Genomic DNA, 88,665 nt, shown 5'->3' with positions numbered 1-88,665 from the left:
TGCCCGGTGGCCGCTTCTCGCGCCGTTTCCCGCGCCCCTGGGTCGCACTTCACCCGCGGCCCGGTGGCCGCTTCTCGCGCCGTTTCCCGCGCCCCTGGGTCGCACTTCACCCGCGGCCCGGTGGCCGCTTCTCGCGCCGTTTCCCGCGCCCCTGAGGCGTGCGCTGACGCGCAGCCTCTCCCTCGCGCACCTTGCCCGAGAGGCTGCGGCGCGCGTCTCTTGATGAGATGGCGCACGCAGTGCGCATCTCAGGGGCGCGGGGAACTGCGCGACCAGCCCCCACCGGAGCCGCGGGTGGGAACGGTGGGGCTACGGCTCGGCCGGGGCCGAGTTCTGGTGGTCCGACGGGGGGCGGTCGTCCCCTCCGGAGGAGACGGCCCAGATGCCGCCGCCCACCACCGCCACCAGAACGACCCCGGCCACCCCCAGAGTGATCCGGCGCCGTCGCGCGGAGTGCCGGTTGCGGGCGGAGCCGGGCCGCGGGGCACCCGAGGCGCGCGGGGCACGGGCGGTGCCGCGGGCGCCGCCGGCCAGCTCGTCCGGCGCCGGGACCCTCATCGACGTATGGGTGTCGCGGTTGGAGTCGGCCGAGGCCGTCCCCGGCACCAGCGGCACGGCCCCGCGCCGGGGCCGCTCCACCGCCACCGGCTCCTCGTCCGGCGCCTGCGGCTCCTCGGCGTCCTGCTCGGCGTCGGGCTCGTCGACGTCGAGCGGCGCCATCCCGGCCAGGAACGGCTGCAGCTCACGCAGCCTGGCGGCCATCTCCGAGGCCCGCAGCCGGGAGGCCGGCGCCTTGGCGAGGCACTGGATGAGCAGCTGCCACAGCTCGTCGGGGATGCCGGGCAGCGGGACGACGGTCTCCGTGACGTGGCGGCGCAGGATCGCCCCGGGATGCCCGCCGCCGAAGGGCGTGAAGCCCGCCAGAAGCTCGTACAGGACCGTGGCGAGGGCGTATATGTCGACGGCGGCGCGCGGCGGCAGGCCCTCGACGATCTCGGGGGCGAGATAGTCCGGGGTGCCGATGATCTTCGTCGCCTTGGTGCGGCGCGGGGTGTCGATCAGCTTGGCGATGCCGAAGTCGGTGAGGAGCGCCGGGTGCGCGCCGCCGGGGCCGAGCGGGCCCTGCATGTCGAGCAGGATGTTCTCGGGCTTCACGTCGCGGTGCACGATGCCGGCGCCGTGCGCGGCGGCCAGCGCGTCGGCGACGTCGGCGGCGATGGCGACGGCGGCCTCGGGGGCGAGCCGCCGCTCGCGCTCCAGGCGGGTGCGCAGGTCGGTGCCGCGGACGAGGTCCATGACCAGCGCCAGGTCGTTGCCGTCGACGACCAGGTCGTGAACACCGACCACGCGCGCGTGGTCGAGGCTCAGCAGGGCGGTGCGCTCCTGGACGAAGCGGCCGACCAGCTCCTGGTCGGAGGCGAGATCCTCGCGCAGCAGTTTGATGGCGACAGGACCCTCGGGTCCCTCGCCCAGCCACACGGTGCCCGCACTGCCACGCCCCAGGATCTGGTGGGCGGTGTACCGGCTGCCGATTTTCCGTGCCAAGACTGCTCCTACAGACGCGTGTTGGCGCCCAAGCTACGCGGCCCGGACGCCAACCAACGCATCAGAGCGGGAAATCACCCGCCGGATGTCGACAAATCTCCAACATCGCAGTTCAGTTGCCGGTTTTGCTCCCCAGATCGCCGATCCAGTCGCTCACGGTCGAGAACCAGTCGGACAGCTGGGCCCAGTAGCCCTTGCCGGTGCCGATCCAGTCCTGGAGCGGAGTGAATTCCCAGACCAGCCAGCTCACCACGAAGAGGATCACGATCATGAAAAGGCAGCCCTTGAGGCAGCCGAGACCGGGGATCTTCATCGGGTTGGCGCTGCGCTGGCGCGGCTCGCGCGGCGGCCGAGACTGCTGGGGCGGCGGCTGCGGCGGCGCGTAGTGCTGGGGCTGCTGCGGCTGCTGCCTGGGCTGCTGGGGCTGCTGCGGCTGCGGGGTCGAGCGCGGCGCCTGGCGCTGCTGCCGGGGCGCGTAGTTCTGCTGGCGCGGCTGCTGCTGGGGCTGCTGGACCTGGCGCTGCGGACGGCGGCGCAGCGGGTCCTCGTTCGGGTCGAGGTACTGGACCTGCGTCTGCTCGTTGCGGTCGCGGGCCGCGCGCAGCTGGTTCTGCCACGGGTGCGGGTCGTCGGAGTCGCCGCCCGGCGGATTCTGCGGGACCGGCGGCATGACGGCCGTCGGGTCGGCCGCGCCGTACTGGCCCCCCTGGTTGCCCTGCTGCTGCATGACGCTCGTCGCAGCGTTCGGATCGACCTGACCGAAACCGGACGCGTTGTTCGGCAGTACCTGGGTGGGGTCGGCGGCGCCCGGAACGTCCGGGACCTGTGCCGGGTCCGGGTCGGGCATCAGGAGCGCGCCCACGCCGTCGGCGGCGGCGATCTGCGCGCTGTTGGCGTGCACGCCGATGCCCTCGGCGACGGTGCGCAGACCGCGCGCGAGGTTCTCCGCGCTGGGCCGCTCGTCCGGGTTCTTGCGCAGGCAGCGCTCGATGACCGTCCACAGCGGGTCGGGCACGGTGGAGGGGCGGCGCGGCTCGGCGCTGAGGTGCTGGTGGAGCACTTCGAGGGCGGAGCCGCCGGAGAACGGCGGGCGCCCGGTCACGAGCTCGTACAGCAGGATGCCCGCGCCGTAGATGTCGACCGCGCTGGTCTGCGGGCGGCCCTCGGCGGACTCGGGCGCGACGTACGCGGGCGTGCCCACGAACTCGTGGGTGCGGGTCAGCCCCGGGGAGTCGGCCAGGCGCGCGATGCCGAAGTCGGTGAGCATCGGGTGCATGCCACCGGCGTCCTGCTTGAGCAGCACGTTCGCGGGCTTCAGGTCGCGGTGCACGACGCCGTCGGCGTGGCTCGCGGCGAGCGCGTCGGCGACCTGCGCGGTCAGCAGCGCGGCCGCGACCGGCGAGAACGGGCCGTTCTCGCGCAGATAGCGGTGCAGGTCGGGACCGTCGATCAGGTCCATGACCAGGGCCAGCAGTTCGCCCTCGACGACCAGGTCACGCGTGCGGACGATGTTCGGGTGCGTGAGCCTGAGCAGGACGGAGCGCTCCCTGAGGAAGCGCATCACCACGTCCGCGTCGTTGGCCAGTTCCTCCTTGAGAACCTTGATCGCAACGGTCTCGCCGGGCTGACCGGCGACGGCCGCCTCGGCGCCCGCGGTCTCGCGCTGGCGGGCTCGCCAGACGGTGCCCGTGGCGCCGCGTCCGAGCGGCTCCTCGAGCAGGTACTTGCTGCCTACCGGCCGCACGTCATGCGCTCCCTGCTTGGCTTGCGTTCTGTGTTCCGACCCACTGTAGTGGCGCCGCACGAGGTGCAGGCTGTCGATCTTCCTTGACCACTCATACCCGTGTTCGACGGACAGACTTCGTCGGAAAGACGCATTTCCGGGTCGCGCGGTTGCCGGGCGGGGTCGTGAGCGATCTCAACCGGACGTCCGGCGGCGACAGAGCAGGCACTTTTGCGGGCAGAGCCGACCAATCAAGATCACTTACGGGTGGGGGGCGGGCGAAGTGTCAGTGGCAGGTGCGAGGATGCCTCTCAGCACTGGCTGACGTGCCCGTGGCGGCGGGGGAATCTGCGGTGGGGACCGCGGGCGTCCCTGGCCCGGGTGCCCGCGCAGAAGGGACCGCTGGCGGCGATGCAGATCCGGCTTACCGTCATGGCCTCCGTCGAGGCCGCAGCATCCCCGGCCCGCGACCTCCTGGTCACAGCGCCCGCGGGCACCGCGCTCGCCGCCGTGCTCTCCGGCCTCGTCGCGGCCGCCGCGGGCGGCGACGCCCCCTCCTCCGTGCTGTACGCGGGCCATGAGCGGCTCGATCCCCAGCGCTGCCTGCTGGGCGAGCCGCCGCTGACCGACGGCGCGGTGCTCTCGCTCGGCGGCCCCGCCGATCCCGGCCCCGATCCCGACTCGGCGGCGGCCCGGCTCCACGTGGTGGCGGGGCCGGACGCGGGCGGTGTCCATCTGCTGCACGGCGGCCAGATCCGCATCGGCCGCTCCGCGGACGCCGACGTCAGCCTGGACGACCCGGACGTGTCACGGCTGCACTGCGCGGTGACGCTCGACCCCGACGGCCGGGTCACGGTGGCGGACCTGGGATCGACGAACGGGACGACGCTGGAGGGCCGCCCCCTGGACGAGCGGCCCGTGCCCCTCTCCCCCGGCACGCTGCTGCGCCTGGGCGAGTCGGCGCTGCGGGTCACGGCGGCGGGCGGCACGGCCCGCACGGCACCGCTGGCGACGGCGCCCGACGGCGAGGGACAGGTGCGGGTGGCGCTCGGCACGGCGGACACCCGCCGGCCCGCCGCGGGCGACGCCCCGGCCGCGCCCTCGTCGCCGGTGGTTCCCGCCGACGAGACCCGGCACGCGTACGGGGACGCGTCCTGGGGCGCCGCGGGTGACACGGCGCCCGGGGGCGCGCAGCCCGTCGTACCGGGGCAGGGCGGGGCGCCCGACGTGGAGCGGACCGGGACGGGCACACCACCGCGCGGTACGGAGCTGCCGTCCGCCCCGCGCAGGCGCGGCGGTCTGGGCCGGCTGCTGCGCCGCTCCGGACGCGACGAGGGGTACGCGAAGGCCGCGAAGGACACCGACCGGTCCGGGGACGCCGAGGACGCCGAGCACGCGATCCACGAGCCGTACGCGATGCGCGCACCGCAGCAGCCCGGCGTGCCCGCTCCCCGCAGCGGCGCCGACCCCGTTCCCGCAATGCCCGCCGCCGCCGGGACCTGGCCCGACGCCGCCACGCTGCTGCTCACCGCGCTCGGCCCCGGGCCGCGTCTGTGGGAGCGCGGGCCCGGGCACCCGGAGGCGCTGGCCGTGCGGCTGGGCACCGTCGACCGGCCGGGTCCCGGCGGGGCCGGACCGCTGCCCGCGGTCCCGGTGACGGTGGGACTGGCCGAGGCGGGGGCGCTCGGGCTCGCGGGGCCGCGGGCGCGGCTCACCGGCCTGGCCCGCGCGGTCGTGGCCCAGCTCGCGGCGCTGCACGCGCCGGACCGGCTGGAGGTCGTGCTGATCAGCACCGACCGGGCGCGGTCCGAGGCGGAGCGGATCGCCGAGTGGTCCTGGCTCGGCTGGCTGCCGCATGTGCGCCCGGCCCACGGGCAGGACTGCCGGCTGCTGCTCGCGTACGACCGGGATCAGGCGGCCGCCCGCACCGGTGAGCTGCTGCGCCGCCTGGACGACCACGCCGCGGGGCTGCGTCCGGACGCCGCCGCCGTGGTCGTCGTCGACGGCGACCCGGGGTCGGCCACGCTGCGGGAGGCCACCGTGCGGCTCGCCGCCGAGGGCGCCGCGGCCGGGATCCACGTCGTGTGCCTGGCCGAGACGCCGGCCACCACCCCGGCGTCGCCGGTCGACCAGACCTATGAGGCGGCCTGTGCGCAGAGCCCGCCCTTCCGCGCGTGCGGCGCCGTGGCACTGCTCAGCGGAGACGTGGCGACCTCGCTGCGGCTGCACCGCGCCGCGCAGGGGCAGCCCGTCGGGCACGGCACGGTCGCCACGGTGGACGCGGTGTCGCTCGCGTGGGCGGAGCGGTTCGCGCGGGCGCTCGCGCCGCTGCGCACGGAGGGTGCGGGCACGTCGGGGCTGCCCCACGCGCGCGTGTCGGCGCCGTTGCCGCAGGTCGCCCGGTTGCTGGACGAGCTGGGGCTGGCCCGGGCCACCCCCGCGTCGCTGATGGCCCGCTGGGCGGCGGCCTCGGACGATCCGGACTCCCTGGGCGGCCGCGTCGTGGCGGTGCTCGGTGCCGGGCCGCGCGGGCCGGTCGGGGTCGACCTCGCCGCGGACGGCCCGCATCTGTTCGTCGAGGGGCCCGCGGGCAGCGGCCGGACGGAGCTGTTGCGCTCGGTCGCCGCGTCGCTCGCCGCCGCCGAGCGGCCGGACCGGCTCAGCCTCGTCCTCATCGACGGGCAGGGCGGCACCGGCGGGTCGGGCGGCGCGGCGGACGGGCTGCGGGTCTGCACCGACCTGCCGCACGTCACGACCCACCTCGCGGCCAACGACCCGGTGCGGATGCGGGAGTTCGCCCAGTCGCTGAGCACCGAGCTGAAGCGGCGGGCCGAGTTGATAGGGCGTACGCACTTCACCGAGTGGCACACCCAGCGCACCGTCGCCGGGCGGCTCGTCCCCCAGCGCAGCGCGCCCGCGTCCGGGTCCGGGGCTGGGGCCGAGGATCTGGACACGGCGCCGAGTTCCACGATGCCCACGATGCGGCTGCGGACCGGCGCGGCGCGGGAGAAGGCGGAGGCGGCGCCGCCGTTGCCGCGGCTCGTGGTGGTCGTCGACGATCTGGACGCGCTGCTGGCGCCGCCGTTGGGGTCGCCGGGGCGGCCCGCCGCGGGGTCCGTGGTGCGGGCGCTGGAGGCCGTGGCGCGGGACGGGGAGCGGCTCGGGGTGCATCTCGTCGCGGCGTTCGCCTCCGGCGGGGCCGTCGGGTGGGCCGCGCGGCCCCGGGTGGTGCTCGATGCCGTGCGCAGTGGCGGGGTCGAGGATCCGGCGCCGGGGCGTGGGCGGTTGTTCGCTGCCGATGGGCGGGATGTGGGCCTGCAGTCGGGTCGGGTCACCGGTCGTATTCCGCGCACGGCGACCCTGCGGCCCACCGTGGTCGTTCTGGACTGGGCCCGCATGGGGGATCCTCCGGACCGCCGCCCGGTCCGGGAGCTGGGCAACGGGCCGACGGATCTGGCCCTGCTGGCCAGCGCCCTGGAGCGGGCCGCGCGGTCCGTCTCCGCGCAGGAGGTCCCGTCCCTGCTGTAGCGGGCCCCCCTCGTCGCCGCTCGTCTGCCCGCCGGTGGAGCTTCTCGCGCAGTTCCCCGCGCCCCTGAGCAGTCCTTCAAGCGCGCCACCGTCGTGGCTGGCCGCGCAGTTCCCCGCGCCCCTGAGGCATGCGCTGACGCGCAGCCTCCCCTTGAGGCTGCGCTTCGCGCGCCTCCCCGTCAGAGGCCTCCCCCCTCCCGTCCGAGGCCGCGGCCCTCGATGAGATGCCGCACGAAGTGCGCATCTCAGGGGCGCGGGGAACTGCGCGAGAAGCGGCCACCGGGCCGCGGGCGAACGACGGCCCGACAGAGGCGCGGGGAACCTCGCGACCAGCCACGACGACACCCGCACCCGGGAACACGCCCGCGCCCCCGGCATCACGACCCCGTCACGATCACCCCCGCGGAGCGACCGGCACCCTTGCCGGTTCTCCCTGGTGGGGCGTAGACCAGAGCGCACGAACAAGCCAGAAGTACAGCGCTCAGTACGGACGTTCAGCCTTCAGGACGAGAACGGGGCAGTGATGCGCAGCACTCTTCGGACACCCACCTTTCGCCGAGCAGCCGTGGCCCTGGCCGTGGGCTCATTGACCCTCGCGCTCACCTCGTGCGGCGGCGACGACAACAGCGACGAGCCGAGCGGGAAGGACGGGAAGGACACGGCGTCCTCCGGCTCCTCCCTCCAACTGCCGAAGCTGGACGGCAAGTCGCTGGAGATCGCCGCCGTGTGGACCGGTGACGAGCAGAAGAACTTCAAGCAGGTGCTCGCGGAGTTCGAGAAACGGACGGGCGCGAAGGTCACGTTCGTACCTGCGCAGGACCCGATCATCAACTTCATCGGGTCGAAGGTCGCGGGCGGCTCCCCGCCCGACGTGGCGATGCTCCCGCAGCCAGGCGCGATCAAGCAGGCCGTCGACAAGAAGTGGGCGAAGCCGCTCGACAAGGACGTGCAGGCCGAACTGGCCAAGAACTACAGCCAGGGCTGGCAGGACCTCGGCAAGGTCGACGGCAAGAACTACGGCGCCTACTACAAGGCCGCCAACAAGTCGCTGATCTGGTACAACGCGGCGGTCTTCCAGAACGCGGCGGCGAAGGAACCGAAGACCTGGAAGGAGTTCCTGACCACCTGCCAGGCGCTCTACGACTCCGGGGTGACGCCGGTGTCGGTCGCCGGCGCCGACGGCTGGCCGCTCACCGACTGGTTCGAGAACATCTACCTCTCGCAGGCGGGACCGGAGAAGTACGACCAGCTCGCCGCGCACAAGATCAAGTGGACGGACCCGTCGGTCAAGCAGGCCCTGACGACGCTGGCCCAGCTGTGGGGCAAGAGCGACTACCTCGCGGGCGGCAACAAGGGCGCGGTGGGCACCGAGTTCACCAAGTCCGTCGAGCAGACCTTCACCGGCGGCGACCAGCCCAAGGGCGCCATGGTCTACGAGGGCGACTTCGTGCAGGTCAACATCCAGCAGACGAAGGCGAAGGTCGGCACGGACGCGAAGGTCTTCCCGTTCCCCGCGGTCGGCGACAAGGCGCCCGTGGTCAGCGGCGGCGACGCCGCGGTGATCTTCAAGGACTCGCCGGCGGCGCAGGCCCTGGTGAAGTTCCTGGCCTCCCCCGACGCGGCCACCATCCAGGCCAAGCTGGGCGGTTACCTCTCGCCGAACAAGAACGTGGACCTGTCCGCATACCCGAACGACGTGCAGCGCACGATCGCGAAGGCGCTCGTCGACTCCGGCGACAGCTTCCGCTTCGACATGTCGGACCAGACCCCGCAGGCGTTCGGCGGCACGCCCGGCAAGGGCGAGTGGAAGGCGCTGCAGGACTTCCTGGCGAACCCGAAGGACATCGAAGGCACCCAGAGGACCCTGGAGGCCGACGCGGTCAAGGCGTACAAGGACTGATCGGGCGATGACCACCCCGGCCGCCGGACCCGACAAGGACGGCGGCCCGGGTGCTCCCGCCGACGCACCGGCCACCACGGCCGCGTCGGCGACACCCGGGCCCGCCCCCGCCTCCCGCCGTTTCAAGAGCGTGACCGGTACCCGCAGGACCGTCGCGCTCCTCTTCCTGCTGCCCGCGCTCGTGCTGCTCGGCGCGCTCGTCGTCTACCCGATCGGGTACTCCGTCGTGCGCAGCTTCTTCAACGCCTCGGGCAGCTCGTTCATCGGCTTCGACAACTACCAGACCCTGTTCACCCGTTCCGACACCAAAGCCGCGATCAACAACAACATCTGGTGGGTGGTGCTCGCCCCGACGGTCGCCACCGCACTCGGCCTGATCTTCGCCGTGATGACCGAGCGGATCCGCTGGGGCACGGCGTTCAAGCTGGTCGTCTTCATGCCGATGGCGATCTCGATGCTGGCCGCGGGCATCATCTTCCGGCTGGTGTACGACCAGGATCCGGGCAAGGGCGCGGTGAACGCGGTGTGGACCTCGGTCCACGACACGTTCAGCTCGGCGTCCGCGTTCCCGAAGGCCCATCCGCGCGCCGACGACCCGCTCGCGGGCAGGGCGGGCGGTCCGTACCTCACCAAGGAGCCGGTGCAGGCCGGGAAGGCGTACCTGCTGCCGCTGGTCGGGGTCGCCGCCGACCAGATGCCGGACGGCGCGAAGCCCGCCGAGGCGGCGGCCGCGTCGCCGGGGAAGGTCACCGGCACGCTCTGGCAGGACTTCACGCTCGGCAAGGGCGCGGGCAAGGCCAAGGGCGTCGACCCCACCGAGGTCGGCTACCCCGGCATGCGGGTCGAGGCGGTGAAGGGCGGCAAGGTGGTGGCGTCCACGACGGCCGCCGCCGACGGCACCTTCACCCTGCCCGCCGCCGCCGACGGGGCGAAACTCCGGCTGCCCGCCGCGAACTTCAAGGAGGCGTACAACGGCGTCGACTGGCTCGGCGACAAGAAGTTCTTCACCATCCATCTGGGCGGCTTCGACCTCTACCTCAACATCGTGACGACCTCGATCATGGTCGCGTACGTGTGGATGTGGGCGGGCTTCGCGATGGTCCTCATCGGCGCCGGACTCGCCGGGATCCCCCGGGAGCTGCTCGAAGCGGCCCGGGTGGACGGGGCGACGGAGTGGCAGGTGTTCCGGCGGGTCACGGTGCCGCTCCTTGCACCGGTGCTCGCGGTCGTCCTGGTCACCCTCATGATCAACGTCCTGAAGATCTTCGACCTCGTCTACATCATCGCGCCGGGCTCCACCCAGGACGACGCCAACGTCCTGGCGCTGCAGCTGTACCTGTCGGCGTTCAACGAGAACAACGAGGGCCTGGCCAGCGCCATCGCGGTGCTCCTGCTGCTCCTCGTGATCCCGGTGATGTGGTTCAACATGCGGCGGCTGAGGCAGGAGGCGCGGCGATGACGACGGTCGACGACACGGTGCGGGCCAAGCGGTCGCTCGCGGGCCGGATCGGCGAGAAGCTCAGCGGCGGTGTGGTGCAGTTCGTGCTGCTCGTGGTCGGCGCGCTCTGGCTGGTGCCGACCGTCGGGCTGCTGCTCTCCTCGCTGCGCTCGCCGGACGACATGGCGGCGAGCGGCTGGTGGAAGGTGTTCTCCAAGCCGTCGCAGCTCACCTTCGACAGCTACACCAAACTCCTCGAGAACTCCGACATCACGACGTCCCTGGTCAACACGATCCTGATCACGGTGCCCGCGACCCTGCTGGTCATCGTGATCGGCTCGCTGGCGGGGTACGCGTTCGCGTGGATGGAGTTCCCGGGCCGCGACTGGTGGTTCCTGATCGTGGTGGGGCTGCTGGTGGTGCCGGTGCAGCTGGCCCTCGTACCGATCGCCAAGCTCTTCGGCGACATCGGCATCTTCGGCTCGGTGCTCGGCGTGGTCCTCTTCCACGTCGCGTTCGGGCTGCCGTTCGCGGTGTTCCTGCTGCGGAACTTCTTCGCGGAGATCCCGCGCGAACTGCTGGAGGCGGCGCGTCTCGACGGGGCGGGGGAACTGCGGCTGTTCGTGCGGGTGGTGATGCCGCTGGCCGCTCCGGCGATCGCCTCCCTCGGCATCTTCCAGTTCCTGTGGGTGTGGAACGACATGCTGGTGGCGCTGGTCTTCACGGACGCGGGCAGCCAGCCGATCACGGTCGCGCTGCAGACCCAGGTGCGCCAGTTCGGCAACAACGTCGACGTGCTCGGGCCCGGCGCGTTCATCTCGATGATCATTCCGCTCGCGGTGTTCTTCGCCTTCCAGCGGCACTTCGTCTCGGGCGTGATGGCGGGCGCGGTGAAGTAGCAGCTCACCGGGCGGGGTTGAGGGGCGGACCGGGGATCTCCGGGTCCGCCCGTCGGCCGTCCGCGCGCGGATCCCCCGAATGCCGCATCGTGCGTAACTTCCCTGCGTGTCGGCCGTTCCCGGGCAGAATGCCCGCGCCGACTCCCTGGATGTGCCACCTTGCCCCGGTTCAGTGTCATCGTCCCCGCGTACAAGGTGCAGGCGTATCTGCACCCGTGCCTCGCCTCGGTGCTGGAGCAGGACTTCACGGACCTCGAAGTGATCGCCGTGGACGACTGCTCACCGGACGCCTGTGGCGAGATCATCGACGAGTTCGCGGCGCGCGACGCCCGCGTCCGGGCCGTCCACCTGGACGAGAACGTGGGCCTGGGCCGCGCCCGCAACGCCGGCCTCAAGCACGCCACCGGCGACTACGTCCTCTTCCTCGACAGCGACGACACCCTCACCCCGGGCGCGCTGCGGGCGATCGCGGACCGCGTCAAGGAGACGGGCTCCCCCGACGTCCTGCTGTTCGACTACGCGCGCACCTTCTGGGACGGCCGCGAGGTCCGCAACCAGTTCGCGCACCTGCTCGCCCAGGACGGCCCGGCGCCCTTCACGCTCGCCGACCGGCCGGGCCTGCTGAAGCTGCTGATGGTGGTCTGGAACAAGGCGTACAGCAGGGAGTTCATCGAGCGCGAGGGCTTCACCTTCCCGCCCGGCTACTACGAGGACACGCCCTGGACGTACCCGGTCCTGATGGCGGCCGAGTCGCTGGCGACCCTGGACCGGGTCTGTGTGCACTACCGCCAGCGCCGCGGCGGCAACATCCTCGGCACGACCTCGCGCCGCCACTTCGACATCTTCGACCAGTACGAGCGCGTCTTCGAGTTCCTCGACCAGCACCCGGACCTGGACGCCCAGTGGCGCGCGGCGATGTTCCGCAGGATGGTCGACCACCTCTCCACGCTCTTCACCAAGCGGGGCCGGCTCCCCCGCCGCAGCCGCGCCGAGTTCCTGCGCAGGGCGCGCGGCCACTACGGGCGCTACCGCACCCCGGGCGCCCGCGTGAGCAGCCGCACCCGGCTGCGGCACGCCCTGGTCCGGCTCGGCACCCACCGCACCTACCGCGCCCTGTGGGCGGCGATGGCGGTCGGCCGGCGCCTGTCCCGCCGGCTCGCCTCGGCCCGGCGCACGCTCAGGGCCGCCGCGCTCCAGCTCCACTACCGGGTCCAGCTGCGGCTCCCGGTGCGGGAGAACGAGGCGGTGTTCGCCTCGTACTGGGGCCGCGGCCACGGCTGCAACCCGGGCGCCCTGGAGGAGGCCTTCCGCGTCCACGCCCCGCACGTGCGCACGTCGTGGATCGCGGCGCCGGAGCACCACCACACGATCCCGTCCGCCACCCGGCCGCTGACGCCGGGCACGGCCGCGTACTGGACGGCGCTCGCCCGCTCCAAGTACCTCGTGAACAACGTCAACTTCGACCGGCGCCTGGTCAAGCGCCGCGAGCAGGTCTTCGTGCAGACGCAGCACGGCACCCCGCTGAAGAAGATGGGCCTCGACCTCCAGGACCACCCGGCGGCGGCCCGCGGCACGGACTTCGCCCAGCTGCTGCGCAACGCCGACAAGTGGGACTACGTCCTGTCCAGCAACCGGCACTCCACGCTGACCTGGGAGCGGGCCTACCCGGCCGCGTACACGACCCTCGAATACGGCTACCCGCGCAACGACCGCTTCCGCACGGCGGGTCCGCAGGACACCGCCCGGCTGCGCGAGACCCTCGGCATCCCGCGCGACTCGATCGCGATCCTCTACGCCCCCACGCACCGGGACTACCGGATCACCCAGCGCCTCCCGCTGGACCTGGAGCGGATGCTGCGCACCCTGGGCCCGCGCTTCACGCTCCTCACCCGCGCGCACCACAGCTACGCGGCCCCGCTGACCGGCACCGGGGCCGGGGCCGCCCGGCTGATCGACGTGTCGGACCACCCGAGCGTCGAGACGCTCTGCCTCGCCTCGGACGCGCTGGTCACCGACTACTCGTCCCTGATGTTCGACTACGCGGCCCTGGACCGCCCGATCGTCGTCCACGCCGACGACTGGGAGGCCTACGAGGCGGCCCGCGGCACCTACTTCGACCTGCGCTCCTTCCCGCCGGGGGCGGTCGCACGGTCCGAGGACGAGCTGATCGACATCTTCGCCACGGGCCACTGGCGCGGGTCGCGCTCCGCGCAGTTGCGGGCGGCGTTCCGGGAGCGGTTCTGCCCGTACGAGGACGGGCGGGCCGGGGAGCGGGTCGTGCGGCGGGTGGTGTTCGGCGAGGAGCCGCTCGGCGCGGCGGCGGTCCCGCACCAGTCGCCGGCGTCGGCGCCCGCGCCCCGGGTCTGACCTCGTCCGCGGGCCGGTGGGAACTGCGCGAGAAGCGGCCACCGGCCCGCGGACGAAGTGCTAGCGCTCCAGCAGGGCGAACAACTCCTCCCACAGGTCGAGGACCCGCGCCTCGGAGAACCGCTGGACATTGGCTCGGGCCCGCTCACCCATGGCATCCCGCAACCGCGGATTGCCGGTCAGGCGCAGCAGCCGGTCGGCGAGGGCGTCGAGGTCACCGGCAGGGGCGAGCAGCCCGTCCTCACCGTCCCGGACGATCTCCCGGACGCCCGGCGCGCAGTCGAACGCGGCACAGGGCACACCGCTGGCCATCGCCTCCATGAGGGCCAGCGGGAAGCCCTCGCCGCGCGAGGACTGCACGAACACCGAGGAGGCGGCGAGGGCGGCCGGCACGTCGTCGGTGCGGCCCTGCCAGCGCACGGAGCCCTCGATGCCCAGTTCGGCGGCCTGGCGGCGCAGTTCGGGCTCGTCGGTGCCCGCCCCGTACAGGTGCAGCTCCCAGTCGGGGCGGTGCGGCACGACCTTCGCCCAGGTGTCGAGGAGCATGTCGATGCCCTTCTGGTCGGCGAGCCGGCCGATGGAGCAGACGACGTTCGCGGTGCGCGGGGAGGGCACGGCGGGCAGGTGGGCGAGGGCGTTGGGCATGAAGCCGACGTTGTCGAGGCCCTCGGCGGTCCAGATGTCGGCGTCCTCCTGGGTGAGGGCGAGCCAGCGGTCGACGTGCGGGTAGTGCCGCTTCACCCAGTGGTAGCGGTGGCAGGCGCGCGAGTAGGCGAACGACTCGTGGCTCATGCCGATGAGCGTGAGGTGCGAGGTGTCGGTCTCGCGCAGCCACTCCATCGGCCACACCTGCGTGACGATGACGACCGAGCCGGGCCGCGCCTGCCCCAGGATCGCGTCCAGCTCGGCGATCGCCCGCTTCTTGTCGGCGAGCCTGCGGGCCTCGCGGCGCCGCGCGGGCACGCTGAAGCGGCGGCGGCCGCGCATCGGGCGCGCGGTGAGCGGGTGTCCGGGATACAGGGCGGTGACCGGGTAGTCGGGGGCCTCGGGCACGGCCATCTTCAGGTCGGCCCGGTGCACGCCGATGACGTGCACGCGGTGTCCGGCCGACTGGAACAGCCGGGCCATCTGATGGGTCCAGGCGGTGACCCCGCCCAGCTCGTCGGTGCTGTTGGCGACAAGATAGAGGTCCCGCTCCCGGGTGGTGGTCCGCGTCGTCACTGGCGTCGTCATCAGCGGCCCGCCTTCCGGGTGAAGAGGGCGTCGACGACGGCGCGGGCGGCGCCCCCGTCGTCGTAGGCCCCGAACTCGGCGGCGAACGCGCGCCGCGCCTCCTGCCAGTCCGCGTCCGTCTCCTTGATCCGGGCGAGGACGGCGTGCAGCGCGTCCTGGGTGTCGACGACCGGGCCGCCCGAGCGGGCGCGCAGGTCGAAGTAACTGCCGCGTTCCGCCGCGTAGTCGTCGAGGTCGGGGGCGAAGTGCACGAGGGGCCGGTCCAGGAGTGCGTAGTCGAACATGATCGACGAGTAGTCGGTGACCAGGACGTCGGCGAGGCAGAGGAGTTCGCTGACGTCGTGGTGGCCGGAGACGTCGAGGACGGTGCCGGGCGGGGTGACGGGCAGGGTCGCCGCCTCCATGTAGTGGGCGCGCACCAGCAGCGTGTGGGTGTCGCCGAACCGCTCGGCGAACTCCCGTACGTCGAGCAGCAGTCGCGCCTTCTTGTTCTTCGGCGTGCCGCGGAAGGTGGGCGCGTACAGGACGACCGTGCGGTGGTCGGGGATGCCCAGGTGCGCGGCGAGGGCGGGGCGCGGGAAGCGGCCCTCGCGCTCGTCGCGGGCCCGGGCGGCGACGAGCCGGTCGTTACGCGGGTAGCCGACGCGCATCAGCCGCTCCTCGGGGATGCGGTAGGCGCGGGCGAGGGTGGTCACGTCGTGCTCGGAGCGGACGAGGAACCGGTCGAACCGGCCCACGGCACGCATCAGTTGCTCGCGCTGCGGGGCGTTCTGCATCTTGTGCCGGATCTCGTCGTAGCCCATCCGCTTGTAGGCGGAGCCGTGCCAGGTCTGGAGGTACGTGGTGTGCTTCGGCTTGTCGAGGGCGTGCGGGAAGCCCTGGTTGTCGACCCACCACTCGGCGCGGGCGAGCGCCCACAGGTACCGCCAGGACCAGCGGCGCACCAGCGTGGCGTCCTGCGGGAACCCGGTGGGGTCCTGCGCGTAGGACCACACGACGCGGGCACCGCGGCGGCGCGCCACCAGCTCCTCGTGGACGGCGCGCGGGCTGTCGCCGTAGCACTTGCCCATGTGGCTCTCGAAGACGACGGTGCCGCGGCTGACGGGCAGTCGGCGCAGCAGATGGCGGTAGACGCTCGTCTTGGTGCGCTGGGAGTGCAGGGCGGCGAACTTCTTGCGGAGCTTCTTCCAGCGCTGCTTGATCACGCGGGCGGGGCGGAAGTTCGTGGCGTAGCGGGCCAGCGCGTTGGCCGTGCGCGCCGGGCGGCGCCGGGGCAGCAGGCAGACCGCGAGATGGTGCCCGGCGGTGACGTAGGGCTGCCAGGTGTCGGCGGTGAGGCGGCCCAGGCGGGGGCGGGCCGGGAGCGCGGTCGCCTTGGTGTCGACGGTCTCCTTCTCGGCGAACAGGTCGAGCGGCGCGAGCTGTTCGCCGTCGACGCCGAGCAGCAGGCGGGGGTCCCAGTTCCGGTCGCCGATGCCGCGCGGGCGCAGCACGGTGGTGAGCGGGACGGTGGCCCGCCAGGCGATGGTGTCGTCGCGCAGCCGTACGTCGTCGAGCGGCACGGTGACGGTCCGGGCGCCCGAGCCGCGGCCGACGAGTTCGAGGCTCGCGGTGAGGACGTGGGTGCGTTCGGTGTCGCGCAGCGCGGGCGGCAGGACGGCCGCGCCCTCGACGACCAGGCGCCCGTCCTCGCGGGCGCACCGGGTGACCCGGTTGAGCAGCCTGAGCCCGCTCAACGGGCGGTGTCCGTCGCCGAGTCCGGTGACGTCGTACGGGGAGTGCAGATGCTCCGGGCTCCAGTAGTCACGCCCCTCGTGGCGGGCCTGCGCGGTGACGACGGTGCCGGGCCGGGCCAGCGCGTACGCGGCCGTGTGCACCCCTTGCGCGTCGCCGTCGGCGAGCAGCGCGGCGGCGATCCGCTCCAGGGGGTCCAGCTCCCGCAGCACGCCCTCGTCGACCAGTCCGTCGAGCAACGGCGCGTAGGCGGCGGCCAGTTCGCCGCGGCGGCCGGGCGCGGCGCCGAGGAAGGCGCGGGCGCACGGCACGACGTGGTCGGTGAGGAAGGCGTGGGCGCGGGCGGCGCGCAGCGCGGGGTCGGTGAGCAGGGCGAGGGCGTGGCGCTGGGCCGCGGCGGCCGCCGGCAGGTCGCCGAGCGGGTCGGGGGCGGGGCGCCGGGTGGTGATCAGGTTGGGGACGAGGGCGGTCCGGCGGGCGGTGAGCGCGAGGTCGAAGCCCGTGCCGCCCTCGGCCCACCGGGTCCGCCGGACCGCGTAACCGGCCGTGAGGGCGTCGCGTACGAGCAGTTCGGGGGCCTCGGCGGGCCCGGTGACGACGCGCGAGCGCCCGTACAGCTCCTGCTGCCAGGCGGGGCCCTGCTCCTTGGCGCCGCTGCCGGTGCGCCGGGTCCAGCGGCCGGCGACGAGGTCGGCGTCGGTGCGCCGGGCGGCGGCGAGCAGGTTGCGGCAGGCGTTGCGCTCCAGGAGTTCGCCCGGGGCGAGCGGCAGGACGAACGTGCCGCGCGGGGCCTCGGTGCGCACGCGGCGCGGGTGGTCGGCGGTGAGGGCGGCGCCCGCTGCGGCGGCCCCCTCACCGGTGAGGACGGCCTCGGTGGCGGCGAGGGTCTGGTCGAGCACCGAGCGGACGCTGTCGCGCAGGGCGGCCTCGGCGGTGCCGGGCGGACAGTCGACGACGACGCTGATGTCGGGTTCCACGCTGTTCACCGGCTGCCCCCGCGCACGTCGTGGGCGAGCATCGCGTCGGCGACCTGCGCGGCGGCGGTGCCGTCGTCCAGGTCGCAGAACGCCTCGCGGAACCGCTGGTAGGCGTCGCGGTGTCCGGCGACGGCGGCGTCCGCGTCGAGCAGCGCGGCGATCACCTCGTCGCTGGTGCGCAGCAGCGGTCCGGGCGCCTTGGCGGCGAAGTCGAAGTAGAAGCCGCGCAGGGTGTCGCGGTAGTGGTCGAGGTCGTAGGTGTGGAAGAGCATCGGCCGACCCGTCTGCGCGAAGTCGAACATCATGGAGGAGTAGTCGGTCACCAGCACGTCGGCGATCAGCAGGAGTTCGGCCGCGTCGGGGTGGCGGGAGACGTCCCGGACGAAGTCGCTCTCGGGCAGCGCGCCGCCGACGAGGTAGTGGCGGCGGACGAGGAGGACGTGGTCGTCGCCGAGGGCCGCCTCGGCGGCGGCGAGGTCGAGCTGGAGGTCGAGGCCGTACTTGCCGCCGGTGCGGCGCTGGTTCTCGCGCCAGGTCGGGGCGTACAGGATGACGCGTCTGCCGTCGGGCACGCCGAGCCGTTCGCGCACCGCGGCGGCCAGCTTCTCGCGGTCGGGGGCGTGCAGGAGGTCGTTGCGCGGGTAGCCGGAGGCGAGCACGTCGCCGGTGTAGCCGAAGGCCTCGCGCAGCACCGGGGTGGAGAAGCTGTTCGGGGAGACGAGCAGCGACCACTGGTCGGCGCGGGCGGGCAGCGTCGCGATGTACTTCGGGTCGGCGCTGGCGCTGCCGAGCAGGTCGCGGCCGATCCGCTTGAGCGGGGTGCCGTGCCAGGTCTGGACGACGTACTGGCCGTCGGCGCGCTCGAACCACTCGGGCAGGTGGGTGTTGGTGACGACGTAGCGGCAGCGGGCCAGGGCCTCGTACCACTCGGCGCTCCACAGGGTGACCGGGGTGACGCCGGGCGGCAGGTCGACCTGCTGGTCGCGGACCACCCACAGGTGTTCGAGGCCGGTGTCGCGGGCGGCGAGTTCGGTGTGGACGGCGCGCGGCGAGTCCGAGTACTGGCGGCCGTCGAAGCTGATGTGGAGGACCGCGTCGCGGCGGGGCAGGGTGCGCTGGGCGGCGTAGCGCTCGCGCAGGGCGCTCTGGGCGGCGCGTCCGCGGTCCGCGTCGGGCAGGGCCGAGCCGGAGTGCAGGACGAGCTGGTCGTGGTGGCGGCGCTGCACGGTGAAGGTCCGGCCGCGCAGGGCCCGGGACAGCGGCAGGTCGGCGTGGCGGGCCGGGGCGATCAGCAGCAGACCGGCCGTGCCGCGGTCGGGGTCGCTGTCGCCGGGCGCGCGCAGGTACAGCTGCCAGGTGCCCTCGGCGAGCGGCAGGATCCCGGCCTGTCCGGAGACGGCGTGCGGGCGCAGGACGGCCTCGAAGCGGCCGTCGGCGACGGTGACCGGGGTGACGGCCTGTTCGCCGTGCCCGTCGTGGGCGAGGACCAGCTCGCGCTCCCCGCCGAGCGGATAGCTGCCCGCGAGGAGGAGGTGGCCCGGTGCGCGGCAGTCCGCGCAGGCCCGGCAGTCGCTGCCCTCGCCGCACTCCTCCCAGCGGACGGTGTCGACGACGGGGCGTACGACCTGGTCGCGGAGTTCGGTGTTGCCGGACGCGTTGGCGAGCACCATCAGTTCGCGGCCGCCGCCGAGCCCGTAGCGGCCGGGGGCGATGTCGGGGCGCACCGGCAGCGAGACGGCCTTGGCGGGGTTGCCGGGGGTGCCGCCCTCGCGGACCAGGGCGACGCCCCACGGGTCGGCCGCGTCCGCCGAGCCGCCGAACAGGGCGAGCGGGACCCGGGCGGTGAAGGCGCGTCCGTCGCAGGTCACCGGCAGGTCGTGGAACTCCTTGGTGCGCCAGTTCTCGACGCGGACGGCGAGCGGGGCGCCGGGGGCGCCGTCGGCCAGCGCGCCCGTCAGGCGGATGGTTTCGCCATCACAGCTGTGTTCGGCGAGCCGGGCCGGGAGCCGCTCCATGCGCAGCCGCAGCCGGCCGTCGCTGAGGGTGGGCACGACCCGCAGATGGTCGTCGATGTGGCGCAGGGGGACGGATCCCGAGCCGCTCAGCCGGACCGGTCCGGTGCGCGGCAGCAGGCCGCCGGCCCAGGCGCCGAGCTCCAGGTTCCAGGTGGTGCTGGCCCGGGCGGTGATCAGCTTCGCCGGATCGACGACGGTCTCGAAACCGGCCCGGTCGTAGTTGTGCAGGCCCTGCTTGGAGGCGAGGGTCGCCTCGCGCGAGCGGACCGTGCGCAGCCGCAGCGGCACCGCCCGCCGCTTTCCGGCCCGCAGCCAGGCGACGCGGGCGCGGGCGGCGAGCCGTCCGGCGGGCAGATTGCGCACGTAGGCGTAGCCCGTGAGGTGCAGCTTGCCGTCCTCGTCCCAGGCGGCCCGGGTGATCCGGGCGTCGAGCGGCAGGTCGGTCTTGGCGAGGCCCGCGACGGAGCGCGGCAGCCGGGCGCCGAGGACGGGGTAGTCGGCGCGGCGGCCGCGCAGCCCGCGGCGGGCGGTGAAGGCGCCGGGGTTGCTCTTCTCGTACGCCATGTAGGCGAGGAGTTCGGACATCCGGCGCTGCCGGATCAGCCGCCAGCGCACTCTCAGGCCGAGCGGGAGGTCGTCGAAGATGCCCGGATCGACGCTGTCCGCGAAGGAGTTGACGTGGTCGAGGAAGGCCTCGTGGTAGGCGGCGTCGCCGTCGGGCAGCGCCTGCATGAACATCCACAGGTCACCGGCGACGACACTGGCGTCGTAGCGGCGCTTGCCCTCCCGCCACTCCTCGCGCTCGGCGAGCGAGCGGGCGGCCGAGGCGCAGGCGGCGGTGCGGTCCTGGATGGCGCGCGGGACGGCACGCTTGTTGGAGATGGAGCCGTCGCGGTCGCGCCACAGGTAGACGGTGTCGGACAGCACGTCGACGCTGCGCGCCCGGAAGTGGGCGGGGAGCACGACGGGGATGTCCTCGAAGAGCACCCCTTCGGGGAACTCGAAGGCGTGCTCCTGCCAGAAGTCGCGCCGGAACACCTTGTTGCAGGCGATGCGGTCGGCGAGCAGGCCCCAGTCGCGGGTGACGTGGGTGGCGGTGCGGGTGGTGGCCATGATCTTGCGGAACATCGGCGACTGGGCGGTGGAGCCGTCGGCGCGCAGCCGGAAGACGTTGCCGGTGACGAAGTCGGACCCGGTGGCGTCGAGGGTGTCGAGCATCAGCGCGTAGGCGCCCTCGGGGATCACGTCGTCGCTGTCCACGAAGGTCAGGTGGGTGCCGGTGGCGTGCCGGATCCCGGTGTTGCGGGCGGCGCCGAGCCCGGCGTTGGGCTGCTCGACGAGCCGGAACCGGGTGTCCCGCTCGGCGAAGGCCCGCGCGACGGTCCCGCTGCCGTCGGTGGAGCCGTCGTCGACCATCACGACCTCCAGGTCGCGCATGGTCTGTGCCGACAGCGACTCCAGGCAGTCGCCGAGATAGTCCTCGACGTTGTAGATGGGGACGACGACGGTGAGTCGGGGTGTCATGCGCGGCGCACATTCCTTCCGGACGACAGAAGACGACATAGGGACCACGGGGACAGCAGCGGACCGCTGTGGTGAGCCGGGTGTGCTGGAGGTGGCTCACTCGTTAACAACCGGCGACGTCCGTGCCGGTCACCCGGCCTGCGCCATTCGGGTGAGCACAGGGGCCGGCCCCCGCGTCACGGGACGCGGGGGCCGGGGTTCGAGGGGCCCGGGTGCCGGGCCGCCTCACGGTTTGACGGCGATCCGCCCCTCGTCCATGCGGAGCAGGAGCAGTCGTTCGCCGGTCTCCTCCAGGAACTCGTCGACGGCCTGGCGGGAGCCGTCCCAGTAGCCGTAGTCGTCGATGAGCAGCACGCCGCCGGGGACCAACCGGTCGTAGAGGTGGTCGAGTTCGTGCTTGGTGGAGGCGTACCAGTCGGTGTCGAGGCGCAGCACCGCGATCCGCTCCGGGGCCCGGCCGGGCACGGTCTCCTCGACCTTGCCGCGGACGAAGTGGACGCGCTCCTCGGGGTAGGGCACCTGCCGGAGGCCGGAGGTGACGTCGTCGAGGGTCGCGTACGCCCAGATCGCCTTGTCCTTGGAGTTGCGGGCGAGGATGTCGGAGGCGGGGGTGCCGTCGCGCCGCAGGTCCTCGTCGGTGGGCGGGGTCATGCCGTCGAAGGTGTCGAAGAGGTACAGGTCGCGGTCGGTGGTGCCGCAGCCGAGCAGCGCCCTGGCACAGGCCTGCATCGAGCCGCCGCGCCACACCCCGCACTCGACGATGTCGCCGGGGATGCCGTGCTTGACGACGTGCCGGGTGGCGAGGACGAACGCGTTCAGCCGTTCCGGGGACGTCATGGTCCACGGCTTCACCGCGCGGATGATCTCCTTCGCCTCGTCGTCGTAGTCGGCCGGGAGTCTGAGTCCCTCGGGCCGCGCGGGCGCCGCCGGTGCGGGCTGCGCGACGACGCGCGGGGCGGGTACGAGGGGACGGGTCAGCTGGTATCCGGTCAGGGTACGGAGGGCGCCGTTGACTGCGTTCTTCCATGCCATGGGGCCGGACACTACGCGCAATTCACCCTTCCTGTCACGATGCGTCAACCCTCCGTCACGCTATGTGGGTTGACGGCGGTACCACCAGCGCCGGGCCGGCTCCTCGACGTAGGTGTACGCGGCCCAGGACAGGGCGACGACGACGGTGGCGACCCCGATGAGGGTGAACACGTTCTGGTCGCCCGGTGCCGCGCGTCCCCAGTGGTCGAGGACGTACCGGTTCACCGTCTGGTGCAGCAGATAGAACGCGTACGACCACGCGCCGAGCCGCACCATCAGCGGCGCGCACAGCCAGCCGCGCACCCCGTCGCGCTCCCGCCGCACGCACGCGACGATCAGGAGGCCGGAGAACAGGGCGACCAACGGCCTTACCGAGCAGTCGAATTGCTGGACGACGCCCGGTCCGAACCAGTCGCCGCGATGGGCGTAGACGACGGTGTACGCGGCGAAGGCGGCGGCCAGCGGTCCCGGCCGCACCGGGATCCGCAGTCCGCGCCCCACCGCGAGCGCCAGAGTCGTCCCGAGCGCGAACTCCGGGAGCCGCGTCACCGGAAGCCGCATCAGCCACTCTCCGGAGAAGGCGGAGAGGTGGGTGGCGGCCCAGAACCCGACGCCCCACATGGCGAGCAGCCCGGCGGCGCACAGGGCGAACAGGGTGCGGGTGCGCAGCCGGTAGGCGACGCGGATCACGAACGGGAACAGCAGGTAGAAGAAGGCCTCGACGCTGAGCGTCCAGGACACGCCGTTGCCCGGGAACATCGGGACGACGCCGGGGAACCAGGTCTGCACGAGCACCAGCGAGGCGAGGAAGCTGGGCAGGTCCCACGGCACCCCGCCCCACAGGTGGAACACCCACAGGCAGGGAAGGGTGGCGGCGAGGTGCAGCGGCAGGACCCGCCCGGCGCGCCGCCAGTAGAAGGTCTTCGCCGGTGTCCCGGAGCGGTGCCCCCACGCCAGCAGGAAGCCGGACAGCACGAAGAAGAACCCGACGCCGTTGACGCCCATGGTCGAGTACGGGAAGAGGGCCGGTGTGTGGGCGACGCCGCCGGACGGGCTCGCGCCGGTGAAGTGGTGGGTGAACACGGCGAGCGCGGCGAGGAAGCGCAGCCCGGTGAGCGAGTCGAGCCGGTCGGCGCGCGGCACGGCGGCACGCGGCCGCAGCGTCGGCTGGGACGGCAGCAGGGCGCTGGTCATCACGCCTCCCGTGCGACGGCGGGCGCGGGCGCGGCCGGGGCGTGCGAGGGGGCCAGCGGGATGGGCCGCGCGGGGACGACGGGGCCGGGCGGCGCGGGCCGCGGCGGCGGGACCTCCGTGGCGGCGGCCCGGGCGACGGACGGTCCGGGCACGAGCCGGGCGCCGCAGTCGCCGAGCTCGCCGCGCAGGTGGTGCTTGGCGTGCCGCATGCGGTCGACGCGGGGCTTCGCCCAGGTCCGCACGGCGGCGATGCGCGCGACGCCGCCGGGAACGGCGGTGGCCCGCACCCAGTCGCCGCCGTTCCCCTCCCGGTACAGGCGCACGTACCCGGCGTCGGTCAGCCGCTGGGCGGTCAGCCCGGAGCGGCCGGGCCAGGCGGCGTGGACGTGGAGGAGTTCGGGCCGCACCTCGTTCAGCAGATAGCCGGTGAGCGCGGCCCGGTCGTGGGCCGCGTACGCGTCGGCGATCCGCCGGTCGGTGAGCCCGGCGACGTCGACGACCCTCAGCCTGCTGGTGAGGAGGGTGCCGCCGAGGTCGGGCAGGGCGGCGGTGGCGCCGGGACGCAGGCCGAGCCGGTCGGCGTACGCGTCGAAGAGGCGGCCGTAGCGGTCGGCGACCCAGCACATGGACAGGGTCGGCTCGGCGGTGAACTCCCGGTCGCGCACGTCCTGTCCGGCCAGCGACAGGGTGAGCGCCCCGCCGAGCGCGCACGCGACGAGGGCGCGGGCCCGCACCGGCGCCTCGCCGCAGGCGGCGGTGACGGCGAGCGCGGCGACGGCCGAGCCGAGCACCCACACCGGGGTGGCGAACCGGTACAGCGGCATCCAGTCCGGCGCGAGCGCCCCGAACGCGAGGAGGGCGAGCGTGAGCGGCAGGCACAGCAGGCCGAGGACGCGGCGGGCGGGACCGGGCCGGCCGAGGACGAGCCCGGCACAGCCCGCGCAGACGAGGACGAGCGCCCAGCCCGCGTACCCGATCAGCTCCCCGACCTTCGCCAGGTCGGCGAGGACCGGCGGCTGCTGGGCCTTGGCGACGGCCGTGTTGGGCACCCACAGCCCGAAGACGGCGTGCCGCCACAGCAGGAAGGCCCCGTAACCGGTCCCGAACAGCGCGCAGTTGAGGGCCGCGAGCCGCACCGCGCGCGGGCGGCGCAGCAGCAGGACGGCCACCGGGTAGGCGGCGGCGAGGACGGCGCCGTCGGGGCGGGTGAGCGCGGCGAGCAGGGTGATCCCGGCGGCGGCGCAGGCACCCTTGGGGCCGCCGCCCCGCACCAGGACCAGGGCGAGCGCGGCGGCGCACAGCCCGTACAGGGAGTTCTCCAGGCCGGAGAAGCACCACACCACGTAACTGAGGTTGGCGGCGAGCAGCGCCCCCGTGGCCAGGACCACCAGCCAGGCGCGGCGCGGGAGGGCCGCGCGGGCCACTCCCCCGACGCAGGCGAGGGTGCCCGCGACACAGAGCAGGGCGAGCGCCTTCGGGAAGAGCGCGAGGTCGCTCACGCCCGCCCAGCCGCCCCGGTCGAAGAGGCGCAGGGTCCGCCCGATGAGCAGGAGCAGCAGCCACGCGGGGTTGGAGTACCCCTCGACGGGCGCGGACCCGGCCTGCTGGACCGGGCCGAGGCCCTCGCCGACGCTGCGGACGTAGGCGAAGGTGACGGCGGCGTCGTCGACGATCCACTGGCCGAGCGAGGCGGCCCGCAGCCCGACGAGCGCGGTGCCGGCGAGGACGGCGGCGGGGACGGCCCGGCGCGCGGGCCCGCCGCCCGGCGGGGCACCGGGACGGCGGGCGGCGGGCACCCGGGGGGAGGCGGGACGGACCAGGGCCGTCCATGCGGTCAGAGCGGTCGCCGTGGGAGGGCGCAGCAAGATCTTCATCCACTGACCAACACCGCAGCGCCGGTTCGGTCACTTGTGCTGGACCACCTGGGTGATCAGGACCGTGCCCGCAGCAGCTCGCGCACCGGAAGCTGGCGCACGGTGATCCGCAGCTCGCTCGCGCCCGGGGTGGCGACACCGACGCCGTAGGGGCGCATCCGGTGCCGGCGCGGCCGGGGCACCCGGGCCTCCGTGGGCAGCGGGGCGACCGGCACCTCGGGGCTCTCGCCGAGCGCGCTCGCGACCAGGCGCACGCTCCACCGCTCCCAGGGCGCGTCCTTGTGCGGGAACAGTTCGCTCAGCGGCAGCGTGAACCGGACGACGCTGCCGTCGCCGTCGGCGGCCACCGCCGCGTCGTAGGCCTTCACCACCCGCTCGCCGGACCGCTCCAGGGCGGTCTCGGCGCGCACCACGCCCGCGCCGAAGTCCGCGAGGTCGGCGAGCGAGCTGCGGGCCACGATCTCCAGGCCGGTCTCGGTCAGCCGCGTCTCGGCCGGGGTGAACTCCTGCTCCGCGAACCGGGTGCGGGTGACCTCGGTGATGTCGAACCAGGCGTCCGGCAGGCCGAGTCCGGGGTCGCGGAAGCACGGGTAGCCCGCGTAGGCCCGCTCGTCGTCGACGACGACGGGCGGCCCGCCGTGGCCCTCGCTCGTCAACACGCCCCGCACGGCGTCGACATGGCCCTTCCCCGCGAGCTTCAGGATCAGCCGCTGCCGGTCCGACAGCTTCTTCAGGGCGTACGGGCTCGCGTAGTCGCGGTACAGCGCGCCGACCCCGTCGCACACCTGCCGCTGCTCGTCGGCGCCGAGCCGCAGGAACTCGGGGCTGATCAGCCGCGCCACCTCCCAGGTGAAGTGGCGCTGGTGGATCCACTCGCGGCCGCGCCCGGGCCCGGCCATCCGCCGGGTCAGCTCGAACAGCCGCCGGGTGCCGGTGAGCCGGTCCAGGGCGCGGAAGGAGACGGTGGCGTTGGTCTCGTCGTCGCGGCGCACCGCGAAGTAGTAGTCGTAGTCGGCGAGCACGGTGATCCGCCCGGCCCGGAAGCAGGCCTCCAGGGTGAACGGCTGGTCGCTCAGCACCGGCAGGTCCTCGGCGAACCGCAGCCCGTGCTCCTCGATCAACTCCCGCCGGAACAGCTTGGTGTTGGACAGCGCCCAGGGCAGCGCGGACTCGTACAGCGTCACCTCGTCGCGGCTCTCGGCGTAGACGGCCTGCGACACCCAGCGGCCGTTCACGCCGACCATCCTGCCGAGCACGATGTCGGAGCCGAGCCGGTCGGCGGCGGCCACCATGCGCTCCAGGGCCTCGGGGCCCAGGTGGTCGTCGGCGCCGACGAAGAGCACGTACCGGCCGCGCGCGAGGTCGAGCGCACGGTTGCTGGGGGCCGCCGGGCCGCCCGAGTTGGCCTGGTGGACGACGGTGAGGACGCCGGGGTGGAGCCGGGCGAACCGTTCGAGTTCCGCGCCGCTGCCGTCGCTCGACCCGTCGTCCACGGCGACGATCTCGATGCGGCCCGTCCCGATGCTCTGCCCGACGAGCGAGGTCAGGCACCGCGTGAGGTACGGCATCGTGTTGTAGACGGCGACGACGACACTGACGTCCGGGACGCCAGAGCCGTCCGGAGGGTCCGTGGCGTCCGGCGCGCGGCCGGGAATGTTCTGCATGTGGTGCAAACGACGGCGCACGTCACTCGTTGCACAGTCCATGACGACCACGAACGTTCCCGCCCCCTCAGTCCGCATCGCCGACGGCGCCCAGGTGCACGAGTCCGCGACCCTCGGATCCGGCACCCGGGTCTGGGAGTTGGCGCAGATCCGCGAGGGCGCCCGGCTCGGCGAGGGCTGTGTCGTGGGCCGCGGCGCCTACCTCGGGACGGGCGTCCGCGTCGGCGCGCACGTCAAGATCCAGAACTACGCCCTGGTGTACGAGCCGGCGACCCTGGCCGACGGGGTGTTCGTCGGGCCCGCCGTGGTCCTCACCAACGACCGCACCCCGCGCGCCGTCGACCCGCACGGCCGGGCGAAGGGCGCCGCCGACTGGGAGCCGGTCGGGGTGACGGTGGCGGAGGGCGCGTCGCTCGGGGCGCGCGCGGTGTGCGTGGCGCCGGTCCGCGTGGGCCGCTGGGCGATGGTCGCGGCGGGCGCGGTCGTGACCCGGGACGTCCCGGACTTCGCGCTGGTGGCCGGGGTGCCCGCGCGGTGGATCGGCTGGGTGGGGCGGGCCGGTGAGCGGCTCGACGAGGTCGCGCCCGGCACCTGGCAGTGCCCGCGCACCGGCGCCCGCTACGAGGAGCCGGCGCCGGGCCGCCTCACCGAGGCCTGAGCCCGGTGGCACCGGGTGACCGGGACGGTGATCGCCGCGTTCGGCGTGCGGCTCGCCCTCGGCGACTGAACGCTCACGCGGGCGCGGGCGCGCCCAGCACGATCCGGCGGACCCCGGGCCAGCGGGCCGGGTCGGTGATCCGGCGGCCGTCGACCAGGACCCGTACGCCGGGGAAGTCGGCGACGCCCGTCTCCCGGTACTCGGCGTGGTCGGCCTGGACCACGGCGGCCGTCACCTGCTGGCCCGCGTACGGGGTGAGGCCCAGGGCGGCCAGCTCCTCGGCGGAGTACAGCGGGTCGCTGACGCAGGGCACGGCTCCGGCCGAGCGGAGGGCGCCGACCACGCCGAACACCCCGGAGAACGCGGTCTCCTTGACGCCGCCCCGGTACGCGGCGCCGAGCACCAGGACCTCGGCTCCGGCCAGCGTCCCGTACGCCTCGGCGAGCCGGGTGACGGCGTACCCGGGCATCGCGGCATTGGCCTCGCGCGCGGCGCGGACGACGCTCGCCCCGGGGTCGTTCCACAGGTACATCCGCGGATAGACGGGGATGCAGTGTCCGCCGACCGCGATGCCCGGCTGGTGGATGTGGCTGTAGGGCTGGGAGTTGCAGGCCTCGATGACCCGCAGGACGTCGATCCCGGCGCTGTCCGCGTACCGCGCGAACTGGTTCGCCAGGCCGATGTTCACGTCGCGGTACGTCGTCTCGGCGAGCTTGGCCAGTTCCGCGGCCTCGGCCGAGCCCAGGTCCCAGACGCCGTTGGGGCGGGGCAGGTCGTCGCGCACGTCGAAGTCGAGGACGGACTCGTAGAAGTCGACGCCCGCGCGGGCGGAGGCCACGTCGACGCCGCCGACCAGCTTCGGATAGCGCCGCAGGTCGCTGAAGACCCGCCCGGTCAGGACCCGTTCGGGGCTGAACACCAGGCTGAAGTCGCGGCCCGCGCGCAGCCCGGAGAGCTCCTCCAGCATCGTCGCCCAGCGGGTGCGGGTCGTGCCGACGGGGAGCGTCGTCTCGTAGCTGACGAGGGTGCCGGGCCGCAGCCCCTCGGCGACGTCGCGGGTGGCGGCGTCCATCCGGGCGAAGTCGGGGGTGCCGTCGGCGTCGACGAACAGCGGGACGACCAGGACGACGGCCTCGGAGACCGCGACGGCGGACGCCGTGTCCGTCGTGGCGCTCAGCCTGCCGTCGGCCACCGCCTTCTTCAGGCGCACGTCGAGTCCGTGCTCGCCGGGGAAGGGCTCCGCCCCGTCGTTCACGAGGGTCACCACCCGCTCGTCGACGTCCGTGCCGAGGACCTCGTGGCCCTTGGACGCGAACTGGACGGCCAGCGGAAGACCGATCTTGCCGAGGGCTACGACACAGATGCGCATGACTCGTTGACTCCGATCGGGGACGGGGCTGCCGAAGGGGCCCACACCGCGGACCCGCCTCCGTCCGGGTGAACGACCGGCCGCCGAGCCGGGCAACGTGGCCTCACTCGTGTGGAGCAGTCCGCGGCGCCGCCCGCGCTCGTTGGACCACGGTGCCGTCCGGTCCCCGCTCCCGGGAGTCGCCCCCATGAAGGTCCTCCGGTGTCCGCGTCCGCGGCACGCCCTGCTCCCCCTGCTGATCCCCCTCGTCTACGTCCTGCTCCAGGTGGCCGTGGGCACCCCGTCCACGGTCTGGCCCGACTCCACCCGATACGCCCGCGCCGCCGCACAGCACCTGGGCGCCGGGCGGTCCGACGCCTACGCCGCCGCGCTCGCCCCGTTCTGCGCGGACCGCGCGGAGCGGGCGGCGCGCGAGGCGGCGCTGCGGCCCCGGCCGCCGGAGCCGGTGCCCTTCCGGGCGGCCCGGGAGGCGGCGTGCCTGCGCGAGCACGGCCGGGCCGGGGACGTCACCACCCTCGACCCCCGGTACCAGTCGGTCTTCGCGAGCCGGTGGGCGTACCCGTGGACCCTCGTGCCGTTCGCCGCCGCGCTGGGCCTCGCGGACGGACTGCGGGCGCACGGGCTGGTGACGGCGGCGGGCTGCGCGCTGCTGGCGTACGCCCTGCTGCGGGCCGCGGGCGCGGACCGGAGGGCCGCCCTGGCCGGGCAGGTCGCGCTGCTGGCCTCGCCGTTGGGCTGGTGGGCGCGGCAGCCGCTCACCGAGGGGCTCGTCCTCGTCTGTGTCCTGGCGGCGGCGTGGGGCGCGGTCGCCCTGGTCCGCGGTGCGGCGGGGCGGCTTCCGTACGGCCTGCTCCTGGCGGGCGCTCTCGCCGGGTGCTTCCTGGTCCGCTACTCGACCGCGCTGCCGCTGTGCGGGGCGCTCGCCGCGGCCCTGACGGCGCACGGCCTGGCGCGGGTCCGGGCGGGTGGGGCCGCCGCCGGTTCCTGGTGGGCCGCGGGGATCGCCGGGGCGGGGTTCTGCCTGAGCGCCGGGGCCGTGTCCCTGCTGGGGCTGCCGGGCGCCGACGTCACGCTCCAGGACACCTTCACCGTGCACTTCGCCGGCGCCCCGGTCCCGGACCCGTGGGCGCGGCTGTGGGACCTCGACTCGGCCTTCTGGAGCCGGTGGTGGGGCGAGCAGGCGGCGCAGCCGACGTTCCTCGTGCTCACCCTGACGGCTCTCTGGGCGCTGCGCCGGTGCTCGCCCGCGCTCGGGCTGCTCTGCTGCGCCGTCGCCCTGGTCGGCTTCACGCAGATCGCGGCGCACCCGCTGGCCGGGGAGGCGGAGCGGCTCGGCGTGCTGATGTGGCTGCCCGTCGCGCTGGGCCTTCCGTTCGTGCCGGCGGCCCTGCGGGAACGGCCGGTGCGGCGCGTGGCACCGGTTCCGCGTGCCGCGGGGCCGGTGGAGCCGGACGGCGCGGTCGCGTCCGCCGCCCGGTAGCGCTCACCGTCGAGGGACGGTCACGTCCCCGCCGCCTCCCGGCGGGCGGCCGGCAGCCGGACGGACACCCGCTCCCGGGCCGACTCCAGGACGGCCGCGGCGACCTCCACCGTCCGCAGCCCCTCGCGCAGGGTGACGATGCCGGACGGGCCGCCGCCCGCCACGGCGTCCCGGAACCGCTCGTGCTCCACCAGCAGCGGCTCCCGCTTCGGGGTCGCGTAGCGGATCATGTCGCCCTCGCTGACCCCGCGGAACGCCCGCAGCGCCTCCCACTCGGTGGTGACGGTGCCGTTGGCGTAGTAGGTCAGGTCCGCCGTGAGGGTGTCCGCGACGAAGCAGCCGCGCTCCCCCGTCACCGCGGTGAAGCGTTCCTTGAGCGGACTGAGCCAGTTGACGAGATGGCTGACGAGGGTGCCGTCGGCGAGGTCGCCGGTGACGGTGACCATGTCCTCGTACGCGCGGCCGCTCTTGCTGAGGGTGCGGGCCGACACCGACGCGTACTCCTGCCCCGTCACCCAGCCGGTGAGGTCGATGTCGTGCGTGGCCAGGTCCTTGACCACGCCGACGTCGGCGATGCGGTGCGGGAAGGGGCCCTGGCGGCGGGTGACGACCTGGAAGACCTCGCCGAGTTCGCCCGCCTCCAGACGGGCGCGGAGGTTCTGCAGCGCCGGGTTGAAGCGCTCGATGTGCCCGACGGCCGCGATCAGGCCCTGCGCCTCGAAGGCGTCGACGAGACGGCGGGCCGCGACCACCGAGTGCGCGAGGGGCTTCTCGATCAGGGCGCAGACGCCGTGCGCGGCGAGGGTCATGCCGACCTCTTCGTGCAGGGCGGTCGGGCAGGCGACGACGGCGTAGTCCGGGCGCAGGGCGAGGAGTTCGCCGAGGGTCGGCACGACCGGGGTGCCGTCGGCGAGGGCGCCGCCCGCCGGGTCCGCCGCGCCGACGAGGTCGACCCCGCCGAGGAGGCCGAGGACGCGGGCGTGGTTGCGGCCCATGGCGCCGAGGCCGACGAGCCCGGCGCGCAGTGGTGCCTTGCTCATCGCAGGCTCCCGGCGACGGAGTCGACGGCTTCCGCGATGTGCTCGATCTCGCGGTCGGTGACCCCGGGGTGGACCGGCAGCGACAGCACCTCGGCGGCCGCCCGGTCCGTCTCGGGCAGCCGGTCGCCGGTGCTGAAGGGGGCGAGGCGGTGGATCGGCGTCGGGTAGTAGGCGGCGCTGCCCACGCCCCGCGCGGCCAACTCCGCCTTGAACCGGTCCCGCTCCGGGACCCTCAGCGTGTACTGGTGGTAGACGTGCCGGGCGCCGTCGGCGACGTACGGCGTGGTCACCGCGTCGGAGGTGATCAGCGCGTCGAGCCGCTTGGCGTTGGCGCGGCGCCGCTCGGTCCACTCCGTCAGCCGGCCGAGCTGGACGCGCCCGACGGCGGCGTTCACGTCCGTCATCCGCATGTTGGCGCCGACGATCTCGTTGACGTACGGCTGCTCCATCCCCTGGTTGCGCAACAGCCGCAGGGTGCGGGCGAGTTCGGGGTCGGCCGTGGTGATCATGCCGCCTTCGAGGGCGTGCATGTTCTTGGTCGGGTAGAAGCTGAAGCAGCCCGCGACGCCGTGCGCCCCGGTCGGCCGGGCGTGCAGGGCCGCGCCGTGCGCCTGGCAGGCGTCCTCGACGAGGGCGAGGCCGTGCCGCTCGGCGATCGGGGTCAGGCGGTCCGTGGCGGCGGGGTGCCCGTACAGGTGCACCGGCATGATCGCCGCCGTGCGCGGGCCGACCAGTGCGGCGACGGTGTCCGGGTCGGCGCAGTACGTGCGCGGGTCGATGTCGGCGAAGACGGGTTCGGCGCCGACCAGGCGGACGGCGTTGGCGGTCGCGGCGAAGGAGAAGGACGGGACGATCACCTCGTCGCCGCCGCCGACACCGAGGGCGAGCAGGGTCAACTGGAGTGCGGAGGTGCCGGAGTTGACCGCGACGCAGGACCGCCCCTCGACCAGTGCGGAGAACTCCTCCTCGAACGCGGCCACTTCGGGCCCCTGGACGACGCGGCCGGTGCGCAGGACGCGTACGGCCGCCTCGATCTCGGCCTCCCCGATGACGGGGCGCGCGGGCGGGATCGGTTCGGGGGCCCCATGCATGGACATCACCGACATCACTGACATCACTCCGTCCGGAGATGACAACTTGGCGCGAGGTCAACTCCCCCGGGACGAACGGGGTTGTCCGGCCCCCGGCGCAATCACCCCTTCGGCTGAAGTGTCGGATAAGGCGAATTCCGGGGGCCGTCCGCCGCGTCCCGGGCCGCCGCGCATCCCGGCGCCGCGCCGCCCACCCGCTCGTACAGGCGCACCATGCCGCTCTGCCGGCGGTCCTGGCGGACGGTCCTGAAGTCCTCGCGCAGCACGTCGAGTTTGGCGGCGTCGGTGGCGGTGCGCGAGCGCCAGCCGGGGCGGGCGGCCTCCGCGTCGAAGTAGACCCACAGCCGGGGCAGACAGGCCATCCGGGCCCGCAGTTCGGCGGCGGGGACGTCCCGGCCGTAGAGGGTTCCGGAGCGGGCGCCGGAGGCCAGCAGGGACACGTCCCGGGTGCCTGCGACGGAGGCCGGGTAGGCCTCGGCGTACTTGCGGCCGGTCTTCGGGACGTACAACAGCGGCTCCCCCGGCTGCAGTTGGCGCGAGAGCATCCGGGCCACCGCGCCGAGGTCGTCGCGGCGGGCGTGGGCCGAGCGCTGGTGCTCCTGGAGCGGGAGCTGCGCGAGGAAGGCGACCGCGATCAGGCCGAGCCCGGCGAGCGCCGGGGCGGTCGCGGCGGGGGCCAGGCGCGGCACCCGGGACACCAGCGCCTCGGCGCCCGCGGCCACCAGGAGCGGCACCCCGGCGAAGGCGAAGAACGCGTAGCGCGGCGCGTACATCGGGTGCCACTGGGAGAGCGCCAGCAGGGTCAGCGGCGGCAGCAGCGCCAGCGGCAGCGCGGTCGCGACGATGCCGCACGCCCCCTGCGCGGCGCGGGCAGGGGGGCGGGAGACGGCGACCGCGATCAGGGCGAGGGTCGCCGCGTACAGCAGCCCGTGCCCGCCGGCCGCCGTCCGCAGCAGCGCCTCGGCGTCGGCGCGGTCGGGCCGCCGGATCCAGCCGACCTGCGCGCTCTGCCCCCGGGTCACCAGGACCAGCGGCAGCAGCGAGACGGCGGCGGCCGCGGCGGCCCCGGCCCAGCCGCGCCACACGCGCCGCGGCACCCGGGTGACGGCCAGGGTCACGGCGTGCGCGGGGATCAGCAGGACCGCGAACTCGTGCAGCCAGGCGGTCAGGGCGACGGCCGCGGCGTACGCGGCCCAGGCCCGCCCCGACGGCTCGCGCACCGCCCGCACGCACAGCAGCGTCGCGGCCGCGGCGCCGGCCGCGACGAGCGCGTAGGAGCGGCCCTCCTGCGCGTAGTACTGGGTGAACGGCGCGACGGCGTACAGCAGCCCGGCCCACAGTCCGGTCCTGGGGCGGACCAGCCGGGTGCCGACGGCGGCGACCAGACAGGCCGCCGCCGCGGCGCCGCACACCGACGGCAGCCGGAGCAGCACCTCGCCCGGGTGCAGCGGCAGCAGGAAGTGCATGAGCAGGTAGTACAGGCCGTGCACGGCGTCGATCGTGCCCAGCAGCCGCCACAGCTGCGGCAGGGAACGCGACGCGGCCATGACGGTGGCCGCCTCGTCCCGCCACATCGTCCCCCGGTCGAGCCCCCACAGTCCGAGGAGGAGGGCCACGGCACCGGGGACGGCGACGGCCAGGGCCCGGGCGCGTGCCGGCCCGGGGTGCGTGATCAGCGACATGTGCCGAGCCTGTACGACAGACCGACTATTCCGGGTGACGGCGGGGCACGTGCCGCACAACGTCACCCGTTCCTACGCGGTTGCCCGGCCCGCCCGCTCCGGCCCGCCTACTCGACGACGAGCTGCACGTCGATGTTGCCGCGGGTCGCGTTCGAGTACGGGCAGACCTGGTGGGCCTGCTCGACGAGCTTGCGGCCCGTCTCGGCGTCCACGGTGTCCGGCAGCTCCACGCGGAGCACGACCGCGAGGCCGAAGCCCTCGCCCTGCTTGCCGATGGAGACCTCGGCGGTGACGGCCGCGTCGGTGACGTCCACCTTGGCACCGCGCCCGACGAGGCCGAGCGCGCTGCCGAAACAGGCGGCGTAACCGGCGGCGAAGAGCTGCTCCGGGTTCGACCCCTGGCCGGAGCCGCCCATCGCGGTGGGCATGCCGAGCTGGAGGTCGATGACGCCGTCCGAGGAGACGGCGCGGCCTTCGCGGCCGTGGGTGGCGGTGGCGACGGCGGTGTAGATGGCGTCCATGGGGGGCCTGCCCTTCGAGAGCTGATGCGTCCGGCGGTCTCGTGCGTCCGCCTTCTCGCGTCCCTGACTTCTTACGTTCCTAAGTAGAGCACGCAATTCAATTGTGCACAACTGAATCGCCCGAGGATTACCCTGGAGCCATGACCCAGCGCGACGAGTACCTCCGCCTCGACCGGCAGATCTGCTTCTCGCTGAACGCCGCCTCGCGCGCGTTCGGCGGTGTCTACCGCGTCCTCCTCAAGGACCTGGGCCTCACCTATCCCCAGTACCTGGTGATGCTCGCGCTCTGGGAGGCCGGCGGCACGGGGCTCCCCGTCAAGCGGCTCGGCGAGCGGCTGCGGCTCGACTCGGGCACCCTCTCGCCGCTGCTCAAGCGCCTGGAGACGAACGGCCTGGTGCGCCGGGAGCGCAGCGCGCGGGACGAGCGGTCGGTGGTCGTGACGCTCACCGCGGCGGGCGTCGCCCTGAAGGAGCGGGCGGCCGAGGTGCCGCGCGCGATCGGGGCGGCCACCGGGTTCGACCTGGCCGAGCTGGACGACCTGAGGGCCCGCCTCAACCGCCTGACCGAGGCGCTGGACAGCGCGGAGATCCAGACCCTGGGTGACGCGCGCGCAGCGGACGGCGCGGACATTTAGGGATGCACCAGTCGGGACATACGCTCCCGAACCGTGACACTCGACACCAGACCGAGCCTCCCGGCCCCCGTCTTCGCCACCTGGGTCCGCCCGGGTCCGCTGGCCCGCGCCGCCCTCCCCGCCACCTGGCTGGCCACCCGCGCCGCGATGGTCCTGCTCCTGCTGTGGGACGGGCTCGGCACCGGCGGCGTGACCAGGGAGGTGACCGGGCTCTACACGCACTGGTACGGGATCCTCGCCCGGGGCGCGTTCCCGTCCGGCGACCCGCTCTGGCAGTACCCGCCCGGCGCGGGTCCGGTACTGCTGGCGCCCGGACTGCTCCCCCGGCTCGGCTATGTCCACGCGTTCGTGGCACTCACCCTCGCCGCCGACGCGCTCGTCACGTACGTCCTGGCCCGTGGCGGCCGGGAGCCGCGCGGCGCCTGGCTGTGGGTGGCGGGGCTGCCACTGCTCCTGCACATCCCGCTGGCCCGCTTCGACGTCCAGGTCACCGCGCTCGCCGTGCTCGCCCTGCTGGCCCAGTCGGCGGGACGCTCCCCCCGCACCGCGGGGGTCCTCGCGGCGCTCGGCGCCCTGGTGAAGGTCTGGCCGGCGCTGACCCTGCTGGGCGTGCCACGGGGGCGCTCGGCGAAGGAGGCGTGGACGGCGGCCGTCGCGTCGGGAGCCGCGCTCCTGCTCTTGCTCGCGTTCGCCTTCGACGCGCCGCTGTCGTTCCTGAGCGGGCAGAGCGGGCGCGGGGTGCAGATCGAGTCACTGGGCGGGACCGCGCTCATGATCGCCCGCCACGCCGGCTGGCCGGGCCGGGTCCGGTACCGGTACGGGGCGTTCGAGGTGGTCGGGCCGCACGTCGAACTGGTCGCGGCGGCCGCGCTGGCGCTCACCGTCGCGGCGTTCGGGGTGCTGCTGTGGTGGCGGACGCGGGCCCGTGCGTGGTCGGAGGCGACGCCGTACGACGCGGCCCTGTGCGCGGTGCTGATGTTCACCGTCACCAGCCGCGTCATCAGCCCGCAGTACCTGGTCTGGCTGCTCGGGCTCACCGCCGTCTGCCTCACCTCCCGGTACACCACGCAGGCCCGGGTGGCCCCGCTGATCCTCGCGGCGGCGGGCCTCAGCTCGCTCACGTACCCGGTGCTCTACGCGGACGTGCTCGCCGGGACCTGGACGGGCTGCGCGGTCACGGCGGCCCGCAACGCCCTGCTCGTCGGAGCGGTTTTCGTCTCGTTCCGTTCCCTCAAAAAAGGAACGAAGGAGTAAAACTTTCACCTTACCGGACATTTACCAACAACACCTAAGATTCAGCTGTGAAAATCCAGCCACCTCCCGCCGTGACGGTCGTCGTGATCGGTTTCGACGATGTCGCCCATGTCGCCGGCGCGGTGCGCTCGGCCCTCGCCCAGGGCCCGGTGGTGGCCGAGGTCATCGCGGTGGACGACTGCTCGACGGACGGCAGCGGCGCGCTCCTCGACGAACTGGCCGCTCAAGAGCCGCGGCTGACGGTCGTGCACCGCGAGCACAACAGCGGCGGCTGCGGCACCCCGCGCAACGACGGCCTGGCGCGCGCCACCCGCCCGTACGTGATGTTCCTCGACAGCGACGACGAACTGCCGCCCGGCGCGGTGGACGCGCTCGTCGGCGCGGCGGAGCGGCACGACGCGCAGGTCGCCGCCGGGCTGTGCGTGCGGCGCGAACTGCCGTCCGGGCGCGAGACGCCCTGGCAGCCGGAGCTGTACGCGCGGCCCGCCGTCGTCGCCCACCCCGCGCGGCGCAGACGCCTGGTCCAGGACACGCTGTGCGTCAACAAGCTGTACCGGACGGACTTCCTGCGCGGCCACGGCATCCGCTTCCCCGACGGGCGGTTCGTCTACGAGGACTTCGTGTTCACGGCGCGGGTGCTGGCCGCCGGGCCGCGCATGGCGCTGGTCCCCGACCCGGTCTACGTGTGGCACGTGCGCCGCACCGCCGACCGGCTCTCGATCTCCCTCGACCGGGCCTGCATCGACAACTGGCAGGCCCGGCTCGACGCCCATCGCACGGCCGTCGACATCCTGCTCGGGGCGGAGCAGAAGCGCCTCGCCCGAGCGGCACGGGCCCACTTCCTCGACCACTCGCTGCGCATGTACGCCCGTGAACTCGATCTGCGCGGACCCGAGTACCGCGCCGAGTGGTGGACCAGGACCCGCGGCTACCTGGAGACCTTCGACACCGCCGACTTCGAGCTCGCGCCCGCGCCGGGCCGGGTCGTCGGCCGGATCGTGCAGGCCACCGAGGAGCCGCGCGACCTGCCCCGCGTCAAGGAACTCGCCGCCCGCCCGGCCCGGCTCCTGCCGCCGTACGCGTACGCGCCCGACGGCACCCCCGCCTGGTCCGCGGAGCTGCCGCAGGTCTCGCTCGGCCATCTGCTGCACCGGCCGGTCCATCTGCTCCCGGTCGCCGTCGAGGGCGAGCTGCGGCCCGCCTCCCGCGGCACCCGGCTGTCCCTGCGCCTGCACGAGCTGTACGGGCGGGTCGCCGACGCCGGGCCGCGGGCGATCGACGTGGAGCTCGTCGACCGCGGCAGCGGCACCGTCGTCCAGCGCCGCACCGCGGCCGTCGCCGCCCTGCCCGGCCAGCAGTGGGAGACGACGGTCCTGCTCGACCTCTCCGCGCTCACCGGCTCCGGCACCTGGGACATCCGGCTCCGGCTGCGCTTCGCCGACGGCAGTCACCGCGACACCACCGCCCACGCCGTCCACGGCCCGGGGCTGCTGCGCCGCACCGCCGTTCCGAGCCGCCGCCACGGCGTGCTGCTCGCCCAGCCGTACGCCACCCACTCCGGCGCCCTCGCGCTGCGCACGGCGCCGGGACTGCACGGGGTGGTGTCGGTGGTACGGCGCAGGGCCCGCCGCCTGCTTCACTGACGCAAGGGCCTTGCACCCGTTCTCTGCACGAGGGGATCTCTCCGACATGACCTGGCTGATCACCGGCGGAGCCGGCTACATCGGCGCGCACGTGGTGCACGCGCTGCGCGCGGCGGGCGAACAGGCGCTCGTCTACGACGACTTGTCCACCGGTGTCGCCGACCGGGTGCCGTCCGACGTGGACCTGGTGGTCGGCTCGACCCTGGACCGGGCGCTCCTGGACCGCACCCTCGCCGGGCGCTCCGTCACCGGCGTCGTCCACCTCGCGGCCAAGAAGCAGGTCGGCGAATCGGTGGAGCGGCCGCTGCACTACTACCGGGAGAACGTCGAGGGACTGCGGGTGCTCCTCGGCGCGGTGACGGACGCCGGGGTCCGCGCGTTCGTGTTCTCCTCCTCCGCCGCCGTGTACGGGATGCCCGACGAGGACGCGCTGACCGGGGGTCTCGTCACCGAGGACACGCCCTGCGCGCCGATGTCCCCGTACGGCGAGACGAAGCTGGCCGGTGAGTGGCTGGTCCGGGCGACGGGCCGGGCCACCGGTCTCGCCACCGCGTCCCTGCGCTACTTCAACGTGGCGGGCGCCGCCTCGCCCGCGCTGGCCGACACCGGGGTCTTCAACATCGTCCCGATGGTCTTCGAGCGGCTCGTCGCCGGGGAGGCGCCGCGCATCTTCGGCGCCGACTATCCGACGCCGGACGGCACCTGCGTCCGCGACTACATCCACGTCGCCGACCTGGCCGAGGCCCATGTCGCCGCCGCGCGGCGGCTCGCCGGGGCGGCGCCGGGGACCGATCTCACGCTCAACATCGGGCGCGGGGTGGGGGTGTCGGTGCGCGAGATGATCGACACGATCAGCCGCGAGACGGGGCTGGACGTCCCGGCCGTCGTCCACGACCGCCGGGCCGGTGATCCGCCCCGCGTGGTCGCTTCCGCGGACCGGATCGCCGTCGAGCTGGGCTGGTCGGCCAAGCGCGATGTGCCGGAGATGGTGGCCTCGGCGTGGGCCGGGTGGCCGCACACCTGATCACGCGCTGCGCGTCGCCCTCCGGCCGGTGGCCACGACGAGAGCCGCGGGCTAGGAGTGGACCCGCGCCGTGCCGTCGGTGAGGTCCCAGACGTCGTCGGCCAGGTCCAGGAGGCGGGTGTCGTGGGTCGCGACGAGGGCCGTCACGCCCTCGCTGTCGACCACGGCCCGCAGCAGCTCCATGACGGCCACGCCGGTGTGCGCGTCGAGCTGGCCGGTCGGCTCGTCGGCGATGAGGAGGGCCGGACGGTTGGCCAGGGCCCGCGCGACGGCCACCCGCTGCTGCTGCCCGCCGGACAGCTCGTCCGGCCGCTGCCTGGCGTGGTCGGCCAGACCGACGAGGCCCAGCAGGACGCGGACCCGCTCGTCCCGCTCCTCGCGGGGCAGACTGCGCAACCGCAGCGGTACGCCGACGTTCTCGGCCGCCGTGAGCACCGGAAGCAGCCCGAAGCCCTGGAAGACGAACCCGATCCGGTCCCGGCGCAGTTCGCGCAGCCGCGCCTCCGGCAGACCGGACAGATCGGCCCCGTCCAGGAGGACCCGGCCGCGGTCCGGCCGGTCGAGCCCGCCGACGATGTTCAGCAGGGTCGTCTTGCCCGCGCCGGAGCGCCCGCGCACCGCGGTCAGCCGCCCGCGCCGGGCCGTCAGCGACACCCCGCGCAGCGCGTGCACCTCGGACCGCCCGCGCCCGTAGCTGCGGTGCACCTCCTCCACCCGCACCATCGGCTCCGACGCGTCGGGCCCGACAGCCGTCCGCACCGTTCCGTGTTCCGCCTCGTGCTCCGTCATCGCCCCACCCCGTCGCGGCCGTCGCCTTCCGCCCGGACGGCGCCCGTGCGCCCGCCACCGGACGGGCGGTCACCCTATGCGGACGCGCCGCCCGGGACAACGCCCGCCCACCGGCCGCCCGACCGTCCGGCCGGGCGAGGGTTATGATCCTCGCGCTCCGTATCGAACTGCCGTCCGGGGAACGGTGGTCTGCGGTGCGACGACCGGACGGGGGCGGTCCACGTGCTGGCCTGGGGAGTACGGCGCGTCCTCGCGCATCGGCTGCCGATCCTGGCCGCCGTCCTCGCGGTGACGCTCGCGGCCACCGTGCTCACCGCCCTGGCCGCCTTCTCCACCGCCGCGGGCGACGTCGCCCTGCGCCGCACGCTCGCCGCCGCCGACCACCGCGACGACACCGCGCTGACGATCACCGCCGACGTCCCCGACGGCGAGCGGAGCGCGGCCCGCGCCACGGTCGGACGGCAGGCCCGCGCCGCGTTCGCGGGGCTGCCCGTCACCGTCCGGGAGAGCGAACGCTCCGCCACCTACGGGCTGCCCGGCGGCGACCGCGACCACCCCGACCTCGCCCGGCTCGCCACCCTCGACCCGAGCCGGGTGCGCCTGGTCTCCGGCCGGCTGCCGTCGGCCGCGACCGGCGACGGCGTCGCCGTGGCCGTGCCCCGCATCGCCGCCGAACGCCTCGGCCTGCGCGCCGGCGACACCCTGGACCTCACCGGCCGCCTGGACTCGCGCACGCTGCGGGTCACCGTCACCGGCGTCTACGAGGCACGGGACACCGCCGATCCGTACTGGCGGCTCGATCCGCTCGGCGGGCGCGGCGCGGCCACCGTCTCCTTCACCACGTACGGGCCGCTGCTGGCCCCCGCCGCCGCCTTCACCTCGGGCCGGGTCACCACCGACAGCACCGCGTGGAGCGTCACCGCCGACACCGCCCGGCTGACCGTCGCCGACGCGGACGACCTGCGCGCCCACACCACCCGGGCCCGCACCGCGCTGCGCGAGGCGCCCGCGCTGGGCGGCTCCGCCGAGGTCACCACCGGGCTGCCCGCCCTCCTCGACGAGGCGGCGACGGCCCGTTCGGTCGCCGCGACCTCGCTGCTGACCGCCGCCGTGCACCTCGTCGTGCTGGCTCTGGGCGTCCTGCTGCTCGTCGCCCGGCTGCTGCGCGAGCGGCGCACCGCGGAGACGGTCCTGCTGCGCGCCCGCGGCGCCTCCACCCGCCGGCTCGCCGCCGTCGCCGCCGTCGAGGCGGGGTGCCTGGCGCTGCCCGCGGCGGCCGTCGCCGTGCTCGCCGCGCGTCCGCTGGCGGGTCTGTTCGCCGCCGACGCCGCGCACGCCCCGCTCACCGGGCCCGTGGTCCTCGTCGCGGCCCTGACCGCCCTCGCCGGGGCGGCCGTCGTCCTCGGGACCGCCACCCCGGCCCGGGACGAGAGCGCGAGCGGGCGGGCGCGCACCCTGCCGGGGCCCGTCCGGGCCGGCGCGGACGTCGCCCTCGCCGTGCTCGCCGCCGCGGCCTGGCTCCCGCTGCGCTCCGGCGACCGGCTCACCCCGGTCGCCGCCTTCGCCCCGGCCCTCACCCTCCTTGCCGGCACCGTGCTCATGCTGCGGCTCCTGCCGTGGGCGGCCCGCGCCGCCGAGCACCTCGCGGCCCGGCGCCGCGGTGCCGGGGCCGCCCTCGCCGGACGGCAGTTCGCCCGGCGCCCCGCGGTCGCCACCGCACCCGTCCTGCTGCTCGCCCTCGCCGTCGCCACCGGACTCCTCGCCACCGGGCAGAACGCCTCGTGGCGCACCTCGCAGCACGACCAGGCCGACCAGACGGCCGGCGCCCCGCTGCGCCTCGACGACCCGCGCCCGAGCGGCCCGGGACAGAGCGGCCGCGTGGACGCCGTACGGGGTCTGCGGACCGTGGCCCCCGTGCACCGCGCCGACACCGACCTGTCCGGCGGCGCACGGGCCACCGTCCTCGCCGCCGACACCACCGCCCTGCGCGCCGCCGCCCTGCCGGGGCCCGGCCTCGCCGACGACGCGCTCGCCCCGCTCACCGCCGCCCGCCCCGCCGCCGACGGCTCCCGCGTGACCCTCCCGAGGGACGCCCGTACGCTCCTGATCGACGCCAGGGCCGGATCGCGGGACGACCGGGCCCCGGCCGGGCGGGTGAGCGTTCTCGTCACCGACCGGCACGGCACCGCCTACCGGATCGCCGCGGGCGGACTCCCCGCCGACGGCCGCACCCACCGGCTCCGCGCCGCCCTCGACACCAGCGCGGACTCCGTCCGCGTCACCCCCGCGGGCCCGCTCACGGTCGTCGAGATCGGCGTCGAGAGCGGTGTACCGGTCCACGGCGGCACCGCCGACCTGCGCATCGAGGCACTGCGGACCACGGGCGCGGACGGCGGGTCCCGCGCCGTGCGGCTGCCCGCGGGCCCGGCCTGGAGCGCCGAGTCCACCGTGACCCGCGGCACCCTCGACGACCCGGCCCGCGCCCTGCGCCCGCGGGCCGCCGACGACGCGGTCGCGCTCTCCTACCCGACCGGCTCGGACGAGCTCGGCGACGCCACCCTCACGGTGCGGCTGCGTCCCGGCGAGCGGCCGCACGCGCCCGCCGCGCTGCCCGCCCTCGCCACCGACGCCTACCTGCGGGCCACCGGCGCCCGCGCGGGCGACACCGTCGACGTCACGCTCTCCGGCGAGTCCCTGCGGGTCAGGATCGCCGCCACCGCGCCCACCTTCCCGACCACCGGCACCGACGGCGCGCTCGTCATCGACCTCGCCGCCGCCGAGGCCTGGCTGGCCGCGCACGACCGCGACCCGCTCACCCCGACCGAGTGGTGGGCCGCGCCCGAAGCGGGACACACGGCACAGGCCGCGGCGAGGCTGCGCGCCGCCGTCCCGGGCGCCACCGTGACCGTCCGCGACGAGGTCGCCGCGCGGCTGCTCGCCGATCCGCTCAGCGGCGGTGTGCGGGGCGCGCTGTGGGCCACGGCCGCCGCCGCGGTCGTCCTCGCCGCCCTCGGGCTCGCGGCGGCCGGGGCGGGCACCGCCCGCGTCCGCCGCCCGGAGTTCGCGGTGCTGAGCGCCCTCGGGGCGCCGCGCCGGCTGCCCCTGCTGCTGGTCGCCGCCGAGAACGCCGCGCACCTGGTGACCGGCCTGGTCACCGGCACCGTCCTCGGCGTGCTGCTGGTCCACGCCGTGGTCCCGTACACCGTCCGTACCGCCACCGGCGCCCGGCCGGTGCCGACGGCGGTCACGGATCTGCCCGTCGCCCATGTCCTGGTGCTGCTCGCCGCCGTGGCCACCGTTCCCGTCGTGGTCACCGCCCTGCTCGCCCGCCACGCGGCCCGCACCCCGGCGGGCGCCGGAACGGAGCCCGCATGACCGTTCACCGTGCAGGAGACCCCGGCACCGTCGCGGCGCCCCCGCGTCCGGAGCCGCGTCCGGGGCGCGGGCACCGCGTCCCCGCGCCGCTGCTGCGGACCCGGTTGCGGGCCGCGCCCCGGGCGGCCGTCGCGCTCGCCGCGCTCGTCGGCGTGGTCGCCTTCCTCGCCGCGGCGCTGCCGCGCGCCGACGACACGGTCACGGCCCGCGCCCTGCGCTCGGCCCTCGACGCGGCCGGCCCCTCGCGGACCGCGATCGAGCTGACCGCCCCGCAGCCGTCGTTGGCGCTCTCGCCGCGCGACCGGGCGGCCGCCGTCGCGCCGGAGACGCTGGCCCGGGTGACGCAGCGGGCCGCCAAGCTGTTCCCCGCGCCGCTGGCCGCCGACGCGAGCGGCGCCATCACCGAGGTCCGCACCACCGACCAGCTCGTCGGCACCGATCCCGGCCTGCCCCGCCCGGAGGCCGTGCCGCCGCAGTTCAGCGTGCACGCGCTGAGCGGACTCGCCGAGCACGCCCGGGCGGTGAGCGGCAGGCTTCCGCGCGCTCCCCGCGACGCCACCGAGAACACCCGCACCGCCGAGGCCGCCGTCACCGAGGCCACCGCCCGCGCCCTCCACCTGCGCGTCGGCAGCACCGTGCACACCGCCCACACGAACGGCGCGCCCGGCCCCGAGTTCACCATCAGCGGCGTCCTGCGGGCGCGCGAACCGAGCGGCCCGTACTGGTCGGCCGACACCTCGCTGCGCACCCCGGGCCTCGCCGCCACCAGCGGCAAACCGCCGTCGCTGTACTGGTCCGCCGCGCTGCTGCTGCCCGCCGAGGCCGCGCCCGTGCTGCTCGGCACCCAGACCCAGCCGGAGCTGGTCTGGCGCTTCGCCCCCGACACCGACGGGCTCACCGGCGCCGACGCCGACGGCCTGGTCCGCGCCACCGCGTCGCTCCAGAACGGTCCCGCCGCGCTGCGCCTGCGCGCGGTCGCGGGTCCCACCGCCGACGTCACCACCGGGCTCGGCGCCGTCGTCACCGGTCACACCCGGCTGCGCGACGCGCTGCGCCCGCTGGTCACGGCGGGCCTCACCGGAGCCGCCGCCGTCGCCGCCCTCGTCCTGATCGCCGCGGCGGCCGTGCTCACCCGCCGCCGCGCCGGCGAACTGGCCCTGCTGCGGGCCCGGGGCGCCGGTCTCATCTCACTGGCCGCCCGGACCGCCGCCGAGACGGCCGTGTGCGCGCTGCCCGCGGCGGCGCTCGGTCTCCTGCTCGCCCGGCTGGCGCTGCCCGAGGGCCGCGACGCCCCCGCCGCGCTCGCCGTGGCGGCCGCCGCCGGACTCGTCTGCGCGGTGCCGCCCCTGCTCGTCCTCGCCGGCCACCGGGTGCCGCGCGTGCTCGACGAGCGGGAGGACCTCGCCGATGTCCGGCCGGGCCGCCGCCGGCTCGTCCTCGAAGCGACGGCCGTCCTGCTCACGGCCGGGTCGCTCGTGGCGCTGCGCACCACCGACGCGGACTCGACGGCCGCGGTCGCCGCCGCGCCCGTGCTCACCGCGCTGCTCGGCGCGCTCGTGCTGCTGCGCCTGACACCGCCGCTGCTGCGCCGGGCCGCCCGGTCCGCGGCCCGGCTGCGCGGCTCCGTGGTGTTCCTCGCGCTGGCCCGGGCCGGGCGGGCGCCCGCCGCCACCGCCTTCCCGCTCTGCGCCCTCGTGATCGCCCTGACCACGGCGGCGTTCGGCGGGTCCGTGCTGACCGGCACCACCGCCGCCCGGGACCGGGCGGCGATGCTCGGCACCGGCGCCGACGCCCGCGCCGACGTCCTGGGCAGCGGAGGACGGCTGGCCGCCGGGGCGTCCCGGGCCGTCGCCGCGCTGCCCGGCGTCCGCACGGTCACGGCGGTCGGCGCCGACCGCGACGCGCAGGCGGAGGGCTCCGCCTTCACCGCCGTCGCCGTCCCCGCCGACGCGTACGCGCGTCTGGCCCGCTCCACCGGCCTCGGCGGCTTCGCGCCGGACGACCTCGGCGCCCGCTCGGGTGCCGTGGGCGCGGTCGCCTCACCCCAGCTCGCCCGGCGGCTGGGCACGGGAGCGCACGAGATCGAGGTGTTCGGCCGGACCGTCACCGTGCGCGTCACCGCCGTCCGGACGACCACCCCGGCCGTCCCCGGCGGCGCCTTCCTCGTCCTGGACCGAAGCAGGCTGTCCGCGCCGGCCGGCGTGACGAGCCTGCTGGTCACCGGCGCCCCGGCCAGTGCCCAGGCCCTCGAACGCGCGGCCCGCACCGGGTCCTCCGCGCAGGTGCGCGCCGTGCTCCGCTCCGACGCCCGGGCGCAGTACGCCTCTTCGCCCCTGCAGAAGGGCAGCGTCCTCGTCTACGCCGCCGCCGTCGCGGCCGCGGGCGCGTTCGCCGCGCTCGCTCTCGCGCTGTCCCTGCTGCACGACGCCGCCGCCCGCACCGCGTTCCTCGGCCGGCTGCGCACGCTGGGGCTCGGCGTGCGGCAGGGCCGCTGGCTCGCGCTGCTGGAGGCGGTGCCGCTCGCGGCGACCGCGGCCGTCGGCGGCGCCGTGGCCGGCTGGGCCGCAATCGCCCTCGCGGGCCCGGCCGTCGACCTGCGGCTGCTCGCGCTCGGACCGGACCGCGCCGGGCAGGACGGTGCGGCCGTCCCCGAGGACTTCCACCCCGCGCTGTCCGCCGACCCGGCCGCGCTGGCGCTGCCCGCCGTCGCGGTGCTGGTGCTCGCCGCGCTCGTGACGGTCCTTCAGGCCCGCCGCACGGGCGACCGCCCCGCCCGCCGCCCGCGCACCGCCGCGCCCGCCCCGCCCGAACGCCCATAAGACCCGCAGGCCCCGTACGCAGAACCCGTAGACCCCGTAGACCCCGTAGACCCCGTAGACCTCGTAAGCCCCGTGAAAATCGTGAGACCTGTGAGAGGGGAGTCCTCATGACCGTGCCACCGCCCTCGGACGGCGCCCGCGGCCCCAGCAGCCTGGCCGAGCTGGAGGCGCGGGCCGGAAGGGAACGCCCCGCCCACGGCCAGGACGCGCTCGTCGTCTGCGACCGTCTCGTCCGGGTCTTCACCGCCGACGGCGTCGAGGTCCAGGCCCTCCAGGGCCTCGACCTCCTGGTCCGGGAGGGCGAGCTGACCGCTCTCGTGGGCGCCTCCGGCAGCGGCAAGTCGACGCTGATGAACATCCTGGCGGGCCTCGACGTGCCGACCGCCGGTGCCGCCCGGGTCGCGGGCCGCGATCTGCTGACCATGGGCTCCCGCGACCGGCTCGCCTACCGGCGGGCGACCGTCGGCTTCGTGTGGCAGCGCACCTCCCGCAACCTCGTGCCGTACCTGGACGCGGCGCAGAACGTCGCCCTGCCCATCCGGCTCGCGGGGCGCGGCGGCCGCAAGGCCCGTACGGCGGCGGCGCGGCGCGCGCACGACCTGCTCGCCCTGCTGGGCGTCGCCGACCGCGCCGACCGCCGCCCCGCCGCGCTCTCCGGCGGCGAACAGCAGCGCGTCGCCATCGCGGTCGCGCTCGCCAACGATCCCTCACTGCTCCTCGCCGACGAGCCGACGGGCGAGCTGGACTCGGCGACGGCCGCCGACGTCTTCGCCGCGTTCCGCCGGGCCAACGACGAGCTCGGCACCACCGTGCTCGTGGTGACGCACGACCAGGCCGTGGCGAACGAGGTCCGCCGCACGGTCGCCATCCGCGACGGCCGCACCTCCACCGAGACGCTGCGCCGCACCACCGTCGACGAGGGGGGCCGCACCTCGGTGGAGGCCCGCGAGTACGCGATGCTCGACCGCGCGGGCCGCCTCCAGCTGCCGTCGGAGTACGTCGACTCCCTGTCGATGGAACACCGCGTCCTGCTCCAGCTGGAACAGGACCACATCGGCGTCTGGCCGGACGAACCCCAGCCGTGAGGTCTTCGGGCCGCGGCTCTCGTCGTGGCTGGTCGCGCAGTTCCCCGCGCCCCTGAGGCAGCGCTTCGCGCGCCTCCCCCGGGGCGGGCGGCGGACCGATGAGATGCCGCACGAAGTGCGCATCTCAGGGGCGCGGGGAACTGCGCGACCAGCCACGGCGCAAGCGGCACCCGCGCACCGGCCACCACTCCGCAGACGCCCCGGCGCAGAACACCCGGGCTCCCCGACCGGCCCCCTTCACCCCGAACCGAACCCCCGCCGAACCCTGCGCACCAACTGCCCCACCTCCCCCGACAACCCCACCCCGACCGCCAGCGCCAGCGTCACGGCCGCCACGTTCACCAGCCCCCCGAGCCCCTGCGTGGTCCGGCCGGAGGCGAGCGCGGTCAGGGAGATGTACAGCACCCCGCCCGGCAGCAGCGGCGCGATCCCGGGCACGACCAGCGGCAGCGCGGACTCCCGTCGCCGCCGCGCCACCCAGTGCCCGGCGCAGCCGACCACGGTGGCGACCAGCGCCGTACCGACCAGCGCGGACAGCCCCAGCACCCGGAACTCGACGGACACCACGAACCCGACGACCCCGAGCAGCGCGGCCGTCGGCCAGTCCCGCCGCGGGGTCCGCGCCCGCGCCGCCACCGCGACGGCGAACACGACGACGCCCACCACCGGGGCCCCCAGATACTCGGCGCGGCTGACCCGCGGCACCAGCGCCACCCCGAGCCCGAACAGATCCCCGGCGCCGAGCACGACGACCACGCCGGTGACGACGGCCGCGAACACCAGCACCGCGTCGCACAGCCGCCCGATCGCGGTCAGGTAGTGCCCGGTCAGCGCGTCCTGCACGGCGCTGACGAACGTCACGGTGGGCAACAGGCCGAGGACTCCGGCGACCACGATGGCCGGCACCGCGGACGGCGGCGCGGCCCGGCTCACCGCGAGGGCGATCACGGCGGCCGGCATCGAGGCGACGGCGAAGCGGTAGAAGGCGGGCACCCCGTGCCGCCCGAGCCAGCCGCACAGCAGCGCCCCGAGCAGCCCGGCGACGAACGCGCACAGCGGCGAGCGCAGCCCGCCGCCGAAGACCAGCGCGGCCCCGGCCGCCACGATCCCGGTCTGCACCGGCACCCGGTACCGCGCCCACCGGCCCCCATTCTCCGGCGCGTCGAGGATCCGCCCGGCCTCGGCCCGCGCCTCCTCCAGCGAGAGCTGCCGCGCGCCGATGCGGTCCACCAGGCGGTGGACCCGGCCGAGCGCGCTGTAGTCGATGCCGTGCTTGCGGATGACGCGGCGGGCGTGCAGCGGGGTGAGTTCACCGGGCGCGTACCCGGACAGGGAGACCTCGGCGAGCATGACGCCCGGTTCGCAGTAGCTGATTCCGTACGTCTCGGCGGTCACCAGCATCCCGGCGACGGCCTCCTCGGCCGATCCCCCGTACGACAGGAGCGCCTCGCCGAGCCGGACGGCGAGGTCGGCGACGCGGACCCCGTAGGCCTCCATGTCGGCCCGCCCGTCGTCGTGCAGCAACTCGCCCGCGTAGCCGTAACTTCGGGTGGGTTCGAGACCGCGCAGCCGCGGCAGGGCGCGGTTCAGCCAGGGGGTGTCGGTACGGGGGACGCGGTGGCGGGCGGCCTTGGCGGCGCCGGCCGATGTGTCGGTCGTCACGGGCATACGAAACGAGCGTAACGGACATTTAGCCCATTTGGGCCTACACCCTCACGGCATCACAACGCCTTGAGCGCCGCCGCGGTCGCCGTCGCGAGCCGCTTCAGATGCCCCTTGGGCAGCTCGGGCGTGCGCACCACCACCGAGCGCCAGTACAGCGGGCCGGAGATCAGGTCGAGCGCCAGCTCCTCGTCGAGGCCCGCGCGCAGCTCACCGCGCTCCACCGCCGCCCGCACGATCCCGCTCGCCACCCCGTGCTGGCCCTCGCGCAGGGCCTTCTGCATCGCGTCGGCGATCTCGGGGTTGCGGGCCGCCTCCGCCTGGAGGTCGGGGATGATCTGGCCGGCCACGGGGTGGCGCAGCGCCCGGGACGTGACCCGGTAGAGGAGCAGCAGGTCCTCCTGGAGGGAGCCGGTGTCGGGGGCGGGCAGCCCCTGCACCGCTATCGCGGAGACCAGGTCGAGGACGAGGTGCAGCTTGGAGCGCCAGCGGCGGTAGACGGCCGTCTTGCCGACCCCGGCGCGGCGCGCGATGCCCTCGATGGACATCCGGGCGTAGCCGACGGAGGCCAGCTCCTCGAAGACGGCGGCCCGGATGGCGTCCGTCACGTCCTCGCGCAGGACGGCGGCCCCTGCGGGGGCCCGGCGACGCGTCGGCTTTGCCTTCTGCTGGGCGGGGTCGGCGTTGGTCGTCATATGGCAAAGCATAGGCGCGTAACGACGAAACGGTTGCGTTGCGACGTCGATCCGCCCTATCGTCATCGCCACCACGAGACGACGATACGGACCCGTCCCGACGTAAACGGGAGGTGAACGCCCGCCGTCGTCGTCCCTTCACCGAAGCCATCGAAGAAAGCAGCGGACGTGAGCCAGGTCCTGGACACACCTCCCACGCCGGCACCCCCGGCCGCCGCCACCGAGGACGCCGCGGCCCTCGCCGCCCGGTACGGCCTGAGCGTCAGCGGCGCCCGCCCCACGCTCTCCGCGTACGTGCGGCAGCTGTGGGCGCGGCGGCACTTCATCACCGCCTTCGCCACCGCCAAGCTGACGTCGCAGTACAGCAAGTCGAGCCTGGGCCAGCTGTGGCAGGTGCTGACCCCGCTCCTCAACGCGGCGGTCTACTACTTCATCTTCGGCGTCATCCTGAAGACCTCCAGAGGCGTCCCGGACTACATCCCGTTCCTGGTGACCGGGGTGTTCATCTGGACGTACACCCAGAGCTCGGTGATGTCCGGTGTGCGGGCGATCTCCGGCAGCATGGGCCTGGTGCGCGCCCTGCACTTCCCGCGCGCCTCGCTGCCGCTGTCGTACTGCCTCCAGCAGCTCCAGCAGCTGCTGTTCTCGATGGTCGCGCTGATCGTGATCCTGCTGGCGTTCGGCGTCCCGCCGGGTCCGTCCTGGATCCTGGCGCTGCCCGCCCTGGCCCTGCAGTCGGTCTTCAACGCGGGCCTGGCCCTGGTCATGGCGCGGCTCGGCGCCCGCACCCCCGACCTCAACCAGCTGATGCCGTTCATCCTGCGCGTGTGGATGTACCTGTCCGGCGTGATGTTCAGCCTCAGCGACAAGCTGCCGAAGACCGACCTCCCCGTGGCCGTCCAGCAGGCCGTGCAGCTCAATCCGGTCGCGGTCTACATCGACCTGATGCGCTTCGCCCTGATCGACAGCTTCACGGCGGACAACCTCCCGCCGCACATCTGGGCCTTCGCCGTGGGCTGGGCACTGCTCGCCGGCGTCGGAGGGTTCATCTACTTCTGGAAGGCAGAGGAGACGTACGGCCGTGACTGAGACGACCATCCTCCGCGAGGAGACCCCGCACCCCGAGGACAAGCGCCCCGAGCGCGTCCCCACCGTCATCGTCGACGGCGTCGACATCGTCTACCGGGTCAACGGCACCGGCGCGGGCCGCGGCACCGCGACCGCCGCCCTCAGCCGCATCCTGCGCGGCCGCAAGAAGGTCGAGCGGCGCGCGGGCGTCCGCAAGGTCCACGCCGTACGGAACGTGTCGTTCACCGCCTACCGCGGCGAGGCCATCGGCCTGATCGGCACCAACGGTTCGGGCAAGTCGACCCTGCTCAAGGCCGTCGCCGGACTGCTGCCCACGGAGAACGGCCGGATCTTCACCGACGGCCAGCCCTCCCTGCTCGGGGTGAACGCCGCGCTGATGAACGACCTCACCGGCGAGCGCAACGTCCGGCTCGGCGGCCTCGCCATGGGCATGAGCCGCGAGCAGGTCCGCGACCGCTACGACGAGATCGTCGACTTCTCCGGCATCAACGACAAGGGCGACTTCATCACCCTGCCGATGCGCACGTACTCGTCGGGCATGGGGGCACGGCTCCGCTTCTCCATCGCCGTCGCCAAGGAGCACGACGTCCTCCTGGTCGACGAGGCCCTGGCCACCGGCGACCGCTCCTTCCAGAAGCGCTCCGAGCAGCGCATCAAGGAGCTGCGCGAGCGCGCGGGCACCGTCTTCCTGGTGAGCCACAGCAACAAGTCGATCCGGGACACCTGCGACCGGGTGCTCTGGCTGGAGCGCGGCGAGCTGCGGATGGACGGACCCACGGAGGAGGTCCTCGCCGCGTACGAGGCGTTCACCAACCCGGCCAAGAAGCCCAAGAGCCCCACCGCCGGAAAGAAAGACACAAAGGGAACCTGACCCCTTCGGCCCGCCTCTTCCCCCATGAGGCCCAGTAGAGGCACAACTGCACTTACCCTTTTGTCCGCTTAGTGCAAATATGACTCATGGGCGGTGACCAGAAGAGGGCGAAGAAGAGGCAAGGAGTCCCTGTGCGGATAACCCGGACCGACGAGCCGTTGCTCAGCATCATCGTGTACGGGCGTGACGTGCAGGGACTGCTCGGCGCCTGCCTCGACAGCGTGGCCGCCCAGCTCCCGCCGGAGGCCGAGCTGGTGACGGCGGCCGTCGGGGACGGCGCACAGGACGTGGCGGTGCGCTCCGGCGGCACGGTCCTGCCGCTGCCCGCGGAGACCGGCGACGCGGCGGCGCGCGCCGCGGGCGCCGAGCGGGCGCGCGGCACCTGGCTGTGGTTCCTGCCCGCCAAGGACCGGCTGCCCGCGGGCGCGGTGCGCACCCTGCTCGACCGGCTGGCCGAGGTGCCGGAGCAGGTCGACGTGGTGGTCGCCGACCATGTCCGTACGACCTGGCGCGGCACCGGCGCGTCCGGCGCCGACGCCGGCCGGCTCGCCCGGGTGGCCCGCCGCGACGTCACCCTCGACCAGGCCCCCGACCTGCTCCGGGTCACCCCGCTGCTCGTCAAGCGCGCCCTGCGCGCCGACTTCTGGCGCACCCACGAGGCCGAACTGGCCGACCCGGACGAGAGGTTCGCCGTCCGCGCCGCCCTGGCGCTCGCCGACCGGATCGCCTGCCTGGACCAAGTCGTCGTCGAGGTACGGGAGTTGCGGCGCGAGAGCCTGCCCCCGGTGACCGCCGAGCAGCGCTACGGGCTCGTCGAGACCTACGACCGGCTCCAGCGCCTGCTGCACCGGCGGGAGTCCGCGCCCCGGCCGCGCGCGGTCCTGTACGACCTGATGGCGACCGAGACGATGCGGGTCGTGGCGCGCGAGTCGATGCCGGACGCGGTGGCGCGGGAGTTCTTCCACCGCGCCTCGGCGGCGGCCGTGCGCTGGAAGCCCGCCGGACACCGGCGCCCCGGCGGCATGGAGGGCATCCGGCGCCGACTGCTCGAAGAGGACGCGTACACCAAGTACCGCGCGTTCCAGGCGGCCAACCAGCGCCGCCGCGGCCTGCGCACGACCCTGCGCGCCCGCAGGAAGCAGCTGGGCGCCAAGGTCCTCGACCACCACTACCAGAAGGCGCTGCGCGAGCCGGTCGACCAGGACCTGGCCGTCTTCTCCGCCTACTGGGACCGCGGGATCGCCTGCAACCCGGCCGCGATCGCCGCGAAGCTCGCCGAACTGGCCCCGCACATCCGCCCGGTGTGGGTGGTGTCGAAGGCGGCCGAGCCGCTCGTCCCGCCCGGCACCGACCACATCGTGCCCGGCACCCGCCGCTACTGGGAGGTGCTGGCCCGCGCCCGCTACCTCACCAACAACGTCAACTTCCCGAACGCCGTGGTCAAGCGCCCCGGCGCGATCCACCTCCAGACCCACCACGGCACCCCGCTGAAGAAGATGGGCCTGGACCAGCGCGCCTATCCGACGGCCTCCCGCGGCCTCGACTTCGACGCGCTGCTCGCCCGCGTCGACAAGTGGGACTACAGCGTCAGCGCGAACAGCCACTCGACCCGGATGTGGGAGCGCGCCTACCCGTCGCACTACGTGTCCCTGGACTACGGCTATCCCCGCAACGACGTCTACTACCGGGCGACGGCCGCCGACATCCGCGCCGTCCGCGACCGCCTCGGCATCGCCCCGGGCCGCCGCGCCGTCCTGTACGCGCCGACCCACCGCGACTACGAGGCGAGCTGGACCCCGCGCCTGGACCTGGCGGCCCTGACCGAGCGGCTCGGCGAGGGGACGGTCCTGCTGGTGCGCGGCCACTACTTCTACGGCGGCGGCGCCTCCCCGCTGGCCGGCCTGCGGCGCACCGGCCGGGTCATCGACGTATCGGCGTACGACCCGGTGGAGGAGCTGGCGCTGGCCGCGGACGCGCTGGTCACGGACTACTCGTCCATCATGTTCGACTACGCGAACCTGGACCGCCCGATCATCAGCTTCGCCGACGACTGGGAGACGTACGCGCGCACCCGCGGCACCTACTTCGACCTGCTCGCCGAGCCGCCGGGCCCCGTCGCGCGCACCGAGGAGGACCTGACGGAGATCCTCGCGACGGACGCCTGGCGCGACGAGGCGTCGGCGAAGAGCCGCGCCCACTTCCGGCGCCGCTTCTGCGAGTTCGACGACGGGCGGGCCGCCGAGCGCGTCGTGCGCCGGGTCTTCCTGGGCGAGCCGGAGGAGAACCTGCCGCCGGTGCTCCCGCCCGAGTCCCGCACCCCTGCCCCCACCCCCGAGGAGGCGACCGGCTGATGCCCGCGCAGACCCCCGACGTGACCGTCACGGTGATCGTCTTCAACGACGCCGAGCGGCTGCCGCGCGCCGTCGCCTCGCTGCGGGCGCAGACCCACCGGAACATCGAGATCGTCATCAGCGACGACCACTCGACCGACCGCACCCCCGAGGTGGCCCGGGAGCTGGCCGCGCAGGACGCCCGCATCACGTACCTGCGGCTGCCGGAGAACAGCGGCGGCTGCTCCGCCCCGCGCAACCGCGCCCTCGACATCGCCCGCGCCCCCTACGTGATGTTCCTGGACAGCGATGACGAACTCCCGCCGCGCGCCGTCGAGTCGCTGCTCGCCGCCCACCGCGAGAATCCGGCGATCGACTTCGCGATGGGCGCGGTGCAGCGGATCAGGGTCGACACCGGCCATCGCTCGGTCTGGATGCCGCACCTGGTCGCCGAGCGCCGCACGGTCCCCGGCATCGAGGCCGAACCCGCCCTGCTCTTCGAGCACCTGTCGACGAGCAAGATGTACGCGCGCGCCTTCCTCGACCGCCACCGGCTGCGCTTCCCCGAGGGCATCCACTACGAGGACCAGTTGTTCTCGGCGCAGGCGTACGGCCTGGCGAGATCCTTCACCGTCGTCCCCGACACCGTCTACCGCTGGTACATCGCGCCGTACGCCGCCGAGTCCGCGGCCTCCATCTCCAACCAGCGGCACAAGCTGGCCAACGTCCGCGACCGGGTCCACGTCCAGACCCTCATCGACGACTTCCTGCGGGAGGGCGGCTTCAGCGAGGCGGTGCGCGAGGCCAAGGACTACAAGTTCCTCAAGCACGACTTCCGGATGTACGCGGGCGACCTGCCCTACCGGGCCGACGACTGGCTGGAGGGGTTCGCCGAGATCGTGAACCCGTACCTGGCCGGCCTGGCCCCAGGCGCCTACGCACGGCTGCCGCGCGCCGAGCGCGTCGTCCTCCAGCTGGTCCGCGACGGCCGCCTCGACGAGGCCCGGATCGCCGCGCGCGGCCTCGGCCACGGGGTCGCCCCGCGCGAGGCGGTCACCGACGACGCGGGCAGCCTCTACTGGGGCGGCACGCTCCCCGCCACGCCCGGGGCCCGCCGCGAACTGGCCCTCGACGACCTGGCCCTGGACACCCGGCCGTTCCCCGGCGCCCAGTTCCGGCACGAGATCGTCTCGGTGAAGCGCAACGCCGGCCCGGCCTCGCTCGCCCTGCACATCCGCACCCACGACCCGGCACTGCGCCTCCCGGTCGGCCCGCAGGTCGCCGCGCTGCTGCTCTCCCCCGGCCGCCGCCGCACCACGGTCCGCTTCCGGCTCGACCCGGTGCGCCCCGGCGTCTTCGAGGGCCGCGTCGACCTGGACCTGACACAGGTCCCGCTGCCCGCCCAGGGCTTCGACGGCATCCGCCACCCGCTGCTCCAGCTCCAGGCGCCGGGCGGACTGCGCAACACGGGCCTGCTGCTCGCCCCGCTGGACTTCCCGTCGTTCACGTCCGGGTTCCACCAGCACCGGGTGACGGTGGAGCCGGAGGGGCGCGGCGCCGGACGGCTCCAGGTGCGCTGGGCGGCGGTCGGGCTGACGGCCCGGATCGTGCGGCCGGTGGCCCGCCGGGTGGGCCGCAACCAGGTGGCGCGACGGGTGCGGCGGGCCGCGCGTCTGGTGTCGGCCCTCACCCGCTGACGCGCACCCGGTACAGCTGCTGTCCCCGGGGACCGACGGCCACCCGCTCCAGGGCCGGGTCCCCGGCGGGCAGCCCGCCGTCGCTGCGGTAGGCCACCACCCACCGCACGTCGTAGCGGCGCAGCACCCCGACCCGGTCCCCGCGCGCGGTCCCGGCCGCGAAGTAGGTCCGCACGGCCTCCTCCCGGGCGTGTTCGTCGCCGAGGAAGAAGTCCGGGTAGCCCGGGGCGACCGTGTAGGGCCCGTAGGCGGGGATCTGGCGGGCCGGGAAGGTCTTGGCGAGCACCACGTCCCCGTACGCCACCCAGGGCGTGATCCACTGGTAGCCGCCCCACGGCTCGCGGTACTTGGCGGCCACGGGCGCGGGCAGCGCGGAGCGCGGCAGCACGTAGCCGAGCGTCCCCGACTGGGTCCACGCCCCGAGCAGCAGCGCCGCCGACACCGCCCAGCCGAGGCCGAGCCGCACCGCCCTGCGGGGCGCGCCGAACACTTCCAGGCCCACCGCGGTCTGCGCGGGGATCAGGACGGCGGGCAGCGCCCGGCCCCAGGACCAGTGGCCGGTCAGGCCGCCGGCCGCGAACACGGCGAGCCCCGCCAGGCAGAACAGGACCAGCGGGTCGCGCCGGTCGCGCCGCCACCGCAGGCCGAGCGCGACGCCGCCGACGAGCGCCACCAGCCACAGCCGGGCGGGCAGGTCCCGGTAGAGCGAGCGGTGGATGGCCTCCAGGTTCTCGCCCGCGCCGAACAGCGCGAAGAAGGAGTAGTACGGCCACAGCGCGATCAGCAGGAGCCCGGTCGCGAGCCCGGCGCCGAGCCGCAGCCAGTGCGCCGGGCCCGGCCACGGCCGCGCGCCGAGGACCACGGCGAGAGCGCCGAGCGAGGCGACGACGCCGGTGAACTGGTGGCTGAGCAGGATCACCGCCCACAGCACCCCGGCGCCCAGGAAGTGCCCCCAGGCGGTCGCCCGGCGCAGCAGCGCCCACAGCCAGAACGAGGCGCCGAGCGCGAACGTGCTCGGGTAGGCGACGCACAGGGCGAGGGAGTTGAGGCCGAGATAGCCGCTCCAGTTGAACAGCGTCGTGCCCCACAGCAGGACCAGGCAGAGCAGGACCAGGCCCGCCACAGCCGCCCGCCGCCATCGCGTCGCCGCGCGCTCCAGGAACGTACCGGTGAACGCCCACACCCCGCCCGCCAGCACCGCGAGCGAGACCACCGCCCCGATGCGCAGCACGACGAACACGCCGAGCCCGGTCACCTTCGCGACACAGCCGAGCAGCAGCGTCCAGGGGCTGTAGTACGGGCTGTCGGCGTCGGCCGCGACCAGCGGGTCGCCGGGGTCGAGCAGGTCGTGGCGCAGCCGCTCGACGGTGGCGGCGTGGATGCCGAGGTCGCCCGCCCAGGGCAGCCGCACCACCACGGCGAGCAGCAGCACGAGAACGCCGCAGGCCGCGGCACCGGCCGCGATGCGGGCGGGCGCGGCGGTCAGCGGACCCTCGCGGGCGGCCTCCGCAGCGGTCAACGGGCCCTCGCGCGCAGCTTCCACGGCATCGCCACCGACTCCAGCTGCACCATCAGGTTCATCTTCGACTCGCCGACGGTGCGGTCCTCGAAGTGGATGGGGACCTCGACGATGCCGTGCCCGCGACGCAGCGCCCGGTACTTCATCTCGACCTGGAAGCTGTACCCGGCGCTGTCGACGGAGGCCAGGTCGATGGCGCGCAGGGTGTCCTCGCGCCACAGGTTGAAGCCGCCGGTGATGTCGCGCACCCGGGTGCCGAGGATGGTGCCCGCGTAGGCGTTGGCCCAGCGCGAGAGCAGCCTGCGGTGGGCACCCCACGCGTCGGACAGGGTGCCGCCCTGGACGTAGCGGCTGCCGATGGTGACCCCGGCGCCGGTGGCCAGCGCGACGCCCAGCATCTGCGGGACCTTCGCGACGGGGTGGCTGCCGTCGGCGTCCATCTGCAGGACGTAGCGCGCGCCCTCGGCGACGGCCCGGCTCATCCCGGCCGCGTAGGCACGGCCGAGCCCCTCCTTGCCCGCGCGGTGCAGCACGCCGATCCGGTCGGCGCCGAAGCGGCGCGCGTACTCCTCGGCGATGTCCCCGGTGCCGTCGGGGCTGGAGTCGTCGACGACGAGCAGCCGCAGCCCGGCCAGTTCGAGGTCCATCAGGGCGTCGGCCATGCCGGGCAGGTTCCCGGCCTCGTTGTACGTGGGCATCACGACGGTGAGCGGGGTCGCGGCCCAGGTGTCGGGCAGCGCGAGGGCGCGCTCCGCAGTCCGGGGCGACCTCGGCGAATCGGCTGGCTTCGACGGCATCGGCTCTCCCTGAGCGGTCATCAGACAATCGGAGTCCACTTTAGACGCAATGTCCCACATTGCCCCGAGACATGGCCCGGGTAGGGAGTCCATCAAGCCGGACGACGTCATGAGGCAGGCAAGAGGGCGCCAAGAACAGGGGCAGAATACGGCGACAGCGACGGGGCGCCACGGCCGCCGCGCGGCCAACTGCACTGCGGGACACGGCAGATGACACGGTCCCGGACACGACACGGGGGCGCCCCCGGGCCGATGCGGCCCGGGGGCGCCCCCGGTGAACGTACGGGCTACGCCCGGCGCGTCACGAGTGCGTGCGCAGCAGCGTGCGCATGGTGCGCATCGCGACCGACAGGTTCGCCAGGTCGAAGGCGTCCGAGCCCTGGATCTCCTCCAGGGTCGTGCGCGCCCGGCCCAGGATCGCCGCGTTCTTCTCCTCCCACGCCTTGAACCGCTGCTCCGGCGAGGAGGTGCCGTTGCCCACCGCGAGCACGTCGGCGGTCAGGGCCGCGTGCGCCGCGTACAGGTCCTCGCGGATCGAGGCGCGGGCCATCGACTGCCAGCGGTCGGCCCGCGGGAGCTCGATGATCCGGTCCATGAGCTGGGTGATGCCGAGCCGGTCGGCGAGGTCGTAGTACACCTCGGCGACGTCCAGCGCCTCCTTGCCCATCCGGTCCGCGATCTGCGCGATGTCCAGCGTCGGGAACGCCGACGAGAACCCGGCGACCTGCCGTGCCAGCTCCTCGGGCACCCCGGCGCCGGTCAGCTCGTCGAAGATCGACTGGTACCACTCGGCGTCCGCGCCGCGCAGCATCGTGGGCAGCGCGGCCCACACCTCGGCGACACCGTCCCGGAAGAAGTCGATGGTCTCGGCGAGCTGGAGCGGCTGCGGCCGGTTGTTCAGCAGCCAGCGGGTGCCGCGCTCCACGAGCCGCCGCGAGTGCAGCCGGATCCGGGTCTGGACATCGGCGGCGACGACATTGTCGAGCGCCTCCACCGCGTCCCAGACCTCGCTCAGGCCGAAGATCTCGCGCGCGGCGAGCTGCGCCCGCACGATCTCCTCCAGCGAGGCACCGGTCTCCTCGCGCAGCCGGTGCAGGAAGGTCGAACCACCGGTGTTCACCGTGTCGTTGACCAGGACCGTCGTGATGATCTCGCGGCGCAGCGCGTGCCCGTCGATCGCCTCCTCGTACTTCTCGCGCAGCTCCTGCGGGAAGTACGCGTGCAGCAGGCGGCGCAGGTACGCGTCGTCGGGCAGCGTCGTCTGGATCAGCTCGTCGGCGGCCGTGATCTTCGTGTACGCGAGGAGGACGGCCAGTTCCGGCTGGCTGAGTCCGCGGCCGTTGTTGAGGAGTTCCTTGATCTGCCGGTCGTTCGGCAGGAACTCAAGCCCGCGGTCGAGGTGGCCCTGCTTGCCGAGCCGGCGCATGAAGCGCTGGTGGGCGTGGAGCAGGGACGACGACTGCGCCTCGGCGTTGCCGAGCGCGGTGTTCTGCGCGTAGTTGTTGCGCAGCACCAGGTGGCCGACCTCGTCGGTCATCGCGGCGAGCAGCTTGTTGCGCTGCTTGACGGTCATGTCCCCTTCGGAGACCAGGCCGTTGAGCAGGATCTTGATGTTGACCTCGACGTCGGACGTGTTCACGCCCGCGCTGTTGTCGATGGCGTCGGTGTTGACCTTGCCGCCGGTGCGGGCGAACTCGATGCGGCCCAGCTGGGTCGCGCCGAGGTTGCCGCCCTCGCCGATGACCTTGGCGCGGACGTCCTGGCCGTCGACGCGGATCGCGTCGTTGGCCTTGTCGCCGACGTCCCCGTTCGACTCCGAGGACGCCTTGACGTACGTACCGATGCCGCCGTTCCACAGCAGGTCGACCGGCGCCTGGAGGATCGCCTTCATCAGCTCGGCCGGGGTCATCTTGGCCTGGCCGGACTCGATGCCGAGCGCCTCGCGGATGTGGGCGTTGAGCTGGATCGACTTGGCGGAGCGCGGGAAGATGCCGCCGCCGGCCGAGATCAGCTCCTTGTCGTACTCCGCCCACGACGAGCGCGGCAGCTCGAACATGCGGCGGCGCTCGGCGTACGAGGTCGCCGCGTCCGGCTTCGGGTCGATGAAGATGTGCCGGTGGTCGAAGGCGGCGACGAGCCGGATGTGCTCGCTCAGCAGCATGCCGTTGCCGAACACGTCACCGCTCATGTCGCCGACGCCGACGACCGTGAAGTCCTCGGACTGGGTGTCGACGCCCAGCTCCCGGAAGTGCCGCTTGACGGACTCCCAGGCGCCGCGCGCGGTGATGCCCATGCCCTTGTGGTCGTACCCGGCCGAGCCGCCGGACGCGAAGGCGTCGCCCAGCCAGAAGTGGTACGACTCCGCGACGCCGTTGGCGATGTCGGAGAAGGACGCGGTGCCCTTGTCGGCCGCGACGACGAGGTAGGTGTCGTCCTCGTCGTGGCGCACGACGTCGGACGGCGGCACGACCTCACCGGCGACCAGGTTGTCGGTGATGTCGAGCAGCGCCGAGATGAAGGTCTTGTACGACGCGATGCCCTCGGCCATCCAGGCGTCCCGGTCCACGCTAGGGTCGGGCAGCTGCTTGGCGACGAAGCCGCCCTTGGCGCCGACCGGCACGATGACGGTGTTCTTCACCATCTGCGCCTTCACCAGGCCGAGGATCTCGGTGCGGAAGTCCTCGCGCCGGTCGGACCAGCGCAGACCGCCGCGGGCGACCTTGCCGAAGCGCAGGTGGACGCCCTCGACGCGCGGCGAGTACACCCAGATCTCGAAGGCGGGGCGCGGCTCGGGCAGATCGGGGATCGCCTGCGGGTCGAGCTTCATGGAGACGTACGCGTGCGGGGTGCCGTCCGACGACTTCTGGAAGAAGTTCGTGCGCAGGGTCGCCTTGATGACGGTGAGGAAGGACCGCAGGATCCGGTCCTCGTCGAGCGAGGCCACCTGGTCGAGCGCGCCGTCCAGCTCCTCCAGGAGCCCGTCGGTCAGCTCGGTGCCGGCCCGCTGGCGGTCCGGCGACATCCGCGCCTCGAACAGCGACACCAGCAGGCGCGTGGTGTGCACGTTGGTGCGGAGGGTGTCCTCCATGTAGTCCTGGCTGAAGGTGGAGCCGGCCTGGCGCAGGTACTTGGCGTACGCGCGCAGCACCATCGCCTGCCGCCAGTTCAGCCCGGCGCCCAGGACCAGGGCGTTGAAGCCGTCGTTCTCGGCGAGCCCGGTCCAGGTCGCGGCGAACGCCTCCTGGAACCGCTCGCGGCCGTCGGCGCCCAGCTCCCCGCCGTTGCCGTTGCCCGGCTTCGGCATCCGCAGACCGAAGTCGTAGATCCACGCGGTCGCGCGGTCGGCGCAGCGCAGCTCGTACGGGCGCTCGTCGGTCACCTCGACGCCCAGGCGCTGGAGCACCGGCAGGACGGCGGAGAGCGAGACGGGCGAACCGGTCCGGTAGATCTTGAAGCGGCGCTCGCCGGGGGCGGCGCCCACGGGCTCGTACAGCGAGAGCGCGAAGTCCTTGCCGTCGCGGTCGCCGTGCGTGAGCTGCTCCAGGTGGACCAGGTCGGCGACGGCGGCGCGCGGCGAGTGGTCGGCCTTGTAGCCCTCGGGGAAGGCCTGGCCGTAGCGGCGCAGCAGCTCGGCGGCGCGCTCCTCGCCGCACTCGGCGTTCAGCGCCTCGGCGAAGCCGTCCGCCCAGGAGCGGGCGGCCTCGACCAGCCGGGCCTCGATGCGGTCGGAGTCGGCGTCGGTGAGCGCGGGCAGCTCGGTGCCGGGCGCGACGCGGACGACGAAGTGCAGCCGGGAGAGGATCGACTCGGTGTTCCAGGCGGTGAAGTCGACGCTCGCGCCGCCCAGCTCCTCCTTGAGGATGTCGATGATCCGCAGCCGGACGCCGGTGGTGTACCGGTCGCGCGGCAGGTAGACGAGGGCCGAGTAGTAGCGCCCGTACTCGTCCTTGCGCAGGTACAGCCGCAGGCGGCGCCGCTCCTGGAGGTACAGCACCGACGTGACGATGGACCGCAGCTCGTCGGCCGGGGTCTGGAACAGCTCGTCGCGCGGGTACGTCTCCAGGATCTGGAGCAGGTCGCGGCCGTCGTGGCTGTTGGGCGAGAAGCCCGCGCCCTTGAGGACCTCGGCGACCTTGCGGCGGATGACGGGGACGCGGCGGACCGACTCGGTGTACGCGGCCGAGGAGAACAGGCCGAGGAAGCGGCGCTCCCCCACCACGTTCCCGTTCTCGTCGAACTTCTTCACGCCGACGTAGTCGAGGTAGGACGGCCGGTGCACGGTGGCGCGGCTGTTGGCCTTGGTCAGCACGAGGAGGCGGTGCTCGCGGGCCTTGGCACGGGCGTCGTCGGGGAGCCGGTTGAAGTTCGGGGAGACCGGGTGGTGATCGTCGTCGTCGTGCTGCGGGTCGGCGCGCAGGATGCCGAGGCCGGTGCCCGGGACGGCGGCGAGCGAGTCGTCGTCGGTGAGGGTGTACTCACGGAAGCCCAGGAAGGTGAAGTGGTCGGCGGAGAGCCAGCGCAGCAGCTCGCGGGCCTCCTCGACCTCCTGGTCGCGCAGGTCGCCCGCGGTGGGCTCGCCCGGCAGCTCGTCGGCGATGCGCAGCGCGGTGTCGCGCATCTTCTCCCAGTCCTCGACGCACTCGCGCACGTCGGACAGGACGCGCAGCAGGTCGGTGGTGATCTGCTTGAGGTCGGCGCGGTCGGTCTCGCGGTCCATCTCGACGTGGATCCACGACTCGGTGAGCACGTCGTGGCCCTCGGCGGTGGTCCCGGCCGGCAGCACTTCGAGCAGCTTGCCGGCGACGTCGCGCCGCACGACGACCTGCGGGTGGATGACGACGTGGATGCCCCGGCCCTGCCGCGACAGCTCATTGGTCACGGAGTCCACGAGGAACGGCATGTCGTCGGTGACGACCTCGACGACGGAGTGGCTGCACGTCCAGCCGTTCTCCTCGACGGTCGGGGTGTGCACCCTCACGTTCGCGGTGCCCTGCGGCCGGTTCTCGGCGAGCCGGTAGTGCGAGTAGGCGGCCCCGAAGACGTCGACCGGGTCGCGGTCGGCCAGGTCCTCGGGCGCGGTGTGCAGGTAGTAGCGCTGGAGGAACGTGAGCACGGTGTCCTGATCGGGAGTGCTCTCGCCCGTCGGTAGGTGCCCCCCTACCGGGCTGTTCTCAGCAACCCGGGCGGCCCGTTCGAGCAGCTCGGCCTTGGCTTCGTCCAGCTTGGTCTGCATTGTCCTCTGGCTCCTGTCGCGCGCCGTTGCGTGACGTAGACATGTTTGGCTCGACGTAACGCCGCGACGCGGGGTGTCCGGTCTGCTTCGACGTTATGCCGGATTGGGAGAAGAGCGGACGGTAATGCGCCATTTTCAACGAACTGGCCATCCGCCGGAAATGATCAGCGTCCGAGCGCCGGGGGCGGCCGCTGTGGCGGTCCGTCTTCTCCCGGCGCGGGCAGGGGGCGACGATGCCCCCGCGAGATATCGCGCTGATCACGGGACCAAGGCTATCGCTCCCGACCGGGGGCCCGTCATGAGCCGCATGTGTACAAATCCGGTGGCCGAACTTTGACACTCTGCACAGAACGGCGCCTCTTGTCAGGAGTCCCGGGCGGCGGCACCGTGGGCACGGCGGTGGATCCGGCCCGCACCGCCCACGACCGACCCGGGAGCGTGTGACCGATGGCACTCAAGATCCTGATCGTGACCGGCGACGCGGCGGAGTCGCTGGAGGTCCTCTACCCGTACCAGCGGCTGCGCGAGGAGGGCTACGAGGTCCACATCGCGGCCCCCACCCGCAAGACGCTCCGCTTCGTGATCCACGACTTCGAGCCCGGCTTCGACACGTACACGGAGAAGCCGGGCTACACCTGGCCCGCCGACCTGGCCTTCGCCGAGGTCGACCCGGGCCAGTACGCCGCCCTGGTGATCCCGGGCGGCCGCGCGCCCGAGTACCTGCGCGGCGACGCCGAGCTGCGCAAGATCGTCAAGGCGTTCTTCGACACCGACAAGCCGGTCGCCCAGATCTGCCACGGCCCGCTCCTGACGGCGGCGGTGGACGGGCTGCGCGGTCGCCGCGTCACGGCGTACCCGGCGCTGGAGATCGACATGCAGTCCGCGGGCGCCACCTTCCAGGACGCCGAGGCGGTCGTCGACGGCACGCTCGTCTCGTCCCGCGCCTGGCCGGACCACTCGGCCTGGATGCGGGAGTTCCTGACGGTCCTGCGCGCGAAGGCCCCGGCGGTCTGACCCCGGCCGCGTTCCTGTGCGGTGGCTGCCCCGCCGACGAGGGCAGCCACCGAGGTGCACCGCACCCGGGCGCCACGACGGAGAGCCGTTGCCACGACAGCCGCGGGGAGTGACCCCTCACTGCCCGACGCTCCACCGCACCGCTTCCTCCCGGGGAAACCACGGCACACCCCCAGCTAACCGGCGCCCGCCACCCGACGGCATCGGTATCCCGGGAGACCGGTATACGCATGTGAGGGAACGACCGGATCTCCGTATACCTAGAACAAGCCCCGCAAGGACCGCGGGGACCTGCACGAGAAGCCCCGTAAGGGGCGCGGGGAACTGCGCGAGAAGCCCCACCGACGGCCACCCGACGACGCACCCCTCCCGGTCAACCCCCCGAACTCTCCACCCGCTCCCCGCCGGAGGCAATCGCGGCGACCTCCGTCCGCGACCCCACCCCCAACTTCGCCAAAATATGCTCCACGTGCGCATCGGCCGTCCGCTTCGAGATCACCAGCTGCTCCGCGATCTCGCGATTGGACAACCCCTGCGCCACCAGCGCGGCCACCTCCCGCTCCCGCCGGGTCAGCGCGTCCACCCCGGCCCCCCGCGCCGCGGGCACCCGGTCCCCGGGCACATCGGCCCCCTCGCGCACGGCGGCCAGCACCTGCGCCCCGGAGAGCCGCGCCCCGACGGCGTGCCACCGCTCGTAGTCGGCGTCGCCCAGCGCCCGCCGCAACCCGGCCCGCACGGCCTCCTGCTCGTCGAAGAGCGACGGCAGCATGCCGACCGGGTCACCGCCGCCGAGCCGCCGCGCGTTCTCCGCGTATCCGAGCAGCCAGGTCGCCCGCACGTGCCGGTCCTCGGCCGACGCGGACCAGGCGAGCATCAGGCAGCACATGGCGGCGACCAGGATCTCGTCGATCTCCGCGGCGGCCTCCAGGGCCCGCCCCACCAGCCCGACGGCCGCCTCGCGCTGCCCGGAGAGCCACAGGAGCAGCCCCTGCACGGTGAGCGTCGAGGCGTACATCTGCCGCTCCCCGGTGCCCTCCAGATAGGCGAGCCCGGTACGGCACCACTCCAGGGCGGCCTCCGTGTCGCCGAGCACGCCGAGCACCAGCGCGCCCTCGTAGTGGATGACGGCGGTGCCGAGCCCGTCGCCGCGCGCCAGGATCCGCCGCCGGGCGTCCTCCAGCGCGGTCAGCCCGTCCGGCTCGCCGCACAGCGCGCCGAGGCCGCCGAGATACGCGTCGCAGAACAGCTCGACGCGGTCGTCGCCCGCGTCCCGGGCGGCCTGGAGCGCGCGGTGGAACAGTTCGAGCGCGCTCGGCAGATCACCGGTCCACACCGAGAACAGGGCGATCATGAACCGCCCCCAGGCCTGCTCCTCACCCGCCTCGCCGGCGAGCGCGAGCCCCTTCTCGATCCAGTACCGCCCCTCGGAGAGCGCGCCGAGCGCCCGCCAGTACGGTCCGAGCAGCGAGGCCAGCCACAGCCCCTGCGGCGCCAGCTCGGCCGAGCCGTACGCGTGGTCGAGCGCGCACCGCACATCGGCGCTCTCGGTGCGCAGCGCCCGGTGCAGGACGGGCTGCGCCGGGGTCAGGAACTCGTCCCAGTAGCGCTGCCCGAGCTCCTGGTAGTACGCGAAGTGCCGGGCCCGCACGGTGTCCGCGCGGCCGGACTCCACCAGCCATTCGGCGCCGTACTCGCGGATGGTGTCGAGCAGCCGGTAGCGGCTGCCGTCCACTCCGAGCCGCTGCACGACGGACTTGTCGACGAGCCCGATGAGGCACTCCAGCACGTCACCGGCGGACAACTCCCCTCCCGCGCAGACGTGTTCGGCGGCCCGCAGCTCGAAGGACCCGGCGAAGACCGAAAGACGCGCCCACAGCAGCCGCTCGCGCGGCGTGCACAGCTCGTGGGACCAGCCGATGGCCGTACGCAGCGTCTGGTGCCGGGTCAGCGCGGTCCGCCGGCCCCCGGTCAGCACCTCGAACCGCTGCCCGAGCCGCTCCACCAACTGCTCCAGGGAGACCGCCCGCAGCCGCACGGCGGCCAGCTCCAGGGCGAGCGGAATCCCGTCCAGCCGTTTCGCCAGCGCCGCCAGCTGCTCCCGGTTGCCGTCGTGCACGGCGAACCCGGGGACCACCGCGGCGGCCCGCTGCACGAACAGCTCCAGGGCGTCGTCCGGCTCCAGCGGCGCGAGGGAGACGCAGTGCTCGCCGGGCACGTCGAGCGGCTGTCTGCTGGTGGCCAGCACCTGCACCCCGGCCGCCTCCCGCAGCAGCACGTCGGCGAGCATGGCGCACGCGTCGACCAGGTGCTCGCACGTGTCGAGGACGACGAGCATCCGCCGGCCCTGCAGATGGGCGACGACCGCGTCCAGCGGCTCCATCCCCACCTGCTCGGGCAGTTCGAGCACCGCGGCGAGCGTCACCGGAATCAGCTCGGGATCGCGCAGCGCGCTCAGCTCGACGAGCACCACCCCGTCCGGAAACCCGCCCGCGAGCTCCGCCGCACCCCGCAACGCCGTACGGCTCTTGCCCACACCCCCGGGCCCCACGAGCGTCACGAGCCTGGCGGCGGCGAACGCGGCCCGCATCCGGGCGAGTTCGGCCGCCCGCCCGACGAACGGAGTCACCTCGACCGGAAGCTGACCACCCCGCCGCTGCCCGAACCCAAACCCCATACCCCGCTCCCCCCACTGTCTCCCGACACACACCAAGCGTACGCACCCACAAGCGGAGCGTGAGAGGAAGCGCCTGAGACGCCGCACGAAGTGCGCACCCCAGGGGTGCGGGGAACGGCGCGAGAAACCCCTGGGGGCGCGGGGAACTGCGCGAACCCCCACCGACCGCGCCCCGAACCGACTACCCCGCGGAAGCGACCCGCACGGCCTCCGCCAGCGAATCCACCACCGGCGCCCCGACCCCCTCGAGACTGGCCCTCCCGTGCGACCCCCCGGTGTACAGCACAGCCCGCGCCCCGGCGGTGAGAGCCGCCACCGCGTCATCGGCCGCGTCCCCGATGACGACGACCTGCTCGGGCGCGACCCCGGACGACTGCTCGAGCGCCGCCAGATGCCGCACCATGTGCTCGGCCTTGCTCCCCCCGGAGGGCCCCACCCGCCCGTCCACCCGTACGAAACGCTCGGCGATCCCGAACTGCCGCACCAGCGGCACCAGTTCCTCGTGCGTGAACATGCTGAGAATGGACTGGCTGCCCCCGGCGTCCTGCCACCCGGCGAGCAGCGGCTCCACCCCGTCGGCGAGCCGGCAGGCCACGGAGTGGCTCGCGTAGTGCCGGTGGAAGACCTCGTCCATGACGAGCCACTCGGCCTCGGTGGGCAGCCGGCCCATCAGCCGCTCGTAGAACTTCGGAACCGGTACGCAGTACAGCGCCCGGTATCTCTCCAGCGTGATCGGCGCGATCCCGAGCTCGGCGAACGCGGCGTTGGTGGCCTGGATGACGGCGTCGGTGTCGTGGAACAGCGTCCCGTTCCAGTCCCAGACGATGTGTCCCGCGGACGGACCGAACGGGCCCCCGGCTATGTGCTTCCCCATGCCGGAAACGTACCCCGCACGGACGGGCCCCGACTCAGTCGCCCTGACCGACCAGGTTCGGGATCTCCTGCGTCGCGAACCACAGCAGCTCGTGGTCCTCGGCGCCGTCCACGACGAACTGCGCGTCGTCGTCACCGTGATCGGCCGCGCCCAGCGCGTCGGCGGCGGCCGCGACATCGGCCTCGGCATCGTCGGCGTCCACGTGCACCGCGGCGGCCTTGGCCAGCGGCACGACCTCGCGCACGGTGACCTCACCGAGCGCGGCGGGGTCGAGCCCGCGGTCGGGATCGGCGACGGCGGCCCGGTCGGCGACGTCCACGGCGACGACGACCCGCCGCCGCGCCGCGTCCGGCTCCCCCGCGAGCAGCCGCAGGGAGGCGAGCCCCGCCCGGTTCAGCGCGGCGTACTCCAGCTCCTCGATGTCGTCCGACAGGTACCACTCGCGCAGCGCGGGCGTGACGGCGTAGGCGGTGAGCGGCGCGGGTCCCAGCTCGCCCGCCTGGTACGCCTGAGCGAGTCGCGGCAGGGAGAGAGGTACGTACACGCGCATGACGGTCCGCTTTCGTAGTCGTCGGTGATCGTCCCGGAGGCCTTCAGGATACGTGCGGGAGTCCCCCTTCGGGCTGCCGCCCACCTCGCTCCCCCCTGTCACCCCGGCTCCGCCGCTTCACCCGGCGCCACCCCCGCCCCATCGGCCTCGCGCACCCCGCCGTCACCCGGATAAGTGAATCCCCCGCCGCCCTCCACCGCATTGCTCCGTCCCTTGCGGGGTCGCTCACCGACCTCGTAGAAGGTGATCACGAAGAGTTACCGACCGGTATCAGGAGGCGACGTGCAGAAGGTGCTTTCCAGGCGAGGCCCCCGGCGGAACAGCCGTCCCCCCACCCGCCGGGACACCCGGCGGCCGGCCGCGCCCCGGGTGCGGCCGCAGGCGCCGCCGCACCCCGCCGAACACTTCACGGACCTGCTCCTGCTGGTCCTGACCGGACACCGCCCCGCGGTCTGGTTCGCCCGGCACACCCGGGACCACGCCTTCGAGGACCTGCTCTGGCTCCTGGCCCACCGCCCGCTGGCCCGCACGGGCCCCCGGGCGAAGGTCCACGACATCGGCCACGACGAACCCGCCTCCGGCACCTACGAGGTCTTCGCCCGCATCACGGTGGGCCCGCGCCTGCACGCCCTGGCCTTCCGCCTGACCCGCGCCGAGGACCTCCGCTGGCGCTGCACGGCGGTGGACCTGGACGGCCGGACCCCGCGCGAGCCGGAAGCCCCGTGAAGGGCGCGAGAACCCTTGTCCCGGCAGCACGAAGGGCCGGACACCCAGAGGTGCCCGGCCCTTCAGGAGAACAACGTCACTTCTTGCGACGCCGCCCCTTCTGCTGCTTGCGGCGCTCGGCCCGCGTCAGGCCGTCGGCGGAGGACCGGGTGGGCCCGCCCTCGGTCACGAAGTCGCCCTCGTCGACCCCGCCCTCCGCGTTCGGCGCCTGGAAGTGCAGCCGGTCGGGCCGCTGCGGAGCGTCGAGCCCCTTGGCCCGGATCTCCGGACGGACCTGAGCCGGGACCGCGTCCTCCTTGTCCAGGGACGTGGTGGGCTCGGCGTCCTCCACCGGGACCTCCTCGACCTGCTGCTCGACCTGGACCTCCAGGTTGAACAGGTAGCCGACGGACTCCTCCTTGATGCCCTCCATCATGGCGGTGAACATGTCGAAGCCCTCGCGCTGGTACTCGACCAGCGGGTCCTTCTGCGCCATGGCGCGCAGGCCGATGCCCTCCTGGAGGTAGTCCATCTCGTAGAGGTGCTCGCGCCACTTGCGGTCCAGCACGCTGAGGACGACCCGGCGCTCCAGCTCACGCATGATCTCGGAGCCGAGCTGCTCCTCGCGCTCCTGGTACTGCGCGTGGATGTCGTCCTTGACGGCGTCGCCGATGAACTCGGCGGTGAGCCCGGCACGGTCCCCGGCCTCGTCCTCCAGCTCCTCCACCGTCACCTTGATCGGGTAGAGCTGCTTGAAGGCACCCCACAGCCGGTCGAGGTCCCAGTCCTCGGCGAAGCCCTCGGCGGTCTCGGCGTCGATGTACGCGTCGATGGTGTCGTCCATGAAGTGCTGCACCTGCTCGTGCAGGTCCTCGCCCTCCAGGACGCGGCGGCGCTCGCCGTAGATGACCTCGCGCTGGCGGTTGAGCACCTCGTCGTACTTCAGGACGTTCTTGCGCGTCTCGAAGTTCTGCTGCTCGACCTGCGACTGGGCGGAGGCGATGGCCCGCGTGACCATCTTGTTCTCGATCGGGACGTCGTCCGGCACGTTCGCCATCGACATCACGCGCTCGACCATCTGGGCCTTGAACAGGCGCATGAGGTCGTCGCCGAGCGACAGGTAGAAGCGGGACTCGCCCGGGTCGCCCTGACGGCCGGAACGACCGCGCAGCTGGTTGTCGATGCGCCGCGACTCGTGCCGCTCGGTGCCCAGCACGTAGAGCCCGCCGAGGTCCTTGACCTCTTCGAACTCGGCCTTGACGGCCTGCTCGGCCTTCTCCAGGGCGGCGGGCAGCGCCGCGGCCCACTCCTCGACGTGCTCGACCGGGTCGAGGCCCGTCTGGCGCAGCTCGGCCTCGGCGAGGTCGTCGGGGTTGCCGCCGAGCTTGATGTCCGTACCGCGGCCGGCCATGTTCGTGGCGACGGTGACGGCGCCCTTGCGGCCGGCCTGCGCGACGATCGTCGCCTCACGGTCGTGCTGCTTGGCGTTGAGCACCTCGTGCTGGATGCCGCGCTTGGAGAGCTGCTGCGAGAGGTACTCGGACTTCTCGACCGACGTCGTGCCGACGAGGATCGGCTGGCCCTTCTCGTGCTTCTCCGCGATGTCGTCGACGACCGCGTCGAACTTGGCGACCTCGGTGCGGTAGATCAGGTCCGCCTGGTCCTTGCGGACCATCGGCCGGTTCGTCGGGATCGGGACGACGCCCAGCTTGTAGATCTGGTGGAACTCGGCGGCCTCGGTCATCGCCGTACCGGTCATGCCGGAGAGCTTGTCGTAGAGGCGGAAGAAGTTCTGGAGGGTGATGGTCGCAAGGGTCTGGTTCTCGTCCTTGATGTCCACCCCTTCCTTCGCCTCGATCGCCTGGTGCATGCCCTCGTTGTAACGGCGGCCCGCGAGGATACGGCCGGTGTGCTCGTCGACGATCATGACTTCGCCGTCGATGACGACGTAGTCCTTGTCCTTCTTGAAGAGTTCCTTGGCCTTGATGGCGTTGTTCAGGTAACCCACGAGCGGGGTGTTCACCGACTCGTACAGGTTGTCGATGCCCAGCCAGTCCTCGACCTTGGAGACGCCCGGCTCGTGGATGGCGACGGTGCGCTTCTTCTCGTCGACCTCGTAGTCGCCGGTCTCCTCGATGCCCTTCATGGTGTTGCCGGCCTCGCCCTTGGTGAGGCGGGTCACCAGCTTGGCGAAGTCGCCGTACCACTTCGTGGCCTGGTCCGCCGGACCGGAGATGATCAGCGGCGTACGGGCCTCGTCGACGAGGATGGAGTCGACCTCGTCGACCACCGCGAAGTTGTGGCCGCGCTGGACGAGCTCGTCCTGGGACCACGCCATGTTGTCGCGGAGGTAGTCGAAACCGAACTCGTTGTTCGTTCCGTAGGTGATGTCGCAGTTGTACATCTCACGGCGCTGCGCCGGCGTCATGTTCGCCAGGATGCAGCCCACGGTGAGGCCCAGGAACTTGTGGACGCGGCCCATCATCTCGGAGTCGCGCTCGGCCAGGTAGTCGTTCACCGTGATCAGGTGGACGCCCTTGCCGGACAGCGCGTTCAGATAGGTCGGCAGCGTGCCGACGAGGGTCTTGCCCTCACCGGTCTTCATCTCGGCGACATAGCCGAGGTGGAGGGCGGCGCCGCCCATCAGCTGTACGTCGTAGTGGCGCTGGCCCAGGACGCGCCGGGCGGCCTCGCGGACGGTCGCGAACGCCTCGGGCAGCAGGTCGTCGAGGGTCTCGCCGTCCTCGATGCGCTGCTTGTACTCGTCCGTAAGCGCGCGCAGCTCGGCGTCGGAGAGGCTCTCGAAGTCCTCTTCGATGGAGTTGACCTGGTCCGCGATGCGGTGCAGCTTGCGCAGGATCTTGCCTTCGCCTGCACGCATGATCTTCTGGAGGACGGACACGAGGGTTGGTCTCCTTGCCGGTCGGGCCTGGCACGGTCGGTTACTCGGGCGACAGCCTGAGCAACGGCCATCGTATGCGAGGACCCCACCGCGCCGGGAGGTCTGCCATCAGGTCCAACGCACAGGCGCCTCGGAAGGTGCCGGTATACCCCACGAAAAGTGATGGTGCGTCCTTCTCGCCCCGAGCAGAATCGGGTGATGGAACCCGTGACGCTGACCACCGCCCGTCTGCGACTGCGCACCTTCGTCCCCGCCGACGCCGACGAGGTCCACGCCGCCTGCCAGGACCCGGACATCCAGCGCTGGACCACGATTCCGTCCCCCTACGCGCGTGTGGACGCCGAATATTTCATCGACCGCGTGGTCGCGGACGGCTGGCGCAGCGACGCCGAGTACACCTTCGCGGTCCGGGCCGAGGAGAACGGCCCGATCGCCGCCGCCGTCGGGCTGCACCACCCGCGCGCGGGCGCCTGGGAAGTGGGTTTCTGGACCGCCAAGGAGTTCCGCGGCCGCGGCTACATGACGGAGGCGGTCCTCGGGGTGGCCCGCTGGGCGTTCACCGAGCTCGCCTGCACCCGTCTGGAATGGCGGGCCGAGGTGGGCAACAAGGGCTCGCGCGCCGTCGCCGAGAAGGCCGGTTTCACCGTGGAGGGCGTCCTGCGCGCGGGCCTCCCGAACAAGGGGGTCCTCCGCGACTGCTGGGTGGCCTCCCTCCTCCCCTCGGACCTGCTGCTCCCGGGCCCCCTCCCCTACCTCCCGGCCCGCCCCGCCTAGCCACCCCGCCCAAGCCTTGGCCAACCTCCCGCCCCAAACCTTGGGCAATCTGCCGCCAATGGCGGCAGGGTGGGCAAGGCGGCACCCCGGCGCCGGGCAGGCGCCCCGTTCGGCCCGGCCCACGGCCCGGAGCGGCACCCACGGCCCGGGCCAGGCCTCGACACCGGCCGCGATTGTCAGCGCCGCCCCCTATCGTTCCGGTCATGCCGACGACCGCGCCGCAGCACCCCACGCCCGCCCGCCACCCCGTCGCCCTCTCCGCCGCGGAGGCCCGCCGCATCACCCTGCGCGCCCAGGGCTTCCTCGGCGCCCCGAACCGCGCCGCAGGCGTCCGCGGAGTCCTGCGCCGCCTCGGCGCGGTCCAGCTCGACACGATCTCGGTCCTGGCCCGCTCCCACGAACTGATCCCGTACGCCCGCCTGGGCGCGGTGGGCCGCACGAAGGTGGAGCAGGCCTACTGGACGCAGACCCACGCCTTCGAGTACTGGTCCCACGCCGCCTGCATCCTCCCCATCGAGGAGTGGCCGCACTTCGCCTTCCGCCGCCGTGCCTACCGCAACCGCCCGCACTGGAACCACCACCTCCCCGACGGCGCCTACGACCAGGTGATCAAGCAGCTGCGCGCCGAGGGCCCGCTGACCGCCACGGAGCTGGGCGGCGCGAAGAACAAGGGCGAGTGGTGGGACTGGTCGGACGCGAAGGTCGCCGTCGAGCGCGCCCTGATGTACGGCGAGGTGGTCTGCGTCGAGCGCCGCGGCTGGAAGCGGGTCTACGACCTGGCGGAGCGGGCGATCCCCGCGGAGCTGCTCCACGACGACCTGGACGACAAGGAGTGCGTGCGCCGCCTGATCGTCCAGGCCGGCCAGGCGCTCGGCGTCGGCACCCGCTCGGACATCGCCGACTACCACCGGCTGAGGAACGAGCAGTTCGACGCGGTGATCGAGGAGACCGGTCTGGTCCCGGTGACGGTCGAGGGCTGGGCGAAGCCGGCCTGGGCCGACCCGGCGGCGCTGGCGTCGACGCCCCGGGGCCGGCACCGCACGACGCTGCTGTCCCCGTTCGACTCGCTGGTCTGGGAGCGGGCGCGCGCGGAGCGGATCTTCGGCTTCACGCACCGTCTGGAGGCGTACGTGCCCAAGCCCAAGCGGATCCACGGCTACTTCGCGATGCCGGTGCTGGCGGGCGGCCATCTGGTGGGCCGGGTCGACCCGGCGCGCGAGGGCACCACCCTGGTCGCCCGGCAGGTCTCCCTCGACGGCCCGAAGGCGGTCCCGGGGGTGGCCCAGGCGCTGCGCGAGGCGGCGAGCTGGGTGGGCTGCGACAGCATCCGGGTGGAGCGCATGACGGACGCGGCCCTGAAGCAGGAGCTCATCAGAGCCCTCGACTGAGACGCCCGGCACCCGGCACCCGGCCGGATCCCGCATCAGCGGATCTCGAGAATCTTCTCCCGCATCGCGTACACCACGGCCTCCATCCTGGAGTGCAGCTGCAGCTTCTCCAGGATGTTGCGCACATGGTTCTTCACGGTGTTCTCCGAGATGAACAGTTCCTTGGCGATGTCACGGTTGTTCATCCCGGTGGCGACCAGTTTGAGCACTTCCAGCTCGCGGTCGGTGAGCCGGGGCGCGGGCACCAGGCGGCGCTCGTCGGTGCGCTGGATCATCGACTTGAATTCGGTGAGCAGCTTCGACGCCATGGAGGGGCTGATCTGCGACTGCCCGTCGGCGACGGCGCGAATGGCCGTGGCCACCTCGTCGGTCGAGATCTCCTTCAGCAGATATCCCGTCGCGCCCGCCTTGATCGCGTCATAGAGATCCGCTTCCTCATCACTGATCGTGAGCATGATGATTTTGGCGCTGGGTGCTACTTCCTTGATGGAGGTGCACGCCTCGATGCCGCCGCGCTTGGGCATCCGGACGTCCATGAGCACGATGTCCGGCAGCAGGTCGGCCGCCTTGTCCACCGCCTCGGCGCCGTCGCCCGCCTCGCCGACGACCTGGATGTCCTCCTCGGCCGCGAGGACGATCTCCAGGCCGCGCCGGAACAGCGCGTGATCGTCCACCACAAGGACCCGGATCGGCTCCTTGCGTGGAGAGCCCTCGTCCGGGCCCGTGCCGGCGCCGCCATCGGCCGCGCCGGCGCCCTCGCCCCGCATCGGTCCGAAGCTGTCCGCCATCGTTCCTCCCCCTGAAGGCCGTGGCCCCGTCTTCCTGTGCCGGGCCAACCCGAGGCACCGGCCCACCGGTTGACCCGGCACGGCCATGATTTCATGCCGCGGCGTCCGCGCGTCGGCGGAGCGGTGCACCAGGGGGTCGCACAAGGGTGCCCCCGGGGGCGCACGCACACTCCAGGGGCACCGGATGAGTGGATTTTCGGACAGCCTGCCGACGGACCGGTCCGTCAACGGGAGGACCGGGCGGACTCAGCCGCCGATCGCGTCCCCCGCGTCGGCGCTGCGCACGTCGGCGACCATGGGGTCACTGTTGAGGTGGATGACGCCGTAGTCGTAGGCGTGGCGTCGGTAGACCACGCTCGGTTCCTTGGTGTCGGAGTCGACGAACAGATAGAAGTCGTGCCCGACCAGCTCCATCTCGTAGAGCGCCTGATCGAGCGTCATGGGTGCGGCGACGTGGGTCTTCTCGCGCACGATGAGCGGGCCTTCGCCCTGCACCTCGAGCGATCCGATCCTGGTGGTCGGTACGGCGTCGTCCTCGGTGTCGTCCTTGGCGATCGTGCCGTCCCCGTTGAGCGTGGCGGCGTCCGGAACGTGCTCGGCGACCTCGGCGGCCGAGATCCGCTTCGTGCCGCGCCGCGACGAACGCTTGTCGTGCTGCTTGCGCAGCCGCGCGTCGAGCTTCTCCGTGGCGAGGTCGAGCGCCGCGTACGGATCGTTCGCCGACGCCTCGGCCCGGATCACCGGACCCCGCGTACGCAGCGTGATCTCCACGCGGTCGCAGCGGTCGGCCTGACGGGGGTTGGGCTCCTTGGACACCTCGACGTCGAGGCTGATCACCTTGCCGTCGAGCTTCTGGATCTTCTCCAGGTTCAGCTTGTCGGCCACGTGCTTGCGGAACCGCTCCGGTACCTCGGTCTTGCGGCCCTTGACGACGATGTCCACGCAGAACTCCGTTCCCGGATAACTCCGCTCGCTCGGCGGAGCATCTCCCTCTTGCACACGACTCCGGCCACTCCCGGAGCCTCGGACTCGGTGACTTCCACCTCCTCCTCCCCCGCGGACGAGATCTCCACCCCACCGTGACGGGTGATTGTCGAAATCTCTGCGCAATGGCACGCGCGGCATTCCGATATGCGAGGTACGGCTTCTGTCATTCCTGCCGAGTTCCTCACAACTGAACATATCTCGCCCGGACGGATGTCGTCACCCTCTACTGACGCGTACCTCCATTCAGGTGGATCAATCCTCTCTCTACCTGCAACGATGCAGATCCCCGGTCAGTTCCGGTTTATTTCGAAGGAATCCGGAGATGCGGAGACCACGGCTGCCCCCAGCGTGATCGGTCCTGCCATTCCGGGACCCGTCGCGCCTTCTCCCGGCGCCGGCGCGGAACGCGTCACCGCGTGTATTGCGCGCGCCGCCTCCGCCAAAGACGCGCCCGTCGTCATGAGGTCGTCGACCAGCACGATCCGGCCAACTTCCGTGAGCAGCCCGGCCACACCGCCGACCACGTCCAGCGCGCCGGACACATTGGCCCGGCGCTGCCGTGCGTCGAGCCCCGACTGATCGGCCACGGCGCGCCGCTGCCGCAGCACGGCGAGCACCCGGACCGCGACGCCCTCCCGGCGCAGCCCGGCCGCCGCCGCGTACGCGAGGCGCCGCGTCGGATCGTGCCCGCGCGCCCGCACCGCCCAGGGCGCGGACGGCACCGGCACCAGACCCACGGCGCCCGCACCGCCCGCGGGGAGCCCGGCCCGCACCGCACCGGCCAGCGCCTCGCCCAGCGGCCGGGCAAGACCCAGCGCGCCCCGCTCCTTGTGCGCGAGCAGCACGGCCCGCACCGGTCCCTCGTAGGGCGCCGCGGCGTGCACGACGGGCAGCCCCGGCGGCATCGGCCGGGGCCTCACCCGGCCCGCGCCGGCACCACGCACCGCCTGTGCGCACCTCGCGCACAGCGGCGTACGCGACCTGCCGCAGCCTGCGCACTGGGCCGGCAGCACCAAGTCGGAGAGGTCCTGCCACCACCCCCGCATGCCCACCACTGTGCCAACACGCGCGCCGCGCGGCCACCCCTGTGGACAACTGCCTGTGGACAACTCGGCGGCCCTGCCCGGCGACGGTGCCGCCGCCGGGGAACGCGCGGGTGGAAGCAGCCCCTAACCCGGGTAGACCGGCGCCGTCCCGTCCTTCAGCACGGACTGCCACGCGGCCCCGGCGGGCAGCCGCACGACCCCGTCGTCGGAGTGCGCCAGCAGAGGCAGATCCGTGTCGGCCGCCGCGATCTCGCTCACCCGCGTCAGCCCCGGCAGCGCCTGGCCGGTCGGGGTCGAGCCGTCGCACTGCACGTACCGGATCTGCTGGAGTCCGCCGGACTCCCGGCCGACCACCACGAGCCGGCTGCCGCCCGCCCAGGACACGGCGGTGACCTCTTCCATCTCCGGCGCGGCCGGCCGCAGGTCGGCCACGGAGATCTCGACGTCGCCACCGGTCGCGCCGTGGTCCCGCTCCACGCGGCCGATCCGGAGCCGCGTCGTGCCGTCCTCGTGGACGAGCAGGGCGATGCGCGCGCCGTCGCCGGACATCTTCACGGCCTCGATCTCGGCGTCGTCACCGAGCTCATCGACCCGGACCTCCTGCATCCGGTCGGCCATGCCCTGGCCGAACACGAGCAGGCGCCGGTTCTTCGGATCACGGTCGGCGACCCACAGGTCGCCCTGCGCGTCCCAACTGGGCGTCGTGAACCCGTCCTTCTCGGCCTTGGCGCCGCTGTGGGCGAGCGCGTCCCCGAGCGAGGCATTGGTGACCATGGACGCCACGTACAGCGAACGCCCGTCGCCCGACACCGCCGCCACCCGCTCCTGGTCGCGCGAGACCGCGATGGAGCGCATGCGGCGCTCGCCCTCGCCCATCGGCCCCGCCACCTGCTCGGGCTTCTCGTGGGAACCGGCGGTGGCCGGCATCCGCACGACGCGGCCCTTGTCGTCCAGGAAGTACTGGTACTCGGTCGCCTCGGAGTACCGCGGCGCCACCAGCGCGTCGGCCGCGCCCTTCGCGAGGGTGCACATCAAACGGCCGTCGGAGCGCTCCAGTTCGACCTCCTCCACGCTGGACGACGCCAGGTCCCGCAGCGAGTAGAGGATCTGGGCCGCCATCTTCTTGCACTGCGCCGAACCGATCGCGTCGGCGCTCCTGTTCAGCGGCACCGTCAGCTTGTTCGCATCGTCGGGAGTCAGCGACTTCGTCCCGTCGCGCAGTCCCGCCTTCAGCGGGAACGACGTCGTCACCACGCGGTTCAGCCAGCGCGTGGGCCCCGCGAGCACTTCCTTGACGGTCTCCGTCAGCGGGTCCGCCCACTTCCGTACGAAGACGGGGTCGGCGACGAGCCGCTTCTGACCGCCCTCGTCACCGGACGTCCCCGTGGAATCCACCGCGTAGTAGTACTTGTTGACGGACTGGTAGATCCGCTGGAAGTCGGTCTTGCCCAGGACGACGCCCTCGGGCGGGGTGTCGATCCGCCACTGCTTCGGCTTGCCCTTGGCGGTCGCGACCAGGCTCAGATGCAGGTGTCCCTCGTAACGGCGGTCGTCCGGCTGGTATGCCTGCTGGTCGTCGAGGCTGGCGACCCGGGTCCCGACCAGCTCGAAGTTGCGCCCGTCCTCCCCCGCATCCGCCCGGTCCGTCGGACGCGGGCTGGGACCGTCCGCGAGCACGACGGTCTCCCGCTCGGGATGCCAGTTCTTCGCCGCCTTGGACGTCAGATACTTGCGGGCCATCGCGTACGAGGGGTCGTCGCTGGTCAGTGCCTCCAGGAAGCCGTCGACGATGGCCCTGGCCCCCGCGTTGTCCCGCGGGGGCAGCGCGAAGACGCGCACCGGGGAGTCCGGTCGCTGCGACGCCTCCACCGACTGCAGTCCGCCGCTGTCCGGCATCGACGCACACCCGGCGAGGACGACGGCGCCGCATGCGGCCAGCACACCGCCCCGCACTCCGCGCCGCCGACGCGACGCCCGCTGCTCATCCACGACCGCCGTCGCTCCCCTCGTCACGCTCCGCCGGTCCACCGCGGCGGCCGCCGACGGTGTCTGTCCGCCACGGCGTGCCTGGGCCCGGCCCGGGCCCATCGGCCTCCACCGGACCCACCTCGCCGGTCCCGTAGGTGCCCTCGCCCGGCTGCCGCGGCACGCTCATCGTCCCGCCGGCCGTGCCCGCGCCCCGCGCGACCACGCGCGCGCCGCTGCCCGGCAGCGCCGTGGGGTCGGCGGGCACCGCGGCCTGCCGCATCCGCGGCGCCATCGGGGCCTGCGCCGAGCCGGACGGCGCCTGGGCGGGCACCGTCGCGAGCTTCCTGTCCTGCGCGCCGCCGTCGCCCTGGTCCCGGCCGCGCCGGGAGTCCTCCGGCTCCAGCGGTATCGGCGACCCGCGCAACGGCTCGTCCGCCGTCCGCGGCAACGTCAGCCGGAACTGCGAACCACCGCCCGGCTCCCCCCACGCCTGCAGCCAGCCACCGTGCAGCCGCGCGTCCTCCAGGGCGATCGACAGGCCGAGACCGGTGCCGCCCGTCGTCCGCGCGCGGGCCGGATCGGCTCGCCAGAAACGGCTGAACACCCGGGTCGCCTCGCCCGGCTTGAGCCCGACCCCGTAGTCGCGCACCGCGACGGCGACGGCGCCGCCGGCGGCGGCCAGCCGCACCACGACGTCCCTGCCCTCGCCGTGCTCCACGGCGTTCACCACGAGATTGCGCAGTACGCGCTCCACCCGCCGGGCGTCCGCCTCGGCGACCACCGGCTGATCGTCACCGACGACCCGCACCTGCGTGCCCTTGCGCTCGGCGAGCGGCTCGGCACCGCTGACGACCCGGCGCACGACCTCGCGCAGGTCGACCGGCTCGGCCTCCAGCGCGGCGGCCCCCGCGTCGAACCGGCTGATCTCCAGCAGGTCCGCGAGCAGCGACTCGAACCGGTCCAGCTGATCGGCGAGCAGCTCCGCGGACCGCGCGGTCACCGGATCGAAGTCGACCCGCGCCTCGTGGATGACGTCCGCGGCCATGCGTACGGTCGTCAGCGGTGTCCGCAGCTCATGGCTGACGTCCGACACGAACCGCCGCTGCATCCGCGACAGGTCCTCCAGCTGCTGGATCTTCAGATGCAGGTTCTGCGCCATCTTGTTGAAGGCTTCGCCGAGGCGCGCGATGTCGTCCTCGCCGGTGACCTTCATACGTTCCTGAAGGCGGCCCGCGGAGAGCCGCTCGGCCACTCCGGCCGCCATCCGCACGGGCGTCACGACCTGCCGCACGACGAGCCAGGCGATGGCCCCGAGCAGCACGACCACGAACAGCCCCGCCGTCGCGAGCGTCCCCTTCACCAGACCCAGGGACTTCTCCTCCTGGGTGAGCGGGAAGAGGTAGTACAGCTGGTACGCCTTGCCCCACGGGTCGTTGAGGCGCTTGCCGATGACCAGGCCCGGCTGCGAGTCCTGGCCGTCCTTGTCGATGATCCGCGTGTACTCCTGGGAGGCACCGGTCATCCGGTCGACCCGCTCCCGCAGCTCCTCGGGCACGCTGCGCACCGGCTCCACGTTGCCGGACCCGCGCGGGGCCCGTCCGTTGCCGCTGTCGGCGTCGCTGGAACTGAGCGTGACGACGTCGAAGGCGCCCTTGCCGCCGCTGGAGAGCTGGGTGACGATGTCGCTCTTCCACTGGTTGGCGTCGACGGTGGTGCGGCCGTCGTCGGTCCCGCCGTCCTGCGCCCTCGTGGTGGTCGAGTCCGCCTTGTCCTTGGCGGCCCGGAAGCCGCCCTCGGCCTGGCTCTGCGACGCCTTCACCTTGGCGTCCAGCAGTCCGTTGCTCACGGACCCGATGACGACGATGCCGAGCAGCAGCACGACACCCAGCGACATCACCAGGGTGGTGACGACGACCTTCAGCTGGATGTTGCGCCGCCACAGCCGCATCGCGGGCAGCAGCGGCCGCCGCACCCAGCGGGTGAACAGCCGGAGAACCGGACTGCCCTTCATCCCGCCCTGGAGCAGCAGACCGCCGTCGAACACCCGGCGCGTCCAGGGGACCCGCCCGGCCGCCGGCTGTCCCACAGGCCGCTCCGTGCGGGATCCCGGCTTCCCGGGCGCCGAAGCGGCACTGTTCCGGGACATGTCAGCTCGGCCCTGCCTTGTAACCGACACCGCGGACGGTCACCACGATCTCGGGCCGCTCGGGGTCCTTCTCGACCTTCGAGCGCAGCCGCTGCACGTGCACATTGACCAGGCGCGTGTCCGCCGCGTGCCGGTAGCCCCACACCTGCTCGAGCAGCACCTCGCGGGTGAACACCTGCCACGGCTTGCGGGCCAGCGCCACCAGGAGATCGAACTCCAGCGGCGTCAGCGCGATCGACTGCCCCTCCCGCTTGACCGAGTGCCCGGCCACGTCGATGACCAGGTCACCGATGGCCAGCTGCTCGGGCGCGGGCTCCTCGGACCTCCGCAGTCGCGCCCGGATACGGGCCACGAGCTCCTTCGGCTTGAACGGCTTGACGATGTAGTCGTCGGCGCCCGATTCGAGCCCCACCACCACATCGACGGTGTCGCTCTTCGCCGTGAGCATCACGATCGGCACTCCGGACTCCGCCCGGATCAGGCGGCAGACCTCGATGCCGTCCCGACCGGGCAGCATGAGGTCGAGGAGAACCAGATCGGGCTTGGTCTCCCGGAAAGCGGCCAGCGCCTTGTCGCCGTCAGCTACGAACGACGGCTCAAAACCTTCACCACGCAGCACAATGCCGAGCATCTCGGCCAGTGCGGTGTCGTCGTCGACGACAAGGACTCGTCCCTTCATGGACCACATCATCCCATTAGCTCATCGTTACCTGGCGTGACCTGGAACACAGCTCACTCAGGCCCTCACCTGTCACAGGCGCCAGGGCGCCCCACTCCGTGACGATCGCCGTCACCAAATCCGGCGGTGTCACGTCGAACGCCGGGTTGTACGCCTGCGTTCCCAACGGTGCCACCGGAATCCCGCCACCCGCCTCCACTCCCGCCAACGGCACCTGCGGTGCCGTGAGCTCCGTCACTTCATGTCCGGGCCGCTGCTCCACCTCGATGGACGCCCCGTCGGGAGTCGCCAGGTCCACCGTCGTCACCGGCGCCACCACGATGAACGGCACATGGTGATAACGCGCCAGAACCGCGAGCGGATAGCTCCCCACCTTGTTCGCCACCGAACCGTCGGCGGCGATCCGGTCCGCGCCGATCAGCACGGCGTCCACCTCACCGGCGGCGAACAGCGAACCCGCCGCGTTGTCGGTCAGCAGCGTGTACGCCATCCCGCTGCGCGCGGCCTCGTACGCGGTCAGCCGCGCCCCCTGCAACAGGGGACGGGTCTCGTCCACCCACAGCCGGCGCAGCCGCCCGGCACGGTGCGCGGCGCGCACCACCGCGAACGCCGTACCCTCACCGCCGGAGACCAGGGCCCCGGTGTTGCAGTGCGTCAGGATCCGGTGGTTCCCGCCGGGCAGCAGCTCGTCGAGCAGCCGCATCCCGTGCTCCGCCATCCTGGCACTCCCCGCGGCGTCCTCCTGATGCAGCGCCCGCGCGGCGGCGAGCGCGGCCGCGGCGGCCCGCTCCCGGACGTCCTCGCCGGCCGCCCCCGCCCCGGTCTCCAGCACCGTCCGGTACGCCGTCTCGGCCCTGCGGACGCCGTACGCCAGATTGACCGCGGTGGGCCGTGCGCTCGCCAGGGCGTCCGCGGCCTGCCGCACGTCGAATCCACGAGCGGCGGCCAGCGCCACACCGTAGGCCCCCGTGATGCCGAGCAGCGGGGCTCCGCGCACCGCCAGGGACCGGATCGCCTGCACCAGCGCCTGCGGATCCGTGCACACGAGCTCGACTTCTTCTGCCGGAAGGCGCGTCTGGTCGAGCAACACCAGAACGGGCCCCTCCGCCGGTTCCTCCCAGCGGATCGCCTGTACGTCGATGGTCTTGGGCTGTATGTCCTCGCTGAGCTGTATGTCCTCGCCTGATTGCGCGTACTGATCAGCCATCCGCCCAGTCTGCCCTCCCCCGCCCCGACAATTGAAGGTGTCAAGGCACTACGGGGCCAGGTCACGCCGAACCCACCCCATGGCACGATGGCAGCCAACCTGCCGCCGCGACCGCGGACGGGCACCTTGAAGGAGCGACGATGAACGACACTCCGGGCTGGGCCTCGCCCGGATCTGCCCCCTCCGACGGCCCCGACGACGAGGGCCGGCAGAGCACGGGCCAGAACGACGACGCCCAGGGCGCCGCTCCTCAGGATGCCGCGGGCCAGGGCCCCCAGTGGTCCAAGGAGCAGCCGCCGCCCGCGCAGTGGTCGGCTCCCTCCGGCGCCCCCGGCTCCTCCGGGCCCACCGGCTCCGGTCAGGCCCCGCCACCGCCCCCGCCGGCTCCCGGCCAGGGCTGGGGCGGCCAGGGTTCCGGGCAGGGCGGCTGGGGCCAGGGCCCCGGCGCTCCCGGTCACGGCGGCTGGGGCGCTCCTCCGCAGGGCGGCGGCTGGGGCCAGGGCGGCTGGGGCGGCCCGCCCGCCGCGGCCAAGCCCGGTGTCATCCCGCTGCGCCCGCTCGGCGTCGGCGAGATCCTCGACGGCGCGGTGTCGACGATGCGCACGTACTGGCGCACCGTCCTCGGCATCTCGCTGACCGTCGCCGTGGTCACCGAACTCCTCGTGGTCCTCCTCCAGGGCTTCTTCCTCAACGACGCGTCGACCGCCGCCGCGCTCGACGACCCGGACGCCACGCCCCGCGAGGTCCTCAACGCCCTGGGCGGGCTGTTCATCGGCACCGGTGTCGTCCTCGTGGTCACGCTGCTCGGCACGATCATCGCCACGGCGCTGCTCACGACCGTCACCAGCCGGGCGGTCCTCGGCACGTCCGTCACCACCGGCGAGGCCTGGCGCGACGCCCGTCCGCAGGTCCTCAGGCTGCTCGGCCTGACGCTGCTGCTCCCGCTGATCGCCGCGGTGACCGTCTTCGTGGGCACCGTCCCCGGCATCCTCCTCGCGATCTTCGGCTCGTCCGACGGGGGCGCCGCTCTCGCGATCATCGGCGGCATCGCGGGCTTCGTCGTCGCCATCTGGCTGATGGTCCGCTTCTCGCTGTCCTCGCCCGCGCTGATGCTGGAGAAGCAGACGGTCCGCAAGGCGATGAGCCGGTCCGTCAAGCTGGTCCGCGGCTCCTGGTGGCGGGTGTTCGGCATTCAGATCCTGGCGACGATCATCACCAACATCGTCTCCTCGATCATCCTGATCCCCTTCACCTTCATCGCCGCGGCGGTCAGCGGGAACGGCGTCGGCCTCCTCGACAGCACCGGCAACTCGGGCTGGGCCTTCCTGATCATCAGCGGCCTCGGCTCGGTGATCGGCTCCACGCTCACCTTCCCGATCACCGCGGGCGTCACCGTGCTGCTCTACATCGACCAGCGCATCCGCCGCGAGGCCCTCGACCTCGAACTCGCCCGCGCCGCGGGCCTTCAGGGCTACGGGACCGCCCCCGGCGCCACCCCGGGGGGCTGATGCGGTGAGCGCGCCCGGGGGAGTGCTCATGGCGACGGTCCGGCTGACGCGCGCCGGCGGCGACGAGCCGCCGGTGACGATCTCGCGCGATCCGGCACGGGAAGCGGCCGAGCACGAGCTGTCCAAGCCCGCGTACCACCAGAACGATCCGAGCTGGTTCATGCGGGCCCTGAACAAGTTCTGGGAGTGGATCGACAAGCTGCTCTCCGCCGCGTCCGGCGCCACCCCGGGCGGTGCCGTCGGCCTGGTCGTGATCGTGCTGGCGATCGTCGCCGTCACGGCGGCGCTGTGGTGGCGGCTCGGCACCCCGCGCCGCTCCCCCACCTCCACGGCCCGGCTCTTCGACGACCGCCCGCGCAGCGCCGCCGAGCACCGGGCGGCCGCCGAGGCGCACGCCGCCCAGGGCCACTGGAACCAGGCCGTCCAGGAGCGGATGCGGGCCCTCGTCCGCTCCCTGGAGGAGCGCGCCCTGCTCGACCCACGGCCCGGCCGCACCGCCGACGAGGCGGCGACCGAGGCCTCCCGCGCCCTGCCGCAGCACACGGACCGGCTCCGCGCGGCGGCCCGCGACTTCGACGACGTCACGTACGGCGGCCGCTCCGCGACCCCGGAGATGTACCAGCGCCTGTCCGCCCTGGACACCGAGGCGGAACACACCGCCCCGTCCCTCGCCGTCCCGGGGGCCGCACGGTGACCGACCCCACCACCCCCGAGCAGGTCGGCACGGCCACCCTCCCCGGGGCTCCGCCACCGCCCTCCGAGGGCACCTCGACCACCCCCACGGTCCGTCAGGTGTGGACCCGCACCCGGGGCATCGCCCTGGCCCTGGTCCTCCTCCTGGCCGCCGCCGTGGCCACCGCGGCCGTCCGCTCGGGCGAGAAGCACGGCGAACTCGACCCGCGCTCCGCCGACAAGTACGGCAGCCGTGCCGTCGCCGCACTCCTCGCCGAGCGCGGCGTCGACACCCGTGTGGTCACCACGGCCGCCGAGGCCCGGGCCGCGACCGGAGCGGACACCACCCTGCTCGTCGCCGTCCCCGACCTGCTGACGGCCCACCAGCAGAGCCGGCTCCAGGCGGCCGGCGCCGAGTCCGGCGGCCGCACGGTCCTCGTCGCCCCCAGCTCCGCGTCGGTCGCCGAGCTGGCCCCGGGGGTCACCGCGGACCCCGGAACCAGCACGGAGACGACGCTCACCCCCGACTGCTCCCTGCCGGCGGCCCGCAGCGCGGGCACGGCCGACACGGGCGGCGAGCGCTACAACACGGCGTCGTCCGAAGCCGACTCCTGCTACCCGAGCGACGGCGTCCCCACCCTGCTCCGCCTGCCCACGGCCACCGGCGACGGCGACACCGTGATCGTCGGCGCCCCCGACATCCTGCTCAACGACCGCCTCGACAAGCAGGGCAACGCCTCGCTCGCTCTCCAACTCCTCGGTACCCGTCCCCATCTGGTCTGGTACCTCCCCTCCCTCTCCGACGAATCCGCGGCCTCCGGTGCGCAGAACGACCGCAGCTTCTTCGACCTGATCCCCAAGGGCTGGCTCTGGGGCACGCTCCAGCTCTTCGTCGCGGCAGCCCTCGCCGCCCTCTGGCGCGCACGCAGGCTGGGCCGCCTGGTCCCCGAACGTCTCCCCGTCGCGATCCGCGCCTCCGAGACCGCCGAAGGCCGCGCCCGCCTCTACCGCAAGGCCAACGCCCGCGACCGCGCGGCGAACGCCCTGCGTATCTCCACCCGCACCAAGCTCGCCCCCCTCATCGGCGTCCCCGTCTCCCAGGCCCACACGCCCGAGACCTTCCTCCCGGCCCTGGCCCGCCGGCTCCCCACGCCCGGCCAGGACCTGCACGCTCTCCTCTTCGGTCCGCCCCCCACGACCGACGCGGCACTCATCGCCCTCGCCGACCACCTCGACGCCCTCGAAAGAGAGGTACGGAATTCATGATGGACCCGACCACTGACAACGCCGGGCCCACACCCGATCCCCGCAGCTCACGGGCGTCCCTGGAGGCCCTGCGCGCCGAGATCGCCAAGGCCGTGGTCGGCCAGGATCCCACCGTCACGGGCCTGGTCGTGGCCCTGCTGTGCCGGGGCCACGTCCTCCTCGAAGGCGTCCCCGGCGTCGCCAAGACCCTCCTGGTCCGCTCCCTGGCCGCGTCCCTCGAACTCGACACGAAGCGCGTCCAGTTCACCCCGGACCTCATGCCCAGCGACGTGACGGGCTCCCTGGTCTACGACACCCACACCTCGCGCTTCTCCTTCCAGCCGGGCCCGGCGTTCACGAACCTTCTCCTCGCGGACGAGATCAACCGCACGCCGCCGAAGACCCAGTCCTCCCTCCTGGAGGCCATGGAAGAGCGCCAGATCACGGTCGACGGCACCCCGCGTCCCCTCCCCGACCCCTTCATGGTGATCGCCACCCAGAACCCGGTCGAGTACGAGGGCACGTACCCGCTGCCCGAGGCCCAACTGGACCGCTTCCTCGTCAAGTTGAACGTTCCTCTTCCGACCCGCCAGGACGAGATCGACGTCCTCACCCGCCACGCGTCCGGCTTCAACCCGCGCGACCTCGCCTCGGCCGGCCTGCGCCCGGTGGCCACGGCCGCCGACCTGGAGACGGCCCGCGCCGCGGTGGCCAAGACGTCGATCTCCCCCGAGGTCACCGCGTACGTCGTCGACATCTGCCGCGCGACGCGCGAGTCCCCGTCCCTCACGCTCGGCGTCTCGCCGCGAGGCGCGACGGCGCTGCTGTCCACGGCCCGTGCCTGGGCCTGGCTGACCGGCCGCGACTACGTCACCCCCGACGACGTCAAAGCCCTCGCCCTGCCCACGCTCCGCCACCGCGTGCAGCTGCGCCCGGAGGCGGAGATGGAAGGCGTCACCACGGACTCGGTGATCAACGCGATCCTCACCCACGTCCCCGTCCCCCGTTAGAGACCGGACGACATGGCCCTCACCGGACGCACGGCCCTGCTCGCAGCCGTCGGCTCCCTCCCCATCGGGATCTGGGAGCCGAGCTGGACGGGCATCCTGGCCGTCAACGCTCCCCTGGCCCTGGCCTGCGCCTGCGACTTCGCGCTGGCCGCCCCCGTACGCTCACTGCGCCTCACGCGCGCGGGCGACACGTCCGTACGTCTCGGGGACCCGGCCGATGTCACGCTCACGGTCACCAATCCCGGGCGGCGCCCACTGCGCGCGCAGATCCGCGACGCCTGGCCGCCCAGCACCTGGCGCAAGGGCATGGAGTACGACGCGTCCCGTCACCGGGTGACGATTCCGCCGGGCGAACGCCGCCGGGTCACCACCCGCCTCCTGCCCACCCGCAGGGGCGACCGCCGGGCGGACCGCGTCACGGTCCGCTCCTACGGGCCACTCGGCCTGTTCACCCGTCAGGGCACGCACGACGTCCCGTGGACGGTCCGCGTCCTGCCGCCGTTCCACAGCCGCAAGCATCTCCCCTCCAAGCTGGCCCGCCTCCGCGAACTCGACGGCCGCACCAGCGTGTTGACCAGGGGCGAGGGCACCGAGTTCGACAGCCTCCGCGAGTACGTGCCCGGCGACGACACCCGTTCCATCGACTGGCGCGCAACAGCCCGCCAGTCCGCCGTCGCCGTACGCACCTGGCGCCCCGAACGCGACCGGCACATCCTGCTGGTCCTGGACACGGGCCGCACGTCCGCCGGCCGGGTCGGCGACGCCCCGCGCCTGGACGCCTCGATGGACGCCGCACTTCTCCTGGGCGCCCTGGCCTCCCGCGCCGGCGACCGCGTCGACCTGCTCGCCTACGACCGCCGCGTCCGCGCCCTGGTTCAGGGCCGCACGGCGGGCGACGTCCTCCCGGCCCTGGTCAACGCCATGGCACCACTGGAACCCGAGCTGATCGAGACGGACGCCCGTGGCCTCACGGCAACGGCCCGCCACACGGCCCCCCGCCGCTCCCTCATCGTTCTTCTGACGTCGTTGGAGGCCGCCCCGGTCGAGGAGGGCCTCCTCCCCGTCCTCGCCGGTCTCACCAAACGCCACACCGTGGTGGTCGCCTCGGTCGCCGACCCGACGATCGAGGCAATGGCGGCGGCCCGGGGCACCACAGACGCGATCTACGATGCGGCATCAGCGGCTCAGGCCACAGCCGAGCGCTTCCGCACCGCCGAAAAGCTCACCCGCCACGGCGTCACGGTCGTCGACGCAACCCCCTCGGAACTGGCCCCCGCACTGGCGGACGCCTACTTGTCCCTGAAATCGGCCGGCCGCCTCTGATCAACCTCCGTGGCCTCGCCTTGCAGAAGACGAGGCCACGGATTCCTTACTCCATAAACGCAGAAAAGCCCGGACCGTTCCCGGTCCGGGCTTTTCTCAAAATTTGTTCGGCGGCGTCCTACTCTCCCACAGGGTCCCCCCTGCAGTACCATCGGCGCTGTAAGGCTTAGCTTCCGGGTTCGGAATGTAACCGGGCGTTT

General features: G+C 73.6%; 58 protein-coding genes and 1 rRNA gene. 27 read left to right on the top strand and 32 right to left on the bottom strand.

The features are described 5' to 3' along the window. Positions 1 to 309 precede the first annotated feature (309 nt). On the bottom strand, positions 310 to 1,545 hold the full coding sequence (locus tag ABT127_RS24240) for a serine/threonine-protein kinase (protein WP_351453715.1): 1,236 nt from the start codon (positions 1,543 to 1,545) through the stop codon (positions 310 to 312). Positions 1,546 to 1,657: 112 nt separating this feature from the next. Beyond that, positions 1,658 to 3,289, bottom strand: a complete 1,632-nt coding sequence (locus tag ABT127_RS24235; RefSeq protein WP_351453712.1) for a serine/threonine-protein kinase — start codon at positions 3,287 to 3,289, stop codon at positions 1,658 to 1,660. Positions 3,290 to 3,679: 390 nt separating this feature from the next. Between ABT127_RS24235 and ABT127_RS24230 the strand changes: the two genes are divergently transcribed. From ABT127_RS24230 to ABT127_RS24210, 5 genes are all read left to right on the top strand, one after another. Next, the gene (locus tag ABT127_RS24230; protein ID WP_351453710.1) at positions 3,680 to 6,796 is read left to right on the top strand and encodes an FHA domain-containing protein; all 3,117 of its coding nucleotides are present in this window, start codon (positions 3,680 to 3,682) and stop codon (positions 6,794 to 6,796) included. Positions 6,797 to 7,319: 523 nt separating this feature from the next. Beyond that, on the top strand, positions 7,320 to 8,696 hold the full coding sequence (locus tag ABT127_RS24225; protein WP_351453707.1) for an ABC transporter substrate-binding protein: 1,377 nt from the start codon (positions 7,320 to 7,322) through the stop codon (positions 8,694 to 8,696). Positions 8,697 to 8,826: 130 nt separating this feature from the next. Further along, complete coding sequence (locus ABT127_RS24220) at positions 8,827 to 10,155, top strand: carbohydrate ABC transporter permease (protein ID WP_351453961.1); 1,329 nt, start codon at positions 8,827 to 8,829, stop codon at positions 10,153 to 10,155. Next, positions 10,152 to 11,033, top strand: a complete 882-nt coding sequence (locus tag ABT127_RS24215; RefSeq protein WP_351453704.1) for a carbohydrate ABC transporter permease — start codon at positions 10,152 to 10,154, stop codon at positions 11,031 to 11,033. The genes ABT127_RS24220 and ABT127_RS24215 overlap by 4 nt, the downstream gene beginning before the upstream one ends. Before the next feature lie 159 nt (positions 11,034 to 11,192). Next, positions 11,193 to 13,400: a bifunctional glycosyltransferase/CDP-glycerol:glycerophosphate glycerophosphotransferase gene (locus ABT127_RS24210; protein ID WP_351453701.1), complete on the top strand. Its 2,208-nt coding sequence runs from the start codon at positions 11,193 to 11,195 to the stop codon at positions 13,398 to 13,400. Positions 13,401 to 13,460: 60 nt separating this feature from the next. Here ABT127_RS24210 and ABT127_RS24205 read toward each other — a convergent pair whose 3' ends face one another. The 7 genes from ABT127_RS24205 to ABT127_RS24175 form a co-directional block, all read right to left on the bottom strand. Beyond that, complete coding sequence (locus ABT127_RS24205; RefSeq protein ID WP_351453698.1) at positions 13,461 to 14,633, bottom strand: glycosyltransferase; 1,173 nt, start codon at positions 14,631 to 14,633, stop codon at positions 13,461 to 13,463. Then, the gene (locus tag ABT127_RS24200; RefSeq protein ID WP_351453695.1) at positions 14,633 to 17,353 is read right to left on the bottom strand and encodes a CDP-glycerol glycerophosphotransferase family protein; all 2,721 of its coding nucleotides are present in this window, start codon (positions 17,351 to 17,353) and stop codon (positions 14,633 to 14,635) included. The genes ABT127_RS24205 and ABT127_RS24200 overlap by 1 nt, the downstream gene beginning before the upstream one ends. Next, the gene (locus ABT127_RS24195) at positions 17,350 to 20,883 is read right to left on the bottom strand and encodes a bifunctional glycosyltransferase/CDP-glycerol:glycerophosphate glycerophosphotransferase (RefSeq protein ID WP_351453693.1); all 3,534 of its coding nucleotides are present in this window, start codon (positions 20,881 to 20,883) and stop codon (positions 17,350 to 17,352) included. Before ABT127_RS24195 ends, ABT127_RS24200 begins: the two co-directional genes overlap by 4 nt. 225 nt (positions 20,884 to 21,108) lie before the next feature. Further along, a complete protein-coding gene (locus tag ABT127_RS24190) occupies positions 21,109 to 21,915 on the bottom strand; it encodes a TylF/MycF/NovP-related O-methyltransferase (protein WP_351453691.1) in 807 nt (268 codons plus the stop codon). Positions 21,916 to 21,975: 60 nt separating this feature from the next. Then, positions 21,976 to 23,109: an acyltransferase family protein gene (locus ABT127_RS24185; protein WP_351453688.1), complete on the bottom strand. Its 1,134-nt coding sequence runs from the start codon at positions 23,107 to 23,109 to the stop codon at positions 21,976 to 21,978. Next, on the bottom strand, positions 23,109 to 24,983 hold the full coding sequence (locus tag ABT127_RS24180) for a hypothetical protein (RefSeq protein ID WP_351453685.1): 1,875 nt from the start codon (positions 24,981 to 24,983) through the stop codon (positions 23,109 to 23,111). The genes ABT127_RS24185 and ABT127_RS24180 overlap by 1 nt, the downstream gene beginning before the upstream one ends. A gap of 56 nt (positions 24,984 to 25,039) precedes the next feature. Then, positions 25,040 to 26,647, bottom strand: coding sequence for a glycosyltransferase family 2 protein (locus tag ABT127_RS24175; RefSeq protein ID WP_351453682.1), 1,608 nt, complete (start codon positions 26,645 to 26,647; stop codon positions 25,040 to 25,042). A 40-nt stretch (positions 26,648 to 26,687) separates the two neighbouring features. Here ABT127_RS24175 and ABT127_RS24170 point away from each other — a divergent pair, with 40 nt between their 5' ends. After that, a complete protein-coding gene (locus ABT127_RS24170) occupies positions 26,688 to 27,305 on the top strand; it encodes an acyltransferase (protein WP_351453679.1) in 618 nt (205 codons plus the stop codon). A gap of 73 nt (positions 27,306 to 27,378) precedes the next feature. Here ABT127_RS24170 and ABT127_RS24165 read toward each other — a convergent pair whose 3' ends face one another. After that, positions 27,379 to 28,674, bottom strand: a complete 1,296-nt coding sequence (locus ABT127_RS24165) for a nucleotide sugar dehydrogenase (protein WP_351453676.1) — start codon at positions 28,672 to 28,674, stop codon at positions 27,379 to 27,381. 187 nt (positions 28,675 to 28,861) lie between these two features. Between ABT127_RS24165 and ABT127_RS24160 the strand changes: the two genes are divergently transcribed. Further along, positions 28,862 to 30,154 (top strand): hypothetical protein, encoded by a 1,293-nt coding sequence (locus ABT127_RS24160; RefSeq protein WP_351453673.1) that lies wholly within the window; start codon positions 28,862 to 28,864, stop codon positions 30,152 to 30,154. A 20-nt stretch (positions 30,155 to 30,174) separates the two neighbouring features. On the opposite strand, the gene ABT127_RS24155 is transcribed toward ABT127_RS24160, so the two are convergent. The 4 genes from ABT127_RS24155 to ABT127_RS24140 all read right to left on the bottom strand — a co-directional run bounded on the left by ABT127_RS24155 (position 30,175) and on the right by ABT127_RS24140 (position 34,488). Continuing rightward, positions 30,175 to 31,194 carry a Gfo/Idh/MocA family protein gene (locus tag ABT127_RS24155; protein ID WP_351453670.1) on the bottom strand — a complete coding sequence of 340 codons (1,020 nt, stop codon included), beginning with the start codon at positions 31,192 to 31,194 and terminating at the stop codon, positions 30,175 to 30,177. Further along, the gene (locus ABT127_RS24150) at positions 31,191 to 32,285 is read right to left on the bottom strand and encodes a DegT/DnrJ/EryC1/StrS family aminotransferase (protein ID WP_502971773.1); all 1,095 of its coding nucleotides are present in this window, start codon (positions 32,283 to 32,285) and stop codon (positions 31,191 to 31,193) included. The genes ABT127_RS24155 and ABT127_RS24150 overlap by 4 nt, the downstream gene beginning before the upstream one ends. Positions 32,286 to 32,386: 101 nt before the next feature. Further along, positions 32,387 to 33,967: a glycosyltransferase family 39 protein gene (locus tag ABT127_RS24145; protein WP_351453665.1), complete on the bottom strand. Its 1,581-nt coding sequence runs from the start codon at positions 33,965 to 33,967 to the stop codon at positions 32,387 to 32,389. Between the two features lie 107 nt (positions 33,968 to 34,074). Next, positions 34,075 to 34,488, bottom strand: coding sequence for an organic hydroperoxide resistance protein (locus ABT127_RS24140; protein WP_351453662.1), 414 nt, complete (start codon positions 34,486 to 34,488; stop codon positions 34,075 to 34,077). A 140-nt stretch (positions 34,489 to 34,628) separates the two neighbouring features. On the opposite strand from ABT127_RS24140, the gene ABT127_RS24135 reads away from it, so the two are divergent. The 4 genes from ABT127_RS24135 to galE are packed head-to-tail and all read left to right on the top strand — an operon-like array spanning position 34,629 to position 39,044. Next, positions 34,629 to 35,123 carry a MarR family winged helix-turn-helix transcriptional regulator gene (locus tag ABT127_RS24135; RefSeq protein WP_351453659.1) on the top strand — a complete coding sequence of 165 codons (495 nt, stop codon included), beginning with the start codon at positions 34,629 to 34,631 and terminating at the stop codon, positions 35,121 to 35,123. Between the two features lie 33 nt (positions 35,124 to 35,156). Further along, entirely contained in the window at positions 35,157 to 36,377 is a 1,221-nt protein-coding gene (locus tag ABT127_RS24130) for a glycosyltransferase 87 family protein (protein ID WP_351453657.1), read from the top strand. Positions 36,378 to 36,424: 47 nt separating this feature from the next. After that, positions 36,425 to 38,020 carry a glycosyltransferase family 2 protein gene (locus tag ABT127_RS24125; protein ID WP_502971771.1) on the top strand — a complete coding sequence of 532 codons (1,596 nt, stop codon included), beginning with the start codon at positions 36,425 to 36,427 and terminating at the stop codon, positions 38,018 to 38,020. 46 nt (positions 38,021 to 38,066) lie between these two features. After that, a complete protein-coding gene (gene galE, locus ABT127_RS24120) occupies positions 38,067 to 39,044 on the top strand; it encodes a UDP-glucose 4-epimerase GalE (RefSeq protein ID WP_351453655.1) in 978 nt (325 codons plus the stop codon). Between the two features lie 51 nt (positions 39,045 to 39,095). On the opposite strand, the gene ABT127_RS24115 is transcribed toward galE, so the two are convergent. Then, positions 39,096 to 39,833: an ABC transporter ATP-binding protein gene (locus ABT127_RS24115; RefSeq protein ID WP_502971770.1), complete on the bottom strand. Its 738-nt coding sequence runs from the start codon at positions 39,831 to 39,833 to the stop codon at positions 39,096 to 39,098. A 222-nt stretch (positions 39,834 to 40,055) separates the two neighbouring features. Here ABT127_RS24115 and ABT127_RS24110 point away from each other — a divergent pair, with 222 nt between their 5' ends. The 3 genes from ABT127_RS24110 (at position 40,056) to ABT127_RS24100 (ending at position 47,112) form a co-directional block, all read left to right on the top strand. Further along, positions 40,056 to 43,208: an FtsX-like permease family protein gene (locus ABT127_RS24110; protein WP_351453652.1), complete on the top strand. Its 3,153-nt coding sequence runs from the start codon at positions 40,056 to 40,058 to the stop codon at positions 43,206 to 43,208. Continuing rightward, the gene (locus ABT127_RS24105; protein WP_351453649.1) at positions 43,205 to 46,027 is read left to right on the top strand and encodes an FtsX-like permease family protein; all 2,823 of its coding nucleotides are present in this window, start codon (positions 43,205 to 43,207) and stop codon (positions 46,025 to 46,027) included. The genes ABT127_RS24110 and ABT127_RS24105 overlap by 4 nt, the downstream gene beginning before the upstream one ends. Positions 46,028 to 46,134: 107 nt before the next feature. Continuing rightward, the gene (locus ABT127_RS24100; RefSeq protein ID WP_351453646.1) at positions 46,135 to 47,112 is read left to right on the top strand and encodes an ABC transporter ATP-binding protein; all 978 of its coding nucleotides are present in this window, start codon (positions 46,135 to 46,137) and stop codon (positions 47,110 to 47,112) included. A gap of 237 nt (positions 47,113 to 47,349) precedes the next feature. On the opposite strand, the gene ABT127_RS24095 is transcribed toward ABT127_RS24100, so the two are convergent. After that, on the bottom strand, positions 47,350 to 48,780 hold the full coding sequence (locus ABT127_RS24095; protein WP_351453643.1) for a threonine/serine exporter family protein: 1,431 nt from the start codon (positions 48,778 to 48,780) through the stop codon (positions 47,350 to 47,352). Positions 48,781 to 48,833: 53 nt separating this feature from the next. Continuing rightward, positions 48,834 to 49,469, bottom strand: coding sequence for a TetR/AcrR family transcriptional regulator (locus ABT127_RS24090; protein WP_351453640.1), 636 nt, complete (start codon positions 49,467 to 49,469; stop codon positions 48,834 to 48,836). A gap of 168 nt (positions 49,470 to 49,637) precedes the next feature. Between ABT127_RS24090 and ABT127_RS24085 the strand changes: the two genes are divergently transcribed. From ABT127_RS24085 to ABT127_RS24070, 4 genes are all read left to right on the top strand, one after another. Next, on the top strand, positions 49,638 to 50,558 hold the full coding sequence (locus ABT127_RS24085; RefSeq protein WP_351453637.1) for an ABC transporter permease: 921 nt from the start codon (positions 49,638 to 49,640) through the stop codon (positions 50,556 to 50,558). Further along, a complete protein-coding gene (locus tag ABT127_RS24080; RefSeq protein WP_502971769.1) occupies positions 50,551 to 51,429 on the top strand; it encodes an ABC transporter ATP-binding protein in 879 nt (292 codons plus the stop codon). The genes ABT127_RS24085 and ABT127_RS24080 overlap by 8 nt, the downstream gene beginning before the upstream one ends. A gap of 131 nt (positions 51,430 to 51,560) precedes the next feature. Beyond that, positions 51,561 to 53,780, top strand: coding sequence for a CDP-glycerol glycerophosphotransferase family protein (locus ABT127_RS24075; RefSeq protein WP_351453634.1), 2,220 nt, complete (start codon positions 51,561 to 51,563; stop codon positions 53,778 to 53,780). Then, positions 53,780 to 55,456, top strand: a complete 1,677-nt coding sequence (locus ABT127_RS24070; RefSeq protein ID WP_351453631.1) for a glycosyltransferase family 2 protein — start codon at positions 53,780 to 53,782, stop codon at positions 55,454 to 55,456. Before ABT127_RS24075 ends, ABT127_RS24070 begins: the two co-directional genes overlap by 1 nt. On the opposite strand, the gene ABT127_RS24065 is transcribed toward ABT127_RS24070, so the two are convergent. The 3 genes from ABT127_RS24065 to ABT127_RS24055 form a co-directional block, all read right to left on the bottom strand. After that, entirely contained in the window at positions 55,446 to 56,975 is a 1,530-nt protein-coding gene (locus ABT127_RS24065) for a putative glycosyltransferase family protein (protein ID WP_502971768.1), read from the bottom strand. The two genes, ABT127_RS24070 and ABT127_RS24065, sit on opposite strands and share 11 nt — an antisense overlap. Then, positions 56,972 to 57,772, bottom strand: coding sequence for a polyprenol monophosphomannose synthase (locus tag ABT127_RS24060; protein ID WP_181512745.1), 801 nt, complete (start codon positions 57,770 to 57,772; stop codon positions 56,972 to 56,974). Before ABT127_RS24060 ends, ABT127_RS24065 begins: the two co-directional genes overlap by 4 nt. A gap of 301 nt (positions 57,773 to 58,073) precedes the next feature. Continuing rightward, positions 58,074 to 63,005 (bottom strand): NAD-glutamate dehydrogenase, encoded by a 4,932-nt coding sequence (locus tag ABT127_RS24055; RefSeq protein WP_351453627.1) that lies wholly within the window; start codon positions 63,003 to 63,005, stop codon positions 58,074 to 58,076. A 447-nt stretch (positions 63,006 to 63,452) separates the two neighbouring features. Between ABT127_RS24055 and ABT127_RS24050 the strand changes: the two genes are divergently transcribed. Beyond that, entirely contained in the window at positions 63,453 to 64,019 is a 567-nt protein-coding gene (locus tag ABT127_RS24050; RefSeq protein ID WP_351453625.1) for a DJ-1/PfpI family protein, read from the top strand. Between the two features lie 373 nt (positions 64,020 to 64,392). Here the strand turns inward: ABT127_RS24050 and ABT127_RS24045 are convergent, their stop codons facing one another. The 3 genes from ABT127_RS24045 to ABT127_RS24035 form a co-directional block, all read right to left on the bottom strand. Then, entirely contained in the window at positions 64,393 to 66,693 is a 2,301-nt protein-coding gene (locus tag ABT127_RS24045) for an ATP-binding protein (RefSeq protein WP_351453622.1), read from the bottom strand. Positions 66,694 to 66,874: 181 nt separating this feature from the next. Beyond that, entirely contained in the window at positions 66,875 to 67,567 is a 693-nt protein-coding gene (locus tag ABT127_RS24040; RefSeq protein ID WP_351453619.1) for an HAD family hydrolase, read from the bottom strand. A 34-nt stretch (positions 67,568 to 67,601) separates the two neighbouring features. Then, positions 67,602 to 68,117: a DUF6912 family protein gene (locus ABT127_RS24035; RefSeq protein WP_351453616.1), complete on the bottom strand. Its 516-nt coding sequence runs from the start codon at positions 68,115 to 68,117 to the stop codon at positions 67,602 to 67,604. 282 nt (positions 68,118 to 68,399) lie between these two features. Here ABT127_RS24035 and ABT127_RS24030 point away from each other — a divergent pair, with 282 nt between their 5' ends. Beyond that, positions 68,400 to 68,843, top strand: coding sequence for an Rv3235 family protein (locus tag ABT127_RS24030; protein WP_351453613.1), 444 nt, complete (start codon positions 68,400 to 68,402; stop codon positions 68,841 to 68,843). A 76-nt stretch (positions 68,844 to 68,919) separates the two neighbouring features. On the opposite strand, the gene secA is transcribed toward ABT127_RS24030, so the two are convergent. Next, a complete protein-coding gene (secA, locus tag ABT127_RS24025) occupies positions 68,920 to 71,724 on the bottom strand; it encodes a preprotein translocase subunit SecA (protein ID WP_351453610.1) in 2,805 nt (934 codons plus the stop codon). A 198-nt stretch (positions 71,725 to 71,922) separates the two neighbouring features. On the opposite strand from secA, the gene ABT127_RS24020 reads away from it, so the two are divergent. Beyond that, the gene (locus ABT127_RS24020) at positions 71,923 to 72,498 is read left to right on the top strand and encodes a GNAT family N-acetyltransferase (protein ID WP_351453608.1); all 576 of its coding nucleotides are present in this window, start codon (positions 71,923 to 71,925) and stop codon (positions 72,496 to 72,498) included. Positions 72,499 to 72,701: 203 nt separating this feature from the next. Beyond that, complete coding sequence (locus tag ABT127_RS24015) at positions 72,702 to 73,886, top strand: winged helix-turn-helix domain-containing protein (RefSeq protein WP_351453605.1); 1,185 nt, start codon at positions 72,702 to 72,704, stop codon at positions 73,884 to 73,886. Between the two features lie 35 nt (positions 73,887 to 73,921). On the opposite strand, the gene ABT127_RS24010 is transcribed toward ABT127_RS24015, so the two are convergent. The 7 genes from ABT127_RS24010 to mtnA all read right to left on the bottom strand — a co-directional run bounded on the left by ABT127_RS24010 (position 73,922) and on the right by mtnA (position 82,707). Further along, positions 73,922 to 74,674: a response regulator gene (locus ABT127_RS24010; RefSeq protein ID WP_351453602.1), complete on the bottom strand. Its 753-nt coding sequence runs from the start codon at positions 74,672 to 74,674 to the stop codon at positions 73,922 to 73,924. Between the two features lie 246 nt (positions 74,675 to 74,920). Beyond that, complete coding sequence (gene hpf, locus ABT127_RS24005; RefSeq protein WP_502971767.1) at positions 74,921 to 75,616, bottom strand: ribosome hibernation-promoting factor, HPF/YfiA family; 696 nt, start codon at positions 75,614 to 75,616, stop codon at positions 74,921 to 74,923. 335 nt (positions 75,617 to 75,951) lie between these two features. Beyond that, on the bottom strand, positions 75,952 to 76,707 hold the full coding sequence (locus tag ABT127_RS24000) for a ComF family protein (protein WP_351453596.1): 756 nt from the start codon (positions 76,705 to 76,707) through the stop codon (positions 75,952 to 75,954). 123 nt (positions 76,708 to 76,830) lie between these two features. After that, positions 76,831 to 78,603, bottom strand: coding sequence for an LpqB family beta-propeller domain-containing protein (locus ABT127_RS23995; RefSeq protein WP_351453948.1), 1,773 nt, complete (start codon positions 78,601 to 78,603; stop codon positions 76,831 to 76,833). An 85-nt stretch (positions 78,604 to 78,688) separates the two neighbouring features. Then, entirely contained in the window at positions 78,689 to 80,821 is a 2,133-nt protein-coding gene (gene mtrB, locus ABT127_RS23990) for an MtrAB system histidine kinase MtrB (protein ID WP_351453593.1), read from the bottom strand. Between the two features lies 1 nt (position 80,822). Next, positions 80,823 to 81,512, bottom strand: a complete 690-nt coding sequence (gene mtrA / locus ABT127_RS23985; RefSeq protein ID WP_018529990.1) for a two-component system response regulator MtrA — start codon at positions 81,510 to 81,512, stop codon at positions 80,823 to 80,825. A gap of 4 nt (positions 81,513 to 81,516) precedes the next feature. Further along, complete coding sequence (mtnA, locus tag ABT127_RS23980; protein ID WP_351453589.1) at positions 81,517 to 82,707, bottom strand: S-methyl-5-thioribose-1-phosphate isomerase; 1,191 nt, start codon at positions 82,705 to 82,707, stop codon at positions 81,517 to 81,519. 140 nt (positions 82,708 to 82,847) lie between these two features. Here mtnA and ABT127_RS23975 point away from each other — a divergent pair, with 140 nt between their 5' ends. The 5 genes from ABT127_RS23975 to ABT127_RS23955 are packed head-to-tail and all read left to right on the top strand — an operon-like array spanning position 82,848 to position 88,465. Beyond that, positions 82,848 to 84,215 (top strand): DUF7847 domain-containing protein, encoded by a 1,368-nt coding sequence (locus ABT127_RS23975; protein WP_351453586.1) that lies wholly within the window; start codon positions 82,848 to 82,850, stop codon positions 84,213 to 84,215. Positions 84,216 to 84,243: 28 nt separating this feature from the next. Continuing rightward, positions 84,244 to 84,909 (top strand): DUF4129 domain-containing protein, encoded by a 666-nt coding sequence (locus tag ABT127_RS23970; protein WP_351453583.1) that lies wholly within the window; start codon positions 84,244 to 84,246, stop codon positions 84,907 to 84,909. After that, the gene (locus ABT127_RS23965; protein ID WP_502971766.1) at positions 84,906 to 86,153 is read left to right on the top strand and encodes a DUF4350 domain-containing protein; all 1,248 of its coding nucleotides are present in this window, start codon (positions 84,906 to 84,908) and stop codon (positions 86,151 to 86,153) included. The genes ABT127_RS23970 and ABT127_RS23965 overlap by 4 nt, the downstream gene beginning before the upstream one ends. Next, on the top strand, positions 86,153 to 87,142 hold the full coding sequence (locus tag ABT127_RS23960) for an AAA family ATPase (protein ID WP_351453943.1): 990 nt from the start codon (positions 86,153 to 86,155) through the stop codon (positions 87,140 to 87,142). Before ABT127_RS23965 ends, ABT127_RS23960 begins: the two co-directional genes overlap by 1 nt. Positions 87,143 to 87,154: 12 nt before the next feature. Next, positions 87,155 to 88,465, top strand: coding sequence for a DUF58 domain-containing protein (locus tag ABT127_RS23955; RefSeq protein ID WP_351453581.1), 1,311 nt, complete (start codon positions 87,155 to 87,157; stop codon positions 88,463 to 88,465). Positions 88,466 to 88,570: 105 nt separating this feature from the next. On the opposite strand, the gene rrf is transcribed toward ABT127_RS23955, so the two are convergent. Next, a 5S ribosomal RNA gene (gene rrf / locus ABT127_RS23950) occupies positions 88,571 to 88,665 on the bottom strand; the annotation flags it as partial.

Origin of the sequence: Streptomyces sp. NPDC001904 (assembly GCF_040297005.1) — a bacterium.
GTDB lineage: Bacteria > Actinomycetota > Actinomycetes > Streptomycetales > Streptomycetaceae > Streptomyces.
This window is presented reverse-complemented; position numbering and strand designations above follow the sequence as displayed.

Excerpts from the sequence above, each read along its gene's own strand:
- ABT127_RS24230 (WP_351453710.1), top strand. The coding sequence starts at position 3,680 with ATGCAGATCCGGCTTACCGTCATGGCCTCCGTCGAGGCCGCAGCATCC.
- ABT127_RS24225 (WP_351453707.1), top strand. The coding sequence starts at position 7,320 with ATGCGCAGCACTCTTCGGACACCCACCTTTCGCCGAGCAGCCGTGGCC.
- ABT127_RS24215 (WP_351453704.1), top strand. The coding sequence starts at position 10,152 with ATGACGACGGTCGACGACACGGTGCGGGCCAAGCGGTCGCTCGCGGGC.
- ABT127_RS24205 (WP_351453698.1), bottom strand. The coding sequence starts at position 14,633 with ATGACGACGCCAGTGACGACGCGGACCACCACCCGGGAGCGGGACCTC.
- ABT127_RS24195 (WP_351453693.1), bottom strand. The coding sequence starts at position 20,883 with ATGACACCCCGACTCACCGTCGTCGTCCCCATCTACAACGTCGAGGAC.
- ABT127_RS24190 (WP_351453691.1), bottom strand. The coding sequence starts at position 21,915 with ATGGCATGGAAGAACGCAGTCAACGGCGCCCTCCGTACCCTGACCGGA.
- ABT127_RS24185 (WP_351453688.1), bottom strand. The coding sequence starts at position 23,109 with ATGACCAGCGCCCTGCTGCCGTCCCAGCCGACGCTGCGGCCGCGTGCC.
- ABT127_RS24180 (WP_351453685.1), bottom strand. The coding sequence starts at position 24,983 with ATGAAGATCTTGCTGCGCCCTCCCACGGCGACCGCTCTGACCGCATGG.
- ABT127_RS24175 (WP_351453682.1), bottom strand. The coding sequence starts at position 26,647 with ATGCAGAACATTCCCGGCCGCGCGCCGGACGCCACGGACCCTCCGGAC.
- ABT127_RS24170 (WP_351453679.1), top strand. The coding sequence starts at position 26,688 with ATGACGACCACGAACGTTCCCGCCCCCTCAGTCCGCATCGCCGACGGC.
- ABT127_RS24165 (WP_351453676.1), bottom strand. The coding sequence starts at position 28,674 with ATGCGCATCTGTGTCGTAGCCCTCGGCAAGATCGGTCTTCCGCTGGCC.
- ABT127_RS24160 (WP_351453673.1), top strand. The coding sequence starts at position 28,862 with ATGAAGGTCCTCCGGTGTCCGCGTCCGCGGCACGCCCTGCTCCCCCTG.
- ABT127_RS24155 (WP_351453670.1), bottom strand. The coding sequence starts at position 31,194 with ATGAGCAAGGCACCACTGCGCGCCGGGCTCGTCGGCCTCGGCGCCATG.
- ABT127_RS24150 (WP_502971773.1), bottom strand. The coding sequence starts at position 32,285 with ATGCATGGGGCCCCCGAACCGATCCCGCCCGCGCGCCCCGTCATCGGG.
- ABT127_RS24145 (WP_351453665.1), bottom strand. The coding sequence starts at position 33,967 with ATGTCGCTGATCACGCACCCCGGGCCGGCACGCGCCCGGGCCCTGGCC.
- ABT127_RS24140 (WP_351453662.1), bottom strand. The coding sequence starts at position 34,488 with ATGGACGCCATCTACACCGCCGTCGCCACCGCCACCCACGGCCGCGAA.
- ABT127_RS24135 (WP_351453659.1), top strand. The coding sequence starts at position 34,629 with ATGACCCAGCGCGACGAGTACCTCCGCCTCGACCGGCAGATCTGCTTC.
- galE (WP_351453655.1), top strand. The coding sequence starts at position 38,067 with ATGACCTGGCTGATCACCGGCGGAGCCGGCTACATCGGCGCGCACGTG.
- ABT127_RS24115 (WP_502971770.1), bottom strand. The coding sequence starts at position 39,833 with ATGACGGAGCACGAGGCGGAACACGGAACGGTGCGGACGGCTGTCGGG.
- ABT127_RS24105 (WP_351453649.1), top strand. The coding sequence starts at position 43,205 with ATGACCGTTCACCGTGCAGGAGACCCCGGCACCGTCGCGGCGCCCCCG.
- ABT127_RS24100 (WP_351453646.1), top strand. The coding sequence starts at position 46,135 with ATGACCGTGCCACCGCCCTCGGACGGCGCCCGCGGCCCCAGCAGCCTG.
- ABT127_RS24095 (WP_351453643.1), bottom strand. The coding sequence starts at position 48,780 with ATGCCCGTGACGACCGACACATCGGCCGGCGCCGCCAAGGCCGCCCGC.
- ABT127_RS24090 (WP_351453640.1), bottom strand. The coding sequence starts at position 49,469 with ATGACGACCAACGCCGACCCCGCCCAGCAGAAGGCAAAGCCGACGCGT.
- ABT127_RS24070 (WP_351453631.1), top strand. The coding sequence starts at position 53,780 with ATGCCCGCGCAGACCCCCGACGTGACCGTCACGGTGATCGTCTTCAAC.
- ABT127_RS24060 (WP_181512745.1), bottom strand. The coding sequence starts at position 57,772 with ATGCCGTCGAAGCCAGCCGATTCGCCGAGGTCGCCCCGGACTGCGGAG.
- ABT127_RS24055 (WP_351453627.1), bottom strand. The coding sequence starts at position 63,005 with ATGCAGACCAAGCTGGACGAAGCCAAGGCCGAGCTGCTCGAACGGGCC.
- ABT127_RS24050 (WP_351453625.1), top strand. The coding sequence starts at position 63,453 with ATGGCACTCAAGATCCTGATCGTGACCGGCGACGCGGCGGAGTCGCTG.
- ABT127_RS24045 (WP_351453622.1), bottom strand. The coding sequence starts at position 66,693 with ATGGGGTTTGGGTTCGGGCAGCGGCGGGGTGGTCAGCTTCCGGTCGAG.
- ABT127_RS24040 (WP_351453619.1), bottom strand. The coding sequence starts at position 67,567 with ATGGGGAAGCACATAGCCGGGGGCCCGTTCGGTCCGTCCGCGGGACAC.
- ABT127_RS24035 (WP_351453616.1), bottom strand. The coding sequence starts at position 68,117 with ATGCGCGTGTACGTACCTCTCTCCCTGCCGCGACTCGCTCAGGCGTAC.
- ABT127_RS24020 (WP_351453608.1), top strand. The coding sequence starts at position 71,923 with ATGGAACCCGTGACGCTGACCACCGCCCGTCTGCGACTGCGCACCTTC.
- ABT127_RS24015 (WP_351453605.1), top strand. The coding sequence starts at position 72,702 with ATGCCGACGACCGCGCCGCAGCACCCCACGCCCGCCCGCCACCCCGTC.
- ABT127_RS24010 (WP_351453602.1), bottom strand. The coding sequence starts at position 74,674 with ATGGCGGACAGCTTCGGACCGATGCGGGGCGAGGGCGCCGGCGCGGCC.
- ABT127_RS24000 (WP_351453596.1), bottom strand. The coding sequence starts at position 76,707 with ATGCGGGGGTGGTGGCAGGACCTCTCCGACTTGGTGCTGCCGGCCCAG.
- ABT127_RS23995 (WP_351453948.1), bottom strand. The coding sequence starts at position 78,603 with ATGCCGGACAGCGGCGGACTGCAGTCGGTGGAGGCGTCGCAGCGACCG.
- mtrB (WP_351453593.1), bottom strand. The coding sequence starts at position 80,821 with ATGTCCCGGAACAGTGCCGCTTCGGCGCCCGGGAAGCCGGGATCCCGC.
- mtrA (WP_018529990.1), bottom strand. The coding sequence starts at position 81,512 with ATGATGTGGTCCATGAAGGGACGAGTCCTTGTCGTCGACGACGACACC.
- mtnA (WP_351453589.1), bottom strand. The coding sequence starts at position 82,707 with ATGGCTGATCAGTACGCGCAATCAGGCGAGGACATACAGCTCAGCGAG.
- ABT127_RS23975 (WP_351453586.1), top strand. The coding sequence starts at position 82,848 with ATGAACGACACTCCGGGCTGGGCCTCGCCCGGATCTGCCCCCTCCGAC.
- ABT127_RS23970 (WP_351453583.1), top strand. The coding sequence starts at position 84,244 with ATGGCGACGGTCCGGCTGACGCGCGCCGGCGGCGACGAGCCGCCGGTG.
- ABT127_RS23960 (WP_351453943.1), top strand. The coding sequence starts at position 86,153 with ATGGACCCGACCACTGACAACGCCGGGCCCACACCCGATCCCCGCAGC.
- ABT127_RS23955 (WP_351453581.1), top strand. The coding sequence starts at position 87,155 with ATGGCCCTCACCGGACGCACGGCCCTGCTCGCAGCCGTCGGCTCCCTC.